The sequence below is a fragment of the Streptomyces sp. Je 1-4 4N24 genome (assembly GCF_026239515.1).
Lineage (GTDB): Bacteria > Actinomycetota > Actinomycetes > Streptomycetales > Streptomycetaceae > Streptomyces > Streptomyces nigrescens.
This window is the reverse complement of sequence record NZ_CP110836.1, coordinates 859,868-970,692: the sequence shown is the minus strand read 5'-3', so window position 1 is coordinate 970,692 and position 110,825 is coordinate 859,868. Positions and strand designations below refer to the sequence as shown.

The window sequence follows — 110,825 nt, the reverse complement described above, 5'->3', positions numbered from 1 at the left end:
GAAAGCACCTACGTACGTAACGCCGCGGAGCGCCGGGAGGTACGGGGCGGGCGCCGTCGGACTCGGGAACCGCCCGGGGTCAGGCCTCGTCGAGGGCGCTCGTGACCCGGCCCAACAGGCCCTGGAGCGTGCGCAGTTCCTCGATCGTCAGGCCGGTCGCGGCCAGCATCCTGCGGGGGACTGGCAGGGCCTGCTCGCGCAGCTCGTCGCCGGCGGGGGTGAGGTGGATGGTGACCGACCGCTCGTCCTCGGTGCTCCGTTCGCGGCGGACCAGGCCGGCCGACTCCAGGCGTTTGAGCAGTGGGGAGAGGGTTCCGGAGTCCAGTCGGAGCTGTTCGCCGATGGTTTTGACCGGCTGGGAGCCGTGCTCCCACAGGACCAGCATGACCAGGTACTGGGGGTAGGTCAGACCCAGGCCCTTGAGGGCGTCCCGGTAGACGCCGCCGAAGGCGCGTGAGGCGGCGTGCAGGGAGAAGCACACCTGGTGGTCGAGGCGGAGCAGTTCGGCGTCGGGTACCGGAGGCCTGGTCGTAGGGGTCATGGACCCAGGTTAGCCCGCGAACCATTTAGTTGTGCGCAACTGAGTTGCGTACAACTTGGATGTGTGTAACTGTGATGGACATCGGGCGGCCGGGGAACGGCCGCCGCGCTATCGAAGGGGAACCGTGATGGACGCGCTGTACACCGCTGTCGCCACCGCCAATGGCCGGGAGGGCCGGGCCGTCAGCTCCGACGGCACGATCGACCTGGCTCTGGCCATGCCTCCCGAGCTCGGCGGCAACGGCGCCGGCACCAATCCGGAGCAGCTCTTCGCCGCCGGTTACGCGGCCTGCTTCGCCAGCGCGATGGGCAATGTCGGCCGGCAGATGAAGATCGACACCAAGGACGTCTCGGTCACCGCCGAGGTCTCGATCGGCAAGGACGACACCGGCTTCGGGCTGGCCGTCGTCATGCGGGTGGAGCTGCCGGAGAGCCTCGCGGGCGAGACCGGCCGGCAGCTGGTCGAGGCCACGCACCAGTACTGCCCGTACTCCAAGGCCACCCGCGGCAACATCGAGGTCGAGCTCGTCATCGAGTAGGGGCGCGGCGCCCGGCGGACCGCCCCCGGTGAGGGGGCGTCCGCCGGACGGGTGCGGCTCAGCCCGTACGCGGGGTGCCGCGGCGCGGATGGCTGCGGATCAGCCCGGCGTAGTGCCGGCCGCTGTCCTTGAGGGTGCGGACCTGCGTCGCACGGTCGACGTGGAACAGGCCGAAGCGCTTGTCGTAGCCGTAGGCCCACTCGAAGTTGTCCATCAGCGACCAGGCGAAATATCCGGCGAGCGGGGCACCCTTACGGGCCGCGCGGGTGCAGGCCGCGATGTGCCGGTGCAGATACGCGGTGCGCTCGGGGTCGGCGACGGTGCCGTCGGGGCGGAGCACGTCCGGGTAGGCGGAGCCGTTCTCGGTGACATGGAGCGTGCGCGCTCCGTACTCCCGGGTCAGCCGCAGCAGCAGGGTCTCGATGCCGTCCGCGTCGATCTCCCAGTCCATGCCCGTACGGGGGACCTGCGGCCGGCGCACCGGGCGGGCGAACGGCGCCGGGCCGGCCGGCCGGTCGGCGACCACGACCGGGAAGTAGTAGTTCAGCCCCAGCCAGTCCAGCGGCTGCGCCATGGTCTGCGGATCGCCGGCGCGCTCCGGCAGCTCCACGCCGTACACCTCGCGCATGTCCGCCGGAAAGCCGCGGCCGTGCACCGGATCGAGCCACCAGCGGTTGGTGTGCCCGTCCATCCGCCGGGCCGCCGCCGCATCGGCCTCGGACCCGGTGGCGGGCGCGACGGTGCTCAGATTGTTGACGATGCCGACCCGGGCGGCCGGTGCCGCGGCCCGGATCGCCTGGACGGCCAGACCGTGCCCGAGCAGCAGGTGGTACGAGGCGCGTACCGCCGCCGTGAGATCCGTGTGGCCGGGGGCCATCAGGCCTTCGAGATGGCCGATCCAGGCCGAGCACAGCGGCTCGTTGAGCGTGGCCCAGTGAGGGACGCGGTCGCCGAGCTTCCCGGCGACGACCTCGGCGTACGCCGCGAAGTGCTCGGCGGTCTCCCGTGCGGGCCAGCCGCCGCGGTCCTGGAGGGCCTGCGGCAGATCCCAGTGGTAGAGGGTGACGAAGGGGGCGATGCCCGCTTCGAGGAGCCCGTCGACGAGCCGGTCGTAGAAGGCCAGTCCCGCGGCGTTGACCGGGCCGTCACCGTCCGGCCGGATCCGCGGCCAGGCGATCGAGAACCGGTAGGCGCCGACGCCCAGTTGACGCATCAGACCGATGTCCTCGCGCCAGCGGTGGTAGTGGTCGCAGGCCCGGTCGCCGGTGTGGCCGTTGTCGATCTTGCCCGGGGTGTGTGCGTAGGTGTCCCAGATGGAGGGGGCGCGGCCGTCCTCGGCGACCGCTCCCTCGATCTGATAGGCCGAGGTGGCCACGCCCCAGGCGAAGTCGTCCGGCAGGGCGGCGAAGTCGATCCGGTCGCTCACGGAGTTCCTTTCGGCGGGGGTCATTTGACGGCTCCGGCAGTGAGCCCGGCGACCAGATAGCGCTGGAGCAGCAGAAACCCGGCGACCACCGGGACGCTGACGACCAGGGAAGCGGCCATCACCTGGTTCCAGTAGACGTCGTTCTGGGTGGCGTAGCCCTGCAGGCCGACCGAGAGGGTGCGGGTGGTGTCGTTGGTCATGACGGAGGCGAACAGCACCTCGCCCCAGGCCGTCATGAAGGCGTACACGGCGACCGCGATGATCCCGGGGAGCGCGGCCGGCACCACGACCCGGAAGAGAGCGCCGAGCGGACCGCAGCCGTCCACGTACGCGGCCTCGTCCAGCTCGCGCGGCACCGAGGCGAAGTAGCCGGTCAGCATCCAGATGGAGAAGGGGAGGGAGAACGTCAGATAAGTCAGCACCAGCCCGCCGCGGGAGCCGTAGAGGGCGACACCGGTGGTGTTGCCGATGTTGACGTAGATCAGGAAGAGCGGGAGCAGGAAGAGGATGCCCGGGAACATCTGGGTGGACAGGACCGTGACGGTGAAGATCCGCTTGCCGCGGAAGCGGTAGCGGCTCACCGCGTATGCGGCGAAGACCGCCACGACCACCGAGCAGACGGTGGCCGAGCCCGCCACGATCAGCGAGTTGAGGAAGTACCGGGCCAGCGGAACCGTGTGCCAGATGTCGAGGTACGGACGGATGGTCAGCTCGCTCGGCAGCCAGCGGAAGGCGCCGGAGACGTCCTCCAGGGGCTTGAGCGAGCTGCTGAGCATCACGTACACCGGGAGCAGTACGAAGCCGGTCAGCGCGGTGAGGAAGATCCGCCGGGTCCAGCGGAAGGCGCGGGACGGAGCGGTGGGGGAGCGTCTGCGGCCGGCGGTGCGCGGTGCGCGGGCGGCGGAGCTAGGGTGTGTCGTTCGGATCATGGCGGGCTCGCGGGGTCTGGCACGCACTCCCCCACGCCTGAACGGCGCGGGGGGACCCCCATCCGCGTTGTCGTCACTCGCCGACGCTCCGCGTCGACTCCCTCCTCCGCCTTGCGATCGCACGCACCAGACCCCGCTCCCTGATCCACCCTGATCCGAACGACACGCCCTAGCCATCGGCAGATTTCCTTCCGCGCGAGGTGGCCAGGAGATAGCCGGCCGTCACCACCAGCAGGAAGAGCAGCAGCAGGACGGACATGGCCGAGCCGGTCCCGAAGTTCCAGGTGACGAAGGAGGACTGGTAGATGTGGATGGAGAGCAGATCCGCGGCCTCCGGGGCCGCCTTCCCGAACAGCACATACGGCGTGTTGAAGTCGTTGAAGCTCCACAGGAAGAGCACCAGGAGCAGCACCTGGTTGATGGGCCGTAAGGACGGCAGGGTGATCCGCCGGATCTGCCGCACGATGCCCGCGCCGTCGAGCGCCGCCGCCTCGTAGAGGTCCTTGGGGATGCTCTGCAGCGCGGCCATCACGACGAGGAACGCGAACGGCCAGGTCTTCCAGACGGAGACCACGAGCAGCGCGAGGAAGCTGTGGTCGCCGAGCAGCCAGAAGGGCCGCTCATCGGTGAGCTGCAGCTGGTCGTGCAGCACATGATTGACCAGGCCGTTGTCCCTCTGGAAGAGGAAGGCCCAGGTGATGACCGCGGCGTAGACCGGCAGGGCGTACGGGGTGAGGAAGACCGCCCGCAGCAGACCGCGGCCCCGGAAGTTCTCCTGGAGGAAGATCGCGGCCGCGGTGCCGAGGAGCCAGCACAGGCCCACCGTCAGCACGCTGAACGCACAGGTGACGACGAACGAGTGCAGCAGCGTGGCGCCGACCGGGGCGTCGAAGTCCACGGTGACGCGGTAGTTGCCCAGTGCCTTCCAGGGGGCCGCGCCCCAGTGGGCGATGTGGAGCTGGGTCAGTTCCTTGAAGCTCATCACGATGCCGATGACCATCGGGACGAGGTGGACCAGCAGCTCCAGAAGCAGGGCGGGGAGCAGCAGCAGATAAGGCAGGCCGACACGGCGCAGCCTGGTGAAGCCCCTCATTGCGCCATCTGCTGCTGGGCCTTGGCCAGCCGCGCCTTGACCGATGCGGTGGTCACCGGGTGGCCGGCGGCCGCGTCGGCGAACAGGTCCTTGATGGCGGTGCCGACGGAGGTCTCGAATTGTGACTCCTCGGCGATCTGGGGGAGCGGCGCGGCGCTCCTGGTGAGCGTTTCGCGCAGCACCCTGGTGTCCTGGCGGTTGAACGCCGGGTCCCGTTGGGCGGCCTTGACGGGCGGGATGGAGCCGTAGGTCTTGTTGAGCAGCCGCTGTTCGGCGTCGCTCGTCATGAACTTCACGAACTTCCGCGCGCCCTGGAGATTGCGGGTGTTCTTGAAGACGGCGATGTTGATACCGGCGAGCATGGAGTTGATCTGCCGGCCGGATCCGGGGGTGCCGGACGGGACGGGGACCGGGGCGACGCCCCAGTCGGCGGGCTTCATTCCGTCGGCGGCGAAGGTGGTGGCCGCGGCCTGCCACAGCACCATCGCGGTCCTGCCCGTGGCGAAGTCCCTGAGCGACTGGTTCTGACCGTACTCGGCGTTGCCCGGGGCGATGATCTTGTCCTTGGCCATGAAGTCGATGTACTGCTTGACCGCCGCGACCGCGCCGTCCGAGGTGAAGGTGGGCTTTCCGGAGCCGTCGAAGAAGTCGGCACCGTGCTGTTTTCCGAGGGCGAAGGCCTGGTGGATGTTGTTGGTGAGCTGGCCGCCCTCGGCGCCCAGGCCCCACTTGCCGTCCTTGGAGATCCTCTTGCCGTCCGCGACCAACTCGTCCCAGGTGGCCGGGGGTTTGCTGATCCCGGCCTCCTGGAACATCCGTTTGTTGTAGTAGAGCGCGTAGGCCAGCGAGTACAGCGGTACCGCGGCCGGATCCTTGCCCGCCGCGCCCGTCGCCTCCAGGGCCGGCGCCAGGAACCGGTCGCGTCCGCCGATAGCGTCGAGGTTCTTCCGGTCCCAGGGGAGCAGCGCCCCGGTGGCCTGGAGCGAAGCGGACCAGGTGTTGCCGATGTTGAGCACATCGGGGCCCTGGCCGGACGTGGTGGCGGCCAGGATCCGGTTGAGCAGCTCGGGCCAGGGGATGACCTCCAGCTTGACCTTGATCCCGGTCTGCCGCTCGAACTTCCTCAGCTCGGGGCCGAGGATCTTCTTGTCCGCCTCGACGTTCGGCCCCTGGTTGGACGCCCAATACGTCAGCGTCCGGGGGGAGTCGTCGCTGCCACCGCCGTCGAAGCTCGTCCCACCGCCGCATCCGGCCGCCACGGCGGCGAGTGCGGTAACGGTGGCGGTGACGGTCGCGGCTCGGAGTATGCGCATGACGGATACGCCTCTCTCTGAGGAGTCCGAAGGCCGGCCATGTTCACTTCCTGAACAGCCTCATGGCTTAACTTAGGGTGTGAGTTAAAGCCCGAGGGAAGGGCGCGTCAAGAGAGCGAACACCGGCAGCCGGCCGGGAGGGAGGGGAACCGGATGGCCGAACGCACCCAACGGACCGTGCGTGACCTGCGCAGGGCCAATCGCACCGCGGTTCTGCAACGGCTGTATTCCGACGGTCCCATGAGCCGGCAGGAACTCGGGCCCGCAACGGGCCTCAGTTCAGGCTCCGTCAGCAATGTGGTCGCCGAACTCATCGAGGAGGGACTGCTGGAGGAGGCCGGTGTGGTCGGGTCCGACGGCGGCCGGCCGCGGACCCTGCTACGGGTGGCCCCGGGGAGCGGCTGTCTGATCGGTGTGGACGTGGGTGAAACCCGCGTCAGGGTCGAACTCTTCGATCTCGCCATGGGAGAACTGGCCCGCTCGGAACTCCCGTTACGGCACCACGGCTACGACGTGGACCTGATCGTCCGCCATATCGCCGACGGCATCGCGACCGTGCTGCGGGAGAGCGAGGCGTCCCCCGGCCGGCTGCTCGGCGTCGGTGTCGGGGTCCCCGGCATCCTCGACCGGAGCCGGCCCGGCGGCGCGGTCGTCCACGGCCAGACCATCGGCTGGGACGCCGTCCCGCTGGAGGAGCTGCTGCACCACACCGTCGCCCTCCCGCCCGGTGTGGGCTTCTTCCTCAGCAACGGCGCCAAGGCCCTCGGCCAGGCCGAGATGTGGTTCGGCGGCGGCCGGGGCGCCGAGAACGCGGCCATCGTGCTCTTCGGTTCGGGGGTCGGCGCCTGCCTTGTCACCGACGGCGTCATCGACGGCGGGGCACGCGACAGCGCCGGTGAATGGGGGCATCTGACGGTCAGCGTCGGCGGCCGGCGCTGCCGCTGCGGCGCCCGCGGCTGTCTGGAGGCCTACACCGGATCCGAGGCGCTGCTGCAGCGCTGGCAGGAGGCGGGCGGCCAACCGCCCCCGGACGCCGACGAGGAGACGGCGCTCGCGGCGCTGGTCGCCGCCGCTCACCCACCGGCCGGCGGTCCGGCCGCCGACCCGGTCGCGCGCTCCGTCCTCGACGAGACCGCGGAGTACCTCGGCGCGGGCATCTCCGACCTGATCAACCTCTTCAGCCCCGAACGTGTCCTCATCGGCGGCTGGGCCGGCCTCCAGCTCGGCCCGCACCTCCTCCCCGCGGTCCGCGCCCATGCCACCGCCTACTCCCTGGCACACCCTGCCGGCCGGGTCACCATCGACCTCGGCAGGCTCGGCCCCGACGCCGTCACGGTCGGCGCGGCGACGCTGCCGCTGGCGGACTTCTTCGCCAACGGGGGGCGGCGGCGCGCCGCACCGGCCCCCGATCCGGGCGCGCGGGTGACGGAGCCGGGATGGCGGACGGCCCTGGAGGAACGGGCACGGGCGGGGCGCGGCTGACGGGGCGGTGGTGCGGCGCCCGGCCCGTCCCTGAGCCTCCGGAACGGGAGGCGCGGCCGGCCGGACGGGCCGGCCGGCCGCGCCGAAGGGTGAGCCCCTATGCCGGGTTCTCAGGCGTCCTCGGCCGCGTACACCCGCTGTCCCCCGACGAACGTCTGCAGCACACGGGTCGAGGCGATCTCCTCGTCGGGACCGTCGAACGGATCGCGGTCGAGCACGACCAGATCGGCCAGCTTTCCGGGCTGGATGGTGCCGGTCTCGTCGAGGTGGTTGGCGTAGGCGCTGCCGGCCGTGTACGCGGCGAGCGCCGCACCCAGGTCGATGCGCTGCTCGGGCAGGAAGACCGGCGCCGGCGGCGGGTCCTCCGGCGCACGGCGGTTGACCGCGACATGCAGCGCGGCGATCGGGTCGGGGGAGCTGACCGGCCAGTCACTGCCCGCCGCCAGGGTGGCGCCCGAACGCAGCAGATCTCCGAACGGGTACTGCCAGGCGGCGCGCCGGGGCCCCAGGAACGGAATGGTCAGCTCGTCCATCTGCGGTTCGTGGGCCGCCCACAGCGCCTGGATGTTCGCGGTCGCCCCGAGCCGGCGGAAGCGCGGAATGTCCTCGGGGTGCACGACCTGGAGGTGGGCCAGGTGCGGCCGGGTGTCGCGCATGCCGTTCGTCCGCCGGGCCGCCTCGACCGCGTCCAGCGCCTCGCGCACGGCCCGGTCGCCCAGGGCGTGGAAGTGCACCTGGAAGCCCTCCGCGTCCAGCCGGGTGACATAGCTCCGCAGCGCCTCGGGGTCGATGAACGAGATGCCGCTGTTGTCGGAGGCACAGCCGCAGGCGGTGAGGTAGGGGGTGAGCATCGCGGCCGTGTGGTTCTCGGCGATCCCGTCCTGCATGATCTTGACGCTGGTCGCCTGCAGCCGCCCCGCGGTCAACTCGGCGCGCCGGGCGATGAGTTCGGGGATCTGTTCCGCTCCGCGTGCCCGGTCCCACCACAGTGCCCCGGTCACCCGTGCGGTGAGCTTCCCGTCGCGCCGGGCGGCCACATACGCGGGGGTGACGTCGGGCATTCCGGGGGCGTAACCCAGCATCGCGTCCTGCCAGGCGGTCACTCCGTACCCGTGGAGGAGGCGCTGCGCCCGGAGCAGTCCCTCGGTCTGCTCGGCGACCGTCGGGTCCGGGATCAGGCCGGCCACCAGCTGCATGGCGCCTTCCTGGAGCATGCCGGTCGGCCGGCCGTCTGCGTCCCGCTCGATCCGCCCGTCGGACGGGTCCGGCGTACGGTCGGTGAGCCCGGCCCGTTCCAGGGCGCAGGAGTTGGCCCAGCCGCCGTGGTGATCGCGGTTGACGAGGAACACCGGTCGGTCGGGAACGAGCGCGTCCAGGAACTCACGGGTCGGCATCCCGCCGGGGAACGCCTCCATGGACCAGCCGCCGCCCGTGATCCAGGGAGTCTGCGGATGCGCCGCCGCGTATGCGCTGATCAGTTCGCGGTACGCCTCGGCGGTGACCGCCGCGCTCAGATCGCACAGCGCCAACTCCCGCCCGCCGCCGACCGGATGGACATGTGCGTCCTGGAACCCGGGGATGAGCAGCTTGCCGTGCAGATCGACGACCTCCGTGGCGGGCCCGATCAGCGCGCGGACCTCCTCCTCGTGCCCGACGGCGAGGATGCGGTCGCCGCGTACCGCCACCGCGCTCGCCCGGGTGCGCGCGGAGTCGACGGTGTGCACGGGACCGGCGAGGAAGACGAGGTCCGCGGGGCCGCCCTCGGCGGAGCCGGGGGTGCGGGCGTCCGGGGTGGTGCTGAGATCCATGTGGTGAGTGCTCCAGTGGTGTGGGGAGTGTGGTGTGGTGGCCGCAAGGGCTCGGGCGGGTGAGGCGAGGGGTCGGATCGGGCGTGGGTCAGCTCTCCACGGGGCTCGGGAGCGGGCCGCTGTCCCCGTCCATCGGCAGGGTGATCGCATCGGCGTCCGTCCCCCGGCCGGTGCGGAAGTACGGGGCGCGGCGTACCCACTTGGCCCAGGCGGCGGTCGCCAGGCCGGCCAGGATGAAGAGGGTGGGGAGCAGCAGCATGAACCAGCCGTTGTCCGGGCTCGCCTCGAAGTGGTCGCTCATGGTCGCGTAGTCCCAGACGAGGTAGCTGCCGAGCCCGAACAGCGCCAGCGCGCTCGCCGCCGGAACGACCACGTCCCGGAGCGCGCGCACGGCTCCGGCGCGCAGGCTGTGGCGGAAGCGCACCGCGCAGGCGAGCGCGGTGAGTCCGTAGTAGAGGGCCACGGTCAGGCCGATCGAGTTGACGGCCGTGAGGATCATGTCGTTGAGCTTGGGGATGCCGACCGCGAGCACGGCGAGCAGCGCGGCGAGGGCCATGATCAGCAGGGTGCCCACGGCGGGGGAGCCGTAGCGCGGGTGCACGCGCTGCCAGACCGGGCCCAGCGTCCGGTCGCGGGCCATCGCCAGCGCACCGCGGGCGGTGGGGATGACGCTTGACTGGAGGGAGGCGAAGGCGGAGCACATCAGGGCGGCGAGGGGCAGCGAGGCCCAGGGTTCCGGGGCCAGTTGGGCGCCGAGAAAGGTGAGCGCCTGCGGTCCGTTGTGCATCAGTTCCCCGGTGCTCATCACCCGCTGGAAGGCGAGCGAGCCGACGAGGAACAGGCCCATCATCACCACCAGCGCGATCAGTCCGCCGCGGGCCGCGTCGGTGGAGCTGCGGGTCTCCTCGTTGACGCTGAACGCGGCGTCCCAGCCCCAGTAGAAGAACACCGCCAGCACCATCCCCTGGGCCACGGCCTGCGGTGAGCCGATCTCCAAGGGGTTGAGCCAGGACAGCGAGAACGGCTGGTCGCCGACGAACAGGGCGTAGCCGCAGAAGACCAGCAGGACCACGTACTCGAAGATCAGCAACCCCATCTGCAGCCGGGTCGCGGCCCGCACGCCCGTGATGGCGGTGAGGGTGACGACGACCAGCGCGACCAGGCCCACGGCGGTGCTGATGCCGGTCGAGGCCGGATCCAGCCGGAGTCCCCACACGCTGTACAGGCCCAGCTTGTTGAGGAACTGGAGCACGACGGAGCCGGTCACCGCCCCCGTGTACGCCATGAAGATCACGTTACCGACCAGCACCACCCAGCCGGTCAGGAATCCGGGCCACGGGCCGATGGACCGCCCCACCCAGGTGTAGCCGCTGCCGCAGTTCGGCTCGCTGCGGTTGAGCCGGGCGTACGACAGCGCGATGCCGAGGATGGGCACAAAGGCCAGCAGCAACAGGGCGGGCGTCTGCCGGCCGGCGTACGCGGCCAGGGTGCCCATGCCGATGCCGATGCTGGTGGTCGCGGCGGTGCTCGACGCGGCGATCGCCACCCCGTCCTTCACCCCCAGCGAGCGGCGCATTCTCGCCGGGCCGGGGTCCTGCTGCACTGCGGAAGGCATGGCACTCACTCCTTGGACGGCGGGCCGGACCGGTCTCGGCCCTTGGGGAACGGAAGGTGCGGGCGGGGCGGAGCAGAGCGGCGCGGACCGGGCCCGGGATCGGGGCCCGGCCGCGTCGTACGGAAAGGGGTGGTGCGGGATGCGGCACCGCGGCGGTCCGTCTATGTCCGCCGATGAAACAGGCCGTTCATTCTTGTGTCAACGGTGTTGACGTAACCTGGTGGTTAACTGGCTCCGATAGGGACCGGGGGCCGGGGTGGAGTGAAAGCGGAGGGGTTCGGCGTGGCGGAGAGCGAGCGCGTCCCGGTCGAGCGCAAGCGGCGCCGGCCGACCAGTTCAGGCGTGGTCCTGTCGGCCGATCTCATCGTCGACGCCGCATGTGAACTCATCGACGCCCAGGGGGCGCAGGCCTTCACCGTGCGCAAACTCGGCGCGGCGCTGGGCGCCGATCCCTCCGCCGTCTACCGCTACTTCCGCAACACCGAGGATCTGCTGCTGGCGCTGGCCGACCGGCTCATCGGCGAGTCCATGGCCGGCTTCACGCCCGGCGGCGACTGGGCCGCCGATCTGCGCGACCTCACACTGCGGGCGTACCGCTCCGCGCTGCGTCATCCGCAGATCGCCGTGTTCAGCACCGTCCGGGTCACCGGCCGGCCCCATGAGCAGCACGCCGTCGACACGGGGATCGGCCTGCTGCTCCAGGCCGGCTTCGACGACGCCACCGCCGTCCGGCACTACCACACCCTCGTGGACACCGCCCTCGGTCATGCGGCCGTGGACGCCGGCGTCCTGCGGCTGGCTCCCGCCCAGCGCGCGGCGGACGAACAGGCCTGGCAGGACGAGTACGGCAACCTGCCCGCGGAGGACTACCCGAGTCTGCACCGCGTACGGGAGCATCTGCCGCTCATGGGGGGCTCGGCCGTCGAGCCGGCGCTCGATCTGCTCATCGCGGCCATCCGGCAGGAGGCGGCGGAGCGGGCGAGGTGAAGGGGATGATCCCGGCATTCCGCTCGTCCCGGTGCCACCATGAGGCATCCCCCTTCCATGGCTGAGGCATCTCCGGCAACGACGGGAACCGAGTCATGTCTGACGCGGTGGCCGACCCCGCCTCAGAGGTTGGCTCCGTCCCCGTCTCCGTCCCCGCCGCTCCGCTCCCTGGGCCCGATCCCGTCATCGACACCGACGAGACCTTCGCAACCGTGATTCTGCTGGCCTCCCCGACCGGCGGCCCGTCGTGCACACCATCACCTGTGGTCACCGGCCGGCCGCGAGGCGGCGGAGCTCCCGGCGCCTCCTAGCCGGCCAGGCAGCCGCCACAGTTGTAGTACGTCACATCCCAGTGGTCGCCCTCCTTGTAGTAGACGTTCCCGCTGCCGGACTTCCACTTGGAGCCGCCGATGGAGGTGAAGGTGCCGGTGATGTAGCTGGTCAGGCACGAGGAGAGGCTGAAGTCGACCTTGTAGCCGTTCCAGTGGCTGTAGGTGCCGCTGGCATGGCCGGTCTCGGTGCCGCCGGTCAGGTTGATCGCACAGCCGGTGGCGCCCTTCAGGGTGATCACGCCGTCCACGGTGGCCGAGTTGATCTGGTCGAACGAGGTGCAACGGGGGTTGTTCCGGTCCGAGCAGCCGCCACTGGAGGACCAGCTGATGCCGGGCGCCCGGAACTTCGCGGTGGCCTGGGCGTGGGTGAGCTTGGCGAACAGCCCGGGGCCGGGCCGCGGAGCCGCTCCGGCGGTGCCGGGAGCAGCGGCGTACGAGGTGGCGGCCGCCCCCACCAGGGCCCCCGCCGCGAGCATGACAATGCCGAGCCCGGTCGCCGTCGTACGTCGGATCATGGATACCTCCTGGGAGAGGGGTGAGGGCCCGAGCGTGGCCCGGCCGGCGAGGCGCGTCAACAGGGCCGGTGGCCGCGGCCCCCCGGCCGATGATCGACGCGGCAAGGATGAATTGCATCACGCCCTGAATTGCTGAATATATCGGGCATACCGTAAAGAATATCCCCCACGTGATTTCCGAATTGCCCGCTTCTCCTGCGTTTCACCGCCTCGCGCTGTGCCATCACCCCTTGCGTCTGCCGGTCCGTAGTTCCGGCCCTCACCCCCTGACGCTTCCTCAGTGCCGTGCCACTTGATAGACACGTCCGAATCATCCGCAAGTGGCATGGGACGCGCACCGTGAACGACCGCAACATCTCGGAACCCCGGATACCGGAACACCGGATCTTCGAGTTCGACCTCACCGCGCACGAAACCCAGCGGCGGACCGAAGTGCTCGCGGCGCTGGGCGACACCTGGGACCCCCTCGCGGTGATGGAGGGTGAGGCGGACGCGTACCGGCTCCTCTACTCCGGCCTGGACGCGGAGCAGCAGGCCACGTACGACGCGCTGGTCGCCGCCGGGGTGCTGCCGGCCTCCGGGCAGGCCTGAGCATGCTGCCGCTCGACCCCACCGCCGATATCGGCCGCCGGGCCTGGGTCCCCTGCCCCAGCTGCCAGGACCATCAGGGCTGCGGAACCTGCAGCGAGGGCCGCACCTGTGCCGACCACTGGCGCTACCTGCTGTCGAACAAGGGCAGTGTGCTGCATCTCCAGTGCCCCAACTGCACCCACCTGTGGGCCTGGCAGTCGGGCTTCGGGGCCGGCGGCCGCACCGACGGCTGACGGCGCAACCACCGGCGGACGGCCACGGCCCGGACGGCCACGGCCCGGCCGGCCACGGCCCGGCCGGCCACGGCCCGGCCCACCCCTCCGTGCGGCTCCCGTCCCCCTCACGACAGACGTCGCATCGCCTCCTGATGCGCGATCTCGAGCGCCTCACCGGCCGCCACGGCACGATCCGGCCGCACGCCGACGCCCTCCCAGTTGGTACCCGTGACCGCGTTGGTGGTCCGGGCCGTCGGCACGGTGACGGTGATGTGCTCGGTCACCGGATGCCGGCCCGTGGGGTGCGCCCCGCCCCGGGTCGTCTCACCGACCAGCTCGGCGCGCCCGAGCGCCTGCAGGGTGTACGCCACGTCCTCGCCGCCCGAGAACGTGGTCGCGCTGGTGAGGACATACACCGGACGGTCGAGATAGCGCGGCGCGGGCAGGTGCGACAGGGTCCAGAACTGCCGGGTGGAGTCGGTGGAGCGCTCGTAGATGTCGTTGAGGTGCACCTGGTCGTCGGGGAAGAAATAGCTGCACCACATCGCGGCACCCTCGGGGGCGCCGCCCCGGCACTCCCGCAGATCGAGAATCAGGGCGCGGGTGTGCGCGACCAGTTCCATGGCCGCGCCGATCGCACGGGCGCCTTCCCCCGCGTCGGCTATCCGCCGGATGTCGAGACAGCCGATATTGCCGTCGAGCTGCTCGACGCGCCGGATGCCCTGGTTCTGCTCCCGCATCAGTGCGAGAAAGGCCGCCTGGCCCGCGTCATCGTCCTCCGGCTCGGTGGACCGGTGCTCGTCCTGCCACAGCAGTCTGAGGTGCTTGTCCGGGCAGGCCTCCTGCAGATGCGCCGTCACCGCCGCACAGAGCTCGGTCCCGTCCAGTGCGTCGTACTCACCGGCTGCCAGCCGGGCGCGGATCGCCCGGTCGATCTCCACGGCGCGCCGCGGAAAGACATAGCCCGCGACGATACGGCCGAGGGCGCGGTCAATGATCTGTGCGTTGCCGGTCATGGTGGTGCCTCTCGAATCGGTCGTTGCCCGCTGCCGGGGTGGTGCGGGCGGTCTTCGCGTTCCGGTGCGCTGCGCCGGACGCCGGGCGGCGGTAGCGTGCGGTGCATGGAGCTGCAAGCACGATCGCTTTGGCTGTTGACCGAGCCACTGCACGCGGTCTGCTACTTCGACGAGCGCTGCCGCGACCTGGGCAAGGATCTTGGTCTCAAGGGTTTCTGGATGGGGTATTTCGCCTCGCGCACCGCTCCCTTGGGGGCCGTGGAACCCGCGGCGGCCACGGCCGTCCTCGGCGTCTTCGCGCCGGGGATGGTCGCCCGTGCGCTGCCGGCGGCCTGGAGCATCGTCGGCCCGGCGCATGTGCTCGACGAGCGCGGCGGCCGAGCGGCCCACGCACTGCGCCGGGTCGACCCCGAGCTGGAGCACACAGCGGCCGAGCTGCTGCCCCCGCTCAAGACGATCGTCGACGATGCGCCGGCCACCGCGCGGCCCCTGTTCGCCGCCAACCGTGCGCTGTGCGATCACGCCGACCCCGTCGAGCGCTTGTGGCAACTGGCCACTACCGTCCGGGAGTTCAGGGGCGATGCGCACCACGCCGTGCTCGCCGACGAGGGCCTGGACGGCTGCGAGGCATTGGTCCTGGCCGCCGCGTCCGGTCGCGTACCCAAGGACACCATGCGGGAGGACCGCGGCTGGAGCGAGGAGGAGTGGGCCGCCGCGACGGACCGGCTGCGCTCCCGTGGCCTCGTGGACGCACACGGCGACGCGACCGGCCATGGCCGGCAGGAACGGGAGCGCATCGAGAAGGCGACCGACCGGCTGGCCGGCCGGCTGCTGCGCGCGCTGCCCGAGGCGGAGACCGAGGCGCTGCTGCAGGGCCTGGAGCCCGTGGTCCGGCGCATCCTGGCCGCTGATGTCCTCCCCTTCCCCAACCCGATCGGCCTGCCCCACCTCGACGAGCCCGTACGACGCGACCCCGGCTTCTAGCCCAGCCGCTTGCTCGCCTCCCTGAGCTTCTGTGCCAGATCCATCGTGTCGGAAGCGGGCGGGGCCTGGACCGTGACCGGCTTGTTGGCGGCGAGGAACCGTATGGACACGTCCAGCGGCCCCTGGGCCGCCCGCGCGCGCTCCCGGACCTTCACCGTGCGGTCGCCGGGGCCGACCCAGAGGTCGAGGTGCAGCTCGCTCACCCCGAGCTGCTGGTACTGCTCGACGACCTTCGTGTGGCGCCCGGCGTCCAGCGGGCTCTTGCCGGCCCGCTTCTTCGCCGGCCCCGACACGTCGACCACTCCGGCGTAATGCGTCGTCCGCACCCCGCCGACGGTCTCCTCACCGACCTTCTTGACGTCATCGGACTGCGCAAGCAAGGACGCCTGCGCCGCCGGATCCTGGTCGGCCTGTCGCAGCATGCCCCCGAAACCGCCGGCCTCCGTGTCCTCCAAGGCGAACTTGAGCCAGTGCTTGCCGTCCAGCAGGGCAGCCGCTCGCCCGCCCCCGCCGAGATACCCCGCGTCCCCCACGAGCCGCACCGAGAACTCGCCCTCCTGCGCGCCTCCGGACGCCGTCATCCGCATATCGGCGGCGCGCGGGCGGAGGCTGAAGGACGCCGTGCCCTCGACGGTTCCCTGCCCGGGGACCTTGCCGGAGACGCGATATGACAGGGAGTTGAGCTCAGCGCCCTTCTTGACGGCCTTCTGCACCGCGGCCACCGTTGTTTTGTTGGGGCGAACCGGCGCGCGGGAGCGGTCATCGGGCGAGCTGTCCGCCGTGCAGGCCGCCGTGCCGCACAGCACGGCGCCGGTCAGCAGCGCCCCGACGACGCGAAACGAGATACGGGAGCGGTGAGCCACGGTCCCCCCATGAACACCTGGAAATCGGAAGATGGACTGATCGGGACAGTAGCTCACGGCACTGACAATCCGCCTTGCGGAGGAACGCGGGCCTGTGGCCAGGGCGTATGACATCGCATCGGGTCCGGACGCATCGGAAGCCAAGCACCCAAGACGATTTTCATCTGGTGGTTCGATGGGTGCTTTGGGGTGCTTTGCTGAGCCAGGTCGGGACACCTGCGCGCAAGAGGCGTTGAATGAGTATGGATCCTAGAGAGTTGTGGGACCGCAACGCCGTGCTGGCAGAAGCGTTTTGCCTGGGTGACGAGCGTGTGCGCGAGGCGCAGGCCAGGCTTGACGAGGCCCAGGCCGACCGGTCGCGGGTTCTGGCGGCATTCGCGGTGACGGTGGGCAGTACCGGCGCGGTGGCCGGTCTGTTCGGTTTGAACGAGCGGGAAGTGCGGATCGCCCGGCGCACGGTGGGCAAGGAGGACGCCCGCGCCGTCGCTGACGAATTGCTGGCGGCCGCCACACCTGCCGCGTCACCGCAGCCCGAGGAGGCCGCACCGGCACCGGAGCCCGCGGTCGATTATTCCCACCAGAACCTGTCCGCCGGAGCGCGCCCCGCCGGCGCCACCCGCGAGGCCACCGGCGGCGTGGGGGCGTCGGAGCAGACCTGGTCCCCGGCGATGGACGCGGTGCTCATCGGCAGTTGGCAGACCGGGGTGGATCTGCGGGAACTTGCCGCTGAATTCGGGCTCGACCTCACCCGCCTGGTCACCCGGGCCCAACAACTCTCCGCCCAGGGGCGGTTCTATCCGGGGCCGGCGGAAACCCATGCGGGACGCCACCGGCGCGGCCCCGGCGATGTGCATGAATCCGAATACACCATCCCCGCACAGCAGACGTCCTCCTGGAACGCCGCGCCCTCGGCGCACCCCATGGCGTCCGCCTGGCACACCGGCACGATGCCGTCCACGGAGTCCGTCCCGGACATGGCCGCCCTGGCCTCCGAATGGGACAGCGCTCTCGCCCCGTGGGGCACCCTCGCGCCCTCGCACGAGGAGCCCGCGCCGGCCCATCAGCCCTGGGCCCAATATCACCTGAGTTCCTGATATCACCTCGGTTCCTGACGGAGCCCGATTCGATTGCGACATGTACGTACCCTGCCTCGCAGGCCGTCATCGGCCCGGCCCGGGACGGCGCGTCCCCGCCCGGATTCCCCGGCGCGGGGACGAGAAGAAGGGAGCAGGCCGCAGCCATGGTGACGAACGAGGCGGGGGCGGGCGCGCCGCACGGCCCCGGGGGAGCGCTGGAGGGGAAGGTGGCGCTGGTGGCCGGCGCCACACGGGGCGCCGGGCGGGCGATCGCGGTGGAACTCGCCCGCGCGGGCGCCGTCGTGTACGCGACCGGGCGCAGCAGCCGGACCGCGGGACGGTCGGAGATCAACCGGCCGGAGACGATCGAGGAGACCGGTGAGCTGATCACCGCGGCCGGGGGCACCGGGACGGCCCTGCGGGTGGACCACCTCGACAGCGACCAGGTCCGCGACCTCGTCCGGCGCATCGACCGGGACCACGGCCGCCTCGATGTCCTCGTCAACGACATCTTCGGCGGCGACACTTACGCCCAGTTCGGCACGACCCTGTGGGAGCACGACCTCAGCGGCGGGCTACGGATGCTGCGCATGGGCATCGACACCCATGCGATCACCAGCCATCACGCGCTGCCGCTGCTCATCCGGCGCCCCGGCGGGCTGGTGATCGAGATGACCGACGGGACCGCGGAGTACAACGCCGCCTACCGCCACCACGAGGGCTTCTACTACGACCTGGTCAAGGCGGCGGTGCAGCGGATGACGCTGGCCCAGAGCCATGAACTCGTGCCGCACGGCGCCTCCGCCGTCGCCGTGACCCCCGGCTGGCTGCGCTCGGAGAAGATGCTGGAGGCGTTCGGTGTGACCGAGGACAACTGGCGGGAAGCGACCGTCAACGTGCCGCATTTCTGCATTGCCGAGTCCCCGGTCTATGTCGCGCGGGCGGTTGTCGCGCTCGCCGCCGACCCGGACGTCGCGCGCTGGACGGGCAAGGTCGTCTCCAGCGGTCAACTCGCCCCCCTCTACGGGTTCACCGACACCGACGGCACCCGGCCGGACTGCTGGCGCTACCTCGCCGAGGTCCAGGAGCGGGACCTCCCCGCCGACGACACCGGTTACCGCTGACGGTTCCTGCCGGGGCGGCGGTGGAGGTCCGCGCCCGTTCTAGCCCGCCGTCTCGCCCGCGTGCGGCGTCAGCGTCCCCGCCGCGACCAGGGCGAACAGGGCTATGCCCAGGAGGATGCGGTAGATGACGAAGGGCATGAAGGACTTGTTGGAGATGAACTTCATGAACCATGCGATCACTGCATAGCCGACGACGAAGGCGATGACCGTGGCGAAGACGGTGGGGCCCCAGGAGACATGCCCCTCGCCGGCGTCCTTGAGCTCGTAGACGCCGGAGGCCAGTACTGCCGGGATGGCGAGCAGGAAGGAGTAACGGGCGGCGGATTCGCGGGTGTAGCCCATCAGGAGACCGCCGCTGATCGTGGCGCCGGAGCGGGAGACGCCGGGGACGAGCGCCATGGCCTGGCAGACGCCGTACAGGAGACCGTCCTTGACGCTGAGGTCGGTGAGGGTCTTGCGCTGCTGGGCGGCGCGGTGCCGGCCGCCGGTCTCGTCGCGGGCGGCCAGCCGGTCGGCGATGCCGAGGACCACACCCATGACGATGAGGGTGGTGGCGATCAGGCGCAGATCGCGGAACGGGCCCTCGATGGCGTCCTTGAGCGTGATGCCCAGCACACCGATCGGGATCGAGCCGACGATCACCAGCCAGCCCATCTGGGCGTCATGATCGTGCCGCAGCTCCCGGTTGAAGAGGGAGCGGGACCACGTCGAGATGATCCGCCCGATGTCCTTGCGGAAGTAGATGATGACGGCCGCTTCGGTGCCGATCTGCGTGATGGCGGTGAACGCCGCACCGGGGTCCTGCCAGCCGGCGAACGCCGCGGTCAAACGGAGATGCGCGCTGGAGGAGATGGGCAGGAACTCGGTCAGCCCTTGGACAAGTCCGAGGACGAAAGATTCAAACCAAGACATGGAAAATACGCTATCCAAGGGTGATCAAGCGCTGACCTGCGCGAGACGGGAGAAAGCGGACAGTGGCGGCGGATGCGGATCACCGCCGTCCCGGGCAGCGTAACGTCCGAAGATGTCCGGGCGACCAAAGGGGCCTGGACCTACCGTGCCCGCCCGCTGCGGCCGCTGCGGAATCCGTTGCCCGCCCCACCGCGTTCAGCGGCCGCGCAGCGTCTTCCGTTTGCGCCAGGCCACCACCAGTGCGCCCAGAGCGCTGACGGCGATGAAGCCCAGGGCGAGGAGAAAGACCGGCGAGGTGGGCGTGGAAGCACGCGCGCCGGCGACGGCATACGCCGCGGTGTTCGGGATGCTGCCGAGCGCCGTCGCGAGGAGGAAGGGGAACCAGCCCATCCGGGAGACCGCGGCGCAGTAGTTCGTGGCGCAGAACGGCAGACCGGGGAAGAGCCGGAGGGCCAGCATCGAGCGGAAGCCGTGCTCGCTCAACTGCCGGTCGGCGGCCGTCAGCCAGCGGGCGCGCAGCAACGGACGCAAGGCGTCCTGCCCGAGGAGCCGGCCGAGCCCGAATGCCAGCCCGGCGCCGAGCACCGTCCCGGCGAGGGCGGCGGCCAGTCCGGCCTGGCTGCCGAAGAGGGCGCCCGCCGCGAGGTTGAGGACCGGGCGCGGCACGAAAGCGGTCGTGCACCCGCCGTACGCCAGCGCGAAGAGCAGGATGGCGGCCGGGCCGGACAGGTGGCCGGGCCGGCCGCCGGTGAGGAGGTGCTGCGGCTGCCACAGCAGCATCGTGGCCGCGGCACAGGCCAGCAGGGTCACCAGCAGCCCGAGCCGGGCCCAGGGGGAGAACAGCACACGCGTGCAGCACGCGGCGAGGCCGTCGGGCGTTGCGGCGGGCGGGAACATCCGGGGAGCGTAACCGACAGCGGCGCCAGTAAGCCGTCATCCGGCCCGCACGCCCCCGGAGCCGAGCGCCTCGCCGTACCGCCCCGTCCGCGGACGGCATGCTCGATGCGCCCGATGACGTGTGCCGGGCGCTGCCAGGTCCCGGATGCGGCGGGCCGCCGTGCGCCGCCGGGCCGTATCGGAGGCCGGATAAATCGTTCGACGCCGGGGCGGCCGACCGGCACCATATGACGCATGTTCCGGCACGCCTTCCTCGCGCTCCCGTCCGCAGTCGCGGACGCGCCGAAGGCTGCCGTCGACCTCCTCACGGCCCTCGCCGCAGCGGTCTTCGCACCCGCAGGTGCCGCCTCGGTGGCTGCGGCAACCGCTGTCGCCGCAGCCGGTGTCCCGGCCGCCGCAGCCACCGACGGCGCACGAAGCTGACCCTCTCCGGATCGTTCCGGCGGACCCCGCAGGGGGAGGGTCGGCCGGGTTCAGGGGTCCCCACGGCGCCAAGTCGCCGTTCTCACCGCATTGTTGCGAGGAAGAACACCATGCCCAAGACGGCATATGTGCGCACCAAGCCGCACTTGAACATCGGCACCATGGGCCACGTCGACCACGGCAAGACCACCCTGACCGCGGCCATCACCAAGGTCCTCAGCGACCGGGGGAGTGGGACGTTCGTGCCGTTCGACCGGATCGACCGGGCCCCGGAGGAGGCCGCCCGCGGCATCACCATCAACATCTCGCATGTCGAGTACGAGACCGGCACCCGGCACTACGCCCATGTCGACATGCCCGGCCACGCCGACTTCATCAAGAACATGGTGACCGGGGCCGCGCAGCTCGACGGCGCGATCCTGGTCGTCTCCGCGCTCGACGGGATCATGCCGCAGACCGCCGAGCATGTGTTGCTCGCCAAGCAGGTGGGCGTCCGGCACATCGTCGTGGCCCTCAACAAGGCCGACGCCGGCGACCCGGAGCTCACCGACCTGGTGGAGCTGGAGGTGCGCGAACTGCTCAGCGCGCACGGCTATGACGGGGATCACGTCCCCGTCGTACGGGTCTCGGGGCTGCGCGCCCTGCAGGGCGACCTGCGCTGGACACAGGCGATCGAGGCGCTGCTGGACGCCGTGGACACCTATGTCCCGACGCCCGACCGGTATGTCGACGCGCCGTTCCTGCTGCCGGTGGAGAACGTGCTGACCATCACCGGGCGCGGCACGGTCGTCACCGGAGCCGTCGAGCGCGGCGCGGTGCGGGTCGGCGACCGGGTCGCGGTGCTCGGCGCGGAGACCGAGACGACGGTCACCGGGCTGGAGACGTTCGGCAAGCCCATGGAGTCCGCCGAGGCGGGCGACAATGTCGCGCTGCTGCTGCGCGGTCTCCACCGTGACCAGGTGCGCCGCGGGCATGTCGTCGCCGCGCCCGGCAGCGTCACACCGCGGCGCCGCTTCACCGCCGAGGTGTATGTGCTCTCCACCGAGGAGGGCGGTCGCCGGACGCCGCTGTCCACCGGCTACCGGCCGCAGTTCTACCTCCGCACCGCGGACGTCGTCGGCGACCTCGACCTCGGCGAGCGGGGCATCGCCCGTCCCGGCGAGACGGTGACGGTGTCGGTCGAACTGGGCCGGGAGGTGCCGCTGGAGCGGGGGCTGGGCTTCGCCATCCGCGAAGGCGGCCGGACCGTCGGCGCGGGCACGGTGCGCACCGTCGAGGACTGAAAAACCGCAGGTCATCAGGCTGTGCCCGGCGCCCTTTCCGGTGCCGGGCGCAGCCGCCCGCTGTCCCGGCGACGTACGGAGTGCGAGACTGCTCGCCACGGATGACGAGGGTGGCCCGGCCGCGCCGCACGGTGCGGCCGGTCGGCCGGGAGGCGCGAGGGAGAGCCCATGGCGGGTACGGCACTGGTCCTGGGCGGCGGCGGGCTCACCGGAATCGGCTGGGAGATCGGCATGCTCACCGGTCTCGCCGAGGCGGGCATCGACGTCACCGACGCCGATGTCGTCATCGGCACCTCCGCCGGATCGATCGTCGGCGCCCATCTCACCTCCCGGCAGCTGCCCCTGGAGGAGATGTACGAACGCCAGCTCGCCGTACCGGAGGCCCGCTCGGCCGCCCGTATGGGCACGGCCGCCCTGGCCCGGTTCGCGGCCATCGCGCTGCGCTCGCGGGACACGGTCTCCTTCGGCGTACGGATGGGGAAGCTGGCGCTCGCGGCCCGTACCGTCACCGAGGCGGAACAGCGCACGGTGATCGCCCGGACCCTGGGGCTGACCGACTGGCCGACCCGCCGGCTGGTGGTCACGGCGGTGGACGCGGCGACGGGCGAGCGGACCGCCTTCGACGACACGAGCGGGGTGGGGCTGCTCGACGCGGTGGGCGCGAGCTGCGCGGTCCCCGGCATCTATCCGCCGGTCACCATCGACGGCACCCGCTGGATCGACGGCGGGGTGCACTCCACCGCCAACGCCGATCTTGCCTCCGGATACGGCCGGGTGGTGGTGGTCGCGCCGATGGCGGCCTCCGGCGGGCCGATCGCCGGACCGCGGTCGCAGGGCGAGCGGCTGGTGCGCGGAGGCGCCAGGGCGTGTGTGATCACCCCCGACCGCGCGGCCAGGTCGGCGTTCGGCCGTAATGTCCTCGACCCTGCCAAGCGCGCGGACGCGGCCCGTGCGGGGCGCCGGCAGGCAGCCGTGCACGCGGCGGAGATCCGGCGGGTCTGGTCGGACTGACCGGCCGGCCGGTACCCGCGGCGCCCGGGGCCGGGGCGCCGGGGCCGCACCGGCACAATGGGACGGTGGACGAAGCACCCGAGCCGATACCCGTCACCCGGACCGTGGACTGCGGCACCGCCAAGCTGCTGCCGGACGTCGACCGGCCCCGCGCCTGGCTGCTGACCGTGGACGGCGCACCGCAGTCGTATGTGGACCTCGACGCGCCCGCGCATCTGGAGTTCGAGTACGTGCGCCGGATGGCACATGTCCTGGACGAGGTGGCCGCCCCGGGGCAGCCGCTCGACGTCCTGCATCTGGGCGGCGGAGCGCTGACCCTGCCGCGCTACCTCGCCGCCACCCGTCCGCACTCCCGGCAGGACGTCGTCGAGGCCGACCGCGGGCTGCTCGCCCTGGTGACGGAGCAGCTGCCGCTGCCCGGCGACTGCGGGATCACCGTGCATGCCGAGGACGCCCGTACGGCGCTGGAGGCGGCACCGGAGGACAGCGCCGATGTCATCGTGGCGGACGTCTTCGGCGGGTCACGGGTGCCGGCCCAGCTCACCTCGGTCGAGTACGCACGGGCCGCCGCGCGGGTGCTGCGGCCGGACGGCTGCTATGCGGCGAACCTCGCGGACAGCGCGCCGTTCGGCTTTCTGCGCGGCCAACTCGCCAATTTCGCCACGGTCTTCGAGCATCTCGCACTGATCGCCGAGCCCTCGGTGCTGCGCGGCCGCCGGTTCGGCAATGCCGTGCTGCTCGCCTCGCGCGCGCCGCTCCCCGTCGCCGCCCTGGCCCGGCGGACGGCCGGCGACGCCTTTCCGGCCCGGGTCGAGCACGGCACGGCGCTGCGGCGGCTGATCGCGGACGCGGTGCCCGTACGCGATGCCGAGGCGGTGGCGTCACCGGTGCCGCCGGACGGCGCGTTCAGCGTGGGCTGACCCCGGCCCGCTCCGGCGCGGCGCCGCCGCGGCCGGTCACTCCGCTTCCGCTGTGTCCGGTGCGGCCGTCTCGGCGGCGGGTGAGGCCGGTGCCCCGGCGGCCGGCTCCCTCTTCGGACGCCGCGTCAGACGCCGGATGTCGGGTACGCACAGCACCGCCGCCGTCAGCAGCACGATCACCGCCGAACAGCCCCACAGCGCGGCTGTCCGCCCGATGAGGTCCTGGACCGGGCCGGCCAGAGCGGTGGCCAGTGGGACCATGGCCAGCGACCCGAGCCAGTCGTAGGACGAGACCCGGGAGAACTTCTCCTCGGGGATCTCCTGGTGCAGCGCCGTCATCCACGTCACCGCGAAGACCTCGATCGCGATCCCGGTGCCGAACATGATCGCGGTGAGTCCGGCCACGGGCAGCGGGACGGCGAGCGCGGCGGACGGGAGGGCGAGCGGGAAGACACACAACGCACCGGTCAGCAGCATGCGGCGTGGTTTCACCCGGGCCATCAGCAGGGCGCCGCCCACGGTGCCCACACCGAACGCGGCAAGCGCCAGCCCCCAGGGGCCGGGGCCGCCCAGATGCTGCTCGGCGACCAAGGGCCCGTAGACCGCCTCGGCGGCCGACACCACCGCATTGACGAGGGAGAACTGCACCACCACCGCCCACAGCCAGGGCCGGGAGGCCACCTCCCGCCAGCCGTCCCGCAGATCGTGCAGCATCCCGCCGCCGGGGGCCCGCTCGGGAACCCCGCTGACGTCGAGGAAGGCGCGCAGCGCCGCCGCGAGGGCGAAGGCGGCGGAGTCGACGGCCAGCACCCAGCCGGGCCCGACCGCGGCGACCAGCGCGCCGCCCAGTGCCGCGCCGCCGATGTTCGCGCCGTTCATGCCCATGCGGTACACGGCGAAGGCGCGCCGCGCCTGGTCGCCGGAGACGCTGGCGAGCACCATGCCCTCGGAGGCCGGCGCGAAGAACGCCTGCCCGGTGCCGCCGAGCGCGGCCAGCAGCGCCATCTGCCACAGCTGCGGCTCCCCGGCCAGTACGAGCAGCGCGAACAGGCCTTGGGAGCCACAGCTGAGGACGTTCGCGGCGACCATCACGCGATGCCGGGGGAGCCGGTCGGCGACCGCGCCGCCGATCAGCAGGAAGAAGATCAGCGGGATCGTCCGCGCCGCGGCGACCAGGCCGACATCGGTGGCGGAGCCGCCGGCGGCGAACACCGCGAAGGCGGTCGCGATCAGCGCGCCGGAGCTGCCGAGGTTCGCGATCACCGTGGCTCCGGTGAGCAGCAGATAGTTGCGCCCCGCCCATGAGGGGACGGTCCTCACCACGAACGCACCGGCCGGGAAGGTGCCGTGGCGGACCGCTTCCGGCTCGGGTTGTCCGGTCGGCGCACGGGGTGTGCCGGGAACGTCACCCGTCCGTCTCCGCTGTGCTGCTGTCCTGGCCACATGGGCGTCAACGGTATTGCTGGGCACGGCGCGGGCACCACCGGGGTATCGCCCGGCGTCCGGCGACGGGCCGGCCCGTGAGGCGGTCGGCTCTTCCCACCTAAGCTACCGCTAGGTAACCTGGCCTCATGTCCTCCGAGACCCTGCCGTCGATCGGCGAAATGATGGCGGCATCCGTGCCGATGGCCCGCACCCTGAACCTCGACTTCGCCGAGACCACCGCCGAGCGCGCCGTGGTCCGCATGCCCGACCAGCCCGACTTCCACAACCACGTCGGCGGTCCGCACGCCGGCGCGATGTTCACCCTCGCCGAGTCGGCGAGCGGCGCCATCGTGATGGCGGCCTTCGGCGACCAGCTCGGCCGCGCGGTGCCCCTGGCGGTGCGCGCCGAGATCGGCTACAAGAAGCTCGCCATGGGGCCGGTCACCGCCACCGCGGAGCTGGGCCGCCCGGTGGCCGAGATCGTCGCCGAGCTCGACGCCGGAGAGCGTCCGGAATTCCCCGTGAACATCGCCATCACCCGCGAGGACGGCGCGGTGACCGGCGAGATGAGCATCGTGTGGACCCTGCGCCCCAATAAGTGAGCCGCTCCCCTGTGGGGCTCTCACGGCCCGCCGTGCACCGCGCGGCGGGCCGTCGTCACGTCCGGGCGCCAGATGTTGCATACCGCACGTGGATTCGGTCCCCGGGCGGCCCCATCGAGTAGGCTTCCCGGGCGCGCTGCGGTGCGCCAGGGGATCGACCGGCACGGTGTCACGGACGTCGGCCACGGCCGCCCACGGGGGCCCTACACCAGCGGAGGAATCGGCGTTGCACATCCAGGAGTGGCTCGAGTCGGTACCGGCCGTGAGCGTGTACCTCCTGGTGGGGGTGGTCATCGGACTGGAGAGCCTGGGCATTCCGCTGCCCGGCGAGATCGTCCTCGTCAGCGCCGCGATTCTCGCGGCGACCCAGGACCACATCAATCCGTACGTGCTGGGTGGCTGTGCCACCGCCGGCGCGATCATCGGTGACTCCATCGGGTATCTGATCGGACGCAAGGGGGGCCAGCCCCTGTTGCAATGGGCCGGCCGCAAGTTCCCCAAGCACTTCGGCCCCGACCATGTCGCGATGGCCGAGGCGAAGTTCGACAAGTGGGGTATGTGGGCGGTCTTCTTCGGCCGTTTCGTCGCACTGCTGCGCATCTTCGCCGGGCCGCTCGCCGGTGTCCTGAAGATGCCGTACTGGAAGTTCCTGATCGCCAACGTCCTCGGCGGCATCGTCTGGGCCGGCGGTACGACCGCGCTGATCTACAGCGTGGGCATCGTCGCCGAGTCCTGGCTCAAGCGCTTCTCCTGGCTCGGGCTGGTCGCCGCCCTGCTGTTCGGCATCGGCTCCTTCGTCCTCATGAAGCACCGGGCGAAGAAGGCCGCCGCCGCGCGCGCGGTGGAGGAGAGCCCGGTCGTCGCGACGGTCGACTGACCGCGCGCCGCTTCGTACGGCTTTACCCGTGAGCCCCAACTGCCCCTGAAAACGGGCGGTTGGGGCTCACGGGCTACATAACTCGGCCACAGGCCAGAGTCGTTCGGGCCGGTCGCGGCGCGATGTCGCCTCAGGTCATCAGCCAGACGTCGGGTCCGCCATCCCGCCATTCGAAGAGGCCGGTGTCGTCCCAGACGAAGGTCGTGGTGCAGAAACCGGCCCGGCGCAGGATCGCGGCCACGTCACCAGGGCGCAGCGCTCGACCCAGATCCTGTCCGTAGAGCGTCACACGGCGACCGCCTGTACAGGGCGGATGCACGATCACGGGGGCACGCTTCATATCCCCAGCATGCGACCGGCCCGCCGCCCCCGCATCCCGAGCGCGAGCGGTCCGTCACACAGCGTGTCCGACCCGTCGGGCGGCCACCGGCCACCCCGGTCCTCAAGGCCCCGCCCGCAGCCGCGAGAAGAACGGCTGCGGCGGTACGTCCGGTCCGCCGGGCCGCCACCACGGGTCCTCCTCGTCATGGTCCGGCAGCGGCTCCCCGCCGCGCGCCTCACGTCGCAGACCGGCCAGCATGTGGTGGGCGCCCGCGATGAACAGCGGGTCACCGATGAGCTCTTTGGCCGCCAGCGCCGTACGGCAGGCCCGCAGCGCCGCCGCCGGCACCCCATGGACGCGCTCGGTCGCCGCACAGGCATAGAGGACCGTCGAGTACAGCCAGAAATCGCCGTCCGAGTGCCGGGACTCCCAGGCACGACGAGCCGCCGCCCGGGCCCGCTCCGCGTCGAGCGACGACAGGGCGACGGCGAGCAGCGCCCAGCTGTGGGCGGGCCCCGGCCCGAACCACGGATCCCTGGAACGGTGTCCGGCCGCCTCCTCCAGACAGGCCACCGCCGCCGCAGTGTTCCCGCGGTACAGCTCCAGTACGCCGTGCGCATGCGCGATACGGGCCAGCCCGTCGGAGTCCGCATGCATCACGGCCGCCGTCCAGGCCTGGTCGAGCAGCGCCTCCGCGGCGCCGGGCGCGTCCTCCTGCGCCGCGAGATAGCCGGCCAGCCACAGCGCCCGGGCCCGCAGCGCGGTGTCGTCCCGCGAGAGCAGCAGCAGCCGGTCCAGATGCGCCCGCCCCTCGCGGCGGAAGCCACAGGCCGCCCAGTGGAACCACAGCGACACCGCGATCTCCAGTGCGCCGAGCGCATCCTCCGCGTCCTGCGGGGGCCGGGTCAGCGCGGCGTCGAGGTTGGCCTGTTCGTCCTCCACCAGGCGCACGGCGACCTGCTGATTCGGGCCCTGCCAGGCGATCTGGGCCTCGGCCGCGAGCGCCGCACAGGCCTGCCGGAACCGTCGCAGCGCCGCGGACTCCTCGCCCGCCTCGCGCAGTTGTGTCCGTCCGAAGTCGCGGGCCGCGCGCGGGAGTCGGTAGCGCGGTGGCAGCGCCGCCCCGGTGTCGTCCTGCGCGCCGCCGTCCCGTACGCGCTCGATCACCGAGGCGGTGAGGAGCCGTTCCAGCGCGCCCTCGACGGCTGCCGCAGGAACGTCACAGCTGGTGCAGACACAACCGGCGAGCCAGGGATCGAAATCGCCGGGCAGCACCGAGAGCCTCGCCCAGACCCGCCGGTCGGTGGGCGAGCAGAGGGCGTAGCCCGCGGCCTGCGCGGCGTAGAGCGAGGTGTGCCGCACGGTGGCCGCCGGACCCGACCAGAACAGCGGACCGTCCGACCCCACCTGCGCCGCGAGCTGCGGCAGCGACATCCGGTCCAGCTGCTGCGCGGCCAGCGTGATCGCCAGCGGCGAGCCCTCCAGCGCCTGGCAGACGGCGACCAGGAGCTCCGGTGTGGCGGGTCCGGTCCGTGCGGCCAGCAGCTCGACGGCCGGCCCGGCGATCCCCTCGCCCAGCGTCACCGGAAGCGGTGCGATCTCGACGACCCGCTCCTCGGGCAGTCCGAGCGCACCACGCGCGCTCGCCACGATGCGCAGCGTCGGATCGGCCCGCAGCAGTTGGCGCACGAGCTGTGCGCACTCGTCGCGCATCGGGTCACAGTCGTCCAGCAGCACGGTCGCGCGATACCGGCGGCAGTGCGCGGCGAGCGCGGCCATCGCCGTATGGTCCGCCGGAGTAGGCCCTGTTGGGGCGTCCGTCCGCCCCGCCCGGCCGCCCACCGGTTCGCCGACGCAGGACGGGGCGGTCCGCCGGACGAGGGCCGTCGCGGCGTCCCGGCGGGCGCTGTCCGCCGACTGTGCCGCCCGGAGCAGTGTCGCCGGCAGCCCGCCCTCGGCCGGCCCGTCCCAGCAGCCGACCCGGAGGATCGTGCCGTCGTGCCGGGCGGTGTGCTCCTCCAGGACGGCGCGGGCCAGCACGCTCTTGCCCACTCCCGCGGGTCCGGTCAGCGTCACGAGCGGCGCGCTGCCCAGCAGCCCGGACACCAGCTCATGCTCAACGGCCCGGCCCACTACGCCGGGCAGTGGCCGGCGATCGGCCCTCGCGGTCATCGGTCATCCCCAACCACGGCACAGCGCCGCGCCCTTCGGAATTGGGAACCAACCTTGCCAGAACCGACCGTCCGGTAAACAACCCGTGGCCTCATCGAACGAGGGAAACACGGCCGGTGTACTTGACGTGCAGGGACGTCTCCGTGCGGAGCCGGGAGCGCGGACCACCAGGTCAGAGTGGCCGGGGTCGGGGCCGGGGGCGCTGCGGACGATCTTAAAGTGGTGTCTTTCGACCGGTGGCGCAGTGGCAGCGTGGCTGCCCGCAGCCGGTCCGAGGAACCGAGGAGAACGTCCCGATGAAGTGCCTGCGCGTCCGCGCTGCGGTGAGTGTGGTGGCTCTGGGGCTGCTGGCCGGTTGCGGTGACGGCAGGGACTTCGTGGACGCATCGAGCGTTCCCCGGCTGCCGGCCCATGCCGCGGACGCCCTCAACGGACAGCCCCGGGTGGTGCCACCCCGCGGGCCGCGCTCGTCCTTCACCACCTTCCGTGCGACGGGGGGCGACGGCACCCGGGTCGTGACGACGAAGTGGCACGGCCGCAAGTCCGGTTTCACGGGCGACATATGGGCCTGGGTGCCGCCCCAGTACCACCAGGCGCGGTACGCGAAGAGCGGCTTCCCGGTGCTGATCGCGCTGCCCGGCGCCTACGGCTATCCGTTCAACTACTGGGCAGGGGAGGCCTTCGCGCTGGAGGAGCGGATCGCGGAGTGGTCGCGGCGGGGCAAGACGCTGCCGTTCATCGTCGTGATGCCGGTGCTCAATCCGGGCAGGACGTACTACGACGGCAGCGACATCCCTGGGCAACCCAAAATGGGCACCTGGCTGACCGAGGACGTACCGGACTTCGCGCGGGCCAACTTCCGTACGTACGACAGCCGTGACGGCTGGGCCTTCATGGGGTCCTCGTCCGGAGGCTTCGCCGCGCTGAAGGCCGTCCTGAAGGAGCCGCAGAAGTTCAAGGCGGCCGTCGTCAACGGCCCTGACACCGCGCCGGATTCACCGCTGTGGCAGGGGCATCCGGCCGAGATGCGCGCCAATGACCCACGCCACCTGGCGCGGCAGCTGGCCGCGCGCAACGGCCTGCCGGTCCACCTCGCCTTCGAGCTCGGCAGCAGGGAGGCGGCGGTGCCCGATGTGAAGCGCTTCATCAGGGACTACACCGGCGGGCTGGTCCACGCCACGCTCTTCGAGATACCGGACGGTGTGCACAGCGGGCACACCTACATCCAGCGGATGGCCGACTCGCTGCACTGGATCAGCGCGCAGATGCAGGGCCCCGTACCGTCCGTGTGACGCACCGTCGCCTGGCCGGACGCACCGCGGGGGGCTCCTGTTGCCGAAACCGGGCCACCGGCAAGAATTGTCCGTGACCCGGCACGGTGGGCACGGCCGGTGTCCGATGTGTGCCCATGGGAAGGAGAACCGTGCGGAATCTGCGAGCTGTCGGCCTGGTGCTGGCCGGTACGGCTCTGCTGGCAGGGAGCCTCACGGCGGGCAGCCGGTGGCTGACGGACCGGGACACGATCAGTGAGGTGGACGGGACGTCCGACGCCGTCCCGCGCGATGAGGTCGCCCGCTCGATCTCCGGCCATCTGTCGCTGCCGGTGATCCCCAGGGGACCGCGCTCGGTCGACTGCGCGAGGGACCTGCGTGCCGTCAAGGGGGCCCGGACCCGCTGCACGGCCCACTACCTGCGGGGGACGGACCGGGACATGACCGTGCGGGTCGTCCGGGTCCGCGGCGGCGAGATCACCTATGTCCATGACGCGCCACATCGCTGACGTTTGCTGACCGCTCCTGCGCGTTGCGTTCGCTATGCCACAGGGCCGTGCATCAACGGTCCGTCAGGACGCGGTCTGTCCGGTTGCGCCGCCAGGACCGGCATCAACACCCAATGGCCCCAAAGGCGGCCTTTGTTGAATCTGCTTCAGTTGAAGCAACTGTTCAGATCGCCGTTGGACGACGGGTGTTGCTGTGATGCTAAGATCATCGCACTTGCCAACCGGGTAGTCACCTGCTAAGGCAAGAAAGAAATTCCGCGCATTGGCCTAAGAAAACCGCCACCCCGGGGAGAACTATGCCATTAGCCGGCCCTTCGATGGCTTTCTGGCAGGCGACTGTGCGCGGCCGTATACGTATGTCTGGGACCGCGAATGATTCTCTACGCCGCAGCCAGACATACGACACCTGGTGGCTCCGTCGTCCGAAGAGAGTCTTATGACGCAATACTTCCAGGATCCAGCGTTCTGGGGATTGATCGCTGGTACCCCTGTTGCCGCAACCGCGATTATTCGCGGCAGAATGAAGATCACGGAGCTTCGAAAAGAGAAGGCCGAGCTCAAGCAGCACTACGCCAATCTTGAAGATCACTACACGGAGGCCGTCGAAGAGGCCAAGGACCGGGCCGAAGAGGCCACCAAGACCACGCTGAAGGCCGCCATGCGGACCCTGCAGGGTCTGGCGAGTGAACAGCAGCTGGCGATTTCCAAGCTGCAGGAGACATACGGCGAGCACAAGATCCTTCAGGACCTGCTCGACATCGACCACATGAATTCGCAGTTCGCGCGGCGGGCCCAGTCCATCGCCGTGCTCTGTGACGGCTGGCTCGGCCGGCGGCGGAACAACGCCTCGCTCTACGATGTGGTCCGCAGCGCGAAGGGCCGTATTCGCCACTTCACGCGCGTCGAGATCCGGTCGCAGAGTAATTTCGCCATCGTGAGCCGCGCCGTGGAACCGGTGGCGCTGGTGCTTGCCGAACTGCTGGACAACGCCACCAGCTATTCGGCGCCGGAAACGATGATCGAGATCAATATCCGGCCGGTGCCCAAGGGCGTCTGCATCATCGTCGACGACGCCGGTGTCGGTATGAACGAGGAGGAGAAGGCACGAGCCGCTCAGCTGCTGTCGAGCGAGAATTCGGCCAGTGTCTCCAGCCTCGGCAACCCGCCGCAGTTCGGATTCACCGTCATGGGTGTGCTCGCCGCCCGCTACGGATTCACTGTGTCGGTGGATTCCACCTCTCCCTACGGTGGCGTGCGCGCGGTCGTCCTGCTCCCCGACGATCTACTGACGTCTCTGCACGAGCCCGAGGAGAGTCCTGCCGTGGCCGCGTCCGCTCCGTTGCCGCCTGAGAACCCTCCTGGTCAACCGGCCTATGGAACCCCGGCTCCGCCCGTGCCCGGATACCCGGCGGCCGGCTCCCCGGCCCCCGGCCCGGCGCCCCTGGGGCAGCCGGCCGAACCCCGCCCGGTTCCCGAGACGACGGCCGGCGGTCTGCCGAAGCGGCGCCGCCGCGGTGCGATTTCCATTGTGCCGACCGAATCCGAGAGCACGGAAACTCCGGCCCGCGACAGCGCAAAGGCGGCGTCCGTGATGGGCGCATTCCAGCGCGGCACGCAATCCGGCCGCCGATCCACCAATGCAAGCAATGAAGGGCCTGAGGTTCAGTGAACTACGATCTGTCGTGGATGCTTGACAGTGCTCTGGAATTGCCCGAAGCGCAGCATGCCATCCTCGTCTCCGCCGATGGTCTGCTCATGGCCCGTTCGAAGGAAGTCGGCCGGGACCACGCCGATACCGTCGCCGCCGCCATGAGCGGAATGCAGTCGCTGAGCCGTACGGTCGCCGACTTCTGCCACGGTGGTGCGGCCGCCAACCGGCCGCAATGGCGGCAGACGCTGGTCGAGTTCGACCATGGCTGGGTCTTCCTCATCTCGGCCGGTGAAGGCGCCTATCTCGCGGTTTCGGCGTCGCCCGATGTCGACATGGCAGAGATCACGTTCCGTATGCAACAGCTGGTGGGCCAGCTCGGTAAGGCACTGACCAGTCCGCCGCGAGAGAGGGCTGATATCCAGCCATGACGACCGATGACGAGCCGGAGCTGGAACACGAAGCAGCGGAATTAGTACGGCCGTACGTCATCACCAACGGCCGCGATCTTCTTGACGGCGATGAATTCTCACTCATCACCCTGGTCACCGTGCAGGCGGATCCGCCTCGTACGAAACCCCTTGATCCGGAGAAGCTCAGCCTGCTGGAGCTGTGTTCGGGGGGCTTCCTCTCGATCGCCGAGATAGCCGGGCACACCCAGCTGCCGGTGGGTGTCGTCAAGATTCTGGTGTCCGATCTCGCGCAGGAGGGATTTCTCTACTCTCGTGCGCCCATACCTAGCGCTCAGCTTGTCGACCGGCAAATCCTAGAGGAGGTGCTGAATGGGCTCCAGGCTCGCTTTGGATGACGGCGTGTACCTGCGCAATTCAGTGCAGACCGCGGCAAAGATCCTCGTGGTCGGACACTTCGCCGTGGGAAAGACGACATTCATCGGGACCATGTCCGAGATTCCGCCGCTGCGGACCGAAGAGGTAATGACCCAGGCGGGTGCCGGAATTGACGATCCGAAAGGCGCACCCAACAAGACCACGACCACCGTCGCCATGGACTTCGGCCGGCTCACGCTCAGCGAGAAGCTGGTCCTCTATCTGTTCGGAACGCCCGGCCAGCAGCGCTTCGTTCAGGTCTGGGAGGACATGACGCGGGGTGCGCTCGGGGCGCTGGTCCTGGTCGACCCCCAGCGGCTCGACGAGTCCTTCCCTGTCATGGACCTGGTGGAACACTATGGAATCCCCTACGCCATCGCCGTGAACCGTTTCGACGGGACGCCCGCGCACTCGCTCGACGAGATCCGGGAGGCACTGGACCTGCTTCCTGAGACACCGGTGATGAGCTGTGACGCACGGGACCAACGTTCCTCGGCGGATTCACTGATCGCGCTCGTCCGATATCTCCAGTCCCGCCTCAACTAGGAGTTCAGGCATGCAATCTCACTCGGAATTCCAGAGCCCACCGCCCGGCTGCCCCGCGCACGCCGGTGGTGAAAGGGCGCCCCTGCACGGACCGGAGTTCGCTGCCGCGCCGGACGCTTTCTACGACATGCTGCGGCAGTACGGTCCCAGCGCGCCCGTCGAGCTGGCTCCCGGTGTGGAGGCCGAACTCGTCACGGAGTACGCCACAGCGCTCCATGTCCTGCAGAACCCGGACACCTTCGCGCGGGATTCCCGCCGCTGGCGCGCGCTGAACGAGGGACGTGTTCCGATGGACAGTCCCGTGCTGCCGATGATGATGTACCGGCCGAATTGCATGTTCTCCGACGGTGCGCAGCACCTGAGGCTGCGTCAGGCAGTGACGGAGAGCTTCGGGCGTCTGGACATGCACCGGGTGAGCAGGCATGTCGACCGCGTCGCGACGTACCTCACCGACCAGTTCAGCATCCGGGGCAAAGCCGATCTGATCAGCGACTATGCGCAGCTGCTGCCGCTGCTGGTCTTCAACGATCTCTTCGGCTGCCCGGCGGAAATCGGTGACCGGCTGATCAGCGCCATCTCCAATCTCTTCGACGGTGTCGATGTGGAGCGGGCCAACGAGGTCATGGCGGGCGCCCTGTTCGAACTGGTCACCCTGAAGCGCGGCACACCGGGCGAGGACATCACCTCCTGGTTGATGCAGCACCCGTCGCGGCTGACCGACGAGGAGATGGTCCACCAGCTCGCCCTGCTCATCGGGGCCGGCACTGAACCGGTGCAGAACCTCATTGCCAACGCCCTGCGGCTGTTGCTGTCCGACGAGCAGTTCGGCGGCGGCCCGCAGGGGGGCGGCGACCTCCTGGTCGAGGACGCCATCAACGAGGTGCTGTGGAACAGCCCGCCGATCGCCAACTACGCCACCCACTACCCGGTACAGGATGTGGAACTCTCCGGGAACAAGCTGGCGGCCGGGACGCCGGTGCTCATCAGTTTCGCGGCGGCCAACGCGGATCCCAGCATGTCCGCAAGCCGGCAGACGTTCAGCAAGCGGGCGCATCTCGCCTGGGGAGCCGGGCCGCATGCCTGCCCGGCGAAGGACCCCGCGCTGCTGATCTCCATACGGGCGATAGAGAAGCTGCTGAACACGCTGCCCGACATCGAGCTGGGCGTGCCTGCGGACACGCTGACCTGGCGGCCTGGCCCGTTCCACCGGGCGCTCAACGCGCTGCCCGCCCGTTTCACCCCGGTACGCAGCGAGCGGCGGGGCCCTCAGTCCGCCGTGACGGGCGGTCCGGGCGGGGGAGACACCCGGGCCCGGGAACAGCAGAGCAAGCCTCAGAAGGGCAGCTGGTGGAGCGGGTTCCTCAACTGGTGGCGGGTGTGATGTTCACGACAGCTTGAATGTTCGGCTGTCGCATGAATGTTCAGCCGTAGGGGTATGCAGGGCTGGCGACTATCGAGTGATCTTCCGAAAGAAGGTATCGCCTTGCAACCCGCTCTGGCCGCTGCCCCCGTCGACCGGCGCAGTGTGGTTTCGCTTTTTTCCCGTCTGCGCACGGCCGATGGCCAGTCGAATTCATTGCCGTTGTACGCGAAACTCAGGGCGATGGGGGATGTGGTGCAGGCGCCCTGGGGAGGCTACTTGGCGACCTCTTACGGGTTGTGCCACGAGCTTTTGCGAAGTAGATCCTGGCGGGTCCCGGACAGTGACTGGAGGGCCCGCCAGGATGATGCGGCCCGCTGGCACGCATCCGCGTCACGCCAGATGGGCGGCACCCTGCCCATGCTCAACCCACCGCACCACACCCGTGTGCGGCGCGCGGTGGGCAACGTTTTCGACCGTAAATCGCTGGCCGAGATGAAGACTTCGGTCGAGCGGACGACCAGTCGGCTGCTCGACCGCTTCGAAGAGGAACTCGCGGACGGTCCGGCCGATTTCTGCGCACTGGTCAGTGAAGAACTTCCGGTGATCACCATCGGCGAATGGCTGCAGATTCCGCCCGCCGATTACGCGCTCCTGCGTTCGCTCACCCACGACCAGGTGTACACCCAGGAATTGTTTCCGACGCCGAGCCAACTCGCGCTTTCGGACGAATCGTCGCGCCAATTGCGCCAATATTTCACTGCTCTGGTGCAAGAGCGCAGGCGAAAGCCGGGGAATGACCCGGTCTCGGCCTGGCTCCGCGTCTGGGACGCACAGGAACCCGACCGTGAAGCCGCCGACGAGGCCGTCTACTCCCTCGCGCTGTTCATGGTCCTGGCGGCGCTGGAGACGACCTCACATGTCCTGTCCAGCGCGGTCCGGCTGCTCCTGGAGCACCCCCGCCAGCTGAACTGGCTGCGGGTGCACCCCGAGCAGATACCGGACGCGATCGACGAGGTGCTCCGCTACGACGCCCCGATCCACATGATCAGCCGGGTGGCCCCCGAGGACACCGACATCGCCGGGGTGACGGTCCGCAAGCACGAGATGGTGCAGCTCATGGTCGGCGCCGCCCATCACGACCCGAACCACTTCGCCGCCCCCGAAGTCTTCGACATCCGCCGCCGGGCACCCCATCTCAGCTTCGGCGGGGGAATTCACTTCTGTCTGGGCAACGCGCTGGCCCGCATGGAGGCGGACTGCCTGCTCACCGCGCTGCTCGAGCGGCTGCCGGGGCTGCGGATCAGCGCTCCTCCCCTCTGGGAGCCACGCGTGGCCTTCCGCCGCCTGATCACACTTCCGGTCGTCCGTGTCTGACATCCCGGGCACCGGTCCCCGCACAGCGGAACAACGAAACAAGGAACGGCCATGATCCACGACTTCAAGTCCCTTCTCGTGACACGCGAAGGGCCCGTCCTCACAGTGCAGTTGAACGCCCCCGAGACGGGCAATGCCATCTGTGGGGAGATGCTCGACGAGCTTCTCGCCGTACTGGGAGCCCTGGACGACGAGTCCGGTATCAGGGTCCTGGTCTTCTCCGGTGCGGGTGAGGACTTCTGTCTGGGCGGTGACCGTACGGAGTTCCCCGCGCTGCTCGCCGAGGACCCCAGCGGGACGGGGCTGCGCGCCCTCGGCAACAAGGCGCGACGGGTGTGTGACGCCCTTGCGAGCACTGACGCGGTGACCATCGCGCGGCTGCACGGCGGGGTGGTCGGTGCCGGAGTCGGGCTCGCGGTCTTCTGCGATCTGCGCGTCGGCGCGGACACCTGCCGCTTCCGGCTGCCGGAGCTGGGGCTGGGGGTGCCGCCCGCCTGGGGCGGGATCATGCCGAGGCTGCTGCACGAGACGGGTGCGGCGCGGATCCGTGAGCTGATACTGACCGCCGACAACTTCGACGCCACCACCGCGCAGGAGATGTCCATCCTCCACAAGGTCGTCCCGGAGGAGCAGCTCGACAGCGCCGTCACACGGTGGATCAAGCCCTTGGTCCGCCGTTCCCCCTCGGCCCTGCGGACCGCGAAGCTGATGCTGAACGCGTACGCCAACGTCAACCGCCTCGCGGATGCCAGTCTGTTCGACGCCGAACTGCTGTCCTCCGCGCTGACCGCGGCAGCCTCCACCCGACGCTGAGCCGCCGTCCGCGGCGCGGGCCCGTCCCCACGGCCCGCGCCGCGGACGACCGGGCCCGCTCAGCCGTGTGGCCGGCTCACTCCTCGGTGGCCGCGACCGCTTCCCGGTGCTGTGCCACCAGCTCCAGATACATCACGGAATTGAGCTTGATGGTCTCGCGCTCCTCGTCGGTCAGCTGCCGTTTGACCTTCGCCGGCACCCCGGCGACCAGCGAGCCGGGCGGGACCTGCATGCCCTGGGGGACCAGCGCCTGCGCGGCGACCAGCGAGCCCGCGCCGATGCGCGCCCCGTTCAGCACCGTGGCACCCATACCGATCAGGACATCGTCCTCGACGGTGCAGCCGTGCAGCACCGCGTTGTGCCCGACCGAGACCCGCTCGCCGACGGTCACCGGGAAGCCGGGATCCACATGCACCGTGCAGTTGTCCTGGATGTTGCTGTCGGCGCCGAGCACGATCGGGCCGCAGTCGGCCCGCAGCACCGTGTGGTACCAGACGCTGGCCCCCGGACCCATCGTGACCTCGCCGAGCACGACGGACGTCGGGGCGGTGAACGCCTTCTGATCGACCTTCGGCTCCTTACCGCCCACCGGTGAAATCAACGCCCGCTCCGCCATCCTGGATCTCCTCACCGTTCTGCTGCCGCGCCAACAGCACCGTAGACGACGGGCGCGGCGCCGGGCGGGGCCGGCCGTCGGTGGGGCGAAGATCACAGCCCGGTGCGCGAGCCGCCGCCGGGCAGGCTGAGTACGGTGTCCGAGTGCCGATAAACCAGAACGTGTTCTCGTCTGTCGCGGCCTGGCGGCGCCGGGCCGTGTCACGCGTCGTCCACCGTGGCGCGCGCTGGGTGCGCGAGGCCGCGGCCGTGACGGCCGAGCGGCCGGGCCCGTACCGCTTCCGCCGGATCGGCACCGGCACCCGGCTCGCCTTCCCGCAGGGCACGGTCTTCGGCGATCCGTGGATCGAGCTCGGGGAGCACTGCATCATCGCCCAGGACGTGACGATGACGGCGGGCATGATGCCGGACCTCGATCTCGGCCCAGAGCCGATCCTCACGCTGGGAAACGGTGTGGTGCTCGGCCGCGGAAGCCATGTGATCGCGGATGTCCGGCTGACGATCGGCGATGACTGCTTCTTCGGTCCCGGCGTCTATGTCACCACCACCAACCACAGCTATGACGACCCCGAGGTGCCGGTCGGCAAGCAGTGGCCGCGCAGCGACCCGGTCGCCATCGGCCCCGGCGGCTGGATCGGGACCGGTGCGGTGATCCTGCCCGGGGCGCGGCTGGGCCGGAACGTGGTGGTCGCGGCCGGTGCCGTGGTCCGCGGTGAGGTCCCCGACCACGCGGTGGTCGCCGGCGCGCCCGCCAGGATCGTCCGCCGCTGGGACCCCCGGCAGGGCTGGCAGCCGCCGCTGCGCACACCGGCGCCGGTGCCGATCCCCGAGGGCGTCACGCCGGAGCAGCTGATCGCGCTGGAGGCGTGGCAGGCGGAGGAGGCCGGGGAGGCGTACGAGACGTCCTGAGCCGGTGTCAGGTGCGTCGTCCCGCTGCCGGCCCCGCCGCGGTCAGCCGCCGGAGGCGAGCAGGGCCGAGCCGACCAGTGCGAGGGAGGCGCCGGCCGTCTGGATCGCCCGCAGCCGCTCCTTGAGAATGCCGAGTGCGGCGAGCGAGGTGACGACGGGGTAGAGGGAGGCGAGCACCGCCGCCATGGTGACCGGCCCGCTCTGGGCGGCGAGGGCGTAGGTGCCGTTCGCGGCGACATCGGCGATACCGACGAAGCCGAGTGCGGGCAGCGCGTCCCGGAGGGCCGGGAGCCCGCCCTCGGACAGGGCCGGAGTGCCGCGCCGCACCGATGCGTACAGCGCGGCGCCGCCGACGGCGACATTGCACAGCCGCTGGACGAACAGGGCGAGAAAGAGCCCGGTCACGGTCGTCGACGCCTCCGAGATCAGCGCCATCACCGCGCCGAAGCCCAGCGCCGAGATCAGTGTCAGCACGATCGTCCGGCGGGCCACGGAGGCGCCGCTGATCCGCGGGCCGCCGGCCAGCACGACGCCGATCACGGCCACCAGCATGCCGGTGACCTGCAGCAGCCCCGGCCGTTCGCCCGCCACGATCCCGACGCCGAGCGGTACGAGCACGGTGCCGAACGAGGCGAGCGGGGAGACCACGCCCATCGGGCCGAGCGCCAGGGCGCGGTAGAAGCAGAGCATGGCGGTGGGTCCCACGACGCCCGCTCCGACCGCGAACCACAGCTGCGGTCCGGCCTCCCGCCAGCCGCCGGTGGCCAGCACGATGGCGCCCAGCACCACGGCGGCCAGGGTCTGCGAGACGACCACCACGGTCAGCGCCTGCAGTCGTCGGGTGAGCAGTCCGCCGCCGAAGTCGGCGAGCCCCCACAGAAGGCTGGTGGCCAGGGCGAAGACCGCTGTCATGGTGAAACCTCGCAGTACAGTGAACCGGACGCTGAAGTACACCACACCGTAGTGCAGCAGAGTGCACTGGGGAATCGAATATATTGGCTTCGACTTGGACGGACCGTGACGGACCTCGACCAGCTCACGCAGTCGCTCGCCCGCAACCTCAAGCACTGGCGCGCCGAGCGCGGCTTCACCCTCGATGCGCTGGCGGCCCGCGCCGGCGTCAGTCGCGGCATGATCATCCAGATCGAGCAGGCCCGTACGAACCCGAGCGTGGGGACCACTGTCAAGATCGCCGACGCGCTCGGCGTCAGCATCACCACGCTCCTCGACTACGAGCAGGGCCCGCAGGTACGCATCGTGGCCGCGGAAGAGGCGGTCCGGCTCTGGTCCACCGACGCCGGCAGCTTCACCACGCTCCTCGTGGGCGCCGAAGCGCCCGGACCGTACGAGCTGTGGGACTGGCGGCTGATGCCCGGCGACGGCAGCAGCTCCGATCCGCACCCGCCCGGCACCGTCGAGCTGCTGCATGTCCGGGCCGGCACGCTGACGCTGGTCGTGGACGGCCAGGAGCACGAGGTGCCTGCCGGCGCCTCGGCGACCTTCGAGGCCAAGGTCGCGCACGGCTACCGCAACGACGGTGCGGAACCGGTCGAGATGACCATGTCGGTGATCATCCCGCCCGTCCGCTGAGACGGCCCGCCGCCGGGGCGGTCGCGACTGTTAGCTTGGCGGGTATGCCCGTGCCGATGGATGCTTTTGACGATGTCCGGCCCGCCGTCGAGTGCCTGGACCTGCTGCCCGAGCCCGTGGTCGCCGCGATCCGTGACTGGCGCGGATCGGTGCCCGTCGAGGAACTGCGCCATGTCGACACGGATCCGGCGATCGCGGACACCGCACTGCTCGTCGAGCGCTACGGCCCCTGGCTCCTGGAGCAGTCGGCGAACTGTGTGGTGGTGGCCGGCAAGCGCGGCGGCGAGACCACCCTGGCCGCCTGTGTCGTCCTCTCGCACACCCGCGTCGATGTCAACGGGGTGGTGCGTCGCCAACTGGGCGCTCGCAAGGCGTCGTTCGCGCCAATGGACAAGGCGGTCGGCGACAGCGGGATGGAGTACGGCGGGATCACCCCGATCGGCCTGCCCGCCGACTGGCCGATACTGGTGGACGCCGCCGTCGTCGACACCCCGTACGCCCTGATCGGCAGCGGCAGTCGCCGCGGCAAACTCATCGTCCCCGGCAAGGCCCTGGCCGAACTGCCCGGCGCAACGGTGCTGGATGGGCTGGGGATCGCTTAGCCGAAAGCGTCACCCGTGACGCTCGGGCCCTCATCGAACCATCCAGCGGGGGCTGTTGCGTTCGCGGACTACAGCTCTACCGGTCGGCCGCTCTCCCACAGCGCCGTCAGGTGACTGGCGAACCGGTCGTACAGCCCGTCGTCCTCGAGTCGGCGGAGGTGGAGCACGGGGGACTCGTCGCCGAGCAACGAGGCGATGTGCGGAGTCACGAGCATCTGGTCATCGAACTGAAAGACGGACAGTGCGATGTGCTGATCGCTGAATCGCGCTTCGACCCCACGGCACTCGCCCATCTTCTCCAGTGCATCCAGCGTGATCTTGATGCGCGTGCTGACCGTGAGGGGGACGCCCTCCACTTCTTCCCGCTTGCGCGTGACGTCCGGCTCCGGTTCGCCGACCAGGAAGCGGATCCGGGCACCGGCATCGGCCTTCAGCCGCGCGCCCAGGCAGGGGTGCTGCTGCCACAGGAAGTAGTTCGTATAGCCGGCGAACGCCAGATTCTGGGATGCACCGTCGATGAGCGACGCCCACAACGACGTGGGGGCGGCGCTGCGGAAAGGGTACGCCGCGATGATCTCGCGGTCGTGCCCCGTTTGACGTGAGAACGCACCGACTTGGGCCACAGAGTCATGGGGTCCACTCCTAGCGCGCGGCCGGCGTCCTCCTGACGGGACGTTTGGGCCACTCAGGACGATAGAACCGAAGAGGCCGCTCCGTCCCGGCTATGGGCGTACCAACGTCCCCTGTGGCGACGTGTATTGGAGACATGAGCGAGCCGAGAGGGATTCAGCCGCCCCCGGTGCAGCTGACGGAGCCGTACGGAGACCTGCCCACGCCGGATCCGAACTGCCCCGACTGCACAGCGTGGGTGAAGGTGCGGGACGAGGTGCGTGAACGCCAGTGTCAGCACTCGCCGTCGGACACCGGCCCCATCAAGCCCATGCCGACGCCCCGCCCGCCGTGCCTCGGCCGTGATGTTGAATTCCATGGGGTGACGGTAAGGAAGAAGGCCAGGTGATGCACCCGCGGCCTCAGCCCAGACGAGGAATTTCGATGGCCGGGCAGCGGTCCATCACCATGTCGAGACCGGAGTCGTGCACCCGGTTCCAGGCCGCCTCGTCGACGACGCCCAGCTGGAACCAGATGGCCTTCGCGCCGACCGAGACGGCCTCGTCGGCGACCGGGCCTGCCAAGTCGCTGTTGACGAAGACGTCGACCACATCGACAGGGAAGGGGATCGCGGAGAGCGAGGAGTACCCCTGCTCGCCATGGACGCTCTCGGCCTTCGGGTGCACCGGCACGATCCGCTTGCCGTAGCGCTGCAGCACCTCCGCGACGCCGTGCGCCGGGCGCTGCTCGTTGTTGGACAGGCCGACGACGGCCCAGGTGTCGCCGAGCTCGGTCAGGATCCTGCGGATCGTGCTGGGGTCGCCGTACACGCACTGCCTCCTGCGGATGGAAGGGTCCTGTGCCGATCAACGGACGGCGTGACCCGGAGATTCCCGTCGCGGGAGACGACATTGCCGCGGGGCGTGCGGCAGCCTGTCCGCGTCGTACGGCAGACGCCCCGCCCGAAGGGGAAGACGGGCGGGGCGGGTCTCTGCGCGGCGGCTCAGTTCGCGCCGCGGGCCATTCCGCTGCCGGCCATCCCGGCCCCGACCACGGTGCTGCCCTTCGCGGCGCGGGCCGGCTTGCCGATCGCCCGTCCGCTGCCGACGGGTTCGGCCCCACCGGCCCCGGTTCCCGGACGCGGCGCCACGGGCGCGGCCGGTTCCCGCGCCTCCGACCCGGACACCCCGGCCAGCGCCGCGCGCAGTTCCTCGGTGTCCACGAGCATGCTCACCGGACCGGTCGGGTTGAGGTACAGGGCATGCCCGGGCGGCAGCTGCTCGACGAGTTCGGCCACCGGACGACGGTCGTACAGCAGCCGGCCCACCGATTCGAGGTAGCTCTGCGAGGTGTAGACCGGGATCACCGGGGTGCCCTCGGGCGAGGCGGCCGCCAGCGGCGTACCGGTCGCGGTGACCAGGACGGATACCTCCGCGCGCGCCAGCGCCTCGGAGACGTCCTGCCCCGGCCCGTAGCCGGTCGCGGCGAGCTGCAGCGCGCAGTCCACCGCATCCGTCGGCTCGGACCAGTCCAGCATCTGGGGCGAGGGCCGGTACTCCGGGTTGTCCCGCCACTCCTCGATCTCACCCGTCGGGCCCGAGCGCCACTGGCCGATCAGCGCCCAGAGCGGTGGTGGTCCCTCTCCCTGCCAGGTCAGATCCACCATGGCCAGCCAGTGGTCGGGCGCCGTGCGTGCCGCCTCGATGACCTCCGGCGGGGGCTCGGGCATCTCCTCGCCCGTTACGGGAACGCCCGCCGTCATCGCCGACTGTGTGCTCTCTTCCATGCAGCCCTCCGCAAACCCGCCGTTCCTACGTGTACGAGCGGGGCCCCGGAAACACGAGGCTCTCGCACTGGCCTCACAGTGCCCACGGGCAGCGCGGACGTCTCCCCGACGCACCGTGCGGACGGGGTGGGTACGCCGCGTGGCCGTGCGCACTGCGCCCGTACGGCGGACCCCCGCGCCCTTACGGCGGACACCTCAGCGCGGCGCGGGCCACCGGCACCGGCGGTGTCCGCAGGTCACCGGGCCGCATAGGCTGGTCCGATGCAGGAGCAGTACCGCACGCTCGCGCGCGAGGGTGTCCACGAGATCGAGATCAACAAGTCCCGCTTCCTCTGTGCGCTCGCGCCCGTCGCGACCGAGGCCGAGGCCCAGGACTTCATCGCGCGCATCCGCAAGGAGCACCCCACCGCCCGCCACCACTGCTTCGCCTACGTCCTGGGTGCCGACGGCGGTATCCAGAAGGCGAGCGACGACGGTGAGCCGGGCGGCACCGCGGGCGTCCCGATGCTGCAGATGCTGGTGCGCCGCGAGGTCCGTTACGTCGTCGCCGTCGTCACCCGCTACTTCGGTGGCGTCAAGCTTGGTGCCGGCGGCCTCATCCGCGCGTACGGAGGTGTCGTCGGTGAGGCGCTGGACGCGCTGGGCACCGTCACCCGGCAGCGCTTCCGGCTGGTGACGGTCACCGTCGACCATCAGCGGGCAGGCCGGGTGGAGAACGACCTGCGCACCACGGGGCGGGCGGTGCGTGAGGTGACGTACGGGGTGGACGTACGCATCGAGATCGGGCTGCCGGAGGCCGATCTGGACGCCTTTCGCGCCTGGCTCGCGGACACCACCGCCGGCACGGCGCGGCTGGAGCTCGGCGGCGAGGCGTACGGGGAACTCTGACCGGCCGGCCCTGGCGTGGCCCCCGCCTACGCCCGCGAGGCGATGGGTGGACTGACGCGGACCGCCGGGGTGCCCACGGCGGCCTGTGGAGTGCCTGTCGGCCGCAACGGATTGTCCGGTCCGGACCGGTGTGCCGACACCCGGGTCATGTCAGCCTGTGACGCGGTGACAACGGGCCGCTGACCGGTGTGTGCACCGGCACGAGAGGGGCTGCCGCATGCCTGAACTCCTCGATGAGCGGGTGGGATTCGTCCGGCGCATCGGCTTGTTCCAGGCCACCGCCATCAATATGAGCCAGATGTGCGGCATCGGTCCCTTCGTGACCATCCCGCTGATGGTCGCGGCGTTCGGCGGGCCGCAGGCCGTGACCGGGTTCCTCGCGGGCGCGGTCCTGGCGCTCGCCGACGGGCTGATCTGGGCCGAGCTGGGCGCGTCGCTGCCCGGCGCCGGCGGCAGCTCTGTCTATCTGCGGCAGGCGTTCCAGTACCGCACCGGCAAGCTGATGCCGTTTTTGTTCGTCTGGACGGCCATGCTCTTCATCCCGCTCGGCATGTCGACGGGCGTGATCGGCTTTGTGCAGTACCTCGGCTATCTGTGGCCGGACATGACCCCGGGGCAGGGGGACCTCGTCGGCATCGCCATCACCGTGGGCATCGTCGTGCTGCTGTGGCGGCGGGTGGAGAACATCGCCAAGCTCACCGTCGTTCTCTGGACGGTGATGATCACCTCGGTCCTGCTGGTCATCGTCGCCGCTTTCACCCATTTCAGCCCGGAGCGCGCCTTCACCTACCCCGCGCACGCATTCGAGCTGACGACAAGTCACTTCTGGACCGGCTTCGCGGCCGGACTGACGATCGGCATCTACGACTACCTGGGGTACAACACCATCGCCTACGTGGGCGCCGAGATCAGACAGCCCGGCCGCACCATTCCGCGCGCCATCCTCTTCGCGATCCTCGGCATCATGACGATCTATCTGCTGCTGCAGATCGGCACCCTGGGCATCGTCAACTGGCAGGAGATGCTTGACCCGCACTCGACGGCCTCCTCGTCCGTCGCCTCCGCCGTGCTGGAGAAGGCCTGGGGCAAGGGCGCAGCCGGCACTGTCACGGTGCTCATCCTCATCACCGCCGTAGCCTCCGTCTTCACCGGACTCCTCGGCGGCTCCCGGGTCCCCTACGACGCCGCCCGTGAGCGGGTCTTCTTCCGCCCGTACGGCATGCTCCACCCCCGTCACCGGTTCCCCGTACTGGGCCTGCTCACCATGGGAGCCGTGATGGCCGCGGGCTTCCTCCTCGGGCGGCACACCGACCTGGCCACCATCATCCAGCTGCTGACCACCGTCATGGTGATCGTGCAGGCGCTGGCCCAGGTCGCGGCGGTGACCGTGCTGCGCCGCCGGCAGCCGGGACTGCACCGTCCGTACCGGATGTGGCTCTATCCGCTGCCGAGCATCGTCGCGCTCATCGGCTGGCTGGTGATCTACGGCTATGCGGACCGGAACGCTCCCGGCAGACATCCCATCGAATGGTCGCTGGCGTGGGTCGGGGCGGGCGTCGTGGCCTTTCTGGTGTGGGCCCGTTACGAGAAGGAGTGGCCGTTCGGGCCGAAGCGGATCACGGAGGAGTATCTGCACAGATCCGATCCGGCGGACATGGGGCGGGCCGGGGGAGAGGGGCGGGAGAAGGGGGCCGGGGGGACGGCGGTCGGGGCCACCGACCCTGGCTGACACCCGCATCTCGCAGGGGTGGCGCACCCTTGCGTACGGAAGCTGTTGAGGTCCGCGCCACCAGCTTCGGGGCCCACGCCCGCCTCTCCCCACTCCTGCCCCCCTCCAGCCGTTCGATGGCTTGCTGACCTGCCCGCCGTCGGCCCCCTCGGGCGCTACTCGCCGGCGATCGCCGCCAGCATGTCCGTACGGGCCGCCCGGCGGGCCGGCCATATCGCGGCCAGCACTGCCGCGAGGGTGATACCGGCCAGCGACAGACCGATGATTCCGGCGGGGAGGGAGAAGTCCCCCAACCGCTGCCCGAACATGGCGTGTTGCATGACGGCGCCCGCGGGGACACCGACGATCACCCCGAGCAGCGCACCGAAGAGCGAGATCACGATGCTCTCCACCCTGATGGTCCGGCGGACCAGGAGCCGGGTCGCGCCCACCGCGCGGATCACTCCGATCTCACGGGTGCGCTCCATGACCGAGAGCACCAACGTGTTGACGACACCGGACACAGCGATCAGGATCGCGACGCCGAACATCGTGTACATCAGGGTGAAGGCCAGTGACTGCTGGTCAACGCCCTGTTCGACCAAGGTCTCACGACTGCCGACGGAGACGTCCGGGCGGTCGCGGAAGGCCGCCCGTATGCTGTCGCGCGCCGTGTCCGGGTCGGGACCGGAGGCGTACAGCGTGGTGATCTGCTTCCGCAGCGACCCGGGTGCCTTGCTGACGTCCAGGAAGATGCTGGCCTGCAGTTCGGTGGCGTCGTAGATCCCCACCACGGGCTGGGTGACGGAGGTCCTGGCATCCAGATGCAGTGTGATCCTGTCGTTCATGCCCAGGTCCAACATGTCGGCCTGGTTCTGTGAGATGACCACGCCGCGTCGCAGGTCCGGGCTCCCGGCGGTGAGGTGAGGAGTGAGCACGCCCTTCAGGCCCGACGGCTCGATCGCGGAGATCCGGCGCTCGGTCCTGCCGCCCTTGTAGGTCAGGCCGACCAGCACATCGCGGCTTCCTGCCACCTGGGTGACCCCGGGCAGCTTCCTGACCCTGTCGGCCTCAGCGGGGGTGAGCGAGGACTCGCCCCCGGCCGCGGACTGCAGGACCGTGGTCGTGGGCGGCACATTCGCCCGGGTCGTCGAGGCGATCAGCGCGGAGAAGGAAGCGCTGAGCGTGGCGAACGCGCAGACCAGAGCCAGCCCGACGGTGAGGGCGGTCGCCGTACCGGAGGTCCGTCGTGGCTCGCTCGCGGCGTTGCGCAGACCGAGACGGACCGCCGGTCCCGACCGCGCCCCGAGAAGGCGCATCAGCGGCCGGAGCAGCGCCTCGGCGAAGAAGGGCGCGAGCACGATCATGCCGATGACGCCGAGGACCGCTCCCATGAGCCCGATGATGCGCCCGAGGTTGGAGGTACTGGGGTCCGCCGTCACGGCGACCATCACGACGCCGGTGACGATGCAGCCGAGACCGGTGAAGTGGCGTATCCGCTTGGTCTCGTGGGGGACGGTCTCGGCGGTGCGGAGTGCGGCGACCGGCGGGACGGCAGCGGCCCGCCGCGCGGGGCGGTACGCGGCCACTACGGTCACCAGCAGGGCGACCCCGTACCCGAGCAGGACGGCGAACGGGCTGACGGTGAGGTCGACGTCGTCCTCCGGACGCATCACCGCAATCATCGAGGGGCCCAGGGCCACACCGGCGAGCGTGCCGAGGGTGCCGCCGGCCAGTCCGAGCACACCGGCCTCGACGATGATCCCGGCCCGGACCTGGCCTTTGCGTGCACCGACGGCCCTCAGCAGCGCGAACTGCCGGGTCCGCCGGCTCACCAGCAGGGTGAAGGTGTTGGCGATGACGAACATGCCGACCAGGAGCGCGACCGCCGCGAAGGGCAGCATCGTCATCCGGAGGTCCAGTGCCTCGGAGTCCGACTGCTGAACGGCAGCGTGGGCCAGCGCACTGCCCGTCTCGACGTGGTGCTCGTCGGATACGGCCTGCCGCGCGGCGGCCTTGAGGGCGCCGGGGCTCGCACCGGAGGCGGGTATCAGCTCGATGCGGTGAAAGCGCGGGCCGAGCAACTTCGTGGCGGTGGCCGTGTCGTAGGCCACCACCGGCACCGCGTCGGACGCCTCGTTGGTGTCCGTCGTGGCCCTGGGGCCCAGACGGTGGTAGGTGAACAGCGCCGTCACCTTGGCCGTGTCGGAACGTCCGTCGGACAGCAGCACCTGTGCGGTATCGCCCACCGCGATGCCGGCGGAGTCGGCATCGGCCTTGTGGAGCGCGACCTGGCCCGGACCGGTGGGTGCCGTGCCCGCCTCCACGGTGAAGCGTTTGTCGTTGCTCCAGTTGGTGCCGGCCCGGTCCAGGACCGTGGTCGTCCTGACGAACTTGTGGCCAGGGCCGATCAGCCCGGCGCGGCCGACGATCACACCCTCGGCGCGCCCGACCCCGGGCGTCCGGGCCAGCCGGTCCCGGTCCGCGGACGTGAGCTGCGATTCCTTCCCGGGGCTCTGCACCGAGACACCCACGTCGTGACGGGTTTCCTGGCCCGCGAGGGTGGTGGCGATGGAGTCGCTCACCACCCAGCTTCCGACCGTCGCGGTCACACCGAGCGCGATGGCGATGAGCGTCATCACCACCCGGCCCCTATGTGCGAGCAGGTCGCGCAGCATTGCCTTCAGCATCAGGCGGCTGCCTTCTCGAAGGACTTCATGCGTTCCAACACGCTGTCGGCGTCCGGTGCCCGCAGCTCGCCCACGAGATGGCCGTCCTTGAGGAAGAGCACCCGGTCCGCGTAGGCGGCGGCACTCGGCTCATGGGTCACCATCACCACCGTCCGGCCGAGAGCGTCGACGCCGCGGCGCAGAAATCCGAGCAGCTCAGCGGAGGCGGAGGAGTCCAGTGCGCCGGTCGGCTCGTCGGCGAACACCACCTCCGGCCGGGTGACCAGCGCCCGGGCGCAGGCCACGCGCTGCTGCTGGCCGCCGGACAACTGGCTGGGACGGTGGTGCAGCCGGTTCTGCAGATTCAGTGCTGCGATGACCTTCTGCACCGTCTCCTGGTCATGCTTGCGGCCGGCCAGATCGAAGGGGAGCGTGATGTTTTCGAGGGCAGTGAGCGTAGGGAGAAGGTTGAAAGCCTGGAAGACGAAACCCACACGATCACGGCGCAGATGGGTGAGCGCGGTGTCGCGCAGACCGGTCAACTCGGTGTTTCCGATCCATACCGTGCCCTCGTCCGCCTGGTCGAGCCCCGCGACGCAGTGCATCAGCGTCGATTTGCCGGAGCCGGACGGCCCCATGATCGCGGTGAACTCACCGCGCCGGAACTCCACATCGACGCCCGCGAGCGCGACCACTCGGGAGTCGCCCGATCCGTAGCGTTTGACGAGCCCGGTGGCCCGGACGGCAGCTGTTGTCTGTGTCATGGAGGGAAGTGTGTGAGCGCGGTCCACCCCCGGACGTCGCCCAAAAGGCAAGAAATATCCCTGACTTAAGGTGAGTCCTCTCTCAACTTTCGTCGGGGCCACGGCAGACGAACGGCAGAAGCCGGGCCGACCGTGACCGACTAGGCTCGATTCGTGACACAACGTAGGGAAAGAGCGCTTCATCAGCGCCTGCGACGCTCCATGGACCGCTGGGGACTCGCCTTGCTGTCCGCCGCGGTCGGGGCGAGTGTCTTCCTGCCGCACGATGCCCGCCCCGTCCCCTATGTGCTCGCCGAGTTGGGCATGATGCCGCTGGCCGGCCACGTGCTGTCGGCGGTGATCGCGGTGGCCTCCGCGACCGCCGTCCTGATGCTCCCGCGCCGGCGGTTCCCGGTGATCACCGTCGGAGTGGTGGCCTGGGTGCTGCTGTCGGCCTGGGCACCGCTGGGCGTCGGGTCGTACGTCGCGGCCCGCACGGTGCGCAGACAGCGGAATCTGGTCGGGTACCTCGTCGGTGCCGGCGCCGTCGCCCTGCTGCCGACGGCCACGGGCGTGGCCATCGGGGTGCCGGGCCCGACCCGGGAAGACCTGCTTCCGTCGCTCGGCGGTGCCGTGCTGTTCGTCTGGCTCCCCGCGGTCCTGGGCCTGTGGAGCCGGGCCCGCCGCGAGGTGATCGACGGGATCGAGGAGCGCGCCGCGCAACGTGAGAGGGAGCAAACCGCCCGCGCCGAGCAGGCGCGCGCACAGGAACGGGCCCGTATCGCCCGGGACATGCACGACGTCGTCGCGCACCGGGTGTCGCTCATGGTGCTGCACGCGGGGGCGCTGGAGGTCAACGCCAAGGACGAGGAGACCGCCGCCGCGGCGGAGCTCATCCGCACCACGGGAAGAGAAGCGCTCACGCAGCTCAGAGAAGTCATCGGGGTGCTCAAGAGCGCGAGGGACGGCGACGGGCCCAGCCTCGGACCGCAGCCGACCCTGGTGGATCTCGACCGCTTGCTCGACCAGTCGCGTGCCGCGGGAGTCTCCGTGGAGCGGCACGACGAGGGCACCCCGCAACGGCTGCCGACCCTGCTGGAACATGCCGCGTACCGCGTCGTCCAGGAGGCCCTCACCAATGTCCACAAGCATGCCGGTACGGCCCACGCCGACGTCGTCGTGCGCTACCTCGCGGCGGATCTGGAAGTCGTCGTGTCCAACACGGCCCCCAGTGCTCCCGCGGAGTCACTGCCGGGCAGTGGCACGGGACTCGTCGGCCTGCGTGAACGGGTCGAACTGCTCGACGGGGAATTCGAGGCCCAGCCGCGCCACGGCGGCGGATTCACCGTATCGGCCCGTTTTCCCCTCTCCCTGCCCGCCCTGGAGGAACGCGCGTGATCCGAGTCCTGTTGGTCGACGACGAGGAGTTGGTCCGGGCCGGCCTGCGCATGATCCTGGAACCGGCCGAGGGCATCGAGGTGGTGGCTGAGGCGGGCGACGGCAGCGCGGCGATCACCGCGACCGCCCAACACCGCCCCGACGTCGTGCTGATGGACGTCAGGATGGCGGGCATGGACGGCCTGACCGCCCTCAAGGAGCTGCGGCGTGCGGCTGACGCCCCCAAGGTGATCATGCTGACGACCTTCGACCTCGATGACTATGTGCACACCGCCCTGCGCAACGGCGCGGCCGGATTCCTCCTCAAGGACACCTCCCCGGGGGACCTGGCCGGTGCCGTCCGTACGGTCGCCGAGGGCAGCGCCATGCTGACGCCGAAGGTCACCAAACGGCTGATCGACACCTTCGCGGGACTGGCGTCGGAGGGCGCCACCGAGGCGCGTCAGCGGCTCTCGGTGCTGACCGACCGGGAGGGCGAGGTGGTCCGGGCCGTGGCCAGGGAGCTGTCCAACGCCGAGATCGCACGCGAACTGGCCATGGGCGAAGGCACGGTGAAAGCCCACGTCAGTCGCGCGCTCGCCAAACTGGGTCTGTCCAACCGGGTACAGATGGCGCTGCTGGTCCGTGACGCGGGCATGGTGTAGCCGTCGTGCCGGGGCCGCGGAAGCACCGGAGGAGTCGGGGCGCGCCCTCTCCGCGACACGGACCGGAGCCGTCGTCCACGGACATCCGCCCCGGCCACGGATGCAAGAATGAGGCCCGCAAGGGACGGGGTGCGGACAGCGCCCACCGTGGTGGGGGCCGGTCGCCGGACCGCGTCGGACCGGTGCTGGTGCGTGGCTTCTCGGAGGGGAAATATGCAGGTCGGAGCGGCTGGGTGAGATTTCTGCACACCTCCGACTGGCATCTGGGGCGGTCCTTTCACCGGGTGAATCTGCTCTCCGCCCAGCGCGCGTTCCTCGATCATCTCGTCGAGACGGTGCGTGCCCTGGAGATCGACGCGGTGCTGGTCGCGGGCGATGTCTATGACCGTGCCGTGCCGCCGCTCGCCGCCGTCGAGCTGTTCGACGAGGCCCTGCACCGGCTCGCCGGCCTCGGTGTCCCGACGGTGATGATCTCCGGCAACCACGACTCGGCCCGCCGTCTGGGCGTCGGCTCCGGCCTGATGGAGCGGGCCGGCATCCACCTCCGGACCGACCCCGCCGACTGCGGCACCCCCGTGCTGCTCGACGACGCCCATGGCCCGGTGGCGCTCTACGGGCTGCCGTATCTCGAACCCGCCATGGTCCGCGACGCCCTCGGGGCCCGGCGCGCCGACCATACGGAGGTGCTCGGCGCGGCCATGGACCGGGTACGGGCCGACCTCGCCGGACGGCCCGCGGGGACGCGCTCCGTGGTGCTGGCGCATGCCTTTGTCACCGGCGGCGCGGTCAGCGACAGCGAGCGCGACATCACCGTCGGCGGGGTCGCCTCGGTGCCCGTGGCCGTGTTCGACGGGGTGGACTATGCCGCCCTCGGGCATCTGCACGGCTGCCAGACCCTCACCGAGCGGGTCCGCTACTCCGGATCTCCGCTCGCCTACTCCTTCTCCGAGGCCGATCACCGCAAGTCGTCCTGGATCGTCGATCTCGACGGGGACGGCGCCGTGCACGCGGAGCGGGTGGACTGCCCGGTGCCACGGCCGCTGGCCCGTATCCGCGGACGGCTGGAACAGCTGCTGGAAGATCCCGAACAGGCCCGGCACGAGGACTCCTGGGTCGAGGCGACCCTCACCGACACCGCCCGCCCGCACGAGCCCATGGCCCGGCTGGTCAAGCGCTTCCCGCACCTCGTCAGCCTGGTCTTCGACCCCGACGAGGGGCCCACCCGCTCGCTGGCGTCGTACGCGCAGCGGCTGCGCGGGCGCAGCGACCAGGAGATCGCCGAGGACTTCGTGGAACACGTACGGTCCGGTCGTGTGGCCGATGAGCAGGAGCGGGCCGAACTGCGCTCGGCGATCGACGAGGTCCGCGTCGACGACATGGCGGCCGAGGTGGCGCGTTGAGACTGCACCGGCTCTCCCTCACTGCCTTCGGGCCGTTCGGCGGCACCCAGACCATCGACTTCGACCGGCTGACGCGGGACGGTCTCTTTCTGCTGCACGGCCCGACGGGCGCGGGCAAGACCTCGGTGCTGGACGCGGTGTGCTTTGCGCTGTACGGGTCGGTCCCCGGGGCGCGGCAGAGCGGCCAGGCACTGCGCAGCGATCTGGCGGACCCGCTGACCCTCACCGAGGTGGTCCTCGAACTGACCGTGGGTGAACGGCGATTGGAGATCACCCGGCTGCCCGAGCAGCCGCGCCCCAAGAAGCGGGGCAGCGGTACCACGAAGGAGAAGGCGCAGAGCAGGCTGCGGGAGTTCGTACCGGCCGGGGCCGGGGGACCGGCGGACGGCGACCGGCCGGAGGGCGGCGACGGGCCGGAGGGCGGCGACGGGCCGGACAGCGACGGTCGCTGGAAGGCGCTGAGCCGCTCGCACCAGGAGATCGGTGAGGAGATCGGCCAGCTGCTCGGTATGAGCAAGGAGCAGTTCTGCCAGGTGGTGCTGCTGCCGCAGGGCGACTTCGCCCGCTTTCTGCGGGCCGATGCCGAGGCACGCTCCCGGCTGCTGGGACGGCTCTTCGACACCCGGCGGTTCGCCGCGCTCGAAGAGCAGTTGAACGCGCGCCGCAAGGCCGCCGCGGACACCGTCACCACGGGCGACGAACGGCTGCTGGCGCTGGCGCACCGGATGGCGCAGGCGGCCGGTGAGAGCGCCGATCTCAGCGATCCGTCGGTCCCGGCGCCGGACCGGGCCGGGACCACTCCGCAGGGCGCACCGGTCCGCGGACGTGCCGCCGCGGCCGGCGGGCGCGGCCGGGCGACGGCGACGGCCACGAAGCGGGCGACCGTGCCGGGCCAGGCCGGGTCCGTGGAGCCCGGCGGACCGGCCGCATCGGCCCGTGGCGGCGCCGCGGAAGACCAGGCCGCACCGGGCCCCGGCGAGCCGGGATTCGCGGACGCGGTGCTGGTCAGGGCGGCGGTCGCCCGGGTGAGCGCACGGGAGCGGCTGGCGGTCGCCCGCTCCGCGCTGCACGCCGCCGAGGCCGCCGAGCAAACGGCGGCCGGGCGAGCGGAAGCGGCCCGTGAGCGTGCCCGGCTCCAGCAGCGGCACGCGGACGCCCGGCGCCGGGCCACCCTGCTGGAGGCCCACGCCGAGGAGCGCGAGCGCACCCGCGACAGGCTGGAGCGGGCCCGGGCGGCCGCGGAGGTCGCGCCCGCGCTCGCCCTGCGCGACGCCGCCTGGCGTGAGCTGGACGCCGCGCAGCGCGCCGAGCGGCAGCACAGAAGCCCGCTGCCGCCGGACCTCGTCGACACGGAGAGCGACCAACTCGCCTTGCTGGAAAGGGAGTTGCGGGAAGACCTGGGATCGCTCGGTGCGGCCCGGCGGGCCGAGCTGCGGGCCGCCGACATCGGCCGGGAGCGCGCCGCCCTCGACCGCGAGGCGCGCGCCGACGAGCAGACGCTGCTGGACGCCGCCGAGTGGCTCGCCGCATGGGACGACGCCCAGCGCGCCCACCAGCAGCGCATCGAGACGGCACAGGAGGCCGCCACCCGGGCCGAACAGCTCGGCGCCCGGATCGAACCGGCCGCCGAACGCTGGGAAGCGGCCCGTCGCCGCGACCGGCTCAGCGGTGAGGTGCAGTCGGCGGAAACGGAGTTGCTCGCCGCCAGGGAGCGCTCCGCGGCGGCCCACGAGCACTGGCTCGACCTCAAGGACCGGCGGTTGCGCGGGATCGCCGCCGAGCTCGCGGACGGACTCCGTGACGGCCGGGCCTGCGCGGTGTGCGGCGCGACCGAGCACCCGCATCCTGCCCGGGCCGGTGCGGGCCATGTCGACCGGGCGACCGAGGAGGCCGCACTGGCGGCACACCGGCAGGCCGAGGAGGCCCGCGGGCAGGCGGAGGCCCACTGCCAGTCGGCCAAGGAGGCGCTGGCCGCCGCGGCCGCCACGGCGGGGGACACTCCGGCCGGTGAACTCGCCGCGCAGGTGGAGGAGTTGCGTGCCGAGTACGCTCGCGCCCATGCGCGGGGGGCCGACCTCCATGCCGCCCGTGAGGCGCTCGGACGCGCCGAGCGCGAATACGAGCGGCGCCGCGCCGAGCAGCAGCAGGCCGAGCGCCGGGCCGCTGCCCGTACCTCCCACCGGGAGGCGCTGGACCGCGAACGGGCCGCCCTGGAGGAGGAGCTGACCCGGGCGCGCGCCGACTGCGCCAGCGTCGCCGACCGGGCCGCGCGGCTGGAGCGGCAGGTGGCCCTGCTCGCCGCGGCGGCGGAGGCGTCCCGTACGGCCAACTCCTGTGCCCAGCGGCTCAAGGAGGCCGACGCCGGACTGTCCGACGCCGCCTACCGCGCCGGATTCAGCAGCCCGCAGGCCGCCGCGGAGGCGCTGCTGCGGGACGACGATTGGCGGGCCCTGCAGCGGCGGCTCGATGAGTGGCAGGCCGAATCCGCCGCAGTGGAAGCCGAGTTGGCCGATCCCGAAACCGCGGCCGCGGCGGCGCTGCCGACCGCCGACCCGGTCGCCGCACAGGCCGCACACCAGGCCGCGGCAGCGCGGCTGCGCACCGCCTCGGCCACCCATTCCGCGGCCCAGGAACGCTGCGCCGAGCTCGACCGGCTCTCCGCCCGAGCCGAGGCCGACGCCCGTGCGCTGGCACCGCTGCGCGCCGCCCACGACCGCATCGCCCGCCTCGCCGCACTCGCCTCCGGCACCTCCAGCGAGAACGAGCGGCGGATGCGCCTGGAGTCGTATGTGCTCGCCGCCCGGCTCGAACAGGTCGCGGCCGCCGCCAGTGCCCGGCTGCACCGGATGTCCGCCGGCCGCTACACCCTCGTCCACTCCGACGAACGGGCCGGCGGCGCCCGGCGTTCCGGCCTGGGACTGCATGTCATCGACGCCTGGACCGGCCATGAGCGGGACACCTACAGCCTCTCCGGCGGCGAGACCTTCTTCGCCTCGCTCGCGCTGGCGCTCGGCCTCGCCGATGTCGTCACCGACGAGGCGGGCGGCACACGACTGGACACCCTCTTCATCGACGAGGGGTTCGGCAGCCTGGACGAACAGACCCTGGACGAGGTGCTGGACGTCCTGGACTCGCTGCGCGAACGGGACCGCAGCGTCGGCATCGTCAGCCATGTCGCCGACCTCAAGGCGCGGATCCCCGCCCAGCTGGAGGTCGTCAAGGACCGGTCGGGCTCGACGGTCCGGCACCGCGTACGGAGCTGAGTCCGCCGGACGGGGCCGCCGCGGGCCGCCGGTCACGGGCCGCCCGTCACCGGCTGACCGGGCGGCGGGTTAGCGGCGTCGCCGCGTACTTCGCCGCCCGGCTCGCCTTCCCCGCCGATGTCGGGCTTCGCGGCGGATGAGCCGGGAGAGCGTGCAGGGGCGCGGCCGAAGTCGGTGGTCAACCAGCGTTCGATGGACACATCGGGGAACTCGTGGGGCTGGTAGGCACCAGCCACCGGGGAGATGTCGGTGATCCGGTCGAGACGGAAGGTGCGCCAGTCGTCCCGGTCGACATCGAACGCCACGAGGTACCAGTGGCCGGCGCGCAGGAAGTGGCGGTACGGCTCGACCAGGCGGGTTGACGGCCGGCCGTGCTGGTCGGTGTAGCGGAACCGGAGCCTGCCGCCCTCGGCCACCGCGTCGGCGATCACGCCGACCGTTGCTGCCGTGACCACGGCGCCGGGCTGCTGCAGCACCTCCGTCGCGAGGTCGGTCGCGGCGGCGCGGCGGCGCAGCGGGCGGGGCAGTACCTGGTCGAGCTTGAGCAAGGCGCTCGACGCGACCGCATCCTCGGGGAGCCAGGCGCGGATCAGATGCAGCCCGGCCACCAGTGCGGTGATCTCGTCGGCGGTGAACAGCAGGGGCGGGACCTTGACCCCGGGCCTCAGCCGATAGGTGCTGCCCGGTCCCGGGCGGGCCTCGACCGTGTAACCGAGCCGACGGAGCCGCTGGGCGTCGCGTCGTACGGTGCGGACGCTGGTGCCGAGCCGTTCGGCCAGGTCGGCGGCCGTCCACTCGCCCCCCGACTGCAGCAGCGTCAGCAGGGTCAAGGTCCTGATCGTCGGGTCGAGATCCATGCCTTCAGCCTTCCAGGAGAGGAGGACAGGTTCAGGCCGCCTTGGCTCCTAACCTGCAGTCGAGGCACCGATGAGAGGAAGAAACCGTGCAGATCGCTGTCACCACCCCGACCGGCAATGTCGGCCGCCACGTCGTCGCCACACTGGTCCGCGCCGGGGTCCGGCCGCGCGTCTTGGTGCGCGACCCCGCCCGGCTGGCTCCCGACGTCCGAGATGAGGTGGATGCCGTGCCGGTCGACCAATACGATGCCGACGCCGTGGTGGCGGCCACCGAAGATGTTGACGCACTGTTCTGGGTGGACCCGGTCACCGGCAGTGCGGATCCCCTCGCCGATCACGCCCGTGCCACCGGCAGCGTGGTCCGCGCCGTCACCGAGAACCGGATCGGCCGCGTCGTTTTCCAGAGCAGCGTCGGCGCCGAGAAACGTCAGGGTGCCGGTGAGATCGACGGCCTGGCACACACCGAGACCGCTCTGGACGACCTGGGCGTCGACGTCACCCACCTCCGCTGCGGCTACTTCTTCACCAATCTCGAACTTCAACTCGATGCCCTGCGCGCCGGCACCCTCCAGGTGATCCTTCCCCTCGACCACCCCATGGCCTGGGTGGCGCCGCGGGACATCGCCGAGGTCGCCGCCACCCGGCTGCTGTCTCCCACCTGGTCCGGACGCTGTGTGCAAGCAGTTCATGGGCCCGCCGACCTCACCTGGCGACAGGTCGGCACCATCCTGACCGCTGCCACCGGGCGGCGGATCAGCGTGGAACAGATCACCGATGACGCCATGCGCACCCAGCTTCACCAGGTGGGCATGCCCGACAGCCTGGTGGAGGCCATGCTCGGAATGTCGACCGGCCTGCGCGAGAACTTCGTGCCCGAACAGCGCCGCACCGTCCGGACCACCACTCCGACCACCCTCGCCGCCTGGGCCTACGACCGTCTCCGGCACCGGATCGACGAAGCGTCGTAAGCCTTCGGTCCCATGAAAAGCACGTGACGCCGTGGTCCGGCGGCCGCGATGCTGGGGTGTCATGACCTACGACAACAGCCGCTCCGCCGAAAGTCCCCGGCCCACCACGGGGGCCGGCGTACCGGGCCGCGACCCGCTGCCGCTTCTCGGCCGTACCGCCCTGGTCACCGGAGCCAGCCGACGCCGTGGCATCGGTTACGCCGTCGCCCGGCGGCTGGCCGCATACGGGGCAGGCGTCTATCTGCACCATCATGTGCCGCACGACGCCGGGCAGCCGTGGGGAGCGGACCCGGGCGGTCCGGACGCGGTCGCGGAGGGGGTACGGGAAGTCGCCGTTCCCGCCGCGGTGGTGGCCCACGGCCCGGCCGATCTGGCCCGTCCCGACGCCCCCGCCCGCCTTCTCGACACCGCCGCCGAGGCGCTCGGCGGCCGACTGGACATCCTCGTCGCCAACCATGCTCTCAGCGGCAGCGACGGCAGCCTGGACGCCATCGACGCGGCGATGCTCGACGCCCACTGGGCGGTCGACGCCCGCTCGGTGCTCCTCCTCGCCCAGGCCTACGCCCGCCGGCGTCCCGCGGGGCTGCCGGGCGGGCGGATCGTGATGATGACCTCCGGCCAGGACCTCGGCGGCGGGATGCCGGAGGAGATCGCCTATGGTCTGGCCAAGGGGGCGCTGGCCTCGGCGACGCGCAGCCTCGCCACCACGTTCGCCGATCTCGGGGTCACCGTGAACACCGTCAACCCGGGCCCCGTGGACACCGGTTACGCGGTCGGCGAGCTCCGCGAGCGGGTGGCCGGGTGCTTCCCCGGCGGGAAGTGGGGCGCGCCCGACGACCCGGCCCGCCTGATCGCATGGCTGGCGACCGACGAGGCGGGCTGGATCACCGGTCAGGTCATCAACTCCGAGGGAGGCTTCCGGCGTTGACTCCCGCCACAGCCGAGGGCTCACCGGTCTCACCCGTCCCGTAAGTCTCCCCGGCCCCATCCCTCCCACTGGTCTCATAGGCGCGCAGACCCTCGCGCTCTCCGACGAACCGGAAGCCGGTCCGCTCCAGAACCCGCTGTGACGGCACGTTCTCCGGCTCGGTCAGGGCGCACACCGTCCGTACCTCGGGCTGAGCCGCGGCCCAGCCGGTCAGCAGCCGCGCCGCGTCGGTCGCCCAGCCGGCGCCGCGGGCGGAGGGGGAGAGGTCGTAGCCGATCTCCACGCAGCCGTCGGCGTCCGGCGGGCCGTGGAAGCCGATGCTGCCCAGCGCCGTACCGGTCGTGGTGTCGGTCAGCACGAAGACGCCCCAGCCGGGCCGGTAGTGGCCGGCCGCCGCGGCCCGTACGGCGATACCGGCGCCGCCGGACGTGGTCTCGGGCGGTGTGCCGTCGATCCAGTCGAACCCCGCGGGGTCGCCATCCGCGACCCGCGCTGCGGTGGCCGGCAGCAGGGCGCGCAGTGCCACCCGGCCGGCCGTGAGCGTCAGCGGGTAGCCGGCGCCCGCGGTGACCAGTGCCTCGAACAGCGGACGGTGGTCGGTTCCGGCGGGCAGGCCGCTGACCTGGCCGTCGCCGACCTCCACCACCCGCCAGACGCCGTCGGTGCGCAGCGCCAGATCCGTGGTGACGAAGCGCAGCCCCAACTCCCGTACGGCAGGCGCCACATGGTCCAGGACGGGGGTGGGTCGCAGCTCCGGTGTGTCGGGATGCGGGCCGATCAGCACCGGCTCACCGTCCACCCACCAGACCCGCGCCTCGCCCACCGCCGCGAAGTCCTCGAAGGCCCGCAACACCACACCGCCGGTCAGGAACTCCTCCTGGAGGGCGAGGAAGCGGGCGACGACCGAAGACAGCCGCTCGGTGTCCTGCGCGTCCGGCACGTAGGCCGCCTCGTCCCACTCGTGCTTACGGGACTTGACCCAGTCCTTGACGACCAGCGGCCGGCGCCGGCCCGGCTCGCCGAGCCCCGCGGCGAGCCGGGCCAGTGCCGCCCGCTCCGGGGGCCGGCCGGGTGCGCAGGGCAGCCAGACGCTGGGCGGGGTGAGCGTACGGAAGGTGTCGTACCAGCCGGGGAGTTCATGGGCCGTGCGATACGCCTCGGGGGTGGTCAGCAGACGGCAGCCGCGCGCGGTGAGCGCCGCGGCCAGCGCGGCACAGCGGTCGGCGGGCAGCATCCAGCCGCGGTACCAGACCGGCCCGGCATCGCGCGGGACCCGTGCCACCGCCTCTTCCGCGTCCCCGGCGAGCAGCGCCTCGTGGTCCAGCACCGCGGTCACCGCGCCGGCCGACTGCGCGGTGGCGGCCTCGGCCGCGAAGTGTGGATCGGCCCGCAGCCTTCGGCCGGGAGGCGCCCCCAGCCGGGGGCGCAGCGGGTCACCGGGGAACAGGAGGAGCGGCCGTTCCGCCGCGAGAGCCACTGTCATGTCAGCGGACCCTACGGACGGCGGCGGCCGGCCACAACAGCTTTGCGCCGTGACCGGCCGCCGCCCCCACACGACCTGCTCAGAGCGCCGACAGCTCGCTCAGCAGATCATCCAGGCCCAGCGACCCCTGCGACAGCGCCGCCATGTGCCAGGCCTTGAGGTCGAAGTCCGCGCCGTGCCGGGCGCGGGCCGCCTCCCGGCCCTGCAGCCACACCCGCTCACCGAGCTTGTAGCCGATCGCCTGGCCGGCCATGCCCTGGTAGCGGATGATCTCGCTCTCGACGAAGTCGGCCGGGCGGCTGCTGTGCCGCGCGAAGAACTCGTGTGCCAGCTGCGGCGTCCAGCGCTCACCCGGGTGGAAGGGCGAGTCCGCGGGGATCTCCAGCTCCAGATGCATCCCGATGTCGATGATGACGCGGACGGCCCGCATCATCTGCGCGTCCAGGTAGCCCAGACGCCGTTCGGCGTTGGTCAGGAAGCCCAGTTCGTCCATGAGCCGCTCGGCGTACAGCGCCCAGCCCTCGGCGTTGGCGCTGACGATGCCCACCGTCGTCTGGTACCGGGAGAGCGAGTCGGCGACATGGGCCCACTGCGCCAGCTGGAGGTGATGGCCGGGCACCCCCTCGTGGTACCAGGTGGAGACCAGGTCGTACGCCGGGAAGCGGGTCTCGCCCATCGTCGGCAGCCAGGTCCGGCCGGGGCGGGAGAAGTCCAGCGACGGCTGGGTGTAGTACGGGGCGGCGGCGCCACCGGGCGGGGCGATCCGGGACTCGACCCGGCGCACCCGCTCCGCCAGTTCGAAGTGGGTGCCGTCGAGCGCGTCGATGGCCTCGTCCATGAGCGACTGGAGCCACTGGCGGGTCTCCTCGACGCCCTCGACCGCCTCGCCGTGCTCATCGCACCAGGCCAGCGCCTCCCATGGCGTCTTCGCGCCGGGCAGCACCTTCTCGGCCTCGGTCTCCATCTCGGCCAGCAGCCGGTGGAACTCGGACCAGCCGTACGCATACGCCTCGTCCGCGTCGAGGTCGGCGCCGTTGAAGTAGCGGGCGAGGCGGGTGTAGCGCTCCCGGCCCACCACGTCCGGTGCGCCCTCGATGGCGGGGGCATAGGTGTCCCGGAACCAGTCGCGCAGCTCCACCAGGGCGCCGGTGGCCACCTCGGCGGCCTCGGTCAGCTCGGCGCGCAGGGCGTCCGGGCCCGGGTCGGTGAACTCGGCGAACCAGCTGCGGTCCGTGCCGATCCATTCGTCCAACTGGCCGATGACGGTGCGGACCTGGACCGGTCCCGCGGGCAGGTTCTGCTTGTGGCCGGCGTCGAGTGCGGCGCGGTAGCCCTCCAGCGCAGCGGGTACGGCCCGCAGCCGCCGGCCGATCGCGGCCCAGTCCTCGTCGGTCTCGGCGGGGGTGACCGTGAAGACCTCACGGACGTGGTGCAGCGGCGAGCTGAGGTTGCTGACCGTGCGCAGGCCCTCGCCCGCCTCGTGGACCGCCAGCTCGGCGGTCAGCCGCTCGCGCAGCAGCCGGGCACAGATCTGCTCGGCGGTGCTGTCCGCGCCCGGCCGGGCCTCGGCCTCGGTGAGCTTCTCCAGCGTCGTACGGGCGAGCTGGGCCACCGCTTCCTGGCCCGTCGGAGAGAAGTCGGGCAGCCTGCTGGAGCTCTCGGCGATGCCGAGGAAGGTGCCGGTGATCGGGTCCAGGTCGACGAGGGCGTCGACATAGGCGTCGGCGACCTCACGGGGCAGCGGGCCGCCCCCGGAAGTAGTGGTGTGGGACATACGGCCATCCTCGTACGGATCGCCCCGTCGCGTCACCATCAAAGAGCCGTACGTTCCTGTCGCTTTACGGTGCCATTGCCGTATGCCGCGGCCGGCCGGGCGTCAGCACGCCCGGCCGGCCGGAGGGTTCGGTGCCCGGTGGGGCTCCGGGGCGCTCAGCGGCGCCCGCTGCCGTCATGGAGGCGGAGGCTCTCCCGCGGCTCCCGTGCGGCGGGCCTTCCCGACGGGCGGGCGGTGATCACCAGCGTGCCTTCCTCGATCTGGTAGTCGAGCGGCAGCTGGAGGCCACGCATCGCGGCCACCATGCCGGTGTTCGAGGCCTGGGTGACCGCGTACACGCTCTCGCAGCCCGCCTCCGCCGCCATCGCCACCAGCCGGCGCAGCAGCTCGGCGCCGATACCGCGCTGCTGCCAGGCGTCCTCGACCAGCAGCGCGACCTCGGTCTCGTCGCCGTCCCACAGCAGGTGGCCCAGCGCCACCAGCCGGCCGGAGGCGGTCTCCACGGCCAGGGTGCGGCCGAACCGCGGGCTGAGCAGATGGCCGAGATAGCGGTCCGCGTCGCCGACCGGGCCGTGGTAGCGCAGCCCCAGGGTCTTCGAGGAGCAGCGGTCGTGCATCTCCCGGGCCGCGGCCAGGTCGGAGGTGTCGGCGCGGCGGACGGTGATCTCGTTGCCCTCGGGCAGCGTCAGCACATCACGGCGCGGCGGCACCCGCTGGCCGAGCCGGGCGTCCAGATCGACCAGCGCGCGGACCCGGGCGAACTCGGTGGGGGTGAACGGCAATTGCGGCCTTTCGATGGTGAGCGAGCCCCCGGAGGGGTCGCGGAACTTCATGAGGTGCTCCTCCAGCACGCCCTCCGTGGGGACCTGCTCGGCGAGCGGCTGACCGCGCAGCGAGCGCGCGGGCACCGAGTGGATGGTGCAGCGTCCCAGCAACTGTCTCAGTGACAGGGGGAGTTCGGCGGAGTCCAGGGCCGTGCGGGTGGCCAGTCCCAGCATCCGGGTCGGCGCATCGACGAGATCGTGCGCGTCGGCGCGCTCCAGCCAGCTGTGCGTGCCGCCCGCGCCGGCCACCGTACGGGTCAGCTCGGCGGACGTCAGCGCACCGGGGGCGCGCAGCAGGAACTCGTCGACCGTGCCGTCGGAGAGCGGATGGGTCTGCAGGCTGAGGATGTCCACCCGGTGCGCACCCAGCGCCGTGCACAGCGCGGCCAGGCTGCCGGGCTCGTCCCGGACCGTGGTCCGCATGCGCCACAGCGCCGTCTCCTGGCCGTCGGCCCCAGGGGCCCGGCCGGCGGAGGACGGTGCCGTGGCGCCGGTATCGGTCGGCGGCGGGGCGTTTTCGTGGCGTCGTGACCACCAGATGTGGAAGCCCGCCGTGGCGAGGAGTGCCACCGCGGCGGAGCACAGCAGCACCGGGCCCCGCGGGCCGTGCACGACGGTGTTGGCGACGGCGTCGGCCGCCGCCACGGCCGTGAAGAGGGCGGCCAGCTCGACGATGTCCCGCCGCCAGTGAGGGCGGCGGGAGGATTTGGCAGAGGATGCTTCAGTCATGCACACAAGCCTGGCGGACAGGTATTGCCTGATCGCCAACACATTGTGTCCGACGGGTAAAAGACGCAATCGACGCATTGGCCACTACTGTCCCACCCGTCCCGGTTGCAGCACCTTGCTGAACAACACCTGGCCGCCCTCCTGACGGAGCCGCACCGTCAGCTCCCCGCTGCCCCCGTCGATATCGACCTCGCCGAAGTACTGCGGACTCTCCGCTGGGGAGGTGTTGGCACGGTCCGGCGCCTTGATGAACGGCTGCGCGGGCCCGAAGGTTCCGTCCAGCTTCAAAGCCTGGAACCCGCCCGCGTTGAGCGGCCCCGACACGAACTCCCAGAACGGCTCGAAGTCCTTGAACGCGGCCCGCTCCGGCGCGTAGTGCTGCGCCGAGGTGTAGTGGACGTCCGTCGTGAGCCAGACGGTGCCGGTGATCCGGTCGTGCTTGATGTGCCGCAGCAGCTCGGCCATCTGCAGTTCACGTCCCAGGGGAGCGCCCGGATCGCCCTGCGCCACCGCCTCGAAGTTGGTCTTGCCGTCCGGGACGACCAGGCCCAGCGGCATATCGGAGGCGATCACCTTCCACACCGCCTGCGAGCGGGAAAGCTCCCGCTTGAGCCAGTGCAGCTGCTCCGCCCCGAGGATGCCCTGCGGGTCGTCCGTCTGCCGGCCTGGCGAATTGGCGTTGCGGTAACGGCGCATGTCCAGGACGAACACATCGAGCAACGGGCCGTGACGCACCACGCGATAGACCCGGCCTCCCCGGTCGGGCCGCAGCGTACGGATCGGGAAATACTCGCTGAAGGCGCGCAGCGACCGCGCGGACAGCACGTCCGTGTCCTTCTCCGTGTACCGGTCGTCGTCGAGCAGCTGCCCCGGGTACCAGTTGTTGTGCACCTCGTGGTCGTCCCACTGCGTGATCGTCGGCACCTGTGCGTTGAAGCGGCGCAGATTGTCGTCGAGCAGGTTGTAGCGGAACGCGCCCCGGAACTCCGCGAGCGTCTCGGCGACCTTGGACTTCTCCTCGGTCGTCACATTCCGCCAGATCCGGCCGTCCGGCAGCGTCACCCGCTCGGGGATCGGGCTGTCGGCGTAGATGTTGTCGCCGCTGCACAGGAAGAAGTCCGGGTTACGGCGCCGCATGTCCTCGTAGATGCGGTAGCCGCCGCGGTCCGGATTGATGCCCCAGCCCTGCCCGGCCAGATCGCCGGACCAGTGGAAGCGGAGGTCGGCACGGCGCTCCGTGGGTGCCGTACGGAACGTCCCGGAGACCGGCTCGCCGGTGCGACGCGGGTCGTCCGGGTCGGCGAGCAGCACCCGGTAGTGGATCTGCTCACCGGACGGCAGGCCGTGCAGCGAGGTCAGGCCGGTGAAGTCCGTGTCCGGCCCGATCACCGGGCCGCGCCAGGACCGGGCACGGCGGAACGACTCGGTCGCCGCGGTCTGCACCACCATCCGGGCCGGCCGGTCGGACCGCACCCACACCAGGCCCGAGGAGGTGGTGACATCGCCGACCTGGACACCCCAGTCGGCGCTCGGCCGCCCACTGCGGGCCTGTGCCGGCGCGGCACAGGAGAGCGTGGGCAGTGCCAGCGCCGCCGAACCCGCCGCCGCGCCCTGCAGCAGCGACCGCCGTCCGAAGCCCCCGCCGGATCCCTGCGCCATCTCCAACCTCCATGCCTCGACCGATCTCACTGCCGCCCCGTTCGTATCGCTGTCCGGTGCCCCGCAGCCGAACGGACGGTGAACAGCGGCCCGTTCACGGACCACGGTGCACCGTTCGCCCCGAACGGGTCCGGGGACCTGCGACCGGCGGACCCGGGCCATGGTCGCAAGACCACCGCCCGATCGCCAGGACGCTGCCATGGCCCATACGGTCCTGATACGCCGCGCAGGAACGGGGCCCCCAGGAAGGTGACTCCGCACACCGGCCGGCGGTTCCGCATACCGGCCGGCGGTTCCGCTCCTCTCCGCATCGCCCGCCCGTCCCGCGGCCGGGCGCTGTCGCGGCGGGACGGTCCAACTCGTAGGACGCCGCGGGCCGATACGCCCTACGCCACCGTGTCGAGGATGACCCGCGCCACCAGCGCCGGATCGTCGTTCATCGGTACATGCCCGCAGCCCGGCAGCCGTACGAGCCGGGCGGCCGGGATGGTGTGCTTGGCGCGTACGCCCTGGCGGGGGAGGAGCAGCCGGTCGCGGCTGCCCCAGGCGATCGTCACCGGGACGTCGGGCACATCGGAGGTGAACCGCACCGCGCGGCCGGCCGCCAGTGTCGGGGCGAAGCCGGGTGCCTCGCGCAGCGCCCGGGTCTCCGCCACGACGGCCTCGGCCGAACGACGGCCGGGGTGGGCGTAGATGGTGCCGGTCAGCGAGGCGCGGCCGAGGGCGGTCCGGGCCAGCGACTCCACCATCGGCTGGGGCAGCGCCTGCGCGCCGGCGTACATGCCGCGCAGCAGACCGAAGGCGTAACGCCGCTCCGCCGGGGTCCAGAAGCCCGCGGGCGAGAGCGCGGTGACCGACCGCACGGCGCGGGCGCGGCCCAGCTCCAGGGCGAGCAGCCCGCCCAGCGAGTTGCCCACCACATGCGGGCGGTCGACGCCGAGGCCGGTGAACGCCGAGGCCAGGAGCGGGACGACCGTCGCCAGGTCGTAGGACGAGCCGCCGGGCAGTGCGGGGGAGGCACCGAACCCCGGCAGATCGAGCGCGATGACCTCGTGGGAGGCGGCAAGGATGTCGCACACCGGGCGCCAGGCCTGGAGGTGGTGGCCGATGCCGTGCAGCAGGACGATGGGTTCGCCCGCGCCCTTGCGGTCGTAGGCGACCGTGAACGGCGGCCGGTCCGCGGGGGTGATGCGGGCGAAGGAGACCGGGGCGGCCATGGGTGAACTCCTCTGGGGGTGCGGGGCTTTCGGTGGTGCAGAGCGTGCGCTGACACGATGCCAGCTGGGGCTACTGAGCGGTATGGGGTGGCCGGGATGAGGGCGAGTGTGCCGCACACCACGCACCCACGCGGCCGCTCTGCGTGGTTTCCGCTGGACAAGGCCGGGTCAGCCGGGTGGGATGGAGGGGTGCTGATGGATTCCGCGACCGAGGTCACCGACGTCTTCGAGGACCACCGTTCCGTGCTGTTCGGGGTGGCCTACCGGATGCTCGGCCGGGTGGCCGATGCCGAGGACGTGGTGCAGGACGCCTGGCTGCGCTGGTCGGGCGCGGACCATACGGCGGTCCGTGAGCCGCGCGCCTTCCTCGTACGGATCACCACCCGGCTGGCCATCGACCGGCTGCGCCAGGTCCAGGCCCGGCGCGAGTCCTATGTGGGGCCCTGGCTGCCGGAGCCGCTGCGGACCGACGTCGGCGGCACCGCACCGGACACCGCCGAGCGGGCGGTGTTCACCGAATCGGTCACCCTCGCCGTGCTCGTCGTCCTGGAGTCGCTCTCCCCTCTGGAGCGCGCGGTGTTCGTGCTGCGTGAGGCCTTCGGCTATCCGTATGCGGAGATCGCCACCACCCTCGACCGCAGTGAGGCGGCGGTCCGGCAACTGGCGGGCCGGGCCCGGCGGCATGTGGAGGAGGGCAAACCGCGCTTCGAGGTCGATCCGGACCGGCAGCGGGACCTGACCGAGCGGTTCCTGGCCGCGGCGGCCGGCGACGATCTGGACGGGCTGCTGAGCCTGCTGGCGGCGGACGCCCGGCTGGTCGGGGACAGCGGAGGGAAGGCCAAGGCCCCGCTGCGGATCATCGAGTCCGCGGACAAGGTCGCCCGCTTCCTCTTCGGCGTCACCAGGTCCGTGCCGCCCGGCCTGGAGTTCACCGTCCTCGAACTCAACGGCGGGATCGCGCTGTTGGCGCACGACCACGGCGTACCGGACTCCGTCGTCCAGCTCGGGGTCGCGGACGGCAAGATCCAGACCGTCTATATCGTCCGCAACCCCGAGAAGCTGGAGTCGCTGGCGGCCGGCTGAGCGGCGGCCCGCAGCCCGAGCCGCGGACTCGACAGCACCGGGGCGCCGCCGTCGAGCCCCTCGGCGGCCGGCGCCATGGAGGCCTGGGCCAGGACGATCGCATCGGCGTCCCGGATCTCCCGTGCCGCGGCGGCGATGGCCGACAGATAGCCCTCGGTGTCGCCGCTCTCGAAGCGCTCCCAGGCGTCCGGCACCAGCACCGTACGCACCCTGACCTCGCGGCCGGCCCGTCGGGCCTCCTGGGCGATCAGGTCTTCCGTGGGGGCGAGGGTGCTCTCCAGGGCGGCGAGTACGGCGATCCGCGGGCCGGCGGCGACGGCGGCCGCGGCCATCGGACGGTCCACCCGCAGGACGCGGAGGCCGAGCGCGGCGCCGGCCGCCTCCGCCACCGAACCGATCGTCGAGCAGGTACAGAGCACTGCCCGCGCACCATGGCCGACCGCCTCTGACAGGACGGCGGAAAGGTCCGCCGAGACGGCGTCGGGTCCCTGCGCCCTTGCCCGGTCGAGGAGTTCGGGCCGGACGAGGTGACGCATCGCCAGACCGGGGGCCTCCGCGTCCCGCAGTGTGTCGAAGACCGGGACATGGACGGGTGAGGTGTGCAGCAGAGCGAGCATGGCGGGAACGGTACCGAGCGGCGCAGCGGGGGGCGCGAGCGGGACGGCCCGTCCGGGCGTGCGGGCGGTCCGAAACGGATACCGGATTGGTCTTGACCAAGGGTGGAGGCGGCCATATCGTCGGGATACTGCAACAACCTTTAATAAAGAAGCGCTCATAATCGGGCGCGCAGCGGGCCCAGATCTGCCGGCCGCGCGCGGCCCGAGTCCCATGGGGGAGCAGCCCCGGTTTACGGTCAGTGCGGAGGACAGGGTGGGGACCACGCAGCTCGAAACGGTGCCGGAGCCGAAGTACTGGCACCTCAAGACCGTGCTCAGCGAGGCGCTGGACTCGGAGTTCACGGTCGGCGAGATTCTGCCCAACGAGCGTGATCTGGCGGCGCGGTTCGGCGTCGCACGGGCCACGCTGCGTCAGGCGCTCGAACAGCTGGAGCTGGAAGGCAGACTCCAGCGCCGCCGAGGGGTGGGCACCACGGTCGCACCGCCCCGCGTCGGGGTCGCCGTCGCCCCCGCCCGTCACACCTGGCCCGGCGCCGCCGGTGACGACTGGCAGCCGGTCGACTCCGTCGAGAGCGATACGGTGCCCACCGCGGTGGCCCACCTGCTGGAGACGGCCGCCGGCGACCGGGTGCACATCGTCCGCCGCAGCCGGGTCACCCAGGGCCGGCCCCTCGCCGCCGAGTTGCTGTACGTCCCGGCGGCCGTGGTCCCGGGCTGCCAGGAGACCGGTGTACTGAACGGCCCGGCGCGCGCCCATGCGGTGCTGCAGGAGCTGCAGTCGCTGGAGCTGGAGGGCCAGGACCGTACCGTCGAGCTCGGCTCGGCCCGTGCGGAGGACGCCAAGCAGCTGGACCGGCTGCCCGGCGCGCCCGTCCTGGTCGTCACCACCCGCTATGTGTCGGGGGGCCGCACCACCGCCGTCGCGGTCTCCACCTACCGTGCGGACACCTGCCGTCTGACCTTCGGCGAGAGCGAGGCGGTCGCCCTGCTGGCGGGCTGAGCCCGCCTGGCAGCTGACGTACGGGCCCGCTGCGGATCATGCTTCGGAGCGGGCCCGTTCCGTTCGGTGGGCGGTTGGGTGGCGGGCGTTGAGACAGTGGGCGGGGCCGTCATCGCGCCGTGAGCCAGTTGGCGGGGTCATCGTCGCGCCGTGGGGCAGTGGGCGGGGCCGTCGTCACGCCCCGGCTCAGTGGCGGCTGGTCACGCCCCCGCTCAGTAGTGGCCGTCAGCGCGCCGCGGTTCCGCGACGGCCCGTCACCGTGCCCTCCACCGCGAAGAGTTCGCCCTCCACGTGGTCGAGCGCCAGCCGCAGCGCCCCAGTGGCCACCGCCGCCTCGCCGAGCTGCGACAGGACGACCTGCGGCGGGCGCAGACAGTAGCGCGCCAACTCCCCGCGCAACGGCTCCAGTACGCCCGCCAGGCCCGCCGCCCAGCCGCCGATCACCACCAGCTCCGGATCCAGCGCCAGCACCAGTGCCGCGACATCGTGCACCAGCCGCCGGATGAAGCGGTCCACCGCCTCCCGTGCCTGTGTGTCACCGTCCCGCGCTGCCGCGAAGACCGCCGCAACCTGCGCCTCGTCCAGGGGATGCAGGGGCTCGCCGGTCGTCGACAGCAGCTTCTCCGGTGTCGCCTCGCGGCCGAGCAGATGCAGCGCACCGATCTCCCCGGCGGCCCCGCCGAATCCGCGGTGCAGTCGACCGCCGATCAGCGAGCCGGCACCGGGACTGAGCCCCGCCAGCACGAAAACGATGTCATCCGAGCCGGTCGCCGCGCCCTGCCAGTGCTCGGCCACCGCGGCGGCGTTCGCGTCGTTCTCGACCAGCACCGGGCAGCGGAACGACCGGCGCAGCCGCTCACCCAGCGGCAGCCCCGTCCAGCCCGGCAGCGCGGTGCTCAGCCGTACGGTGCCGTCCGACTCCACGATGCCGGGGCCGGCCGCCCCGACGGCCCGCAGCGAACGGCGGGGCACGCCCGTACGGCGCAGCAGATCGGCCACCACGGCACGGACCCGCTCCAGCCGCTCATCGGCCGGTGCGGCCTCGTCCACGGGCCGCTGCGCGGTGTCCAGCACCTGTCCGCCCAGGTCGGACAGCAGGGCCGCGACGCGGTGCGGGCCGATCTCGATGCCCAGCAGATGGCCGGCTTCCGTACGGAACCGGAACCGGCGGGCCGGCCGCCCCTGACGACGTGTCTCACCTTCCTCGGCGGGCACCTCGACCACCAGCCCGGTCTCGATGAGCCCCTCCACCACGCCCTCGACCGTCGGCCGGGACAGCCCCGTCACCTGGACGAGGTCGGTGAGCGTGGGGGAGTCCGCGGCGCGCAGCGCATGCAGCACCACCGCGGAGTTGATCCGTCGCAGCAGGGACGGGTCCCCGCCGGTGAGCCGCCCCAACGTCCGTCTCCCTCACTTTGCGTGTGTGGCGGATCGTAGCCGGTCACCTGAGGGGCGGCGAGTCCCGGAGGGGCTGCTCGCCGCGGTCAGCCGGGCGAGACGAACCCGGACTCGTACGCGGCGATCACGGCCTGGGTGCGGTCCCTGGCCCCGAGCTTCCCCAGCACCGAGCTGACATGCGTCTTCACGGTCTCGGCCCCCAGGACCAGCTCGTCGGCGATCTCCGCGTTCGACAGCCCACGGGACATCAGCCGCAGCACCTGCTGCTCGCGTGTGGTGAGCGCCGCCCGCTCGAAGTCGGCCCGGGCGCGGTCGTTGCGGCGGCCGGCCGCCATGGTGCGCAGCGCCGCCGGGAGCAACAGCGAGCCGCCCTCGGCAACGAGCCGCACCGCGTGCACGATCTCGGCCGGCCGGGAGCGCTTGAGCAGAAAGCCGTCCGCGCCGGCGCGCAGCGCCTCGTAGACGTACTCGTCCTCCTCGAACGTGGTGACGACGAGGATCCGGGGCGGCTCGGGCACCGAGCGCAGCACCGCGCGGGTCGCCTCGATGCCGTCCAGGAGCGGCATCCGTACGTCCATGGCGATCACATTGGGCCGGAGCTTCCGCACCAGCGGGACGACGGAGGCTCCGTCGGCCGCCTCGCCCGCCACCTCGATATCGGTCTGCGCTTCCAGAATGGCGCGCAGTCCCGCGCGGACCAGCGGCTCGTCGTCCACCAGGAGTACGGAAATCGGCACGGGGTCAGCGTAGGGCCTGTCCGGCCGATCATGTGTGGAGCCAGATGACGAGGGCTGCCGCGGGCCGCCCGCCGCGGGGGGGAGCCCTCCCGCAGGCGGGCGGCCTGACGGTCGGTCTTCCCCGGGATCGTGTGCCGGATGCCGTGCCTGCGCGGGTGGTCGTGGCACGGTCCGTTGCGCCCCGGCGCCGGCCGCAGCGCGCCGGCGTCCCCGGCTCAGGGCGCGGTGGCTTCCCAGGCCGCCTTGATCATCCGGAAGACCTCGTCCACAGTGGCCCCGGGATCGTCCGCCCGGCAGGCCAGCGCGTAGGCGTCGATGGCGAACCGCGCGGTCGCCCGGCAGACCGTCGCACTCCGGGACAGGTGGGGATCGGCGGCCAGCGCCGCTGCCAGCGCCTGCGCGTGACGCAGGCTCATCGACTCCTCGTATTCCCGCAGGGCGGATGATCCCTCGATCATGCGTCGGACGGGGGCGCTGCCCTCCGCCGTGCAGTGCCGCACCAGGGCCTGGACCTCGCGGTGCAGCGCCGGGATGAGCGGCTCGTGCGGAGGCCGGTCGGTTACCGCCCTCGTGAGGCGCTGCTCGAAGTCCTGGTCGCGCTCGAACACCAGGGCCTCCTTTGAGGCGAAGTGGGCGAAAACGGTGGTGACGGCCACGTCGGCCTCGGCCGCCACGTCACGGATACCCACGGCGTCGTACCCGCGCTCCAGGAAGAGCCGCAGCGCGGTGTCAGCGATCTTCTGACGGGTCGCGGCCTTCTTGCGTTCGCGGCGTCCGGAGGGCTCGGTCATGCCCTGACACTACCAGGTATGAATTCCTAACCGTTGTGAAACCCTAACGGTTAGGGCTATCTTCGCCGCATGAGGAAAATCAGTTTCGCCGAGTTCGGCGGTCCCGAGGTCCTGCAACTGGTGGAAGCCGAGGAGCCCCACGCGAGCCCCGGTCGGATACGCATCGCCGTACGGGCGGCGGGTGTCAACCCCGTCGACTGGAGGATCAGGGAGGGCCAGGTCCTGGGAGCCCATCCGGTCGAGCTGCCCGCCGGGGTCGGACTGGACGCCGCCGGGGTGGTGGATGAGGTCGGCGAGGGCGTCGAGGGGGTCGAGGTCGGCGACCGCGTGTTCGGCGAAGGCGCCGACACGTACGCCGAATTCGCCGTGCTGTCGGCCTGGGCCCGGATGCCCGAGGGACTGGCCTTCGAGGAGGCGGCCGGGTACCCGTCGGTGGTGGAGACCGCGCTGCGCATCATCCGCGAGGTCGGCGTGCGGACCGGGCAGACGCTGCTGGTCAGCGGCGCGTCCGGCGGCGTCGGTTCGGCGGTGTTGCAGATCGCCCGCGAGCGCGGCATCACGGTGATCGGCACGGCCGGGGCTGCGAACCAGGACTACCTGCACAGCCTGGGCGCCCTCGCCACGACCTACAACGAGGGCTGGGTCGAACGGGTGCGGCACCTGGGCCGAGTCGACGCCGCCCTCGACCTGGCCGGCTCGGGCGTGATCCGCGAACTCGTCGAGCTGACCGGGGACCCGCGCAAGGTCGTCTCCATCGCCGACCTCGGTGCGCCGCAGCTGGGCGTCCGGTTCTCCGGCGTGGCCGGGAGCGTGCCGGACGCGCTCGCCGAGGCCGTCGACCTGATCTCGCGGGGCAGGCTCCACATCCCGGTCGAGAAGTCGTACCCGCTCACCGAGGCAGCGGCGGCGCACGCTGACAGCCGCGCCGGCCACACCCGGGGGCGCCGGGTCCTGGTCGTCTGAGCCGCGGCCCGCCCGGCGTCCCGCGCCGAACGGCCGGTCACTGGCGGGTGGTGAAGTGGCGTCGGACGAAACCGGGGCGGTTACGCCTCGCCCACCAGGGCGACCGCGGCGCCCTCCGCCGAGATCCGGTTCAGGCCGTCGGCGTTTCCGGACGGGCCGGTCGCCGCCGGTGCGGAGACGGCCTGGACTGTCGCCTGTCTCGCTCGTTGGTCCGGGCATGGGGCGGAGTGATCTCACGGATGAGGAGTGGGAACGGCTGAGGCCGTTCCTGCCGGTCAGCAACAGGCGTTGTGGCAGGTGGCGGGACCATCGGCTTCACCACCAAAGTCCACCTGAGCGCGGACGGTCGCTGCCGCCCGCTGTCCCTGGTCGTCCCCCCGGGGCAGCGGGCGGACTGCACGCAGTTCGACCCCGTGCTGGAGAAGATCCGTGTTCCCCGGGTTGGTCCGGGCAGGCCCCGTAAGAAGGCCGACAGCCTGGCCGCCGACAAGGCCTACAGCAACGGGCCGTGTCGCGCCTACCTGCGCGAACGGGGCACCCGGCACACGATCCCGGAGAAGGCCGACAGCCGGGCCGCCCCGCCTGCGCAAGGGCTCACGAGGTGGGCGCCACCGGGCTTCGACGAGGAGCGGTACACGAAACGCAAGACCGTCGAACGGGCCATCAACAAGCTGAAGAACTCCCGAGCCGCCGCGACTCGCTACGACAAGCGCGGCTATGTCCATCTCGGCGCCATCACCGCAGCAGCCCTTGTCATCTGGCTCCGCAGATGGTCGCCCGGACAGGTCCTAGTTGGCGCAGCGGGAGACGGGCGCGCACCCGCCACTCGCCGCCGTCCGGCCCGGTCTCGGCCTCGCCGCCGAGCAGCGCGGCCCGTTCGCGGATGCCGCGCAGACCACGGCCGCCGCTGCCGGGGTTCGGGGAGGTGACGGGCAGCGGATTGCGAACCTCCAGTTCCAGTGCGTCGGCGTCGGCGGCTATCCGTACGGACACCGGCACCGGGCCCGCATGCCGCAGCACATTCGTCAGGGACTCCTGCACCATGCGGTACCCCTCCCGGGAGACGGGTCCCGGCAGTCTCTCCAGGGGGCCGCTCAGCTCGGCGCGCAGGTCCGCACCCGCGGCCCGTGCCGACTCCAGCAGGCGCTCGGTGTCGGTGAGCGCCGGCCGGCCGGCGGGACCCGGCGCGTCCTCGCGCAGCAGCCGCAGCGCCCGCTCCAGATCGGCCAGCGCCTCGCGGCCGGTGTCCTCGATGGCGGCCAGCGCCCGCTCGGTGAACTCGGGCGAACCGGCGGTCCGGGCCGCGCCCGCCTGCAGCACGGTGACGGTCAGCGCGTGGCCGATCGCGTCGTGCAGCTCCTGGGCCAGCCGGTTGTGTTCCAGCAGGCGCTCCGTACGGGCCTCCAGTTCGGTCAGCCGCTCGGCGGCCGAGGGGCCCAGCAGCAGCCGGGCGGCGGCCGCCGTCAGCGAGCCGGCCCCGACGGCGACCGCCGCCAGCAGAACGAGCGGAAGCGGTGCGAGCAGCCCGTACCACCAGTGGGGCGCTTCGATCGCCGGCAGGCCCTTGAGGCGCGTGGGGCGTCCTGCGGCAGCCATCGCGAACGCCCCGGCCAGTAGGGGGAGTTGAGCGGTCAGGGCCGACAGGGCGACGCCCGCTTCGAGCCGCAGCAGCAGCCACACCGCCGTACGGCCACGATCGCTCCAGGAGCCCGACGGGGTCGTGGCGATCCCGGACGCGGCACGCGCTTCGAGGCCGTGCGGGCCCGGGGTCAGCAGCAGCTGGGCCTGGAGCCCCTCGACGCGGCGGACCACCGGTATCAGGGCGGCAAGCAGGAGCAGTGGCAGGGGGAGCACTGCCATCCACAGCCACGTCAGCCATCCGCCCGCGAAGAAGGGTTTGTTGTACAGGAAGCCGACCAGCACCCCGGCCACCGAGGCGATCAGCAGATGCAGCCACCGGGTGTAGGTGACGGCCCGGGAGAGCGGGCGGAGAACGGCGGAGAGCGAGAAGGGCACCCCGTCATCGTGACAGCGGCCACCGGCCCGCGGCCTCCCCCGCCCGGGGGAGGCTTTCCCCGACGGCGGGGGAGGTCAGAGGCCGGGTACGGCAGCCAGCCTTGTGGCATGAACTTCATTGAAGTGCAGCAGTTGACGAAGCTCTACGGAACCGTGCGCGCCGTGGACGACCTCACCTTCCGAGTGGAACCGGGGCGGGTCACCGGGTTCCTCGGCCCCAACGGCGCCGGCAAGTCCACCACCATGCGGATGGTCGTGGGTCTGGACCGTCCCACGTCGGGAACCGCCACCGTCGGCGGCCGTGCCTTCCGCGCCCTGGACAACCCGCTGCGGCACGTCGGGGCGCTGCTGGACGCGGGCGGCGCCCACGGGGCCCGGCGCGCCCGCGACCACCTCCTCGCCCTCGCCCACAGCAACCGCATCCCGGTACGGCGCGTGGCGGAGGTCCTGGAGGAGACCGGGCTGTCGGCGGTGGCGGGCAAGCGGGTCAGGACCTTCTCACTCGGCATGCGGCAGCGGCTCGGCATCGCGGCCGCGCTGCTCGGCGACCCGGCCGTGCTGATGCTGGACGAGCCCACCAACGGGCTCGACCCGGAGGGCATCATCTGGATCCGTACGCTCCTCAAGCGCCTTGCCGCCGACGGCCGTACGGTGCTGATCTCCAGCCATCTGATGACCGAGACCGCCCTGACCGCCGACCACTTGATCGTGCTGGGGCGCGGCCGGCTGCTTGCCGACACCGCCATGGACACCTTCCTGCGCGCGCACACCCACCGCAGGGTGCGGGTGCGCACGTCGGAAGGGCCCCGGCTGCACGACGAGCTCGCCCGCGCCGGGTGGGAGGCGGCACCGGACGGATCCGGCGGCTGGCTGGTCGAGGGCGCCGAACCCGCCGATATCGGCGCGCTCGCCGCCCGCCGGGGCATCCCGGTCCTCGAACTCGCCGATGAGGCGCCCTCGTTGGAAGCTGCCTATCTGCGGCTGACCGCGGACGCCGCCGAGTTCGTCTCCGCCACTCCGAAGACCCAGGAGGTCTGACGCCATGCTGTTCGCCGCCGTGCTCCGCTCCGAGTGGACGAAGATCCGCTCCCTGCGTTCCCTGTCGTACAGCCTCTCCGCCGTCCTCGTGGTGACCCTCGCGATCGCCTGCTTCGTCTGCGGCAGCTACGACGGATCGGATCCACACTTCGACCCGGTCTTCCATGCCTACTTCGGTCTCAACATCGGCCAGTTCGGGGCCATCATCTGCGGCGTCCTCGCGGTCGCGGGGGAGTGGTCCAGCGGCTCCATCCGGGTCTCCCTGACCGCTGTGCCGCGCCGAGGACTGCTGTACGCGGGCAAGCTCGTCACCGTGGGCGGGCTTGCCCTTGCCGTCGGGCTGGTGGCCGGCTTTGCGTCCGTGACCGGGGGGCAGGCGCTGCTCGGCGAGGCGGGTGTGAGCGTCGGCTCGCCGGGCGTGGTGCGGTCCGCCGTCGGCTGCGGTCTCTACTTCGGGCTGCTCGCGGTGCTCTCCGCCGGTGTCGCCGCGCTGCTGCGCAGCCCCGTCGGGACCCTGAGTCTGCTCGTCCCGCTCTTCCTCTCTCTCGGCCCGCTGTTCGGCTCACTGGACGCCATGAGAAAGGTGGGCCAGTTCCTTCCGGACCGGGCGGGACAGCAGATTCTGCACCTTGCGCCCGAGGGGGCGCTCGGGGCGTGGTCCGGCATCGCGGTGATGGCCGGCTGGGCGGCGCTGGCCGCGGCAGCGGGGCTGCGGTCACTGCTGCGCAGGGATGTGTGAGGGACCGGGCGCGGGTCAATTGTCAGACCCGGGCGGTTTACTGACGGCATGACCACTGACGCGTATCTCACTGTCATCGACCGATGGCGGCTCCGGGATTTCCCCGCCGCTCCGGGCCGCTCCGCCCTGGTCGAAAGCGGTCCGGGCTTCCACATAGTCGGCCTGCGGGTCAGCCAGGAGTTCTGGGACGCGGACCTCACCGAGGTGGCGGAGGCCGCGGAGGAGTTCGAGGCCGAGCTGACGGCGCTGGTGCAGGCACTGTCCTTACGGTGGGGCGAGCCCGAAGTAGTGGACCTTGCCGATCACTTGGAGCGGACCGCGCGGGGCCTGCCGGTCCGCCCCCCACTGGACACCCTCTGCGGATATGTCCCGCGGATGCACGGCTGGCAGGTGCAGGGTCGCTGGATCGGCGTGGGAGTGGGGCAGGGCGCGCACGAGCTGCCGATGCAGCTGCTGGTGGCGGTGGGGGAAGGGGCGGTCTAGCGGGAGAAGGCGGGGGCGAGCGCCGCGGAGAGGAGGCGGTGCGGGGTGCCGGTGCCGTCGGCGGGGACGGTCCACAGATCGGAGCCGTAGTCGCCGGGCAGGGAGTAGACCAGGGTGTGGCCGTCGCGCCAGACGGCCTGGTCGTCGATGTTGCGGTGTTCGGCGGTCGCGGTCTCGCGCAGGGTGCGCAGGTCGAGGACGTACAGCCGCCAGGGGGTGTCCGGGTCGGCGCCCGCGATCCGCTTCTTGTAGGCGATACGGGTGCCGTCGGGGGACAGCGAGGGGCATTCGACATTGGGGTGCAGGGCCCGGAGGGTTCTGGTGCTGCGGTCGCCGCGGACGAGATAGGTCTTTCCGGCCGTGGTGGCCGTGGCGTAGAAGTGGGTGTCGTCGGCGAAGGTGACGCCCCAGACATTGATGTCGACGGCGTGGACCCGGTGTCCGTCGACGGTCAGCGCATAGGTCTCCAGGTTGGCGTCCAGGTGCCGGCCGCGGGTGTCGACGACGGAGGTACGGGTGGAGAAGGCGGTGCCCGCGTAGGAGTCACCGCTGACGAAGACGGTCCAGGCGACGGTGCGGCCGCTGGGGGAGACCCGGGCGCGGGTCGGGGTCCCGGCCAGGTCGTAGTGGCGCCGTTCGCGCATCCGGTTGTCCAGGACGACGGCGCGGTAGGTGTCCCGGAGTTCGCCGTGGACCGCCTGGAGGCAGATGCCGGTTCCGGAGGCCGCGTGGAAACGCAGGCAGCGGACTCCGGACGCGGTGCGCGGGCCGGTGAGCCGCCCTTCCGGTACGGCGGTGATCTCGTCGCGGTGCGGACCCCAGGCCATGTTCCGGAAGAGGCCGTGCTGCGGATCGTCCAGGCGTACGGGCCCGGAGGTCACCTCGGGGCCCCCGGACTGCGTACGGTCCTTGCGGTCGGCGCGCCCGGCGGCGTGCAGGGTCGCACCGACGGCGACCCCGCCGAGTACGAGCACTGCGGCGAGCAGGAGGAGCAGGCGCGCGGTGCGGTTCATCGGGATGCGGGTCACGGTGTGTGCTCCGAGGGGGAGTTGGGCGCCGGTGCCGCTGCGGCCGGGCGCAGCAGCCGGGCGCTGAGGACCGCGGCCAGGGCCAGTCCGACGGCCGCGGCAAGGACGGCGGTGCGGTCGCCCCAGGCGGTCCAGGCGGCACCGAAGGCGAGCGAGCAGACGAAGCGGGCGGCCGTCTGACCGGTCTGCACCACCGCCAGCCCGCTGCCGCGGGCGTCCTCGGGCACCGCGTCGGCGGTCGCGGCCGCCAGCACTCCGTCGGTCGCCGCGTAGAACGCGCCGTGCAGTAGGAGGACGGCACAGATCAGCCCGGCGCCGCCGCCGAAGGGAGCCAGCAGCAGCCCATAGGCGCCGAGCAGCACCAGATGCCCGGCCAGGAACAGCCGCCGCCGGCCGATCCGGTCGGCAATCGCACCCATCGGCACCGCCAGCGACAGAAACACCGCGGCGGTGCCCAGCGGGAGCAGCGGAAACCACCCCGCCGGGAGGTCCAGCCGCCGCTGCAGGGCCAGATACAGGAAGGAGTCGCTGACGGTGGTCAGCCCGAGCAGCACGGCACACCCGGTCAGCCGGCGTACCTGCGGCCGTCGCAGCAGGGCGCGCACCGGCGTCCGGGGCCCGTCCGGGGCCCGTCCGGCGGTGTCCTCCGCGGCGGGCAGGGCGCGCCCCGGGACGAACAGCAGGAGGACGACCACGCCCAGTACGGCGACACAGAAGCTGACCGTGAACACCGCGTCATAGCCTTCCGCAGCCGCCCGCAGCAGCATGAACGCCACCAGCGGGCCGCACAGGGCGCCCGCGGTGTCCATCGCCCGGTGCACCCCGAACGCCCGCCCCCGGGTGGCCGGTTCGGCGGCCAGGGAGATCATCGCGTCCCGCGGTGCGGTCCGCAGCCCCTTGCCGGTCCGGTCCACCGCCAGCACCGCCCCGATCAGCGGCAACGTGTGCACCATGAGCAACAGCGGCTTGCAGAGGGCGGAGAGCCCGTACCCCACCACGGCCACCGCCTTGTGCCCACGTCCGCCACCCCGGTCCGACAGTCGCCCGCCCACCAGCCGGACCAGCGCACTCACCCCGTTGTAGACCCCGTCAAGCACCCCGAACCCCAGGGGGGACAGGCCGAGTTCGGCGACGAGGTACAGCGGGAGCACGGCCGTCACCATCTCCGAGGAGATGTCGGTGATGAGGCTGACGACGCCCAGGACCAGCACCGTGGAGGGAACGGCGGCCCGGACACGACGGCCGCGGCCGGCACGCCGGCCGCCCGGCGATACGGAAGGGGCCGGGCGGCCGTCTGCGAGATACACGGGTCAGCCGGCCCAGATACCGCTGATGTCCTTGGCGTCGGCGGCGTGGCCCGCGTGCGAGGTGCCGTACATGTCCTCGAGCGTGCGCAGCACGTCGTAGTGGTTGTAGGTGGTGGACGAGGTGGAGCCGGGCTGCACCGGCCGGCCGTACAGCACGGTCGGGATGCGGTTGCCGCTGAGCCGGTTGTCCTCGTCGAAGGTGAGCAGCAGCAGACTGTTGTGGGTCCTGGCCCAGTCGGCGTAGCTCTTGAGGTGGTTCTTCAGCCAGGTGTCACCCGTGGACACCGAGCAGTCGTGCATATCGCTGCACAGGTTCGGCACGACGAACGAGACGGTGGGCAGCTTGGAGAAGTCGGAGGGGAACGCGTCGAGGGTGTGTGCCGAGCCGGTGGAGACATTGCTGAAGCCGAACCACGGGTTGGCCAGGCCGAACGCCCCGGCGAGCGCGGTGACTTCGCGGCGGCGTGAGCGGCGGATGCGCTGGGAGGAGGGGGACACGGCGGCGGAAGGGGACGCGGACGTGGCAGGCACGGCAGTCTCCGTGGGGAGTGGGGGCGTGCACGGGCGGCGTCAGAGTAGAACCGTCCGGTAGCCATGTACATGCCTTCAAGGTGACGGCCGGCCGAACGGTGGACGGCCTTATACGCCGTCGTCCTCCGCGAACGCCGCGGCACGCAGCCGCCCGTACTCCTCCGCCATGGCCGCCACCGTCCAATGGGCGTTCAGACCGCTGGGGTTGGGCAGGGCCCAGAGGCGGGTGTCGCCCAGCATGCGCTGCTGTGGCCCGATCGCTGCCTTCTTGTCGTCGAAGGCGACGCGGTACGCCGTGACACCGGCGACGGCGAGCCAGCGGGGGCGCAGCCGCGCCACCTTCTCGGCCAGCAGCCGGCCGCCCTCGCGGTACTCCTGCGCGGTCAGCTCATCGGCCTTGGCCGTCGCCCGCGCCACGACATTGGTGATGCCGAGGCCATGGGCGAGCAACTCCTCCTGCTCGGCGGGCCGGAGCCGGCGCGGCGTGAATCCGGCGGCATGCAGAACCGGCCAGAACCGGTTGCCGGGTCGGGCGAAGTGGTGGCCGGTGGCCGCCGTCATCAGCCCGGGGTTGATGCCGCAGAAGAGCACCCGCAGACCGCTCGCGGCCACGTCCGGGACGACGCGGTCGCGAGCGGCTGCCAGCTCTTCGGGAGTGAAGCCCATGGGCCCTCGCGTCAGAGGATCGAGCCGGGGGTGTACGCCGCGGCCTCCGGGTGCTGCTTGGTGATCTCCTCGATCCGGGCGACGACGGCCGTCACCTGGTCGGCCGCCGCGCCGGTGAAGGAGAGCTTGTCCGCCATCAGGGCGTCCAGCTGCGCCTTGTCCAGCGGAATCCGCGCATCCGCGGCGAGCTTGTCCAGCAGCTCATTGCGCTCCGCGCCCTGCTCCCGCATGGCCAGCGCCGACGCGACCGCGTTCTCCTTGATCGCCTCGTGCGCCTCCTCGCGGCCCACACCGGCGCGTACGGACCCCATCAGCACCTTCGTCGTGGCGAGGAACGGCAGATAGCGGTCCAGCTCACGGGCGACGACGGCGGGGAAGGCGCCGAACTCGTCGAGCACGGTCAGGAAGGTCTCCAGCAGGCCGTCCAGCGCGAAGAAGGAGTCCGGCAGGGCGACCCGGCGCACCACGGAGCAGGACACATCGCCCTCGTTCCACTGGTCACCGGAGAGCTCACCGGCCATCGAGGCATAGCCGCGCAGGATCACCATCAGGCCGTTGACGCGCTCGCAGGAGCGGGTGTTCATCTTGTGCGGCATCGCCGACGAGCCGACCTGGCCGGGCTTGAAGCCCTCGGTGACCAGCTCGTGCCCGGCCATCAGCCGGATGGTCTTGGCCAGCGAGGAGGGGGCGGCGGCCAGTTGCACCAGCGAGGTCACCACGTCGTAGTCCAGCGACCGCGGGTAGACCTGGCCGACGGAGGTGAAGGCCTGGCCGAAGCCGAGGTGCGCGGCGATCCGCTGCTCCAGCTCGGCGAGCTTGGCGGCGTCCCCGCCCAGCAGGTCGAGCATGTCCTGGGCGGTGCCGACGGGGCCCTTGATACCGCGCAGCGGGTAGCGGGTGAGCAGGTCCTCCACCCGGGCGTAGGCGACGAGCAGCTCGTCCGCCGCGGTCGCGAAGCGCTTGCCCAGCGTCGTGGCCTGTGCCGCGACATTGTGCGAGCGGCCCGCGAGGACCAGCTCGGCGTTCTGGGCGGCCAGCGAGCCCAGGCGTGCCAGCACGGCGACCGTACGGTCCCGCATCAGCTCCAGCGACAGCCGCACCTGCAGCTGCTCGACGTTCTCCGTCAGGTCACGGGAGGTCATGCCCTTGTGGACCTGCTCATGGCCGGCGAGGGCGTTGAACTCCTCGATACGGGCCTTGACGTCGTGCCGGGTGACCTTCTCGCGCTCGGCGATGGAGGCCAGGTCGACGGTGTCCAGGACTCGCTCGTAGTCGGCCAGCGCCTGCTCGGGGACCTCCACCCCCAGGTCCTTCTGTGCACGCAGCACGGCAAGCCACAGCTTCCGCTCCAGCTTGACCTTGTATTCGGGGGACCACAGCTCGGCAAGCTCCGCGGAGGCGTAGCGGCCGGCCAGGACATTGGGGATGCGAGGCTTCGCAGACACAGCAGTCACGTGGTCAGAGTCTACTGGCGGTTTGCGCAGGCCAGCGCCCCGGTCCCGGCTGTAGGTTCCTCCAAGCCGCGACCCGCGGCTCCGGAGCCCGGCGACGCCGGGTGTCAGTCCTCGTACGGCAGCAGCTCGGGGCGCTTGGCCGGGCGGCCGTCGCCCGAGGAGCGGCCGGTGAGCCGCCGGACCGTCCACGGCACCAGATGCTCGCGCGCGAACCGCAGATCCGCGGCGCGCCGTGCACCCCAGCTCGGCGGTGCGGCGGCCGGCAGTGGCGCGTCCCAGTCCGACTCGGCGGCCGGCCCGAGTGCCTGCCAGACGGCCTCCGCGACCCGGCGGTGCCCCTCGGCGTTCAGATGCAGCCGGTCGTCGGCCCACAGCCGCGGGTCGGACAGCGCCCGCGGCCCGTAGAGATCCACGACCACCGCACCGTGCCGCGCGGCTACCTCGTCGATCCGCGCGAACAGCTGCTCCATGCGCGGCCGGAAGCGCTCCAGCACCGGACCCTGGCGCCCCGGGCTGCGCATCAGCACCAGCTGCCCGCTGCCCTTGGCCAGCTGCCCGGCGGCGTCCTCGAAGCGGGCGCACACCTGGTCCACATCGCACTTGGGCCGCAGGATGTCGTTGAGCCCGCCGACCAGCGTCACCAGATCGGCGCCCATCGCGGCCGCCCGCCCGCACTGCTCGTCGGCGATCTGCCCGATGAGCTTGCCGCGCACCGCGAGATTGGCGTAGCGGAAGCCCGGTGCGGCGGCGGGTTCCCCGGACGGCGGCCGGGCCGCGGCCGCCAGCCGGGCGGCGAGCAGATCGGCCCAGCCGCGGTACGAGCCGTCCGGCAGGGCGTCCGACATTCCCTCGGTGAAGCTGTCGCCGACCGCGACGAAACTGGTGTAACGGGCATTCATCTCCATGGCGCGGTGATCCTACCGCTCGCCGTACCGTGCGGTATGCCCGGTCCCACGGGAGGCGGCAGGCGCCCGCGGTGTACGGTCTGGTGGCGTCCGGACGGCGAGGAAAGAGGCAGGTGGCCGCGCGATGACTCCCCGCCGGGGTGACGGCCCCGACGAGCCGACGTTCACCGAACGGGCCCGCCGCGAGCAGCTCATCGACGCCACCATCGACGTGATCTCCACCCGCGGGTACCCCGCGACCTCGCTGTCGGCGATCGCCGAGCGGGCCGGGCTGTCCAAGGCCGCGGTGCTCTACCACTTCTCCTCGAAGGACAAGCTCACCCGGGCGGCGCTGGAGCAGGTGATGGAGCGGTTCAGCGCCTATGTCACCGAGCGGCTGGCGCGGGCGGACGGCCCGCGGGACGCGATCGTCGCCTACGTACGGGCGATGATCGGTTATCAGCAGGCCAACCGCCGCCAGGTCCGGGTGATCACCGAGATGCTGCTCGACGACGGTGAGGGTACCCGGCTCAAGACGCCGGGTTCGCACGACACCCACGGCCGCCGACAGGCCCTCGCCGATCTGCTGACGGAGGGTCAGAAGGCGGGCGTCCTGCGGGAGTTCGACCCGCAGACCGTCGCCCTGGCGATCGGCGGTGCGATCGACGGAGTGATCGCGCACTGGCTGGCCCACCCCGAACTCGATCTGGACGCCGCTGCCGCGGAGCTGGAGGAGTTCACCCTCAACGCGATCGAGCGGCGGAGCTGACCCGGGCGAAAGCGGGGGCGTGCTCGGGGCGTATGCCGAACCCGCCCAGATAGCCCGCCACGGTCCGCAGGGGCGGCACCCGCCGCAGCAGCCGCATCGGCACCGGCAGTCGGTTGCCGTCGAGCGTGCCGGCCAGCGCGGAGCGGATCACCGTACCGCGGTCCATGGTGACCGCGACCTGGCCGCCGCCGAAGTGGGCGAAGACCCGGCCGCCCTTGAGGCTGTCGGCCGGGGCGTCCACCCGTACCTGCCAGACGTCCATCGGCACCTCGAACAGCTGCTGTCGGAGCCCGGCGGCCTGCCGCACCACCGAGTCCCGGCCGTCGCAGGCAACCGTCAGGGAGGCGGCGAGTTCGCCGGGTGCGCCGTCCTCGTCGAGGAACCGCACCCCCGTGACCTGGTCGCCCCTCGTGCGCAGTCCGGTGACCCTGGTGCGCATCCGCAGGGTGAAGTGGGGCTCCTCGGCGGCCGCGCCCGCGAGCAGATCGAGGAAGTCCCACTGCGGGACCATGGCGAAGTACTTGTGCCGGCCGGGGAGGCGCCGCATATCGCCCATCACGACCGTGGTGCCGCCGATCTGCGCCCGCATCTCCTCCAGCTTGGCGAACGGCAGCCGCGCGAAGGCCTCGCCGAGGCCGAGTTCGTCCAGCAGCCGCAGGGTCGACGGATGGACGGTGTCCCCGCGGAAGTCCCGCAGGAAGTCGGCGTGCTTCTCCAGGACGGTCACGTCGATGCCGGCCCGGGCCAGCAGCAGTCCGAGCATCATTCCGGCGGGCCCCCCGCCCACGATGCAGCACGTCGTGCGGTCCATCTGTGTGCCCCCTCCTCGCGTACGCATGCGATGGCGACCGGCGAGGAAACAAAGCCCTGACCGCTCGGTCAGTAATCTAACCGATCGGTCAGGGGAGTGGGGCGCCGCCCCCTCGTCAAGCCACGGGGCGTTGCAGCACCAGCTCCCGGAGCACGTCCTCCATCGTCACCAGCCCGGCCAGCCGCCCGTCGTCGCCGATCACCGCGGCCAGATGCGTACTGGATCCGCGCATCGCCGTCAGCACGTCGTCCAGCAGCGTCGAGGCCTTCACACGGGCGATCGGGCGCAGCGCGGAGACCGGGAACGGCAGTGTGCGGGGGCTGGCGTCCAGGGCGTCCTTGACGTGCAGATAGCCGAGGATGCGCCGGGTGTCGTCGACCACGGGGAAGCGGGAGAACCCGGACTCGGCGGCGAGCCGCTCCAGCCCCTCGGCGGTGATCCCCATCTGTGCGGAGACGACCTTCTCGACCGGCAGCACCACGTCCCTGACCGGGCGGCGGCCCAGCTCCAGCGCGTCGCGCAGCCGTTCCTTCGCCCGTTCGTCGAGCAGACCGGCCGCCCGGGAATCCTCGACCATCTTCGCGAGCTGGTCGTCCGAGAACGTCGCGGCCACCTCGTCCCTGGTCTCCACCCGCAGCAGCTTGAGCAGCCCGTTGGCGAGCGCATTGATCGCGAAGATCACCGGGCGCAGCGCCCGGGTCAGGGCGACCAGGGGCGGCCCGAGCATCAGGGCGCTGCGCACCGGCTCGGCCAGGGCGACGTTCTTCGGCACCATCTCGCCGAAGAGCATGTGCAGATAGGTGGCCAGCGACAGCGCGATCACGAACGAGATCGGGTGGATCAGCGCGGTCGAGATGCCCATCGCGTGGAACGCCGGTTCCAGGAGGTGGGCGATGGCGGGCTCGGCGACCGCGCCCAGCACCAGGGTGCACAGGGTGATGCCCAGCTGGGCCGCCGCGAGCAGCGCCGAGACATGCTGCAGACCCCACAGCACGCTGGTGGCCCGGCGGTCACCGCGCTCGGCGTACGGCTCGATCTGGCTGCGGCGCACCGAGATCAGCGCGAACTCGGCGCCCACGAAGAAGGCGTTGACGACCAGCGTCAGCAGACCCACGAAAAGCTGCACCGCGGTCATCGCCGGGCCTCCTTCTCCTGCTCGTCGGTGCCGCCCGGCAGCGGGGCGTGCAGCAGTACCCGGGCCGCGCGGTGGCCGGCGGCATCCAGGACATCCATCGACCAGCCGGCCACCTCCAGGGTGTCGCCGGCTTCCGGTATCCGGCCGAGCTCGGTGGCGACCAGGCCGGCCAGGGTCTCGTACGGGCCCTCCGGGAGCCGCAGGCCGATCCGCTCCAACTGGTCGGTGCGTGCGGCGCCGTCGGCCTGGTAGGCCTTGCGGCCCTCCGCGTCGGTGCCGGCCGGTGCCAGATCGGGGGTCTCCAACGGGTCGTGTTCGTCGCGGACCTCGCCGACCACCTCCTCGACGATGTCCTCCAGCGTCACCACGCCGGCCGTGCCGCCGTATTCGTCGATGACCACGGCCATCGTGCGCTTGCCGGAGAGGCGGTCGAGCAGCCGGTCCACGGTCAGCGTGGTGGGGACCAGCAGCGGTTCGCGCACCAGCTCGGAGACCGGATGGCGGGGGCGGCGCTCGGCCTGAACGGCCAGGACGTCCTTGATGTGCGCCACCCCGACGACGCTGTCCAGGCTGCCGCGGTAGACGGGGAAGCGGGACAGTCCGGTCGCCCGGGTCGCATTCGCCACGTCCTCCGCGGTGGACTGCACCTCCAGCGCGATCACCTGCACCCGCGGTGTCATGACGTTCTCCGCGGTCAGATCGGCGAGATTGAGGGTGCGGACGAAGAGCTCGGCGGTGTCGGGCGCCAGTGCGCCCTCCCTGGCGGAGTGCCGGGCCAGCGCCACCAGCTCCTGCGGGCCGCGGGCCGAGGCCAGCTCCTCGGCGGGGTCCAGGCCCATCCGGCGGACCGTGCGGTTGGCGGTGTTGTTGAGATGCCGGATCAGCGGCCGGAAGGCGGCGCTGAAACCGCGCTGGGCGGTGGCGACCTTCTTCGCGATGCCCAGCGGGTGGGAGATGGCCCAGTTCTTCGGGACCAGCTCGCCGACGACCATCAGGACGACCGTGGAGATCACCGTACCGAGCACCACGGCCAGCGAGTCCGCCAGCGAGCGCGGCAGGCCCATCGCGTCCAGCGGTCCCGCCAGCAGAGTGGCGATGGCCGGTTTGGACAGCATGCCGATGACCAGGCCGGTGACGGTGATGCCGAGCTGCGCCCCGGAGAGCTGGAAGGTGAGACCGCGGACCGCCTTCAGAGCGCTGTCCGCGCCCCGCTCGCCGCGCTCGGCGGCACGTTCGAGATCGCTGCGCTCGACGGTCGTCAGCGAGAACTCGGCCGCGACGAAGACACCACAGGCCAGGGTCAGGAGGAGCGCCACGCCCAGAAAGAGCAGGTCGGTCATCGAGTCACCTCCGTCCCATGATCGAACAGGATCGGGAGGTTCGCGCTCTGTCGGGAGGACGCTCGACAACTGGGAGGCTCGCCCATGGCTGGACGCTCACACACCTTTCACGTAGGTAGGGGAACACTATGGTAAAGGATCAGCAAAGTCGCTGGTGAACAAAGAGCCCGCCCCGGGCCGGGGCGGGCTCTGCGGGTTCCGGATGCCGCGCTCAGCCGTCGAGGTGTTTGACCCAGCGGCTCCACTGCGGCTCGGGCGCGTAACCCGCCGCGCGCCACGCGTGCTGCGCCGACTCATTGCGGTCCAGGACCATCGCGTCGCCGCGCCGGCCGCCCAGCGCACGGAACCGCTCCTCGGCGGCCGTCAGCAGTGCGCCGCCGATGCCCTGCCTGCGGTGTCCGGGATGGACGGCCAGCCGGTAGAGATGACACCGCCAGCCGTCGAAACCGGCGATCACCGTGCCCACCAGTTCACCGCCCCGCTCGGCCAGCAGCAGCGACTCGGGGTCACGGGCCACCAGCCGGGCCACGCCGTCGGTGTCATCGCTGATGCTGGTGCCCTCGGCGGCGATCTTCCAGAAGGCCAGCACGGCATCGAGATCGGCCGGCGTTCCGGCCCGGACATGAAGATCACTCATGCCCCGATCCCACCACCGGGCGGAGCAGGGTGTCGACCGGATTCCATGCCATGGACACCACGGGCCCGGCGCCGCCGCCGTCAGCTGCCCCTTCCACGAGCCGCTCACCTGTGCCGGCCTGGCGGGCGCCGGCCGGCTGGTCGCCTCGGTCTGGCAGCTGGTTGATCGTCGCCGGCATCGGGCTCGGGGCGCTCGGCGGCGGACCCCGCTGCCTGGACGCCGTCGAGACCACCCAGGTCGCCGAGGTGCCGTTCACCCTGCTCGGTGAGGCGCTGGTGGTGGGCGTCGCGGCACCGGCGCTATCGGGCCGGGCGGGCCACGCGCTCATCGTCCTGGGGCCGGGTGCCGATGCGCCGGGTCAGATACCCGGCGGTGGCGATCACCAGCAGCAGGACGACGGTGCCGAGGGTGAACGCCTCGAAGGTGAGCCGGGAGACACCCCAGACCGCCCGGAAGTCGTACGGAATGCCGAAGAGCTGCTCCAGTGTGCCGGGAAACAGCGCCACCCATGAGCCGAGCACGATCCAGGCGTAGACGAGCAGCGTCGCCACGGTGAAACCGGGGGTGCCGAACGGGGCCCGGTAGGGCCGGGGCACCGCGCGGTGGCGCAGCCGCAGCGCCAGCAGCGAGGGGACCACGGCGAGATAGGACAGCAGCAGGGTGGTGATCGCGACGGTCAGCACCACCCCGAAGACGGCCGAGGCGTCTCCTTTCGCCAGGTTCATCGCGGCGGCCATGAACACGGTGGCGGTGACACCGGAGAGCAGATTCATCCGGACCGGTGTGCCCAGCCGCGGATGGAAGGCGCCCAGGCCCCGGCTGAAGAACCCGCCGTCGGCGGCCGCCATTGCCTGCATCCGGTCGGCGACGATCATCCAGGCGCTGCCCTGGGTCAGCAGCGCCACCACGAACAGCACCGCGACGAAGGTCAGCAGCGGCCCGCGCCAGTCGCCGTAGATCCCGAAGACCAGCCGGGCGGCGTCCATGAAGCCGCCGACACCGGTCACCCGGCCGGGCGGGGCGGCCGAGAGAATGGCCAGCACCGGCAGCAGATAGCAGCAGGTGGCGATGGCCCCCGACACCCCGATCGCCACCGGCACATCGCGCTGCGGAGTGAGCATCTCGTCGCCCGCCGCATTGGGCGCCTCGAACCCGACGAACGCGAACAGCAGCACCGGCACCAGCGCCAGGAACCCCACGCCGGTGGGGGAGAAGCCGGTGCCCTGCAGACCGCGGAACCCGTGCTGGATCCCGTACGCCACCGCCGTACCGGTGAAGAAGGCAAGCGCCAGGACCTTGGCCCCGGCGCCGGCCGTGGTGATCCATTTGCCGCGGCGCAGTGAGACCACCGCGGTGAGAATCGCGGCCCAGATGAAGACCAGCTTGAAGCCGTAGTCCGCCACCGTCCCCGAGCCGAGCGGGAGGACGAAGCCATCCCAGGCCCCGGCGGCCACGAAGACCAGCGAACCGCCGAGCCAGACGGGATTGGTGACCCAATAGAACATGGTGGTCAGCACGGCCGCCGGCCGCCCGAAGGCCACCTCCACCCAGACATAGGGCCCGCCTTCCTGCGGGAACGCGGCTCCGGTCTCGGCGAACACCAGGGCGTAGGGCACCAGGAACGCCACCGCGATGACGGCGATCCAGATGACGGCCTGTCCGCCGCCGGTGGCGATCTGCCCGATCACATCGAAGGAGATCACGGCGGCGACGCCCATCGCCATGATGTCGAAGCGCCGCAGACTGCGCTGCAGATGTGGGACGGGGGCGGGGACGGACACGGCGTGGTCCTCCTGATGGCCGGTGCGGTCGCGAACAGTCCGGTCCGTCGCTGATCCCTCCGGGGGCCGGGCCCGCGACGGATCACATCGTGCGGCATCGGCTCCGGCGGCAAAGGCAGCGGCACGCACCGCGGCGCCCGCCTGTGCCCCGGTTCCCCGCCCGGCTGCTGCCGGTTGGTGGCCCGGAACGACCGGCCGGGCGGGGAGCCGGAATCTCCGCCCGGGCGGGCAGCGGACCGGTCGGCCGCTTCGCCACCGCCCCGGCCGCCGACATCCGTCGCATCGTGCCCCGGACGCCGGTTGCGGACCGCGTCCTCCCGCAGCGCGTCCCCCGACCGAAATGGAGATCCGGGGGAGGACCGATCTTGGTCATTGACCTGATGGCCCGGGTGCCCGAGACTCCCGTTCAGCCCCCCTCGTCGGCCGCCCCGCCCCGCCGGTCATCCGGCAGCTCCATGCTGCCCGCCGCCGGTTGGCCGTCCCGTACCCACCAGCCCGCGACCCCGCGCGGGCCAGCCCCGAGGAGGCCGCCGTGACCGATCGGCACGGAGCCGCGCAGCCCGACGCGGTCGCACAGCACACCGTCGACGAGGTGCCGGAGCGCGCACGGCACGGGTGTACCCGTGATCTGTTCACCCTCGGGTTCGGCACCCATATCGCCCCGTTGGCGCTGGTCACCGGCGCGATGGCGGTGCAGGTGTTCCATCAGCCGCTGTGGTCGGGCGTACTGGCGGTGCTCGTCGGGCAGTTGCTCGGCGGGGTCTTCATGGCGCCGCACCGGGCGCCGGGCCCGCAGTTCGGCCTGCCGCAGCTGATCCGGATCCGGGCCCGGTCCGGATCGCTGGGGGCACTGCCGGGCGTGGTCCTCGCGGCCGCCCTGTACGTCGCGTTCTTCGCCGCCCACCTCGTGCTCGCCGGGAAGTCGCTGCACGTCCTCGCGCCCGGCCTGCCGGTCGGCGCGGGCATCCTGCTCGGCGCCGCCGGCTCCGCGGTGCTCTGCCTGATCGGCCACCGTCTGATCCCCGCCCTCAACAAGGTGGCGGCGGTGGTCCTCGGCCTCGGCCTCGTGGCCGGTCTCGCGCTGGCCGTGACCCGCGGTCTGCCCGGGGACTTCTTCACCCGGGGCGGGTTCACCTTCGCCGGCTGGCTCGCGATCGTCTCGCTCAGCGCCCTGTGGCAGCCGGCCCTCGCCCCGTACGCCGCGGACCCCTCGCGCGCGCTGTCCGGGACGGTCCGCCCCACCGCCGCCGGCTTCTGGGCGACGTACGGGGGCGCCTGCCTGGGCTCCCTGCTGCCGTTCCTGGCCGGTGCGGCCGTCGCCCCGGCCTGCCCCGGTCCGGACACCGGCGCCGGGATCGGCGCCGCGGCCGGGTCGTTCGGACCGGTGCTGCTGGTCCTCTTCCTCTTCAGCGTCCTCCACCACAACGCGCTCAACCTCTACCGCGCGGTGCAGGCGACCCTCACCATCGGGCAGACCCTGCGGGCCTGTTGGCAGCCCCGGCCGGGGGTCCGCGGTGCGGTCTCCGCACTCGTCCTGGCCTGCGGGCCGGCCCTCGCCCTCGGTCTCGCAGGCGACTTCGTGACACGGTTCGCCGATCTGGTCCTGGTGCTGCTGGCCGCGCTGGTGCCCTGGGCCGCGATCAACCTCGTCGACTTCTCTCTGCTGCGCCACGGCAGCCAGGACCCCGAGGAGCTCTGCGAGCCGGACGACGCCCCCTACAGGCGGTTCGACCCGGTCGCGCTCGGCTCGTACGTCCTGGGCATCGCCGTCCAGATCCCGTTCCTCGCCAGCGATCTGTACACCGGACCGCCGGCGGCGCACTTCGGCGGCGCGGATCTGTCCTGGCTCGTCGGACCGGCCGTGACCGCGCCGCTGTACTTCCTGTGGGCGCGGTCCCGGCGGCGGTGCGAGGGGGGAACGGTGCTCGGCATGCGCGAGCAGGCCGCCCGCATCCTCGACCCGCTCCGGCCCCTGTACCCCGAGGACGTACGGGGCTTTGCGGACACCCGTTAAGTGAGTCGGGCAAACCCGATTTCCCTGTTTCGGCCCCGCACTTCGCTGGCGCATCGCAGGCGCAGAAATTCTGCGCCTGGACCGAAATTCGACGCCAGGCCGACGACTCCCCAGGGCGCCTTCGACGCCTGGATGCGCGGGCGGCGCCCCTCCGGAACGTCTCCGCGGCGTTCCGTACCCCGCCGCTTGCCGCTGCTAGCGGATGCGCGCTAGCTTTGAGAGGTGGCGAAGACGCAGCTGAACGTCCGGGTGGACGAAGCCACTGCCGAAGCGGCGCGAGAGCGCGCTCTGCAGCGGGGAGTGAGCATGAACCGCTATATCGAGGAGCTCGTCCTGAAGGACGCCGGCGAGGTCGGCCAGACCTTCGTCGAGGCCGCCTCCGACTTCATGAAGCAGTACGAGCGCGTCTTCGCCGAGGAATTCGGCCGGCAACCGGACAGCCCCCCTGCCACTCCGAGCACCACCGACCGCGAAGGACTGCCGGGCACAACGTGACGCTGCGCATCGACCTCGCCTGGCTCCTCCTGATCGCCGAACAGCACACCCCCGGAGACCCCCAGGTCACCGACTGGGGCGCCCTGGTGGCCGCAGTCAGCCGCCATGAAGCCGAGATATTCGGGGTGCCCGTCTACGCCGACCCGCAGGACCGCGCCGCCGCTTTGCTCCAACTCCTGCTCCAGGTACCGGCGTTGGAGGGCGCGAATGCGATGTTCGCGACCGCCGTCGCCTATGGCTACCTGGTCGCCAGTGGTCTGAAGATCGCCACTTCCCCCGAGCAGGTCCGCGACCTCGCCCGCCTCGTCAAGAGCGGGACGGCCGACGTCCGGGCCATCGCGGACGAGCTGCGCACCTGGACGGTGTGAGGGCCTCCGCCGCGCGGGCCGCTCAGTCGGCCGGACGCCGCGCCGTGCCCAGCACCGCCGGCGAGGTCGGCAGGGTCGGCCCGCGCTCCGGCACCTTCAGCCGGCGCACCCGCAGCACCTCGAACCCGGCCGTGCGGATCTCGCCCAGCGGGTCCCGCCCGGTGTGACAGCCGCCCATCAGCAGTGGCCAGACCGTCCGGTCCAGCGACCACTGCACCGCCGCAAGACCCCGCCCCGCGGCCCGCCCGTGCTCGAAGAACCGCAGCTCACCGCCCGGCCGCAGCACCCGCCGCAGCTCCATCAGGGCCCGCTGCACCTCGTACACCGAACACAGCACCAGCGACGCCACCGCGGTGTCGAACGCTTCGCTCTTGACCGGCAGTGCCTCCGCCACACCCGGCACCAGATCCACCGGCACCTCCGCACGCGCCGCCGCCGACCTGGCGACCTCCCGCAAGGTGGGCTCCGGCTCGATCGCCACCACCTCCGAGACGGTCCCCGGATAGTGCGCGAAGTTCAGCCCGGTGCCCGCGCCGACCTCGATGACCCGGCCCGTGGTGCCCGTCAGCAGCTCCTTCCGGAGCGCGGCCACCCCCGCCCGCGCATCCGCGGCCGGACCACAGCAGCTCGCGTAGAACCGGGCGAACACCGGATGGTGCACCGTGCCGTGCGGAACTCTTCTGCGCTGCCACATGACGGACCCCTTCGCCGACGCTGCCCGCTCCTGCAGTCAGTCTCCCCACCGGGCGGGCAAGGAGTCACCGGGAGCCACCGCGTCCGCCGTCCGGAAATCCGTACGAGGCGAGGCCGTCGCACCGCACCGGGGGCTTCGTACGGCCGCCACCTCCCGTCCTCCCCCTGCCGTGCCCTCACGGCGGGGGCCGGCGGCCGCACCGGCGTCACGAGGGAATACGGAACCCGCCCGATCCACCGAGCGCCGGTGCCAGCCAGTCCGGAGCCGCGGCGCGGAAGGCGTGCGGCGACAGCCCGCCGGAGCCCTCCGGGACCAGGCCGAGAAGCGGGGCGCCGGCGGCGTCCGGGAGGTCCGTCAGATTGCAGCGGGCTGCGAGGTCGGGCTCGGCCGGCCAGCTGCCGATGACGACGCCCGGGGAGTCGAGCCCGTACGAGCGCAGTGCCAGCGCGGTCAGTGCGGTGGCGTTGAGGGTGCCCAGGCCTGCCGGGGCGACCACCAGGACGGGGGCCTGGGCCAGCCGCGCGGCATCGGCGAGCGTATGGCCGTCCGCGTCGAAGCGGACCAGCAGCCCGCCCGCGCCCTCGACCAGCACCAGGTCGTGCGAGGCGGCCAGTTTGGCGGCGGCCTCGGCGATGTCCTCGGGGCGCACCGGCGGCAAACCGGCCCGCAGCGCGGCCGTCGCGGGCGCCAACGGTTCCGGGTAGCGGGCGAGTTCGACGCCGGTGACCGGGCCGGCCAGCCGCTCGACCTCCGCCGCGTCACCCGTCTCATGGGCCGTGACACCGGTCTGGGCCGGCTTGAGCACGGCCACCGAACGGCCCCGGGCGATCGCCGCCGCGGCGATCGCCGCCGTGGTCACGGTCTTGCCGATCTCCGTGCCCGTGCCCGTCACGAACAGCACCGACATGGTCTGCCTCCGACTCTGCGCGGCCGATCGCGCGCGCAATGACTGTGAATGTTGCTGTGTGCATGGCGCCCACCGGCACCGTTACCGGGGCGAAGGGCGAAGGGCGAAGGGCGAAGGGCGAAGGGCGGAGCGGCGGGGCGGCGGGGCGCGGAGCACCGGCCACCGCCGCCCGGGAGGTCAGCCCTCGCGCGCCGCCGCGCACACCGCGGCGCAGATGCGCGCCACATCGTCGTCGCCCGTGATGTACGGCGGCATGGTGTAGATCAGATCCCGGAACGGGCGCAGCCATACGCCCTCCCGGACCGCCGCCCGGGTCGCGGCCGCCATGTCCACCTCGTGGTCGAGCTGGACGACACCGATCGCGCCGAGTACGCGCACCTCGCGCACCCCGGCGAAGCCCCGGGCCGGTGCCAGACCGTCCCACAGTCCGGCCTCGATCCGCTTGACGTCCTGTGCCCAGTCCTGGGACAGCAGCAGTTCGATCGAGGCATCGGCGACGGCAGCGGCCAGTGGATTGCCCATGAACGTGGGGCCGTGCGCCAGCACCGGCAGGGCGCCGCGGGAGATCCCGTCCGCCACGGCAGCCGTGCACAGCGTCGCCGCCAGGGTGAGATATCCACCGGTCAGCGCCTTGCCGAGGCACATCACATCGGGTGCGACGCCTGCGTGTTCGGCGGCGAAGAGGGCGCCCGTACGGCCGAAGCCGGTGGCGATCTCGTCGAACACGAGCAGCACGTCATGGGCGTCGCAGGCCTCCCGCAGCACCCGCAGGTAGCCGGGGGAGTGGAACGCCATACCGCCCGCCCCCTGCACCACGGGCTCCACGATCACCGCCGCCAGCTCGTCGGCGTGCCGCGCGATCAGCTCGTGCAGCTGCGCCGCATACGCCTCGTCCGGCGCCGCGTCGAAGCCGGCCGGCGGGGCGTCCGCGAAGATCTGCCGCGGCAGCACCCCCTGCCACAGCTCATGCATCCCGCCGTCCGGATCGCACACCGACATCGGCTGCCAGGTGTCGCCGTGGTAGCCGCCCCGCCAGGTCAGCAGCCGCTGTTTGCGCGGCTTTCCGAGCGAGCGCCAGTACTGCAGGCACATCTTGACGGCGACCTCGACCGACACCGAACCGGAGTCGGCGAGGAAGACGTGCTCCAGCGGCTCCGGGGTGATGTCGACCAGCCGCTTCGCCAGACGGACGGCCGGCTCATGGGTGAGCCCGCCGAACATCACATGGCTCATCCGTCCCAGCTGGCCGCGCGCGGCGTCATTGAGCACCGGGTGGTTGTAGCCGTGCACCGCCGACCACCAGGACGACATGCCGTCCACCAACTCGTCCTGGCCCTCGGCCGGTTCGGCCAGCCGGAGGCGGACACCGGAGGCCGACTCCACCAGCAGCGGTGCGGCCTTGCCGGGCATCGGCCCGTACGGATGCCACACATGCTGCCGGTCGAGCGCGAGCAGTTCGCCGGGGGTGAGCGCCTCAGGCATTGGGCGGCAGGTCGGTACCGGCACCGCGGCGGCGTACCGAGACCAGGTCACGGCGGGTGTCGTCGGACGGCGCCGGGACCGTGGCGGCGGGCTCCCCGGCGTCCGCGGGCTCCCCGGCGTCCTCGGACGCGCAGGCTCCCTCGCCACAGCCCTGCCTGCGGTGCTCGGGCAGCGTCGTGGTGTCCGTGCCCTCGACCTCGAAGCCGGCGTCCGCGATCATCGCGAGGTCGTCCTTGCCGGCCTGGCCCTCACTGGTCAGATAGTCGCCGAGGAAGATGGAGTTGACCAGGTGCAGCGCGAGCGGCTGCAGACTGCGCAGATGCACCTCGCGGCCGCCGGCCAGCCGTACCTCGACGTCCGGGCAGACGAACCGCACCATCGCCAGGATGCGCAGCGCGCGCTGCGGGGTGAGGTTCCACTCCTTGGCGAGCGGGGTGCCCTCGAAGGGGATCAGGAAGTTGACGGGGACGGAGTCCGCGTCCAGGTCGCGCAGTGCGAAGACCACATCGACGAGGTCGGCGTCGCTCTCCCCCATACCGGCGATCAGCCCGGAACAGGCGGACATACCGGCAGCCTGGGCCTGCTGGACGGTCGACACCCGGTCCGAGAAGTCATGCGTGGTGCAGATGTCGCCGTATGTGGCTTCCGAGGTGTTGAGGTTGTGGTTGTACGCATCGGCACCCGCCGCGCGCAGCCGGCCGGCCTGGCCGTCGGAGAGCAGACCGAGGCAGGCGCAGACCTCGACACCCTCGTTCTGCTCCTTGATGGCGGAGATGGTCTCCGAGACGCGGTCCACGTCCTTGTCCGTGGGTCCCCGGCCGCTGGCCACCAGACAGACGCGCTTGGCACCGCCGGCCACCCCGGCGGCGGCCGCCTTGGAGGCGTCATCCGGCTTGAGCCAGGTGTACTTGAGGATCTCGGCCTTCGAGCCCAGCCGCTGGGAGCAGTACGAGCAGTCCTCGGGGCACAGACCCGACTTGAGGTTGACGAGATAGTTGAGTTTGACCCGCCGCCCGAACCACTGGCGGCGCACCTTTCCGGCCGCGGCCACGACATCGAGCAGTTCGTCATCGGAGGTCGCCAGTACGGCCAGCGCCTCTTCGCGGGTCGGCAACTCGCGCCGCAGTCCCTTGTCCACCAGTGTGTTCAGCAGGTCCATGGCGTTGATCCTGGCGTACGCCACCGCCCCCGGCCAAGGAGGATTCCCACAACGACCCCGGATCGAGGTGTGTGTATCACCACACTGTGGGCGTGCGGAACGACCGCTAACGTCTATCGACAGCCGACAATCGAGGCCGACAGACGAAGGACGCCGATGCCGCAGGACACCGCCCCGTCGCTGGTCCATGACACCACGCCGGCGACCCCCGACGAGCCCGCCCCCGCGCCCTCCCGGCCGGTGCACGGCGCGGCCTTCGACTGGGTGGACGAGGCCCGCGCCGCACGTCATCGTGCCGGCCTGGTCCGCTCCCTGCGCCCCCGCCCCGCCGACTCCCGGCTGCTCGATCTGGCCAGTAATGACTACCTCGGACTCGCCCGGCATCCGGAGGTCACCCGGGGCGCGGCCGCCGCCGCGCACCGCTGGGGCGCCGGCGCGACCGGCTCCCGGCTGGTCACCGGCAGCACCGAACTGCACGCCCGGCTGGAGGCGGAACTCGCCGCGTTCTGCGGCTTCGAGGCCGCTTTGGTGCTGTCATCCGGTTATGCCGCAAATCTCGCCGCCGTCACCGCGCTCACCGCCCCCGGCACCCTGCTCGTCTCCGACGCGGGCAACCACGCCTCCCTCATCGACGGCTGCCGGCTCTCCCGGGCCCGTACCGAAGTGGCCCCGCACGCCGACCCCGAGGCCGTGCGTACGGCGCTGACCGGCCACGACGGCCGGGCGCTCGCCGTGACCGACGCGGTGTTCTCGGTCGACGGCGACGCCGCGCCGCTCCCCGCGCTCGCCGAGGCCTGCCGGGCAGCCGGCGCCGCGCTGCTCGTCGATGACGCCCACGGCCTGGGCGTCCTGGGCGAGGGGGGCCGCGGTGCGCTGTGGGCCGCCGGGCTCGCCGGTGACGGCGATGTGGTGGCCACCGTGACGCTCTCCAAGTCGCTCGGCTCGCAGGGCGGAGCGGTGCTCGGCCCGGCCCGGGTCATCGAGCATCTGGTCAACACCGCCCGGTCGTTCATCTTCGACACCGGTCTCGCCCCGGCCGCGGCCGGCGGCGCCCTGACCGCGCTACGGCTCCTGCGCCGCGAACCGCAGCGCGCCGCCCGAGCCGGCCAGGTCGCACGGGAGCTGCACGAGCGGCTCACCGCGGCGGGGCTGTCCGCGGTCCGGCCGGACGCCGCGGTGGTCTCGGTACGCGCCCCCTCGCCGGAGGCGGCGGTCCGCTGGGCCGCCGACTGCCGTGCGGCCGGACTCGCGGTCGGCTGCTTCCGGCCGCCGTCCGTGCCCGACGGGATCTCCCGACTGCGGCTGACGGCCCGCGCGGATCTGACGGATGCCCAGCTCGACACGGCGGTCGGCACGATCGTGGCCACGGCACCGGCGGTCTGACGCGCACGAGTTCCGGACCGGGGCGGACGGCCGTCGTCGGCTCCGGCCCCGGGTGCCGTCCGGAATCCGGTGGTATGGGCATCCCAAATCCGGTCTCGCGTCGCAGAGTTCACCGCAACGAGCGATAGATCTCCGTATATGTGGGTGGATCGAGTTCCTCATCGCCAGTACGGGTGGCAGTCTGGGCGCCCAGCAGAAGTCCGAGGCCGCACCGGTGTCCGGAGCGGCATCCCGGCTCCCTGGTCGGTGGACCGGGGCCGGGCCTCGGTGGGAAAGGGACGGCGCCTCGATGGCAGACCACCATGCATCCTCACTGACTCTGCCGAGCGCCCCCGCCTCGGTCCTCACCGCCCGCAGACACGCCCTTGCCGTGCTCGCCGAATGGGGTCTGCCCGCCGGCTCCGCACTCGCCGATTCCCTCCGCCTGATCGTCTCCGAACTCGCGACCAACGCCGTCGTGCACACCTCCGGCCGGTCGCCTGAATTCACCGTCGAACTGCGACTGGACCGCGACGAACAGCTGCGGGTCGGCATCACCGACAGCCATCCCCGCCGTCCGCGCAGGCTGCCCGCCGCCGTCCAGCAGGACAACGGCCGGGGCCTGGTCATCATCCGCTACCTCGCCGCGGAAGCCGGCGGCCGTCTCTCGGTCGTACCCACCGAATCCGGCGGGAAGACCGTCTGGATCACCGTGCCATGGCAGGCCGCCGTCCCCTGAAGACCTCTGCCGCACCGGCCGCCGGCCGGCTACGGCGCGGGGGAGTGGCGGCTGAAGGCCCCGCGCAACAGGGCACGCAAGGTGTCCGCGGCCGGGCTCCCGCCGCCGGGGCGGTAGGCCACCGAGATCCGGCGGTGCAGATCCGGCGGGTCCAGCCTGCGGATCCCCAGCGGGGTCACCGAGCCCTCCGCCATCATCTCCGGCACCACCGCCACCCCGAGCCCCGCACTCACCAGTGCACACACCACCGCATAGCTCGGCGACTCACAGCGCACCGCCACACTCGCCCCGGCGGCCGCCAGCGCCTCCTCCACCGCACGCCGGTTCGGGTTGGCCGGTGCCATGCTGACCAGCGGCTGACCGGCCAGCTCGGCAAGCGGCAGCCGTCCGGCACCCGCCGACAGGGCATGGCCCGGCGCGGTGACCACCACCAGCTCCTCGGTCAGCAGCGGTTCGAGACGCACCCCCTCCGGCGGCGGCATCGCCTCGCCCGGCACATACTCGTGCGTCAGCGCCAGATCGACCTCACCCAGCGCCACCGCCGCGGCGGCCTGCGGAGGTACGTACTCCGTGATGCTCAACTCCATATCGGGGTGCGCACGCCGGAAGGCGCTGAGCGCGGGCGGCAGCAAATGCGTCCCGGCGGTCATGAAGGTGCCGACCCGCAGCCGGCCGCCGGACAGCCCCGTCAGCCGGGACAGCTCGTGCCGCGCCTGATCCAGCTCGTCGAGCACCCGCCGGGCCCGTACGACGAGCAGCTCACCCGCCGCCGTCAGCCGTGCCCCGCGGTGGTGGCGCACCAGCAGCGCCGTCCCCGCCTCCCGCTCCAGCTTGGCGAGCTGCTGGGAGAGCGCGGGAGCGGTGTAGCCCAGCCGGGCGGCGGCCCGGGTGATCGAACCGGCCTCCGCCACCGCTACCAGAGCGGCCAGCCGGGTGGGGTCGTACATAAGAACCTCTTTAGGCTCCCCAAGAACATTGCCAATACCCATTAAAGGCTCTGACCAGCGAGGCTGCTCCCATGGACGGACAGCTGATCGCCTTCACCGGAATTGCCGCCGGCATGGTCACCATGCCGGGCGCGGACTTCGCCGTCGTGGTGCGCAATGCGCTCGACTCGCGCCGGGCGGGGGTGGCGACCGCCGTCGGGGTCGCGGGCGGGCTGCTGGTGCACACCGCACTGGCGGTGGCCGGGCTCGCGGCGGTACTGGTCGCCGTGCCCGCGCTCTTCGGCGCCGTCCAACTCCTGGGCGGGGTCTACCTGTTGTACCTCGGTGCCGGCGCGCTGCTCGCGGCCGTCCGGCGCACGGGGGCGCACGCCGATTCCGCGACCGGCCCGGCCGTCCCACCGGCCGACGACCCGCCCGCTCCCCTGGGCACCGCGCGCAGCCTGCGCCAGGGCTTCCTGACCAATGCCCTCAACCCCAAGGCGCCGGTCCTCTTCCTCAGCCTGCTCCCGCAGTTCGTCCCGGCCGGTGAGCCCGCGCTGCCTCGGACGCTGCTGCTCGCGACGGTGGTCGTCGCCATGGCGCTGGTGTGGTTCCCCGCCGTCGCGCTGCTGGTCGACCGCCTGGGCAACTGGCTGCGCCGCCCGCGGGTCACCCGCGCCCTGGAAGCCACCACCGGAGCGCTGCTCACCGCCCTGGGCGGCATCCTGCTCATCGAGCTCGTGCTGGCCTGACGGGCGCACCCCGGGGCCGGGGGCCCGGGGGCAGCCGCGGCCGCCGGACGGCGTACGCCCCTTGCCGAGCCTCCCGGCCGAGTCGGTCAAGTAGGCCGAGCCCACCGGCAATTGATCACACGTAAGACGAGATACCAGAGGTCAGCCCACGCGCCCGTACGAGACCGTGCGGCTCCAGATCCGCTCCAGCCGCACCACGCTCCCGGCCTTGGGTGCGTGCCACATCCGGCCCCGGCCCGCGTAGATGCCGACGTGGTAAATGCCGCCGGCGGAACGGAAGAAGACCAGGTCACCGCGTCGGCGCAGGGAGGCCGGGATGTGCCGGGTGCGGCCGTACTGCGCGGCGGCGGTACGGGGGAGCGCCCGGCCGGCGCGCTTGAACGAGTACAGCGTCAGCCCCGAACAGTCGAAGCGGTGTGGCCCTTGGGCGCCGTACTGGTAGGGAGCGCCGCTCTTGGAGGCCGCGATCCGCAGCGCGTGGGCGGACACGGTCGCGGCTTCGGCGTTCCCGGCCGTTCCCGGGGCGACGGTTGTCCCGCCCAGGGTGACCAGCGTCAGAGCGGTGACGGTGCCGGCGCGCGCCAGCAGATTCGGCGTCTGCATGCGCACAGTCATGCGCAAACCCTTCGTCAGCCGCCTGCGAAGGAAGACCTGTCGGGTTCGGGCAGGCGAAGATGCCCGGCCGTGCGTACGGCTTCACCCCAAGGAGCCCTCGGCCGTAAGGCCGGGACCCCGTCCTGCTCGGGTCCTCCGCTCCCGCCGATCCACAACGTCGACCGGACATCCGGTACGGCGGCGGGATTAGGCGCCCGTCCGGACCGCCCCGTCGCTGTGGCGGGGTCTTGCCGTCGAAGGGATCGTCACGCACTCGCCACCCGAATTCCGAGCTGAAAATGCCGTATGTGAGATGGGTCACATTTCGCCTGAATGGTTAGATTTGTTCCCTCAGGTGCCATGGCGCGGGGTGTCGCACCTCCTGGACCAGCGGCGAAACATCAAGAGTCCCAGGAATCGTGTTCGCCCCGCGCAATTCGTCGCCTCCTCACATCGGGCCCATTCGCTACGCCGTATGCGCAGGTCCCGTGCGCGTGTCGGGTCAGACGTCCTCGTCCGGCGGCACCGTCACGAGCCCGGCCCGGCGTTCGCCGTCCAGCACCCGCAGCGCCCGGGTCAAGGTCTCGCGGTGCAGCTCGCTCTCGCCGCGGTTGTGCATCAGCGCCAGCGCGTCGCGCAGTCCGGCGGCCTTGGTGACCAGCGCCTGGGCGGCGCGCAGTCCGGTGTAGGTGCCGCCGCCGCGGGCCGGGTTGATCCTGCCCAGCAGGTCGAGCACTTCCAGGTAGTGGTCGATCAGCTCACCCTCGGCACGCGTCAGGGCGGGCAGCGGCGGCAGTTCCGGCGGCAGCATCGGGGCTCACCGCGCGCCGAGTCGGTGGACGGACTGCTTGCGCTGATGGGTGAGCCCGTCGACCAGGCCGTACTCCTGGGCGGCTCGGGCGTCGAAGATCTTGTCGCGCTCGATATCGGCGGCGATCCGCTCACGAGGCTGTCCGGTGTGCTCCGCCAGCAGCCGCTCCAGCGTGTCGCGGGTGCGCAGCAGCTCCTCCGCCTGGATCTGTAGATCGGTGGCCTGGCCCTGGATGGGCTCGGTGATCGAGGGCTGGTGGATCAGGATCCGGGCGCCGGGCAGCGCCAGCCGCTTTCCGGGGGTGCCGGCGGCCAGCAGTACCGCGGCGGCGGAGGCGGCCTGCCCCAGGCAGATGGTCTGCACGTCGCACGACACGAAGCGCATCGTGTCGTAGATGGCGGTCATCGCCGTGAAGGAGCCGCCGGGGGAGTTGATGTAGAGCGAGATGTCCTGGTCGGGCGCGGCGTGTTCGAGGTGGATGAACTGCGCCATCACATCGTTAGCGGAGGCGTCGTCGACCGGGGTGCCCAGGAAGACGATGCGCTCGCTGAGCAGCTTCGAGTACGGGTCCATGGTGCGCGTCCCCTGGGACGTGCGCTCGGTGAACTCCGGAAGGACATAGCGGGCCATTGGTCGCAGCATGTCTGCTCCTCTCTGTAAAAAATGTACAGGATGTACGTCCAGTTAGAATGGGAGCATGGCCTACGAAATTCCGGTGACGCAAGCCCGAGCGGAGCTGGCGGATCTGATCAACCGCGTTGTCTATGGCGGTGAGCGGGTGGTCGTCACCCGTCACGGCAAGCCGCTGGTTGCCCTGGTGTCCGCCGCTGACCTGCAGCTACTTGAAGAGCTGGGGCGGCGTGAGGAGGGTGCGGAGGAAGAGCAGGTGATCAGCACGGTCTCCACCGTGCGGCAGCTCCCGTCCGCTCCGGGCGAACGGCGACGGTTCGGTATCGCCGCAGAACACCGCGACCCGGCTGCCGGGGACCGGCGGCCGGGTCGCGAGAGCTGACGGTTCAGCGGGTGCTGACCGTGCGAGGGGGCGGGTGGATCAGGAGCTGATCTCCCACAGCGCGTGGGCGATGGCGTCCGTGTTGTTGTCCAGCGCCTTCTCGTCGATGTTCTTCGAGTCGTCGCAGGCCTGGTGGTAGCAGGCGTCGAACGCCTTCCCGGCCTCGCCTCCCCAGTTCTTCGCCTGCTCCTCGGTCTTCTTGTAGTCGGCGCCGGAGAAGAGGCCGCCGACGGGGACGCCCGCCTCCTTGAAGGGGGCGTGGTCCGAACGGCCGTCGCCCTCGGTCTCCTTCTCGGTGGCGAGGTTCTTCTTGGCGAAGAAGTCCTTGAAGACCTTCTCCAGGCGGGTGTCGTCGTCGTAGACGAAGTAGCCCGGGTTCGGCGAGCCGATCATGTCGAAGTTCAGATACGAGTCGATCTTCGACTTGTCGGCGCCGAGCTTGTCGACGTAGGCCTGCGAGCCGACCATGCCGTCCTCTTCGTCGCCGAACCAGGCGAACCGGAGGTGCTTGGTGGGCTTGAGGTCCGCCTTGGCGACCGCGAGCGCCACCTCGAGGATGCCGGCCGAGCCCGAGCCGTTGTCGTTGATGCCGGGGCCCTCGGAGACCGAGTCGAGGTGGGCGCCGGCCATCACGGTCTTGCTCTCGTCGCCGCCCTTCCAGTCAGCGACGAGGTTGTAGCCCTTGGTGCCGCCGCCGTCGAACTCCTCGACCTTGGTGGTGAATCCGGCCTTGTCCAGCTTGCCCTTGATGAAGTCGACGGACGCCTTGTAGCCCGGCTGTCCGTGGGCGCGGTTGCCGCCGTTGGCGTCGGCGATCGACTGGAGCTGGTCCAGATCGGCCTTGACGGACTTGACGTCGATGTCCGGGGCGGCCGCCGGCGCGGTCCCGGCGTAGGCGCCGGCCGCGGTGAAGACGGTGGCGGCAACGGCGGCGACGGCGCCCGTGGCCAGCGCGGCCCGGCGTATTCGGGTGGAACGAGTCACGATATGGCTCCTGGTGTGGGGGGATGGTGCGGAGCTTGTTTTGACGCGCACATGAGAATTGCGATCACTTTCGAAATCGTCAAGAGCGCATACCGGACAGTGGTGTTCGGCGAGCGGGCTGGGCCTGGTTTACGCCGATAGTGGTGATTCGTGGCGCCTGGCGGTCATCTGTTCCGTCGCCCCGAGCGGCCTTCAAGGGGTGGATTTCGCCACTGGATTCCCCAGCCGGCCCGGGAGGTGACGGGATGGCAGCCGTTCCGGGAGTCGGTCGCCGCGCCGTAACGGGCGGTAATAACGCCGCGTTACCTCAGGCGTATGAAGGGGTGCCGACATGTCCCTGGTTGTAACGCAGATGAAATCCCGCCGAACTAGCCTCCTGGCGTGGGGCTCTTGATGGCCAAGTGCTGGAAGTCGGTTTGCTCCTCCTTTAATTGCTGCGTGGTACATCTATCGACGCGGGTGTGCTCACGCCTGTGACCTGGGCGAATGTGTCCGGGCGGGAAGACTGTGAGGTGGAAGGTATGCAACTGACCCCGCATGAACAGGAGCGCCTGATGATTCATGTGGCGGCAGACGTGGCTGAAAAGCGCCGCTCCCGGGGGGTGAAGCTGAACCATCCGGAATCGATTGCGCTGCTCACCGTGCACATCCTCGAAGGAGCCCGGGACGGCCGTACCGTCGCCGAGCTCATGTCCTCCGGCCGCAAGGTGCTCACCCGTGACGAGGTCATGGACGGCGTCCCCGAGATGATCCACGACGTGCAGGTCGAGGCCACCTTCCCCGACGGCACCAAGCTCGTCACCGTTCACGAACCCATCAACTGAACGGGGGCAGCAGAGAATGATCCCGGGCCAGATCCTCCACGCCGACGAGCCGGTACGCCTCAACGAAGGCCTTCCCTGCACGCGGATGACCGTCCTCAACGCCGCCGACCGCCCCGTCCAGGTCGGCTCCCACTACCACTTCGCCGAGGCCAACCCCGGCCTCGACTTCGATCGCGCGGCAGCGCACGGCAAGCGGCTGAACGTCCCGGCCGGCTCCGCCGTGCGCTTCGAGCCCGGCATCCCCACCGAGGTCGAACTCGTCCCCCTCGGTGGCAAGCGCATCGTCATGGGCCTGCGGGGCGAGACCGGAGGCACTCTCGATGGCTGAACTCACCCGCCAGGCATACGCCGACCTCTTCGGCCCGACCGTTGGCGACCGTATCCGGCTCGCCGACACCGACCTCGTCATCGAGATCACCGAGGACCGCTCGGGCGGACCCGGCCGGGCCGGCGACGAGGCCGTCTTCGGCGGTGGCAAGGTGATCCGCGAATCGATGGGCCAGTCCCGCGTCACCCGCGCCGAGGGCACCCCCGACACCGTGATCACCGGCGCGGTCGTGCTCGACCACTGGGGCATCGTCAAGGCCGACGTCGGCATCCGCGACGGCCGGATCGCCGCCCTGGGCAAGGCCGGCAACCCCGAGACCATGGACGGCGTCCACCCCGACCTGGTCATCGGCCCCGAGACCGAGGTCATCGCGGGCAACGGCAAGATCCTCACCGCCGGTGCCATCGACACCCATGTGCACTTCATCTGCCCGCAGCAGGCGGACGAGGCGCTGGCCTCCGGCGTCACCACGATGATCGGCGGCGGCACCGGACCGGCCGAGGGCAGCAAGGCCACCACCATCACCCCCGGCGCCTGGCATGTCGCCAGGATGCTGGAGTCGATGGACGCGCTCCCGGTCAACGTCGGTCTGCTCGGCAAGGGCAACACCACCTCCCTCGCGTCGATGCGTGACCAGCTGCGGGCCGGGATCCTCGGCTTCAAGATCCACGAGGACTGGGGCGCCACGCCCGCCGTCCTCGACGCCTGTCTTACCGTCTGCGAGGAGAGCGGCGCGCAGCTCGCCGTCCACACCGACACCCTCAACGAGGCCGGCTTCCTCGGCGACACCCTCGCCGCCATCGCCGGCCGTTCGATCCACGCCTTCCACGTCGAGGGCGCCGGCGGCGGCCACGCCCCCGACATGATCGCGATGGTCTCCGAGCCGAACGTACTGCCCGCGTCGACCAACCCCACCCGGCCGCACACCGTCAACACCGTCGAGGAGCACCTCGACATGCTGATGGTCTGTCACCACCTCAACCCCGCCGTCCCCGAGGACCTGGCGTTCGCCGAGTCCCGGATCCGGCCCTCCACCATCGCCGCCGAGGACATCCTGCATGACCTCGGCGCCATCTCGATCATGGCCTCGGACGCCCAGGCCATGGGCCGGATCGGCGAGGTCGTGCTGCGCACCTGGCAGACCGCGCATGTGATGAAGCGGCGCCGCGGTGCGCTTCCCGGCGACGGTGGCGCGGACAACCACCGTGCCCGGCGCTATGTCGCGAAGTACACCCTCAACGCGGCCGTCGCCCAGGGCATCGACCATCTCGTCGGCTCCGTCGAGGACGGCAAGCTCGCCGACCTCGTCCTGTGGGACCCGGCGTTCTTCGGCGTCAAGCCGCAGCTGGTCATCAAGGGCGGCCAGATCGCCTATGCGCAGATGGGCGACGCCAATGCGTCCATCCCCACGCCGCAGCCGGTCCTGCCCCGTCCGATGTTCGGCGCCACCGGCAGGGCCCCGGGCAGCAACTCGGTCAACTTCGTCTCACCGCAGGCCCTGGCCGACGGTCTCCCCGAGCGCCTCCCGCTGGCCAAGTCCTTCGAGGCGATCCGCAGCACCCGCGGCGTCACCAAGGCCGATATGCGGAACAACGACGCCCTGCCACGCGTCCATGTCGACCCGGACACCTTCACGGTGACCATCGACGACGAGGTGGTCGAACCCCGGCCCGCCACCGAACTCCCCATGGCCCAGCGGTACTTCCTCTTCTGAGGCAGCGCCGATGAGCACCCTGACGAAGGACACGTACCACCGATGAGCCGCGCAGCGCTGCTCGTCCTCGCCGACGGCCGGTTCCCCGCCGGCGGGCACGCCCACTCGGGCGGCGCCGAACCGGCCGTCGCCGCGGGACGGATCAAGGACGCCGCCACCCTGGAGGCCTTCTGCCGGGGCCGGCTGCACACCGCGGGCCTGGTCGCCGCGGGGCTCGCCGCCGCGGCCGCGGCCGGCCACGACCCGCTCCTTCTGGACGACGCCGCCGACGCCCGTACGCCCGTACCGGCGCTGCGGCAGGTCGCCCGGCGGCTCGGCCGGCAGATGATGCGGGCCGCTCGCGCCACCTGGCCGAGCGCCGCACTCGATGCGCTCGCGGTGGCCCGTCCCCGCGGCGCCCACCAGCCCGTCGTCCTGGGCCTGGCCGCCCGCTCCGCCGGTCTGCCGCCGCTCGATGCCGCATACGCCGTGGCCTACGAGAACATCAGCGGCCCGGCGACCGCGGCGGTCCGGCTGCTGAGCCTGGACCCCTTCGACGCCACCGCCGTGCTCGCCCGCCTCACCGCCGACCTCGACCGGGTCGCGGAACGGGGCGCCGACGCCGCACGGCGGGTCGCCGCCGAAGGAGTCGACGCACTGCCCGCCGCCTCCGCGCCACTGCTGGACATCACCGCACAGCAGCACGCCGCCTGGCCGGTACGCCTTTTCGCCTCCTGACCCGCCGGCCCTCGCACAGGGCCCCCTGCACCACCCGCCCGCGGCCGCACCCACCACCGGAGTGACCATGCATCTCGACCACAAGGACACCTTCCCCGAGCGCTACACCTACAGCGCCCCGGCCCCCGTACGGAAGGGCTCGGCAGCCAAGGGCCGGAAAGAGAGCCGAGGCGGAGCGCAGCGGAGCGGAACCCGCCGTGCCCTGCGCATCGGGCTCGGCGGCCCGGTCGGCACCGGCAAGACCGCCACCGTCGCCGCGCTCTGCCGCGCACTGCGCGACGAGCTGTCCATCGCCGTCGTCACCAACGACATCTACACCCGCGAGGACGCCGAATTCCTGCTCCGCGAGGCCGTCCTGCCCGCCGAACGGATCTCCGCCGTCGAGACCGGCGCCTGCCCGCACACCGCCATCCGCGACGACATCTCCGCCAACCTCGAAGCCGTCGAAGACCTGGAGGACGCGGTCGGCCCCCTCGACCTGGTCCTGGTCGAATCCGGCGGCGACAACCTCACCGCGACCTTCTCCAAGGGCCTGGTCGACGCCCAGATCTTCGTCATCGACGTCGCCGGCGGTGATGACATCCCCCGCAAGGGCGGCCCCGGCGTCACCACCTCCGACCTCCTCGTCATCAACAAGACCGACCTCGCCCCCCATGTCGGCGTCGACCTCGAAGGCATGGCCCGCGACGCCAAGAACCAACGCGGCGACCTCCCCGTCGCCTTCACCGCACTGAAGTCGGAGAACGGCGTCCAGCCCGTGACGGAATGGGTCCGCGGGCGCCTCGCCGACTGGACCGCGGGCCCGGCATGACCCTCGCGCTCCCCACGCCGGCGGTGCCGCCGCAGACCGTCGCCGCCGCGGTCGCCGGTCTGCGCGCCACCGCCCGCATCGTCGCGCGGGCCGATCAGGGGGGAGGCACCACCCGGCTGCCCGTCCTCGACGGCGACGGCCCGTTCGCACTGCGCCGGGTCCGCGGGTGCGGCCGGCAGGCCCGGGTCTGCATCGTGGGTGCCATGAGCGCCCCTCTCGGCGGCGACCGGCTGGCTATCGAAGCCACCGCCGAGGCGGGCACCGCACTGCACCTGACGACCGCCGCCGCGACCGTCGCGCTGCCCGGCCGCACGGCCGACCACGCCACCTACGACGTGCGGTTGACGGTCGGCGACGGTGCCCGGCTCGACTGGCTGCCCGAACCGCTGATCTCCGCGGCCGGCAGCGCCCTGCGGATGACCACCACCGTCGAACTGGCCCCCACCGCACATCTGGTACTCCGCGAGGAACAGGTCCTGGGACGCAGCGGCGAGGAGACCGGCGCGCTGCGCAGCCGGCTCGTCGTCCGCCGGGCCGGCCGGACCCTGCTCGACCAGGAGACGGCGTACGGGCCCAAAGCCCCCGGCTGGGACACCTCGGCCGTCCTGGACGGACACCGTGCCCTCGGCCAACTCCTCGTCGTCAAGCCGGAGTTCGAGCAGAGCCCGGTCGAGGTGCGGCTGCTGGGCGCCGCGGCGGGGAAGCGGTCCGACGGCGGAGCGGGACAGGGAGTGCTGGCACCGCTCGCCGGTCCCGCGGCCCTGGCCACGGCCGTCGCCCCGGACGCGCTACGGCTGCGGCGCCTCCTGGACGAGGCCGTCCGGAGCGCCGCCGCCGAGTGACGGAGGCGGCTCCGCTCAGACCTCCAGCTCGGCCTCCAGCCGGGCGAGACGGTGCCGCGCCAGCGCGAGATTGGCGCGCTTGCGGTCCAGCACCAGGTAGAGGAAGAGCCCACTGCCGTTCTTGCCCGACACCGGGCGGATGATGTGGTACTGCGAGGTCAGGGTGATGAGCATGTCCTCAATGGAGCCCTGGAGTTCCAGCATCTCCATGGTGCGCATCTTGGCGCGTACGACATCGGTGTTGCCGGCCGCCGCGATATTGAGGTCCAGTGCCTGGTTGTCGCCCAGGGTGGCCAGTGCCATCCCGCTGGTGTAGTCGACCAGGGCGACGCCGACCGCGCCCTCGATGGTCGACATCGCGTCGGAGAGAGCGGATTCCATTTGAGCCATGAGGGGTCAGACCTTTCGATTCCTTGACGGTGTTTCCGGGGTTCCCGAGTTTCTGCGTTCGGGAGGGAATGTGGGGGTGGGCTCTTGTCGGGTGTGTGCTCCTAGCGGTGGGGCGCCGCGTCCACGAGGGCGCCGATCCGTTCCGCGGCCTTCCGGGCCTGCAGATGGAGCCGGCCCACATTGGTGTCCGTGCCGGCCACGGCCGTCAGGACGGCTCGGCGTCCGGCCGAATAGGCGGCTATGTAGCCGCCCGCACCGCGGGTCAGGGATTCCTCGAAGGCGCCCTGCCCGGTGGCCTCGGTGAGGCGTTTGGCGACGCCGATCGCGGCCGCGGTGAGTGCGGCCAGACCGTCCGGTTCGAGGTCCGGCAGATCGTGGGCGATCACCATGCCGTCCACGCTCGCCACCATCCCGCCCTGGAAATGGCGTACTTGGTCGCGCAACGTGTGCAATTCATCCCGTATCCGGGGTTCGATCGTCATCAGTCTCCTTTTCCGGGCGCGCTTTCCGATGACGCGCCTCATGGGGTGCACGGTCTTCGTGCGCAAGGGCTCACAGGTTCTCCTCCAGTGCCGTACGCAGTCGGACGAGGAGGGCAATATCCGGATCGGCGGTGTCGAGGAGGTCCGGAACCGGTAGTTGCCAGGTCGCGGTGGGGCGCCCTCCGGCGGGGGCGGGCTGCCCGTCCAGGCAGGCGCCGGGCCGGCGCCGGGGGAGTGCCGTCGGAGCCGGGGGCAGCTGGACGAGGCCGGCGGCGGCGAGGCGGCGGATGTCGAGGAGGGTCGC

The 110,825-nt window shown here is 71.5% G+C and carries 109 protein-coding genes, 3 pseudogenes and 1 riboswitch (1 of these 113 cut by a window edge); of the genes and pseudogenes, 56 read left to right on the top strand and 56 right to left on the bottom strand.

Translation table 11 applies throughout. From position 1 onward, the window contains the following. Positions 1-79: 79 nt before the first annotated feature. Positions 80-541, bottom strand: a complete 462-nt coding sequence (locus SLV14N_RS03970; RefSeq protein WP_208679758.1) for a MarR family winged helix-turn-helix transcriptional regulator — start codon at positions 539-541, stop codon at positions 80-82. A 127-nt stretch (positions 542-668) separates the two neighbouring features. On the opposite strand from SLV14N_RS03970, the gene SLV14N_RS03965 reads away from it, so the two are divergent. Then, the gene (locus SLV14N_RS03965) at positions 669-1,079 is read left to right on the top strand and encodes an organic hydroperoxide resistance protein (protein WP_208679757.1); all 411 of its coding nucleotides are present in this window, start codon (positions 669-671) and stop codon (positions 1,077-1,079) included. Positions 1,080-1,137: 58 nt separating this feature from the next. On the opposite strand, the gene SLV14N_RS03960 is transcribed toward SLV14N_RS03965, so the two are convergent. The 4 genes from SLV14N_RS03960 to SLV14N_RS03945 form a co-directional block, all read right to left on the bottom strand. Further along, positions 1,138-2,529 carry a GH1 family beta-glucosidase gene (locus tag SLV14N_RS03960; protein WP_263268072.1) on the bottom strand — a complete coding sequence of 464 codons (1,392 nt, stop codon included), beginning with the start codon at positions 2,527-2,529 and terminating at the stop codon, positions 1,138-1,140. Next, a complete protein-coding gene (locus SLV14N_RS03955) occupies positions 2,526-3,434 on the bottom strand; it encodes a carbohydrate ABC transporter permease (RefSeq protein WP_208679755.1) in 909 nt (302 codons plus the stop codon). The genes SLV14N_RS03960 and SLV14N_RS03955 overlap by 4 nt, the downstream gene beginning before the upstream one ends. Before the next feature lie 169 nt (positions 3,435-3,603). Continuing rightward, on the bottom strand, positions 3,604-4,527 hold the full coding sequence (locus SLV14N_RS03950) for a carbohydrate ABC transporter permease (RefSeq protein WP_208679754.1): 924 nt from the start codon (positions 4,525-4,527) through the stop codon (positions 3,604-3,606). Beyond that, entirely contained in the window at positions 4,524-5,840 is a 1,317-nt protein-coding gene (locus SLV14N_RS03945) for a sugar ABC transporter substrate-binding protein (RefSeq protein WP_263268071.1), read from the bottom strand. Before SLV14N_RS03945 ends, SLV14N_RS03950 begins: the two co-directional genes overlap by 4 nt. A 153-nt stretch (positions 5,841-5,993) precedes the next feature. Here SLV14N_RS03945 and SLV14N_RS03940 point away from each other — a divergent pair, with 153 nt between their 5' ends. Continuing rightward, positions 5,994-7,322, top strand: a complete 1,329-nt coding sequence (locus SLV14N_RS03940; RefSeq protein ID WP_208679752.1) for an ROK family transcriptional regulator — start codon at positions 5,994-5,996, stop codon at positions 7,320-7,322. A 110-nt stretch (positions 7,323-7,432) separates the two neighbouring features. Here SLV14N_RS03940 and SLV14N_RS03935 read toward each other — a convergent pair whose 3' ends face one another. After that, the gene (locus tag SLV14N_RS03935) at positions 7,433-9,130 is read right to left on the bottom strand and encodes an amidohydrolase (RefSeq protein ID WP_263268070.1); all 1,698 of its coding nucleotides are present in this window, start codon (positions 9,128-9,130) and stop codon (positions 7,433-7,435) included. Between the two features lie 88 nt (positions 9,131-9,218). Further along, complete coding sequence (locus SLV14N_RS03930) at positions 9,219-10,745, bottom strand: APC family permease (protein WP_263268069.1); 1,527 nt, start codon at positions 10,743-10,745, stop codon at positions 9,219-9,221. A 282-nt stretch (positions 10,746-11,027) separates the two neighbouring features. Between SLV14N_RS03930 and SLV14N_RS03925 the strand changes: the two genes are divergently transcribed. Next, positions 11,028-11,732, top strand: coding sequence for a TetR/AcrR family transcriptional regulator (locus SLV14N_RS03925; protein WP_263268067.1), 705 nt, complete (start codon positions 11,028-11,030; stop codon positions 11,730-11,732). Positions 11,733-12,039: 307 nt separating this feature from the next. Here the strand turns inward: SLV14N_RS03925 and SLV14N_RS03920 are convergent, their stop codons facing one another. Then, on the bottom strand, positions 12,040-12,579 hold the full coding sequence (locus tag SLV14N_RS03920) for a hypothetical protein (RefSeq protein WP_263268065.1): 540 nt from the start codon (positions 12,577-12,579) through the stop codon (positions 12,040-12,042). A gap of 339 nt (positions 12,580-12,918) precedes the next feature. Between SLV14N_RS03920 and SLV14N_RS03915 the strand changes: the two genes are divergently transcribed. Together SLV14N_RS03915 and SLV14N_RS03910 are read left to right on the top strand one after the other, a co-directional pair. Further along, positions 12,919-13,170, top strand: a complete 252-nt coding sequence (locus SLV14N_RS03915) for a DUF6400 family protein (RefSeq protein ID WP_263268063.1) — start codon at positions 12,919-12,921, stop codon at positions 13,168-13,170. A 2-nt stretch (positions 13,171-13,172) separates the two neighbouring features. Continuing rightward, complete coding sequence (locus tag SLV14N_RS03910) at positions 13,173-13,403, top strand: hypothetical protein (protein WP_208679747.1); 231 nt, start codon at positions 13,173-13,175, stop codon at positions 13,401-13,403. A 107-nt stretch (positions 13,404-13,510) separates the two neighbouring features. On the opposite strand, the gene SLV14N_RS03905 is transcribed toward SLV14N_RS03910, so the two are convergent. Next, the gene (locus SLV14N_RS03905; protein WP_208679746.1) at positions 13,511-14,401 is read right to left on the bottom strand and encodes a S41 family peptidase; all 891 of its coding nucleotides are present in this window, start codon (positions 14,399-14,401) and stop codon (positions 13,511-13,513) included. A 105-nt stretch (positions 14,402-14,506) separates the two neighbouring features. Here SLV14N_RS03905 and SLV14N_RS03900 point away from each other — a divergent pair, with 105 nt between their 5' ends. Further along, positions 14,507-15,385 (top strand): hypothetical protein, encoded by an 879-nt coding sequence (locus SLV14N_RS03900; protein ID WP_263268061.1) that lies wholly within the window; start codon positions 14,507-14,509, stop codon positions 15,383-15,385. Here the strand turns inward: SLV14N_RS03900 and SLV14N_RS03895 are convergent. Further along, a complete protein-coding gene (locus tag SLV14N_RS03895; protein ID WP_263268059.1) occupies positions 15,382-16,248 on the bottom strand; it encodes a hypothetical protein in 867 nt (288 codons plus the stop codon). The genes SLV14N_RS03900 and SLV14N_RS03895 overlap by 4 nt on opposite strands. A gap of 236 nt (positions 16,249-16,484) precedes the next feature. Between SLV14N_RS03895 and SLV14N_RS03890 the strand changes: the two genes are divergently transcribed. Next, the gene (locus SLV14N_RS03890) at positions 16,485-17,342 is read left to right on the top strand and encodes a hypothetical protein (protein WP_263268057.1); all 858 of its coding nucleotides are present in this window, start codon (positions 16,485-16,487) and stop codon (positions 17,340-17,342) included. A gap of 146 nt (positions 17,343-17,488) precedes the next feature. Beyond that, positions 17,489-18,448: an SDR family oxidoreductase gene (locus tag SLV14N_RS03885; protein ID WP_263268056.1), complete on the top strand. Its 960-nt coding sequence runs from the start codon at positions 17,489-17,491 to the stop codon at positions 18,446-18,448. Between the two features lie 39 nt (positions 18,449-18,487). Here SLV14N_RS03885 and SLV14N_RS03880 read toward each other — a convergent pair whose 3' ends face one another. Beyond that, on the bottom strand, positions 18,488-19,360 hold the full coding sequence (locus tag SLV14N_RS03880; protein WP_208679742.1) for an undecaprenyl-diphosphate phosphatase: 873 nt from the start codon (positions 19,358-19,360) through the stop codon (positions 18,488-18,490). 195 nt (positions 19,361-19,555) lie between these two features. Then, positions 19,556-20,257, bottom strand: a complete 702-nt coding sequence (locus SLV14N_RS03875) for a TVP38/TMEM64 family protein (RefSeq protein WP_263268055.1) — start codon at positions 20,255-20,257, stop codon at positions 19,556-19,558. Between the two features lie 234 nt (positions 20,258-20,491). On the opposite strand from SLV14N_RS03875, the gene SLV14N_RS03870 reads away from it, so the two are divergent. The 4 genes from SLV14N_RS03870 to SLV14N_RS03855 all read left to right on the top strand — a co-directional run bounded on the left by SLV14N_RS03870 (position 20,492) and on the right by SLV14N_RS03855 (position 23,894). Continuing rightward, positions 20,492-20,680 carry a hypothetical protein gene (locus tag SLV14N_RS03870; protein WP_263268053.1) on the top strand — a complete coding sequence of 63 codons (189 nt, stop codon included), beginning with the start codon at positions 20,492-20,494 and terminating at the stop codon, positions 20,678-20,680. Between the two features lie 110 nt (positions 20,681-20,790). Then, on the top strand, positions 20,791-21,963 hold the full coding sequence (tuf, locus tag SLV14N_RS03865; RefSeq protein WP_263268051.1) for an elongation factor Tu: 1,173 nt from the start codon (positions 20,791-20,793) through the stop codon (positions 21,961-21,963). A 168-nt stretch (positions 21,964-22,131) separates the two neighbouring features. Next, the gene (locus SLV14N_RS03860) at positions 22,132-22,974 is read left to right on the top strand and encodes a patatin-like phospholipase family protein (RefSeq protein WP_263268049.1); all 843 of its coding nucleotides are present in this window, start codon (positions 22,132-22,134) and stop codon (positions 22,972-22,974) included. 65 nt (positions 22,975-23,039) lie between these two features. Continuing rightward, on the top strand, positions 23,040-23,894 hold the full coding sequence (locus tag SLV14N_RS03855; RefSeq protein WP_263268047.1) for a spermidine synthase: 855 nt from the start codon (positions 23,040-23,042) through the stop codon (positions 23,892-23,894). Between the two features lie 36 nt (positions 23,895-23,930). Here the strand turns inward: SLV14N_RS03855 and SLV14N_RS03850 are convergent, their stop codons facing one another. Beyond that, positions 23,931-25,214 (bottom strand): MFS transporter, encoded by a 1,284-nt coding sequence (locus tag SLV14N_RS03850; protein ID WP_263273014.1) that lies wholly within the window; start codon positions 25,212-25,214, stop codon positions 23,931-23,933. Positions 25,215-25,465: 251 nt separating this feature from the next. Here SLV14N_RS03850 and SLV14N_RS03845 point away from each other — a divergent pair, with 251 nt between their 5' ends. Further along, on the top strand, positions 25,466-25,921 hold the full coding sequence (locus SLV14N_RS03845; RefSeq protein ID WP_208679736.1) for a DUF4442 domain-containing protein: 456 nt from the start codon (positions 25,466-25,468) through the stop codon (positions 25,919-25,921). A gap of 226 nt (positions 25,922-26,147) precedes the next feature. Then, positions 26,148-26,798, top strand: a complete 651-nt coding sequence (locus tag SLV14N_RS03840) for a DedA family protein (protein ID WP_263268046.1) — start codon at positions 26,148-26,150, stop codon at positions 26,796-26,798. A 130-nt stretch (positions 26,799-26,928) separates the two neighbouring features. Here SLV14N_RS03840 and SLV14N_RS03835 read toward each other — a convergent pair whose 3' ends face one another. Both SLV14N_RS03835 and SLV14N_RS03830 read right to left on the bottom strand, forming a co-directional pair. Next, the gene (locus SLV14N_RS03835) at positions 26,929-27,138 is read right to left on the bottom strand and encodes a hypothetical protein (protein ID WP_167540486.1); all 210 of its coding nucleotides are present in this window, start codon (positions 27,136-27,138) and stop codon (positions 26,929-26,931) included. Between the two features lie 102 nt (positions 27,139-27,240). Then, positions 27,241-29,292 carry an AAA family ATPase gene (locus SLV14N_RS03830; RefSeq protein WP_263268044.1) on the bottom strand — a complete coding sequence of 684 codons (2,052 nt, stop codon included), beginning with the start codon at positions 29,290-29,292 and terminating at the stop codon, positions 27,241-27,243. Positions 29,293-29,588: 296 nt separating this feature from the next. Between SLV14N_RS03830 and SLV14N_RS03825 the strand changes: the two genes are divergently transcribed. From SLV14N_RS03825 to SLV14N_RS03785, 9 genes are all read left to right on the top strand, one after another. Next, positions 29,589-30,584 carry an esterase family protein gene (locus SLV14N_RS03825; RefSeq protein WP_263268043.1) on the top strand — a complete coding sequence of 332 codons (996 nt, stop codon included), beginning with the start codon at positions 29,589-29,591 and terminating at the stop codon, positions 30,582-30,584. 131 nt (positions 30,585-30,715) lie between these two features. Continuing rightward, on the top strand, positions 30,716-31,072 hold the full coding sequence (locus tag SLV14N_RS03820; protein ID WP_263268041.1) for a DUF4333 domain-containing protein: 357 nt from the start codon (positions 30,716-30,718) through the stop codon (positions 31,070-31,072). Between the two features lie 436 nt (positions 31,073-31,508). Then, positions 31,509-32,741: an ATP-binding protein gene (locus SLV14N_RS03815; protein ID WP_208679732.1), complete on the top strand. Its 1,233-nt coding sequence runs from the start codon at positions 31,509-31,511 to the stop codon at positions 32,739-32,741. Continuing rightward, positions 32,738-33,151 (top strand): roadblock/LC7 domain-containing protein, encoded by a 414-nt coding sequence (locus SLV14N_RS03810; RefSeq protein ID WP_018092498.1) that lies wholly within the window; start codon positions 32,738-32,740, stop codon positions 33,149-33,151. The genes SLV14N_RS03815 and SLV14N_RS03810 overlap by 4 nt, the downstream gene beginning before the upstream one ends. Beyond that, the gene (locus SLV14N_RS03805) at positions 33,148-33,528 is read left to right on the top strand and encodes a DUF742 domain-containing protein (protein WP_018092499.1); all 381 of its coding nucleotides are present in this window, start codon (positions 33,148-33,150) and stop codon (positions 33,526-33,528) included. Before SLV14N_RS03810 ends, SLV14N_RS03805 begins: the two co-directional genes overlap by 4 nt. Beyond that, complete coding sequence (locus tag SLV14N_RS03800) at positions 33,503-34,093, top strand: ATP/GTP-binding protein (protein ID WP_208679731.1); 591 nt, start codon at positions 33,503-33,505, stop codon at positions 34,091-34,093. Before SLV14N_RS03805 ends, SLV14N_RS03800 begins: the two co-directional genes overlap by 26 nt. 10 nt (positions 34,094-34,103) lie before the next feature. After that, the gene (locus tag SLV14N_RS03795; RefSeq protein WP_208679730.1) at positions 34,104-35,474 is read left to right on the top strand and encodes a cytochrome P450; all 1,371 of its coding nucleotides are present in this window, start codon (positions 34,104-34,106) and stop codon (positions 35,472-35,474) included. 102 nt (positions 35,475-35,576) lie between these two features. Next, positions 35,577-36,830 carry a cytochrome P450 gene (locus SLV14N_RS03790; protein WP_259670100.1) on the top strand — a complete coding sequence of 418 codons (1,254 nt, stop codon included), beginning with the start codon at positions 35,577-35,579 and terminating at the stop codon, positions 36,828-36,830. Between the two features lie 51 nt (positions 36,831-36,881). Next, positions 36,882-37,643: an enoyl-CoA hydratase/isomerase family protein gene (locus SLV14N_RS03785; RefSeq protein WP_263268037.1), complete on the top strand. Its 762-nt coding sequence runs from the start codon at positions 36,882-36,884 to the stop codon at positions 37,641-37,643. 76 nt (positions 37,644-37,719) lie between these two features. Here SLV14N_RS03785 and SLV14N_RS03780 read toward each other — a convergent pair whose 3' ends face one another. Then, the gene (locus tag SLV14N_RS03780; RefSeq protein WP_208679727.1) at positions 37,720-38,259 is read right to left on the bottom strand and encodes a gamma carbonic anhydrase family protein; all 540 of its coding nucleotides are present in this window, start codon (positions 38,257-38,259) and stop codon (positions 37,720-37,722) included. A gap of 143 nt (positions 38,260-38,402) precedes the next feature. Between SLV14N_RS03780 and SLV14N_RS03775 the strand changes: the two genes are divergently transcribed. Further along, positions 38,403-39,167 carry a DapH/DapD/GlmU-related protein gene (locus SLV14N_RS03775; protein WP_263268034.1) on the top strand — a complete coding sequence of 255 codons (765 nt, stop codon included), beginning with the start codon at positions 38,403-38,405 and terminating at the stop codon, positions 39,165-39,167. A 42-nt stretch (positions 39,168-39,209) separates the two neighbouring features. Here the strand turns inward: SLV14N_RS03775 and SLV14N_RS03770 are convergent, their stop codons facing one another. Continuing rightward, a complete protein-coding gene (locus tag SLV14N_RS03770; protein WP_208679726.1) occupies positions 39,210-40,079 on the bottom strand; it encodes a DMT family transporter in 870 nt (289 codons plus the stop codon). A 105-nt stretch (positions 40,080-40,184) separates the two neighbouring features. Between SLV14N_RS03770 and SLV14N_RS03765 the strand changes: the two genes are divergently transcribed. Both SLV14N_RS03765 and SLV14N_RS03760 read left to right on the top strand, forming a co-directional pair. Then, a complete protein-coding gene (locus tag SLV14N_RS03765) occupies positions 40,185-40,757 on the top strand; it encodes an XRE family transcriptional regulator (protein ID WP_208679725.1) in 573 nt (190 codons plus the stop codon). A 44-nt stretch (positions 40,758-40,801) separates the two neighbouring features. Next, positions 40,802-41,359: a YbaK/EbsC family protein gene (locus SLV14N_RS03760; protein ID WP_263268031.1), complete on the top strand. Its 558-nt coding sequence runs from the start codon at positions 40,802-40,804 to the stop codon at positions 41,357-41,359. Positions 41,360-41,427: 68 nt separating this feature from the next. Here the strand turns inward: SLV14N_RS03760 and SLV14N_RS03755 are convergent, their stop codons facing one another. The 3 genes from SLV14N_RS03755 to SLV14N_RS03745 all read right to left on the bottom strand — a co-directional run bounded on the left by SLV14N_RS03755 (position 41,428) and on the right by SLV14N_RS03745 (position 43,754). Then, on the bottom strand, positions 41,428-41,982 hold the full coding sequence (locus SLV14N_RS03755; RefSeq protein ID WP_263268029.1) for a hypothetical protein: 555 nt from the start codon (positions 41,980-41,982) through the stop codon (positions 41,428-41,430). 408 nt (positions 41,983-42,390) lie between these two features. Continuing rightward, positions 42,391-42,798 carry a CoA-binding protein gene (locus SLV14N_RS03750; RefSeq protein WP_208679724.1) on the bottom strand — a complete coding sequence of 136 codons (408 nt, stop codon included), beginning with the start codon at positions 42,796-42,798 and terminating at the stop codon, positions 42,391-42,393. Between the two features lie 173 nt (positions 42,799-42,971). After that, positions 42,972-43,754 (bottom strand): type VII secretion system-associated protein, encoded by a 783-nt coding sequence (locus tag SLV14N_RS03745; protein WP_208679723.1) that lies wholly within the window; start codon positions 43,752-43,754, stop codon positions 42,972-42,974. 261 nt (positions 43,755-44,015) lie between these two features. Here SLV14N_RS03745 and SLV14N_RS03740 point away from each other — a divergent pair, with 261 nt between their 5' ends. Then, positions 44,016-44,642, top strand: a complete 627-nt coding sequence (locus SLV14N_RS03740; RefSeq protein WP_208679722.1) for a YigZ family protein — start codon at positions 44,016-44,018, stop codon at positions 44,640-44,642. A 217-nt stretch (positions 44,643-44,859) separates the two neighbouring features. Next, a complete protein-coding gene (locus SLV14N_RS03735) occupies positions 44,860-46,371 on the top strand; it encodes an APC family permease (protein ID WP_263268023.1) in 1,512 nt (503 codons plus the stop codon). Positions 46,372-46,526: 155 nt separating this feature from the next. Here the strand turns inward: SLV14N_RS03735 and SLV14N_RS03730 are convergent, their stop codons facing one another. Continuing rightward, entirely contained in the window at positions 46,527-49,040 is a 2,514-nt protein-coding gene (locus SLV14N_RS03730) for an ABC transporter permease (protein WP_263268021.1), read from the bottom strand. Beyond that, positions 49,040-49,783: an ABC transporter ATP-binding protein gene (locus SLV14N_RS03725; RefSeq protein WP_263268019.1), complete on the bottom strand. Its 744-nt coding sequence runs from the start codon at positions 49,781-49,783 to the stop codon at positions 49,040-49,042. Before SLV14N_RS03725 ends, SLV14N_RS03730 begins: the two co-directional genes overlap by 1 nt. A 153-nt stretch (positions 49,784-49,936) precedes the next feature. On the opposite strand from SLV14N_RS03725, the gene SLV14N_RS03720 reads away from it, so the two are divergent. The 4 genes from SLV14N_RS03720 to SLV14N_RS03705 all read left to right on the top strand — a co-directional run bounded on the left by SLV14N_RS03720 (position 49,937) and on the right by SLV14N_RS03705 (position 56,467). Continuing rightward, positions 49,937-51,160, top strand: coding sequence for a sensor histidine kinase (locus tag SLV14N_RS03720; protein WP_263268017.1), 1,224 nt, complete (start codon positions 49,937-49,939; stop codon positions 51,158-51,160). Next, a complete protein-coding gene (locus SLV14N_RS03715) occupies positions 51,157-51,804 on the top strand; it encodes a response regulator transcription factor (protein ID WP_263268016.1) in 648 nt (215 codons plus the stop codon). Before SLV14N_RS03720 ends, SLV14N_RS03715 begins: the two co-directional genes overlap by 4 nt. A gap of 233 nt (positions 51,805-52,037) precedes the next feature. Continuing rightward, entirely contained in the window at positions 52,038-53,204 is a 1,167-nt protein-coding gene (locus SLV14N_RS03710) for an exonuclease SbcCD subunit D (RefSeq protein WP_263268015.1), read from the top strand. Beyond that, positions 53,201-56,467, top strand: coding sequence for an SMC family ATPase (locus SLV14N_RS03705; RefSeq protein WP_263268013.1), 3,267 nt, complete (start codon positions 53,201-53,203; stop codon positions 56,465-56,467). The genes SLV14N_RS03710 and SLV14N_RS03705 overlap by 4 nt, the downstream gene beginning before the upstream one ends. A 32-nt stretch (positions 56,468-56,499) precedes the next feature. Here SLV14N_RS03705 and SLV14N_RS03700 read toward each other — a convergent pair whose 3' ends face one another. Further along, complete coding sequence (locus SLV14N_RS03700) at positions 56,500-57,324, bottom strand: YafY family protein (protein ID WP_263268011.1); 825 nt, start codon at positions 57,322-57,324, stop codon at positions 56,500-56,502. An 86-nt stretch (positions 57,325-57,410) separates the two neighbouring features. Here SLV14N_RS03700 and SLV14N_RS03695 point away from each other — a divergent pair, with 86 nt between their 5' ends. After that, on the top strand, positions 57,411-58,292 hold the full coding sequence (locus SLV14N_RS03695; protein WP_263268009.1) for an NAD(P)H-binding protein: 882 nt from the start codon (positions 57,411-57,413) through the stop codon (positions 58,290-58,292). Positions 58,293-58,353: 61 nt separating this feature from the next. After that, positions 58,354-59,220, top strand: coding sequence for an SDR family oxidoreductase (locus tag SLV14N_RS03690; protein WP_263268007.1), 867 nt, complete (start codon positions 58,354-58,356; stop codon positions 59,218-59,220). Here the strand turns inward: SLV14N_RS03690 and SLV14N_RS38755 are convergent. The 5 genes from SLV14N_RS38755 to SLV14N_RS03660 form a co-directional block, all read right to left on the bottom strand. Next, positions 59,192-60,703, bottom strand: coding sequence for a GNAT family N-acetyltransferase (locus SLV14N_RS38755; RefSeq protein WP_317633692.1), 1,512 nt, complete (start codon positions 60,701-60,703; stop codon positions 59,192-59,194). The two genes, SLV14N_RS03690 and SLV14N_RS38755, sit on opposite strands and share 29 nt — an antisense overlap. A gap of 79 nt (positions 60,704-60,782) precedes the next feature. Then, entirely contained in the window at positions 60,783-62,477 is a 1,695-nt protein-coding gene (locus tag SLV14N_RS03675) for a DUF885 domain-containing protein (protein WP_263268005.1), read from the bottom strand. 155 nt (positions 62,478-62,632) lie between these two features. Continuing rightward, positions 62,633-64,030 (bottom strand): GNAT family N-acetyltransferase, encoded by a 1,398-nt coding sequence (locus SLV14N_RS03670; protein ID WP_263268003.1) that lies wholly within the window; start codon positions 64,028-64,030, stop codon positions 62,633-62,635. A gap of 84 nt (positions 64,031-64,114) precedes the next feature. Further along, complete coding sequence (locus SLV14N_RS03665; protein ID WP_263268002.1) at positions 64,115-65,689, bottom strand: alkaline phosphatase; 1,575 nt, start codon at positions 65,687-65,689, stop codon at positions 64,115-64,117. 386 nt (positions 65,690-66,075) lie between these two features. Next, positions 66,076-66,906: an alpha/beta fold hydrolase gene (locus SLV14N_RS03660; RefSeq protein ID WP_263268001.1), complete on the bottom strand. Its 831-nt coding sequence runs from the start codon at positions 66,904-66,906 to the stop codon at positions 66,076-66,078. A 195-nt stretch (positions 66,907-67,101) separates the two neighbouring features. Between SLV14N_RS03660 and SLV14N_RS03655 the strand changes: the two genes are divergently transcribed. Continuing rightward, positions 67,102-67,989, top strand: a complete 888-nt coding sequence (locus SLV14N_RS03655; protein WP_263268000.1) for an RNA polymerase sigma-70 factor — start codon at positions 67,102-67,104, stop codon at positions 67,987-67,989. Here SLV14N_RS03655 and SLV14N_RS03650 read toward each other — a convergent pair. After that, on the bottom strand, positions 67,941-68,606 hold the full coding sequence (locus tag SLV14N_RS03650) for an aspartate/glutamate racemase family protein (RefSeq protein WP_263267999.1): 666 nt from the start codon (positions 68,604-68,606) through the stop codon (positions 67,941-67,943). The genes SLV14N_RS03655 and SLV14N_RS03650 overlap by 49 nt on opposite strands. Before the next feature lie 253 nt (positions 68,607-68,859). Between SLV14N_RS03650 and SLV14N_RS03645 the strand changes: the two genes are divergently transcribed. Continuing rightward, a complete protein-coding gene (locus SLV14N_RS03645; protein ID WP_263267997.1) occupies positions 68,860-69,606 on the top strand; it encodes a GntR family transcriptional regulator in 747 nt (248 codons plus the stop codon). 225 nt (positions 69,607-69,831) lie between these two features. Here the strand turns inward: SLV14N_RS03645 and SLV14N_RS03640 are convergent, their stop codons facing one another. The 3 genes from SLV14N_RS03640 to SLV14N_RS03630 form a co-directional block, all read right to left on the bottom strand. Next, positions 69,832-71,004, bottom strand: a complete 1,173-nt coding sequence (locus SLV14N_RS03640; protein WP_208679705.1) for an ROK family transcriptional regulator — start codon at positions 71,002-71,004, stop codon at positions 69,832-69,834. Between the two features lie 86 nt (positions 71,005-71,090). Further along, a complete protein-coding gene (locus SLV14N_RS03635) occupies positions 71,091-71,741 on the bottom strand; it encodes a response regulator transcription factor (RefSeq protein ID WP_263267996.1) in 651 nt (216 codons plus the stop codon). 215 nt (positions 71,742-71,956) lie between these two features. After that, a complete protein-coding gene (locus tag SLV14N_RS03630) occupies positions 71,957-72,532 on the bottom strand; it encodes a TetR/AcrR family transcriptional regulator (RefSeq protein ID WP_208679703.1) in 576 nt (191 codons plus the stop codon). A 69-nt stretch (positions 72,533-72,601) separates the two neighbouring features. Between SLV14N_RS03630 and SLV14N_RS03625 the strand changes: the two genes are divergently transcribed. Both SLV14N_RS03625 and SLV14N_RS38925 read left to right on the top strand, forming a co-directional pair. Next, entirely contained in the window at positions 72,602-73,495 is an 894-nt protein-coding gene (locus SLV14N_RS03625) for an NADP-dependent oxidoreductase (RefSeq protein WP_208679702.1), read from the top strand. A gap of 290 nt (positions 73,496-73,785) precedes the next feature. After that, a pseudogene (locus SLV14N_RS38925) lies at positions 73,786-74,229 on the top strand (transposase); the annotation flags it as partial. Positions 74,230-74,248: 19 nt separating this feature from the next. On the opposite strand, the gene SLV14N_RS03620 reads toward SLV14N_RS38925, so the two are convergent. After that, entirely contained in the window at positions 74,249-75,511 is a 1,263-nt protein-coding gene (locus SLV14N_RS03620; protein WP_263267995.1) for a sensor histidine kinase, read from the bottom strand. Positions 75,512-75,619: 108 nt separating this feature from the next. Between SLV14N_RS03620 and SLV14N_RS03615 the strand changes: the two genes are divergently transcribed. Genes SLV14N_RS03615 through SLV14N_RS03605 form a run of 3 tightly spaced genes read left to right on the top strand, consistent with a single transcriptional unit; the run spans position 75,620 to position 77,771 of the window. Continuing rightward, entirely contained in the window at positions 75,620-76,549 is a 930-nt protein-coding gene (locus SLV14N_RS03615; protein ID WP_263267994.1) for an ATP-binding cassette domain-containing protein, read from the top strand. Between the two features lie 4 nt (positions 76,550-76,553). Further along, complete coding sequence (locus SLV14N_RS03610; RefSeq protein ID WP_263267992.1) at positions 76,554-77,288, top strand: ABC transporter permease; 735 nt, start codon at positions 76,554-76,556, stop codon at positions 77,286-77,288. A gap of 48 nt (positions 77,289-77,336) precedes the next feature. Then, positions 77,337-77,771, top strand: coding sequence for a hypothetical protein (locus SLV14N_RS03605; protein WP_263267990.1), 435 nt, complete (start codon positions 77,337-77,339; stop codon positions 77,769-77,771). Here the strand turns inward: SLV14N_RS03605 and SLV14N_RS03600 are convergent. The 6 genes and pseudogenes from SLV14N_RS03600 to SLV14N_RS03575 form a co-directional block, all read right to left on the bottom strand. Beyond that, a complete protein-coding gene (locus SLV14N_RS03600) occupies positions 77,768-78,784 on the bottom strand; it encodes a TolB-like translocation protein (protein WP_263273012.1) in 1,017 nt (338 codons plus the stop codon). The genes SLV14N_RS03605 and SLV14N_RS03600 overlap by 4 nt on opposite strands. 11 nt (positions 78,785-78,795) lie before the next feature. Further along, entirely contained in the window at positions 78,796-80,106 is a 1,311-nt protein-coding gene (locus tag SLV14N_RS03595; RefSeq protein ID WP_263267989.1) for an MFS transporter, read from the bottom strand. 3 nt (positions 80,107-80,109) lie between these two features. Continuing rightward, positions 80,110-80,526 (bottom strand): annotated as a pseudogene (locus SLV14N_RS03590) (alkaline phosphatase family protein); the annotation flags it as partial. Positions 80,527-80,745: 219 nt separating this feature from the next. Next, on the bottom strand, positions 80,746-81,303 hold the full coding sequence (gene mug / locus SLV14N_RS03585; RefSeq protein WP_208679694.1) for a G/U mismatch-specific DNA glycosylase: 558 nt from the start codon (positions 81,301-81,303) through the stop codon (positions 80,746-80,748). An 11-nt stretch (positions 81,304-81,314) separates the two neighbouring features. Then, positions 81,315-82,748, bottom strand: a complete 1,434-nt coding sequence (gene purB, locus SLV14N_RS03580; RefSeq protein WP_208687674.1) for an adenylosuccinate lyase — start codon at positions 82,746-82,748, stop codon at positions 81,315-81,317. A gap of 113 nt (positions 82,749-82,861) precedes the next feature. Then, positions 82,862-83,662: an SGNH/GDSL hydrolase family protein gene (locus SLV14N_RS03575; RefSeq protein ID WP_263267988.1), complete on the bottom strand. Its 801-nt coding sequence runs from the start codon at positions 83,660-83,662 to the stop codon at positions 82,862-82,864. Between the two features lie 124 nt (positions 83,663-83,786). Here SLV14N_RS03575 and SLV14N_RS03570 point away from each other — a divergent pair, with 124 nt between their 5' ends. Continuing rightward, positions 83,787-84,410 (top strand): TetR/AcrR family transcriptional regulator, encoded by a 624-nt coding sequence (locus SLV14N_RS03570; RefSeq protein ID WP_263267987.1) that lies wholly within the window; start codon positions 83,787-83,789, stop codon positions 84,408-84,410. Here SLV14N_RS03570 and SLV14N_RS03565 read toward each other — a convergent pair. From SLV14N_RS03565 to SLV14N_RS03550, 4 genes are all read right to left on the bottom strand, one after another. Then, entirely contained in the window at positions 84,385-85,221 is an 837-nt protein-coding gene (locus tag SLV14N_RS03565) for an FAD-dependent monooxygenase (protein WP_263267985.1), read from the bottom strand. The two genes, SLV14N_RS03570 and SLV14N_RS03565, sit on opposite strands and share 26 nt — an antisense overlap. A 115-nt stretch (positions 85,222-85,336) precedes the next feature. Continuing rightward, complete coding sequence (locus tag SLV14N_RS03560) at positions 85,337-86,356, bottom strand: hemolysin family protein (protein ID WP_263267983.1); 1,020 nt, start codon at positions 86,354-86,356, stop codon at positions 85,337-85,339. After that, positions 86,353-87,696, bottom strand: coding sequence for a hemolysin family protein (locus SLV14N_RS03555; protein ID WP_263267981.1), 1,344 nt, complete (start codon positions 87,694-87,696; stop codon positions 86,353-86,355). Before SLV14N_RS03555 ends, SLV14N_RS03560 begins: the two co-directional genes overlap by 4 nt. A gap of 211 nt (positions 87,697-87,907) precedes the next feature. Beyond that, positions 87,908-88,333: a GNAT family N-acetyltransferase gene (locus SLV14N_RS03550; RefSeq protein WP_208679688.1), complete on the bottom strand. Its 426-nt coding sequence runs from the start codon at positions 88,331-88,333 to the stop codon at positions 87,908-87,910. A gap of 50 nt (positions 88,334-88,383) precedes the next feature. Between SLV14N_RS03550 and SLV14N_RS38920 the strand changes: the two are divergent. Next, positions 88,384-88,611 (top strand): annotated as a pseudogene (locus SLV14N_RS38920) (hypothetical protein); the annotation flags it as partial. 21 nt (positions 88,612-88,632) lie between these two features. Here the strand turns inward: SLV14N_RS38920 and SLV14N_RS03545 are convergent. Beyond that, positions 88,633-90,114: an APC family permease gene (locus SLV14N_RS03545; protein ID WP_263267979.1), complete on the bottom strand. Its 1,482-nt coding sequence runs from the start codon at positions 90,112-90,114 to the stop codon at positions 88,633-88,635. A 532-nt stretch (positions 90,115-90,646) separates the two neighbouring features. Here SLV14N_RS03545 and SLV14N_RS03540 point away from each other — a divergent pair. The 3 genes from SLV14N_RS03540 to SLV14N_RS03530 all read left to right on the top strand — a co-directional run bounded on the left by SLV14N_RS03540 (position 90,647) and on the right by SLV14N_RS03530 (position 92,991). Beyond that, entirely contained in the window at positions 90,647-92,128 is a 1,482-nt protein-coding gene (locus tag SLV14N_RS03540) for a cytosine permease (protein WP_263267977.1), read from the top strand. A 222-nt stretch (positions 92,129-92,350) separates the two neighbouring features. Then, positions 92,351-92,623 carry a toxin-antitoxin system HicB family antitoxin gene (locus SLV14N_RS03535; RefSeq protein ID WP_127154464.1) on the top strand — a complete coding sequence of 91 codons (273 nt, stop codon included), beginning with the start codon at positions 92,351-92,353 and terminating at the stop codon, positions 92,621-92,623. Continuing rightward, complete coding sequence (locus SLV14N_RS03530; RefSeq protein ID WP_208679685.1) at positions 92,620-92,991, top strand: fic family toxin-antitoxin system, toxin component; 372 nt, start codon at positions 92,620-92,622, stop codon at positions 92,989-92,991. The genes SLV14N_RS03535 and SLV14N_RS03530 overlap by 4 nt, the downstream gene beginning before the upstream one ends. Positions 92,992-93,013: 22 nt before the next feature. Here the strand turns inward: SLV14N_RS03530 and SLV14N_RS03525 are convergent, their stop codons facing one another. From SLV14N_RS03525 to bioB, 4 genes are all read right to left on the bottom strand, one after another. Continuing rightward, a complete protein-coding gene (locus SLV14N_RS03525) occupies positions 93,014-93,685 on the bottom strand; it encodes a class I SAM-dependent methyltransferase (RefSeq protein WP_208679684.1) in 672 nt (223 codons plus the stop codon). Between the two features lie 205 nt (positions 93,686-93,890). Continuing rightward, positions 93,891-94,592 (bottom strand): dethiobiotin synthase, encoded by a 702-nt coding sequence (gene bioD, locus SLV14N_RS03520; RefSeq protein WP_208679683.1) that lies wholly within the window; start codon positions 94,590-94,592, stop codon positions 93,891-93,893. A gap of 177 nt (positions 94,593-94,769) precedes the next feature. Next, the gene (locus SLV14N_RS03515) at positions 94,770-96,074 is read right to left on the bottom strand and encodes an adenosylmethionine--8-amino-7-oxononanoate transaminase (RefSeq protein ID WP_263267973.1); all 1,305 of its coding nucleotides are present in this window, start codon (positions 96,072-96,074) and stop codon (positions 94,770-94,772) included. After that, on the bottom strand, positions 96,067-97,233 hold the full coding sequence (gene bioB / locus SLV14N_RS03510; protein WP_109895133.1) for a biotin synthase BioB: 1,167 nt from the start codon (positions 97,231-97,233) through the stop codon (positions 96,067-96,069). Before bioB ends, SLV14N_RS03515 begins: the two co-directional genes overlap by 8 nt. Positions 97,234-97,389: 156 nt before the next feature. Between bioB and SLV14N_RS03505 the strand changes: the two genes are divergently transcribed. Further along, positions 97,390-98,616, top strand: a complete 1,227-nt coding sequence (locus SLV14N_RS03505; RefSeq protein WP_263267972.1) for an 8-amino-7-oxononanoate synthase — start codon at positions 97,390-97,392, stop codon at positions 98,614-98,616. Positions 98,617-98,905: 289 nt separating this feature from the next. Next, entirely contained in the window at positions 98,906-99,334 is a 429-nt protein-coding gene (locus tag SLV14N_RS03500; protein ID WP_127154469.1) for an ATP-binding protein, read from the top strand. Between the two features lie 29 nt (positions 99,335-99,363). On the opposite strand, the gene SLV14N_RS03495 is transcribed toward SLV14N_RS03500, so the two are convergent. Beyond that, on the bottom strand, positions 99,364-100,281 hold the full coding sequence (locus SLV14N_RS03495; RefSeq protein ID WP_208679680.1) for a LysR family transcriptional regulator: 918 nt from the start codon (positions 100,279-100,281) through the stop codon (positions 99,364-99,366). A 71-nt stretch (positions 100,282-100,352) separates the two neighbouring features. On the opposite strand from SLV14N_RS03495, the gene SLV14N_RS03490 reads away from it, so the two are divergent. Next, complete coding sequence (locus SLV14N_RS03490) at positions 100,353-101,012, top strand: LysE family translocator (RefSeq protein ID WP_263267970.1); 660 nt, start codon at positions 100,353-100,355, stop codon at positions 101,010-101,012. Between the two features lie 141 nt (positions 101,013-101,153). Here the strand turns inward: SLV14N_RS03490 and SLV14N_RS03485 are convergent, their stop codons facing one another. The 3 genes from SLV14N_RS03485 to SLV14N_RS03475 form a co-directional block, all read right to left on the bottom strand. Continuing rightward, positions 101,154-101,627 (bottom strand): C40 family peptidase, encoded by a 474-nt coding sequence (locus SLV14N_RS03485; RefSeq protein WP_208679678.1) that lies wholly within the window; start codon positions 101,625-101,627, stop codon positions 101,154-101,156. Between the two features lie 4 nt (positions 101,628-101,631). Beyond that, positions 101,632-101,830, bottom strand: a riboswitch (cyclic di-AMP (ydaO/yuaA leader). Between the two features lie 278 nt (positions 101,831-102,108). Further along, positions 102,109-102,417 carry a hypothetical protein gene (locus SLV14N_RS03480; RefSeq protein ID WP_208679677.1) on the bottom strand — a complete coding sequence of 103 codons (309 nt, stop codon included), beginning with the start codon at positions 102,415-102,417 and terminating at the stop codon, positions 102,109-102,111. Between the two features lie 6 nt (positions 102,418-102,423). Next, positions 102,424-103,059 carry an ATP-dependent Clp protease proteolytic subunit gene (locus SLV14N_RS03475; RefSeq protein WP_208679676.1) on the bottom strand — a complete coding sequence of 212 codons (636 nt, stop codon included), beginning with the start codon at positions 103,057-103,059 and terminating at the stop codon, positions 102,424-102,426. A 55-nt stretch (positions 103,060-103,114) separates the two neighbouring features. Here SLV14N_RS03475 and SLV14N_RS03470 point away from each other — a divergent pair, with 55 nt between their 5' ends. Then, positions 103,115-103,429, top strand: coding sequence for a type II toxin-antitoxin system Phd/YefM family antitoxin (locus tag SLV14N_RS03470; RefSeq protein ID WP_208679675.1), 315 nt, complete (start codon positions 103,115-103,117; stop codon positions 103,427-103,429). A 39-nt stretch (positions 103,430-103,468) separates the two neighbouring features. Here the strand turns inward: SLV14N_RS03470 and SLV14N_RS03465 are convergent, their stop codons facing one another. After that, the gene (locus SLV14N_RS03465) at positions 103,469-104,413 is read right to left on the bottom strand and encodes a M28 family metallopeptidase (RefSeq protein ID WP_208679674.1); all 945 of its coding nucleotides are present in this window, start codon (positions 104,411-104,413) and stop codon (positions 103,469-103,471) included. Positions 104,414-104,934: 521 nt separating this feature from the next. Between SLV14N_RS03465 and SLV14N_RS03460 the strand changes: the two genes are divergently transcribed. From SLV14N_RS03460 to SLV14N_RS03435, 6 genes are all read left to right on the top strand, one after another. After that, complete coding sequence (locus SLV14N_RS03460; protein ID WP_026170153.1) at positions 104,935-105,237, top strand: urease subunit gamma; 303 nt, start codon at positions 104,935-104,937, stop codon at positions 105,235-105,237. Between the two features lie 16 nt (positions 105,238-105,253). Beyond that, complete coding sequence (locus SLV14N_RS03455) at positions 105,254-105,565, top strand: urease subunit beta (RefSeq protein WP_093646657.1); 312 nt, start codon at positions 105,254-105,256, stop codon at positions 105,563-105,565. Then, positions 105,558-107,279, top strand: coding sequence for an urease subunit alpha (locus SLV14N_RS03450; RefSeq protein ID WP_263267966.1), 1,722 nt, complete (start codon positions 105,558-105,560; stop codon positions 107,277-107,279). Before SLV14N_RS03455 ends, SLV14N_RS03450 begins: the two co-directional genes overlap by 8 nt. A gap of 42 nt (positions 107,280-107,321) precedes the next feature. Continuing rightward, a complete protein-coding gene (locus SLV14N_RS03445) occupies positions 107,322-107,996 on the top strand; it encodes an urease accessory protein UreF (RefSeq protein WP_208679672.1) in 675 nt (224 codons plus the stop codon). A 67-nt stretch (positions 107,997-108,063) separates the two neighbouring features. Further along, complete coding sequence (gene ureG / locus SLV14N_RS03440; RefSeq protein ID WP_263267964.1) at positions 108,064-108,807, top strand: urease accessory protein UreG; 744 nt, start codon at positions 108,064-108,066, stop codon at positions 108,805-108,807. Next, entirely contained in the window at positions 108,804-109,649 is an 846-nt protein-coding gene (locus SLV14N_RS03435) for an urease accessory protein UreD (protein WP_263267962.1), read from the top strand. Before ureG ends, SLV14N_RS03435 begins: the two co-directional genes overlap by 4 nt. 15 nt (positions 109,650-109,664) lie before the next feature. Here SLV14N_RS03435 and SLV14N_RS03430 read toward each other — a convergent pair whose 3' ends face one another. From SLV14N_RS03430 to SLV14N_RS03420, 3 genes are all read right to left on the bottom strand, one after another. After that, the gene (locus tag SLV14N_RS03430) at positions 109,665-110,039 is read right to left on the bottom strand and encodes a hypothetical protein (RefSeq protein ID WP_208679669.1); all 375 of its coding nucleotides are present in this window, start codon (positions 110,037-110,039) and stop codon (positions 109,665-109,667) included. A 101-nt stretch (positions 110,040-110,140) separates the two neighbouring features. Then, positions 110,141-110,521 carry a roadblock/LC7 domain-containing protein gene (locus tag SLV14N_RS03425; protein ID WP_263267961.1) on the bottom strand — a complete coding sequence of 127 codons (381 nt, stop codon included), beginning with the start codon at positions 110,519-110,521 and terminating at the stop codon, positions 110,141-110,143. A gap of 70 nt (positions 110,522-110,591) precedes the next feature. Continuing rightward, positions 110,592-110,825: the final stretch of a hypothetical protein gene (locus tag SLV14N_RS03420; protein ID WP_263267960.1), read on the bottom strand. Its footprint extends 615 nt past the window's final position; the window shows 234 of its 849 coding nt (coding positions 616-849); the start codon falls outside the window, past its right edge; the stop codon is at positions 110,592-110,594.

Bases quoted from the DNA above. Each gene is read 5' to 3' on its own strand.
- SLV14N_RS03970 (WP_208679758.1), bottom strand. From the start codon at position 541: ATGACCCCTACGACCAGGCCTCCGGTACCCGACGCCGAACTGCTCCGC.
- SLV14N_RS03965 (WP_208679757.1), top strand. From the start codon at position 669: ATGGACGCGCTGTACACCGCTGTCGCCACCGCCAATGGCCGGGAGGGC.
- SLV14N_RS03960 (WP_263268072.1), bottom strand. From the start codon at position 2,529: ATGACCCCCGCCGAAAGGAACTCCGTGAGCGACCGGATCGACTTCGCC.
- SLV14N_RS03955 (WP_208679755.1), bottom strand. From the start codon at position 3,434: ATGATCCGAACGACACACCCTAGCTCCGCCGCCCGCGCACCGCGCACC.
- SLV14N_RS03950 (WP_208679754.1), bottom strand. From the start codon at position 4,527: ATGAGGGGCTTCACCAGGCTGCGCCGTGTCGGCCTGCCTTATCTGCTG.
- SLV14N_RS03945 (WP_263268071.1), bottom strand. From the start codon at position 5,840: ATGCGCATACTCCGAGCCGCGACCGTCACCGCCACCGTTACCGCACTC.
- SLV14N_RS03940 (WP_208679752.1), top strand. From the start codon at position 5,994: ATGGCCGAACGCACCCAACGGACCGTGCGTGACCTGCGCAGGGCCAAT.
- SLV14N_RS03935 (WP_263268070.1), bottom strand. From the start codon at position 9,130: ATGGATCTCAGCACCACCCCGGACGCCCGCACCCCCGGCTCCGCCGAG.
- SLV14N_RS03930 (WP_263268069.1), bottom strand. From the start codon at position 10,745: ATGCCTTCCGCAGTGCAGCAGGACCCCGGCCCGGCGAGAATGCGCCGC.
- SLV14N_RS03920 (WP_263268065.1), bottom strand. From the start codon at position 12,579: ATGATCCGACGTACGACGGCGACCGGGCTCGGCATTGTCATGCTCGCG.
- SLV14N_RS03910 (WP_208679747.1), top strand. From the start codon at position 13,173: ATGCTGCCGCTCGACCCCACCGCCGATATCGGCCGCCGGGCCTGGGTC.
- SLV14N_RS03905 (WP_208679746.1), bottom strand. From the start codon at position 14,401: ATGACCGGCAACGCACAGATCATTGACCGCGCCCTCGGCCGTATCGTC.
- SLV14N_RS03900 (WP_263268061.1), top strand. From the start codon at position 14,507: ATGGAGCTGCAAGCACGATCGCTTTGGCTGTTGACCGAGCCACTGCAC.
- SLV14N_RS03890 (WP_263268057.1), top strand. From the start codon at position 16,485: ATGAGTATGGATCCTAGAGAGTTGTGGGACCGCAACGCCGTGCTGGCA.
- SLV14N_RS03885 (WP_263268056.1), top strand. From the start codon at position 17,489: ATGGTGACGAACGAGGCGGGGGCGGGCGCGCCGCACGGCCCCGGGGGA.
- SLV14N_RS03880 (WP_208679742.1), bottom strand. From the start codon at position 19,360: ATGTCTTGGTTTGAATCTTTCGTCCTCGGACTTGTCCAAGGGCTGACC.
- SLV14N_RS03875 (WP_263268055.1), bottom strand. From the start codon at position 20,257: ATGTTCCCGCCCGCCGCAACGCCCGACGGCCTCGCCGCGTGCTGCACG.
- SLV14N_RS03870 (WP_263268053.1), top strand. From the start codon at position 20,492: ATGTTCCGGCACGCCTTCCTCGCGCTCCCGTCCGCAGTCGCGGACGCG.
- tuf (WP_263268051.1), top strand. From the start codon at position 20,791: ATGCCCAAGACGGCATATGTGCGCACCAAGCCGCACTTGAACATCGGC.
- SLV14N_RS03860 (WP_263268049.1), top strand. From the start codon at position 22,132: ATGGCGGGTACGGCACTGGTCCTGGGCGGCGGCGGGCTCACCGGAATC.
- SLV14N_RS03845 (WP_208679736.1), top strand. From the start codon at position 25,466: ATGTCCTCCGAGACCCTGCCGTCGATCGGCGAAATGATGGCGGCATCC.
- SLV14N_RS03835 (WP_167540486.1), bottom strand. From the start codon at position 27,138: ATGAAGCGTGCCCCCGTGATCGTGCATCCGCCCTGTACAGGCGGTCGC.
- SLV14N_RS03830 (WP_263268044.1), bottom strand. From the start codon at position 29,292: ATGACCGCGAGGGCCGATCGCCGGCCACTGCCCGGCGTAGTGGGCCGG.
- SLV14N_RS03825 (WP_263268043.1), top strand. From the start codon at position 29,589: ATGAAGTGCCTGCGCGTCCGCGCTGCGGTGAGTGTGGTGGCTCTGGGG.
- SLV14N_RS03815 (WP_208679732.1), top strand. From the start codon at position 31,509: ATGACGCAATACTTCCAGGATCCAGCGTTCTGGGGATTGATCGCTGGT.
- SLV14N_RS03805 (WP_018092499.1), top strand. From the start codon at position 33,148: ATGACGACCGATGACGAGCCGGAGCTGGAACACGAAGCAGCGGAATTA.
- SLV14N_RS03800 (WP_208679731.1), top strand. From the start codon at position 33,503: ATGGGCTCCAGGCTCGCTTTGGATGACGGCGTGTACCTGCGCAATTCA.
- SLV14N_RS03795 (WP_208679730.1), top strand. From the start codon at position 34,104: ATGCAATCTCACTCGGAATTCCAGAGCCCACCGCCCGGCTGCCCCGCG.
- SLV14N_RS03785 (WP_263268037.1), top strand. From the start codon at position 36,882: ATGATCCACGACTTCAAGTCCCTTCTCGTGACACGCGAAGGGCCCGTC.
- SLV14N_RS03780 (WP_208679727.1), bottom strand. From the start codon at position 38,259: ATGGCGGAGCGGGCGTTGATTTCACCGGTGGGCGGTAAGGAGCCGAAG.
- SLV14N_RS03770 (WP_208679726.1), bottom strand. From the start codon at position 40,079: ATGACAGCGGTCTTCGCCCTGGCCACCAGCCTTCTGTGGGGGCTCGCC.
- SLV14N_RS03760 (WP_263268031.1), top strand. From the start codon at position 40,802: ATGCCCGTGCCGATGGATGCTTTTGACGATGTCCGGCCCGCCGTCGAG.
- SLV14N_RS03745 (WP_208679723.1), bottom strand. From the start codon at position 43,754: ATGGAAGAGAGCACACAGTCGGCGATGACGGCGGGCGTTCCCGTAACG.
- SLV14N_RS03740 (WP_208679722.1), top strand. From the start codon at position 44,016: ATGCAGGAGCAGTACCGCACGCTCGCGCGCGAGGGTGTCCACGAGATC.
- SLV14N_RS03735 (WP_263268023.1), top strand. From the start codon at position 44,860: ATGCCTGAACTCCTCGATGAGCGGGTGGGATTCGTCCGGCGCATCGGC.
- SLV14N_RS03730 (WP_263268021.1), bottom strand. From the start codon at position 49,040: ATGCTGAAGGCAATGCTGCGCGACCTGCTCGCACATAGGGGCCGGGTG.
- SLV14N_RS03725 (WP_263268019.1), bottom strand. From the start codon at position 49,783: ATGACACAGACAACAGCTGCCGTCCGGGCCACCGGGCTCGTCAAACGC.
- SLV14N_RS03700 (WP_263268011.1), bottom strand. From the start codon at position 57,324: ATGGATCTCGACCCGACGATCAGGACCTTGACCCTGCTGACGCTGCTG.
- SLV14N_RS03690 (WP_263268007.1), top strand. From the start codon at position 58,354: ATGACCTACGACAACAGCCGCTCCGCCGAAAGTCCCCGGCCCACCACG.
- SLV14N_RS38755 (WP_317633692.1), bottom strand. From the start codon at position 60,703: ATGACAGTGGCTCTCGCGGCGGAACGGCCGCTCCTCCTGTTCCCCGGT.
- SLV14N_RS03675 (WP_263268005.1), bottom strand. From the start codon at position 62,477: ATGTCCCACACCACTACTTCCGGGGGCGGCCCGCTGCCCCGTGAGGTC.
- SLV14N_RS03670 (WP_263268003.1), bottom strand. From the start codon at position 64,030: ATGACTGAAGCATCCTCTGCCAAATCCTCCCGCCGCCCTCACTGGCGG.
- SLV14N_RS03665 (WP_263268002.1), bottom strand. From the start codon at position 65,689: ATGGCGCAGGGATCCGGCGGGGGCTTCGGACGGCGGTCGCTGCTGCAG.
- SLV14N_RS03660 (WP_263268001.1), bottom strand. From the start codon at position 66,906: ATGGCCGCCCCGGTCTCCTTCGCCCGCATCACCCCCGCGGACCGGCCG.
- SLV14N_RS03655 (WP_263268000.1), top strand. From the start codon at position 67,102: ATGGATTCCGCGACCGAGGTCACCGACGTCTTCGAGGACCACCGTTCC.
- SLV14N_RS03650 (WP_263267999.1), bottom strand. From the start codon at position 68,606: ATGCTCGCTCTGCTGCACACCTCACCCGTCCATGTCCCGGTCTTCGAC.
- SLV14N_RS03630 (WP_208679703.1), bottom strand. From the start codon at position 72,532: ATGACCGAGCCCTCCGGACGCCGCGAACGCAAGAAGGCCGCGACCCGT.
- SLV14N_RS03625 (WP_208679702.1), top strand. From the start codon at position 72,602: ATGAGGAAAATCAGTTTCGCCGAGTTCGGCGGTCCCGAGGTCCTGCAA.
- SLV14N_RS03615 (WP_263267994.1), top strand. From the start codon at position 75,620: ATGAACTTCATTGAAGTGCAGCAGTTGACGAAGCTCTACGGAACCGTG.
- SLV14N_RS03610 (WP_263267992.1), top strand. From the start codon at position 76,554: ATGCTGTTCGCCGCCGTGCTCCGCTCCGAGTGGACGAAGATCCGCTCC.
- SLV14N_RS03605 (WP_263267990.1), top strand. From the start codon at position 77,337: ATGACCACTGACGCGTATCTCACTGTCATCGACCGATGGCGGCTCCGG.
- SLV14N_RS03600 (WP_263273012.1), bottom strand. From the start codon at position 78,784: ATGAACCGCACCGCGCGCCTGCTCCTCCTGCTCGCCGCAGTGCTCGTA.
- mug (WP_208679694.1), bottom strand. From the start codon at position 81,303: ATGGGCTTCACTCCCGAAGAGCTGGCAGCCGCTCGCGACCGCGTCGTC.
- SLV14N_RS03575 (WP_263267988.1), bottom strand. From the start codon at position 83,662: ATGGAGATGAATGCCCGTTACACCAGTTTCGTCGCGGTCGGCGACAGC.
- SLV14N_RS03570 (WP_263267987.1), top strand. From the start codon at position 83,787: ATGACTCCCCGCCGGGGTGACGGCCCCGACGAGCCGACGTTCACCGAA.
- SLV14N_RS03565 (WP_263267985.1), bottom strand. From the start codon at position 85,221: ATGGACCGCACGACGTGCTGCATCGTGGGCGGGGGGCCCGCCGGAATG.
- SLV14N_RS03560 (WP_263267983.1), bottom strand. From the start codon at position 86,356: ATGACCGCGGTGCAGCTTTTCGTGGGTCTGCTGACGCTGGTCGTCAAC.
- SLV14N_RS03555 (WP_263267981.1), bottom strand. From the start codon at position 87,696: ATGACCGACCTGCTCTTTCTGGGCGTGGCGCTCCTCCTGACCCTGGCC.
- SLV14N_RS03550 (WP_208679688.1), bottom strand. From the start codon at position 88,333: ATGAGTGATCTTCATGTCCGGGCCGGAACGCCGGCCGATCTCGATGCC.
- SLV14N_RS03525 (WP_208679684.1), bottom strand. From the start codon at position 93,685: ATGTGGCAGCGCAGAAGAGTTCCGCACGGCACGGTGCACCATCCGGTG.
- bioD (WP_208679683.1), bottom strand. From the start codon at position 94,592: ATGTCGGTGCTGTTCGTGACGGGCACGGGCACGGAGATCGGCAAGACC.
- SLV14N_RS03515 (WP_263267973.1), bottom strand. From the start codon at position 96,074: ATGCCTGAGGCGCTCACCCCCGGCGAACTGCTCGCGCTCGACCGGCAG.
- bioB (WP_109895133.1), bottom strand. From the start codon at position 97,233: ATGGACCTGCTGAACACACTGGTGGACAAGGGACTGCGGCGCGAGTTG.
- SLV14N_RS03505 (WP_263267972.1), top strand. From the start codon at position 97,390: ATGCCGCAGGACACCGCCCCGTCGCTGGTCCATGACACCACGCCGGCG.
- SLV14N_RS03500 (WP_127154469.1), top strand. From the start codon at position 98,906: ATGGCAGACCACCATGCATCCTCACTGACTCTGCCGAGCGCCCCCGCC.
- SLV14N_RS03495 (WP_208679680.1), bottom strand. From the start codon at position 100,281: ATGTACGACCCCACCCGGCTGGCCGCTCTGGTAGCGGTGGCGGAGGCC.
- SLV14N_RS03490 (WP_263267970.1), top strand. From the start codon at position 100,353: ATGGACGGACAGCTGATCGCCTTCACCGGAATTGCCGCCGGCATGGTC.
- SLV14N_RS03485 (WP_208679678.1), bottom strand. From the start codon at position 101,627: ATGACTGTGCGCATGCAGACGCCGAATCTGCTGGCGCGCGCCGGCACC.
- SLV14N_RS03480 (WP_208679677.1), bottom strand. From the start codon at position 102,417: ATGCTGCCGCCGGAACTGCCGCCGCTGCCCGCCCTGACGCGTGCCGAG.
- SLV14N_RS03475 (WP_208679676.1), bottom strand. From the start codon at position 103,059: ATGCTGCGACCAATGGCCCGCTATGTCCTTCCGGAGTTCACCGAGCGC.
- SLV14N_RS03470 (WP_208679675.1), top strand. From the start codon at position 103,115: ATGGCCTACGAAATTCCGGTGACGCAAGCCCGAGCGGAGCTGGCGGAT.
- SLV14N_RS03460 (WP_026170153.1), top strand. From the start codon at position 104,935: ATGCAACTGACCCCGCATGAACAGGAGCGCCTGATGATTCATGTGGCG.
- SLV14N_RS03455 (WP_093646657.1), top strand. From the start codon at position 105,254: ATGATCCCGGGCCAGATCCTCCACGCCGACGAGCCGGTACGCCTCAAC.
- SLV14N_RS03450 (WP_263267966.1), top strand. From the start codon at position 105,558: ATGGCTGAACTCACCCGCCAGGCATACGCCGACCTCTTCGGCCCGACC.
- SLV14N_RS03445 (WP_208679672.1), top strand. From the start codon at position 107,322: ATGAGCCGCGCAGCGCTGCTCGTCCTCGCCGACGGCCGGTTCCCCGCC.
- ureG (WP_263267964.1), top strand. From the start codon at position 108,064: ATGCATCTCGACCACAAGGACACCTTCCCCGAGCGCTACACCTACAGC.
- SLV14N_RS03435 (WP_263267962.1), top strand. From the start codon at position 108,804: ATGACCCTCGCGCTCCCCACGCCGGCGGTGCCGCCGCAGACCGTCGCC.
- SLV14N_RS03430 (WP_208679669.1), bottom strand. From the start codon at position 110,039: ATGGCTCAAATGGAATCCGCTCTCTCCGACGCGATGTCGACCATCGAG.
- SLV14N_RS03425 (WP_263267961.1), bottom strand. From the start codon at position 110,521: ATGACGATCGAACCCCGGATACGGGATGAATTGCACACGTTGCGCGAC.